Here is a 110,069-nt window from a genome sequence, read left to right as displayed (position 1 = left end):
CTGGCCCGTGTCGATGGCCATGTACCCGGCGAGTTCGGTGAGCCGGGAGACCGCCGCGAAGAGCTGACGGCCCGTCGATTCGCGGTACGCCCCCGAAAGGAGCCCGGAGACCACGCTGTTGAGGTAGTGCACGAGGACCGGGCGGACATGGCCGCTGCCGAAGCGGTGGTCGAGATCGACCAGCGCGGCGGTCGTCGCCCGCACCGCCTCCACGTCCGGCATCCCGACCCGGGACCCGGCGGCCCGGGCGACCTGGGGGTCGGCGCCGGTGATCAGCCAGTCGCGGCTGGGCTCCACGAGCGCGGACGAGGCGACCGTCGAGCCGGTGAGGAAGTCGCGGCGGCCGACGTCGCTGCGCCAGAGCTCGCAGACCTGCTCGATCGCCCCGATCACCGTCGGCGCGAACTGGAGGCCCACGCCCGAGGCGAGGTTCTTGCCGTTGGCCATGCCGATCTCGTCGATCGTGACCGTACGGCCGAGCTTGCGGCCCAGCGCCTCGGCGATGGTGCCCGGCGCCCGGCCGCGCGGCTGCTGGCCGCGCAGCCAGCGGGCCACGGAGGTCTTGTCGTAGCGGAGGTCGAGGCCGCGTTCGGCGCCGACCATGTTGACCCGGCGGGCCAGGCCCGCGTTGGAGCATCCGGCTTCCTGGATGAGCGCCTGGAGCCGTTCGTTCGGCTGCCGTGCGACGAGTGGCCTGGCTGCCATGTGTATCCCCCTGAGGCCGCAGTGATAGGTGGCGGGATCACTGCCCGGCATATGTCCGAGAAATGCGCCCATTCATCGGGTTGGTCACTTTCTGCGCGACTTACCTCATTCGTCACGGCCGGTCACTAAAATGCCGCGCCGAACCGGACCGGCCGGACGTCCCGTAACCAGCTACCCGCCCAGGGCCCGTGCCTCTCCCACGCGCCCCCGCCCGTGCACCCGTGCGCCCCGTGTGCGGAACCGTGCGACGGGCGGCCGTAACTCTTCGTGAAGCCCGTAGTTGAGCTGGACGTGGAAGAGCCCATCGGAGTCATGGAAGCGGCGCAGGTCCCCCGGCAGCGCGTGGAGCAGCTGCTCGACGCCGCCGTGCGGTACACGGAGGAGAGGCACTGGGACGTGTGCCCGGGCACCTGGCTGGAGCCGTCAGGCAGCGGCCGGAGGTGTTCCTGCGGCGAGGAGGCGTGCGCCGCTCCCGGCGCCCACCCCGCCGGGGACGACTGGGCGGACGGCGCCACCGGCAGCGGCGCGGCGGCCCGCCGGATGTGGAGCCGGCGGCCGGGGGCGGCCGTGCTGCTGCCCACCGGGCGCGCGTTCGACGCCCTCGACGTGCCGGAGTCGGCGGGCTTCCTGGCGCTCGCCCGGATGGAGCGGATGAGCCTGCCGCTCGGCCCCGTCACCCGCACCCCGGACCGCCGCATGCAGTTCTTCGTGCTGCCCGGCGCCGCCGCGAAGGCGGACGACCTGGTCCGCCGGGCCGGGTGGAACGCCGCGTCGATCGGCCTGCGCGGCGTCGGCGAGGGCGGTTACGTCGTCGCGCCCCCGACCCGGGTCGGCGGGGTGGGCGCGGTGCAGTGGGCCCGCACCCCCACCACCGCCAACCGCTGGCTGCCCGAGGTCGAGGAGCTGATCGGCCCGCTCGCGTACGCCTGCGGGCGGGCGAAGGCGGACGCGCGCCGATAACGCCTTTCGTAGGGTGGTCCCCACATACGGGGACTTCGAAAGGCGTGCACATGCCGGACCGGGCAGAACGCGAGGGTACGGAAGGGACCGAGGCACCGCGGGCGACACCGCCCGCGGTGCGCGTCCAGGGGCTGTGGAAACGATTCGGCGAACAGACCGCGGTCGCCGGCATCGATCTGGACCTGCCCGCAGGCAAGTTCATCGGCCTGGTGGGCCCCAACGGGGCGGGGAAGACCACCACGCTCTCGATGGTCACCGGTCTGCTCCGGCCCGACCAGGGGCGGATCGAGATCGGCGGGCGCGACGTCTGGCGCGACCCGGTCGAGGTGAAGTCCCGGATCGGGGTCCTGCCCGAGGGTCTGCGCCTCTTCGAGCGGCTGTCCGGCCGCGAACTCCTCGCCTACACCGGCCGGTTGCGCGGGCTGCCCGGCCAGGAGGTGGACAGCAGGGCCACCCAGCTGCTCGACGTGCTGGACCTGGCGGGCTCGCAGCACAAGCTGGTCATCGACTACTCGACCGGGATGCGCAAGAAGATCGGGCTCGCCGCCGCCCTGCTGCACAACCCCGAAGTGCTCTTCCTGGACGAGCCGTTCGAGGGCGTCGACCCCGTCTCGGCGCAGACCATCCGCAAGGTCCTGGAGCGCTATACGCGTTCGGGGGCGACCGTCGTCTTCTCCAGCCATGTGATGGAGCTGGTCGAGTCGTTGTGCGACTGGGTGGCCGTCATGGCGGCGGGCACCATCCGCGCCCAGGGCCCCCTGGCCGAGGTGCGCGGCGAGGCGTCCTCCCTCCAGAACGCGTTCCTGGAACTGGTCGGCGCGGGCGACCGCGACACCGGCGAGACCCTGGACTGGCTGGGCGGCGACCGATGAGCGTGCTCGACGCCCCCGCGGGCACCGGACCCCGGACCGGGGCCACGGCCGGTGCCCCGGCGCTGATCCCCGTATTCGCCCGGCTCAAGCTGGCCCTGCTCCGCAACGGGCTGCGCCAGTCCTCCGGGCGGAAGACCGTCTACCTGATCTCGGTCGTGGGCGCCCTGCTGGCCGCGGCCGCGCTGACACTGGGGCTCGTCCTGCTGCGCGGCCACGACCACGCGGCCTCGCTGGTGGTGCTGCTCGCCGGGGTGCTGGCGCTCGGCTGGGCGGTGATGCCGCTGTTCTTCTCGGCCGGGGACGAGACCCTGGACCCGACCCGGCTGGTGATGCTGCCGCTGCGGCCCCGGCCGCTGATCGTCGCGCTGCTGGTCTCCTCGCTGATCGGGCTCGGTCCGGTGTTCACGCTGTGCCTGGCGGCCGGGTCGGTGGCGGCGCTGGCCGAGGGGGCGGGCGCGGTGGTCTTCGCGGTGCTCGCCGTCCCGCTGACCCTGCTGGTCTGCGTGGCCCTGGCCCGTGCGGTGGCCGCCGCCAACACCCGGCTGCTGACCTCCCGCAAGGGCCGGGACCTGGCCGTCCTCAGCGGCCTGCTGATCGCGGTGGGCATCCAGGCCGTCAACTTCGGCGCCCAGCGCCTGGGCCGGAGCGGCGGGCTCGCCCCGCTCGACCCGGCGGCGGACGTGGTGCGCTGGCTGCCGCCCGCCTCGGCCGTGGGGTCCGTGGACTCCGCCGCCGAGGGGGCGTACGGGCGGGCCGTCGCGCAGCTGCTGATCGCGGCGGCCGCGCTGGTGGTGCTGCTGTGGCTGTGGCAGCGCAGCCTGACGAAGCTGATGACCGCGCCGGACGGTTCCACGACCGCCGCCGCCGGGCCGGACCGCGAGAAGTCCGGGCGGATCGGCGCGGGCCTGTGGGCGCTGCTCCCCGAGGACCGCACCGGCACGGCGATCCAGCGGTCCCTGCGGTACGTGGCACGGGACCCGAAGACCAAGGCCGCCTGGGTGACCGCGCTGGCGATCGGGCTGATCGTCCCGCTGATCAACGCCCTCCAGGGCCAGGGCACGGTGTACTTCGCTTGCTTCGCCGCCGGGATGCTCGGCATGCAGATGTACAACCAGTTCGGGCAGGACACCTCCGCGTTCTGGATGGTCGCGCAGACGATCTCCTCGTCCCGGGACGCGTACCTCGAACTGCGCGCCCGGGCGCTGGCGCTGCTGCTGATCACCCTTCCGTACACGGTGCTCGTGGCGGTGGTGACGGCGGCGCTGCTCGGCGACTGGAAGCTGCTGCCGGGGGTGATCGGCCTGTCGTTCGCGCTGCTGGGCGCGATGCTGGCGACGGGCTCGGTGGCCTCGGTGAGCTTCCCGTACTCGATCCCGCAGGAGGGGGCGTTCAAGAACGTGGCGCCGGGGCAGGCCGGGATCGCCTGGATCTCCATCCTCGGCGGCATGGTCGCGGCGGCCGTGCTGAGCGCCCCGGTGATCGCCCTGACGATCACCCTGCACGTCACGGACCGCACGGACTGGCTGTGGCTGCTGCTCCCGGTCGGGGCGGTGTACGGGGCACTGATCGCCTGGGGCGGTCTGCGGCTCGCGGCCCCGCGCATGGCCCGGCGGCTGCCGGAGATCCTGTCGGCGGTCAGCAAGGGCTGACCGCCGTCGGGCTCACGGGGACGGCTTACGGGGATACGGGCTCGCGGTCGTCCCGCGCGTCCTCGGAGAGCTGTTCGAGGAAGGGTTCGACCGCGGCGCGCCAGCCCTCCGGCTGGTCGAAGTGCACGAGGTGGCCGGCGTCGGCCACCTCCGCGTACTGACCCCGCGGCAGGACCCGGACCATCTCCTGGGCCTCCGCCCGGCCGAGCTCGCCGTCCAGGCCGCGCAGCACCAGCGTCGGGCATCTGACCTGGGCCAGCTCCTCCCAGTGCGCGTCGAACACCCAGGTGGCGCGGGACTCCAGCATCTGGCGGCGGGAGAACACGGGCCACCAGCCGCCGTCCCGCTCGGCCATCACCTCGGCGTAGAACGCGCCCCGGGCCGGGCTGGGGCGCTCCACCCAGGGGTCCTCCTCGCCGAACCACCGCCGCACGGCGTCGGGCGAGGCGAAGGGGAGCGGCCAGCTCCCGAACCAGTCCTCCCACTCGCGCTGCGAGGCCGCGCCGAGCGCGGAGGCGCGCATGTCGCAGACGACGAGCGCGCGGACCAGGTCGGGGCGCTTGGCGGCGAGCTGCCAGGCGGTGAGCGCGCCCATGGAGTGGCCGACGAGGGTGACGGGGGCGAGCCCGAGCTGTTCGATGACCGCCTCGGCGTCCGCCACGTAGGCGTCGCGGGTGTAGGGGCCGTCGGCCGGTTTCCCGCTGTCGCCGTGGCCGCGCTGGTCGAGGCCGACCGGCCGGTGCCGTTCGGCGAGCCAGCCCGCGGTGGGCGCCCAGTGCGAGGCCCGGCCCATCAGGCCGTGCAGCAGTAAGACGGCGGGGGCGGGGGCTCCGTCCGCGCCCGCGCGGGGCGGGTCGGTGAACTCCCAGGCCGCGAGGCGTACGCCGTCCGATCCGGTCACTTCGATGCACCGCGCCATAGCTTCTGGCACCCCCTTCTCTCCCTGAGACTCCGGCTGGGTCACCGGGGTTGTCGTGTCGGCCAGACTATCGAACTCCTATTCGAAAACCGGGATCTGCCGGCCAACACCGCTCGTTCGAGTGACTGCTTCCCAGGATTGACGACGGCAGCTGCGGGGAGATGTTCTGCGGGAGGCGGGCCACTCGGGGATGAGGGCTCGCGGGACCGACCTTGAGAGCTCGGGGCTCCAGGTCGGGCACAGGGAGGGACAGGCCCCGGCGCCTCGCGGCGCCGGGGCCATCCGCTTGTCTGCGGACGACGGGTGCATCGCAGCTCCCCTCCGGCGGCAGGGGCGGCGGCCGACACGCTCAGCCACCCCTCAGCCACAGCCTGGCACGGTCCGCGCGGAAGCGCTGCGGTTCCGGACGGAAAAAGAGAACCGGGCAGAAAAAGAGAAACCGGGCACCGGCGGCTGCCGGTGCCCGGTCTCCCGGAAGGCGGTTCTACCTCTTCGCCACGAAGACGTGCGAGGCGACCTCGGAGTCGAGCTCCGCCGCCTCGCCGCTGCTGCCGACCAGCACTCCGCCGGGCGACTGCGTCACGCTGACCACGGCGCCGGGCTGCACGCCCGCCCGCCGCAGCGTGTACATCAGCTGGGCGTCCGTCTGGATCGGCTCCCCGATCCGGCGGACGACCACCGTCTTGCCGTCGTTGCCCGGGTCGAGATCCGACAGGCTGACCATGCCCTCGTCGAGGAACGGGTCGGCCTCGGTGCTCTCGCCCAGCTCCTCCAGGCCCGGGATCGGATTCCCGTACGGCGACTCCGTCGGGTGCCGCAGCAGCTCCAGCACCCGGCGCTCGACCGCCTCGCTCATCACGTGTTCCCACCGACACGCCTCGGCGTGGACCTGCTCCCACTCCAGGCCGATCACGTCGACCAGCAGGCACTCGGCCAGCCGGTGCTTCCGCATGACGCGGGTCGCCAGCCGGCGGCCCTCCTCCGTCAGTTCCAGATGGCGGTCGCCCGCGACCTGAACCAGGCCGTCGCGCTCCATCCGCGCCACGGTCTGGCTGACGGTCGGACCGCTCTGGTCCAGCCGTTCCGCGATCCGGGCGCGCATGGGGACCACGCCTTCCTCTTCGAGTTCGAGGATGGTGCGGAGATACATCTCCGTGGTGTCGATCAGTCCGGACATTCGTGCCCCTCGATGCAATCGTGCGCTGGCCCTGCACCAATTCTGACGCATCGCGCGTGGAACCGTGCCCCGCCGTCGTCACGGGGGCCGTGCGGTATTGACAGGTCACTGGTCCAGACCGCAACGTGATCGGCGTTACGGACGCCCCATGGACATCCCACCCCGCCGGAAAGGTCCTCCCCGATGAGCGAAAGCAAGCTGGCCGGTCAGTTCTTCGATGCGGCGATCGGCCTGCTGGGGAGGGTACGGGACGAGGAGGCCGGGAACATCGCGGCCGCCGGTGCCGCGATCGCCGACACCGTCGAGGCGGGCGGCCGGCTCTTCGCCTTCGGCGCCGGGCACTCCTCGCTCGCCGCGCAGGACGTCGTCTACCGGGCGGGCGGGCTCGCCCTGATGAACCTCATGGTCGTCCCCGGGGCCCTCGGTGTGGACGTCATGCCCGCCACCCTCGGCTCGGCCCTGGAACGCGTGGACGGCCTCGCGGGCGCGGTGCTCGACTCCAGCCCCGCGAAGTCCGGCGACGTGCTCGTGATCATCTCGCTCTCCGGGCGCAACGCCCTGCCCGTCGAGATGGCGCTCAACGCCCGCGCGCTGGGCCTGAAGGTCATCGGCGTCACCTCGGTCGCGTACGCGGAGGAGACCCGGTCCCGGCACAGCTCGGGCGGCTTCCTGCGGGACCACTGCGACATCGTCCTCGACAGCAAGATCGCGATCGGTGACGCGGAGCTGGAGGTGGACGGCATCGAGGCGCCGTTCGCGCCCGCGTCCACGGTGGTCACCAGCGCGATCATGCAGGGCATGATGGCCGCGGCGGCGGAGCGGCTGCTCGAACGCGGCATCGAGCCGCCGCTGCTGCGGTCGGGCAACGTGGACGGCGGCCACGAGTGGAACGGGCGCGTGATGTCGCAGTACGCGGACCGGATCTTCTACCGGCACTGAGGCTTACGGGGCGGCCGGGCCGCCCAGCTGGTGCAGGTCCACCGACGCCGCCACCCGGGCCGCCACGCTCTCCGCGTACATCGCGTCCGGGCGTTCGAACGCGGCGCGGTGGGACGAGCGGAGGAACGTCACCACGCCCAGGGTGCGGCCGCGGCTGCGCAGGACCGTGGCGAGGGCGTGGACCGCGTCCGGGGGCCACTGGCGGCGGCGGGCCCACTCGCCGTCCGTCCGGTCCGCCCCCGCCGACGTACGCACCGAGCCCGTGCGGTCCACCGCCTGGAGCGCCGGGTGGCCCGGCGCGTACCGCAGCGGGATGCCGCCCCCGGCCACCGGGAGGCAGGGGCCCGGCGCGTCCGCCGGGGTGGCCGCCGCCCGGACCAGCCGCTCCCCCGCCATCAGGTCGACCAGCGCGTGGTCGGCGAACCCGGCCAGCGCGAAGTCGAGCGACGCCATCGCGGCCTCCATCGGGTCCTCGCACTCCGCGGCGGACCGCGAGGCGCGGTGCAGCTGGTTGGAGCGGAAGCGCAGCCGGTCCGCCTCCTGGGCGGCGAGCCGGGCCTCCGTGACGTCCTGGAAGACCCAGCCGGCGCCCAGCGGCACGGGCTCCTCGGTGAGCGGGGACGCCAGCCGCAGGAAGCCGCTGCGCCAGCAGCGACGGCGGGTGCCCTCTCCGCCGCGCAGGGTCACCCACAGCTCGGCGGGCGCGTCCGGCGCCCCCTCGGCGAGGACGTGCTGAAGGGCGCCCTCCAGCTCCTCGACCCCTTGCGCGATCAGCTCGCCGAGGGGCCGCCCCAGCATCGACGTACGACCGCCGCCCAGGGCGCGGGCCGCGTGGGCGTTGACGACGGTGGGGCGCAGGTCCACGTCGACCAGGACGACGCCCCAGGAGGCGTCCTCGAACAGGGCCTCGCTGAGGGCGATGGCCCGTTCCAGGTCGATCTGGGCGTGGACCTCGCTGAACGCGCAGTACACCCCGGCCGGCTTGCCGTCGGCGCCCCGGACCCCGGCGGACTGGGTGCGCACCAGGACCCGGCCGCCGTCCTTGCGCAGCAGCGCGAACTCGTGGACCTGGCGCCCCGGCGCGTCCATGACCGCCATCAGCCGCCCCTGCACCTCGTCCGCGTCGGCCCGGCGCACCGCCCAGCCGGCCAGCCCCGGCCGGCCCACGGCCTCGTCGGCGGACCAGCCGAGGACGCGCTCGGCCTCGCGGTTCCAGTGGGTGACGGTGCCGTCCGCACCGAAGGCGCAGAGCGCCGCGTCCATGCCGTCGAGAAGGGCCGCCAGCAGTTCCGCACCGGCCGTCCCCCTGCTCGTGGAAGCACTCATCCCGGTCCCCCTGCGAGAGGTGTCCGCCATAGCCGCACGTCAGACCATTGAACTCGAACGTGACCCGGGACACAGCGACTTTCCCGGAAATCGGCCCGCCGTTAATTCGGTTGTGCGGCCCCGGGGCGCTTCCTAAGCTGTCCGTACACGTTGAAAGGAGGTGATCCGAAAAGTGCAGTCTTATCGGATTCGTGAGGTGGCTGCGGGCTGACAGCCCGTCGTCGCACATCGTGCACCTCGGCGGACTGTCTGCCGAAACCCAAGCAGTCACCGACCCGCAGGCTCGCCGGTAGATCCGGCCGGCTCCTCCGCAAGGAGGGACCAGAGCCTGCGGGTTTCCGCATGTCGGGGGCGATTTACGGGCACAGGCGCTCGACGCGCCACTTCTCCCCGCCGCCCTCGCGGACGTAACGCAGCCGGTCGTGGAGCCGGTTCTCGTGCCCCTGCCAGAACTCGATCGTCTCGGGGACGACCCGGAAGCCGCCCCAGTGCGGGGGCGCCGGGACCTTCTCGCCCTCCGGGTAGCGGGCCGACAACTCCTCGTAGCGGGCGGTCAGCTCCTCGCGACTGCCGATCACCGTGGACTGCTCGCTCGCCCAGGCCCCGAGCTGCGAACCGTGCGGGCGGGTGCGGAAGTAGGCGACGGTCTCCTCGCGGGGGACGCGCGCGGCGGTGCCGGTGACGATGACCTGGCGGGCCAGCGGGTGCCAGGGGAAGAGCAGCGAGACATACGGGTTGGCCGTCAGCTCGCGGCCCTTGCGGGAGCTGTAGTTGGTGAAGAAGACGAAGCCGCGCGCGTCGTACATCTTCAGCAGCACCGTGCGGGAGGAGGGGCGGCCCTCGGGGGTCGCCGTGGAGACCACCATGGCGTTCGGCTCGTGGAGCATGCCACCGGCGGCGACTTGGCGGAACCAGCGCGCGAACTGGTCCATCGGATCGGGCGCGAGCGAGTCCTCGGTGAAGGTCTCGGATCGGTATTGCTCGCGCATCGCGGCCGGATCGGTGGTGGAATCGAAGGAGGAGTCTGAGGAGTCTGGGGTGGGCACGGTGCCATCCTGCCGCAGCGGCCGGACGGGCAGGAGGTCCGCCCGGCGCAACCGTCGAACCGAGGGAGCCGCCTGATGTCCGACTTCGTACCCGGACTCGAAGGAGTCGTCGCGTTCGAGACGGAAATCGCCGAACCCGACAAGGAGGGCGGTTCGCTCCGGTACCGGGGCGTCGACATCGAGGAGCTGGTCGGTCACGTCTCCTTCGGACATGTGTGGGGGCTGCTCGTGGACGGGGCCTTCGAGCCCGGTCTGCCGCCCGCCGAACCGTTTCCGCTCCCCGTGCACTCCGGTGACGTCCGGGTCGACGTGCAGGCCGCGCTGGCGATGCTCGCCCCGGTCTGGGGGCTGAAACCGCTGCTCGACATCGACGCGGAGACCGCCCGCGAGAATCTGGCGCGGGCCGCCGTGATGGCGCTGTCGTACGTGGCGCAGTCGGCGCGCGGACAGGGCCTGCCGATGGTCCCGCAGCGGGAGATCGACAAGGCGGAGTCCGTGGTGGAGCGGTTCATGATCCGCTGGCGGGGCGAGCCGGATCCCCGGCATGTGAAGGCCGTCGACGCGTACTGGACGTCCGCCGCCGAGCACGGCATGAACGCCTCGACGTTCACCGCCCGGGTCATCGCCTCGACCGGGGCGGACGTGGCGGCCGCGCTGTCCGGCGCGGTGGGGGCCATGTCGGGCCCGCTGCACGGCGGCGCCCCGTCCCGGGTCCTCGGCATGATCGAGGAGATCGAGCGGACCGGGGACGCCACGGCGTACGTGAAGAAGGCGCTGGACAAGGGCGAGCGGCTGATGGGCTTCGGCCACCGCGTCTACCGCGCCGAGGACCCGCGCGCCCGGGTGCTGCGGCGCACCGCCGAGGAGCTGGGCGCGCCCCGCTACGAGGTGGCGCGGGCGCTGGAGAAGGCCGCGTTGGAGGAGCTGCACGCGCGCCGCCCGGACCGGGTGCTGGCGACGAACGTGGAGTTCTGGGCGGCGATCATGCTGGACTTCGCCGAGGTGCCGGCGCCCATGTTCACGTCGATGTTCACCTGTGCCCGTACGGCGGGCTGGTCGGCGCACATCCTGGAGCAGAAGCGGACGGGCCGCCTGGTGCGCCCGTCGGCGCGCTACGTGGGCCCGGGCGCGCGGAGCCCGCGCGAGGTGGCCGGGTACGAGGAGCTGAACAGGCCGTAGGGCGGGCTCAGCCCCGACGCCTCAGTCCCGGTCGAGCGCCCAGGTCTGGAGGGCGTACGGGCGCCCCTTCTCCTCGCCCTCGATGAGCGGTACGCCGAGCAGCCGGAAGCCGTTCGCGGCGGCGACGGCGACGCTGGCCGCGTTCTCCGCCTCCAGTTCCAGGATGACCCGGTCGACGTCCAGCTCCTCGAAGGCGTACGCGGCCATCACCCGCACCGCCCGCCCGGCGAGCCCCTGGCCGCGGTGGGCGGGGCCGACCGCGTAACCCAGCTCCGTGCCCTCGGGGGCGCGCCGCAGCATGACCTCGCCGAGCGGGGCGCCGCCGTCGAGCGTGATGGCGAGCAGCACGGCCGTACCGTCCGCCCGCAGCTGCCGGGCCTTCGCCAGCCGCGCGCGGGCGGCCTCGGCGTCGAACGGCGAGACGATCGGCGTCCAGTGCGCGATGTCCGGGTGGTCGAAGAGCTCCGGCATGGCGGCGAGGTCGTCCTCGGTCCAGTCGCGCAGGACGAGCCCCTCACCGGTGAGTTCGACGTGCTGGGGGAAGGGGGGCGTGGCGCTGCTGGTCATGGTCGGGACCCTATCCGGGCGTTCCGCTGACACCAAGGCGTTTCCCGCGCCCCTCAACCCAGGGCCTCGTCCAGGAGCGTCCCCCACTGAGCGACCACCTTGCGGCGGCGGGTGGTGTCGTCGGTGAGGACGTTGGCGAGGCCGAGGCCTCGGGCCATGTCGAGCAGTCCCTGCACGGTCTCGCGGACCCCGGGCCTCGTCTCGTCGGCGCGCAGGAGGTGGACGGCGATGCGGTGGGTCTCGCGGCCCACCTTGGCCTCCAGCTCCGTGACCCGGGGGCGCAGTTGCTCCTCGTTGGACGCGGCGACCCAGAGTTGGAGGGCGGCGCGGAAGAGGGGGCCGGTGTAGAGGTCGACCAGGGCGGCGACGACGGCGGCGCGGTCCTGGTCGGGGACGGCGCGCAGGGCGGCGGAGCGTTCCTCGGCGACGTATTCGACGGCGGCGGTGAACAGGTCCTCGCGGGTGGGGAAGTGGTGCTGCGCCGCGCCCCGCGAGACCCCGGCCCGTTCCGCGACGACGGCGACGGTGGACCCGGCCCAGCCGTGTTCGGCGAGGCAGGCCACGGCGGCCTCCAGGAGGCGGCGGCGGGTGGCGCGGCTGCGGTCCTGTTTGGGGCCGGGGCTGCTGCCGCCCGGTGTCACAACGCCCATGCGGGGTCCCGTCGTTCGAGGAAGGCCGTCATCCCCTCCCGGGCCTCGTCGGAGGCGAAGAGCTGGGCGGAGCGGGCGATGAGGTCTTCGGCGTGCTGGTCGAAATTCTCCAGCACAGTAGCCGTGACCAGTGCCTTGGACGCCGCCAGCCCCTGCGGCGAGGCCCGCCGCAGATCGTCCAGTACGAGGTCCACCGAGCCGTCCACGTCGGTGGCGGCCATCGTGACGAGGCCGATGCGCTCGGCCTCGTCCGCGTAGAACTTCTCGCCGGTCAGGTAGTAGCGGGCGGCGGCGCGCGGGTCGATGCGCGGGAGCAGCGGCATCGAGATCACGGCGGGCGCGAGGCCGAGCCGTGCCTCGGTGAGCGCGAAGGTCGACCCGGTCCCGGCCACCGAGATGTCGCAGGCCGCGAGCAGCCCGAGCCCTCCGGCGCGGACGTGCCCGTCGACCCGGGCCACCACGGGCTTCGGCAGCGCGACGATCCGCCGCATCAGGGCCACGAAGTCGTGCGGGTCGGCCGGGGCCCGCAGATCGGCGCCCGCGCAGAAGGTGGTCCCGGTGTGGGTGAGCACGACGGCCCGCACCGAGTCGTCGGCCGCGCACGCGTCCAGCGCCTCCGCGAGACCGGCGACGAGCCCGGCGCTCAGCGCGTTGCGGTTGGCGGGCGAGTCGAGCGTGAGGGTGGTGACGCCGCGCGTGTGGGCGGGCGGGGCGAGCGGGCTCATCCGCGGTCTCCTTCTCTGCCGACGGTCGCGTCGAGCGTGGCAGCAGGACCGGGAACAATCAAGCGCGCTTGCATGATTTTACGCGCGTACGGGGAGGTCCGCCGTGACCAGCCACGAGGTGCTGCGCAGACGGACCGTGCCGTCCGCCGCTTCATGGCCGCGCAGGTGGTCCGTGAGGACTGCGCGCGCACGGGTGCGGGCCGCCGCGTCGGCCTGCTGCGTCAGATGGCGGCCCGGACCCGTACCCAGCAGGAAGTCCGCCGCGTCCTCGGCGCCGGTGCCCCATGTCCCGTACACCTGTGCCTGGTTGACGTCGATACGCGAGAAGCCCGCCGCCGCCAGGATCTCGCGGATGCGGTCCGGGGCGGCCAGGGAGAACATGCCGGGAAGCCCCGGGCGGCCGAAGTCGCCGACCGGGAGGCAGTCGCGGAGGGCGGCCATTGCTACGACCCACTCGTTGAGCGCGGCGTCGGCCGGGCAGACGAAGGCGAGCCGCCCGCCGGGGCGCAGCGCGTGCCCGATGTTGCCGAAGGCCGCCACGGGGTCGGCGAAGAACATCACCCCGTAGCGGCTGATCGCCGAGTCGTACGCACCGGGCTCGAAGGGGTGCGTCTGGGCGTCGGCCTGGACGAAGGAGACGTTGCCGACGCCCTCCCGCTCCGCGCGGGCCCGCGCCTCGGCCAGCATCGGCCCGGACAGGTCGAGACCCGTCGCGCTCCCCCGGGGCGCCCGGAGCGCGGCGAGGCGCGTGGTCTGCCCGGCGCCGCAGCCGAGGTCGAGGGTGCGGCCCTCCCCGACGATGCCGGCGGCGTCGAGAAGCGGGTCGTTGAAGCCGCCGTTGACCGCGTTCCAGCGGTCCTGATGGCCGGCCCAGTGGACGCCTTCGGGGCCGTTCCAGGCCTGCGCCTGCTCGGTGTTGACGATCTCGGACACGCGTGCCTCCTGACGTGGGCGCCCAAGAATGGGCGTTCGCCCAAACAGTATGGGCACATGCCCAAACACGCAATCCCCGCTACCATGCGGAGCGGTCGCGCCCACGAGGGGCGGGGACGGCAGAACGGAAGAAGGCCCATGTCACCGCGCGGAGTGGCGACGCCGGATGTGCGCGAGCGGCTGTTCGCGGCGGCCGAGCGCATCGTGGAGAGGGACGGGCCCGGCGCGCTCACCAGCCGGGCCGTCACGACGGAGGCGGGCTGCGCCAAGGGCCTCCTGCACACGCACTTCGCGGGGCTCGACGCGTTCGTCGCGGAGCTCTGCCTCGACCGGTTCGCCCGGACGGCCACGAAGGCCCGGGCCCTCCCGGCGCTCGCCGGGCAGGGGACGGTCCGGGAGAACCTGGAGGCCGTGGTCCTCGCCCTGTTCGCCTCCGGCGGCCCCGCGATCTCGGGCCTCGCCATGACCCGCCCGGCGGCCACGGTCCGCGTCCGCGAGGCCCTGGAGTCCGGCGCGCCGGGCTTCACGGCGATCCAGGAGGCCATCACGGACTACCTGACGGCCGAGCAGGACCGGGGCAGGGTGCGGGCGGCGGTGGACGCCCCGACGGCCGCCCTCGCGATCGTCGGCACCGCGCACCACCTCCTGATGACGACATGGCCGGGCGCCCCGGACCCGCGCCCGGCGATGTCGCGGCTGGTGGCGGTGCTGGTGGGGGACTCCGCGCACTAGGGCCTGTCTGACGATTCCCGTCGTCCGCCCGGAGGGCGGGCCGGGCGGCGTCAGGTGCGTGCTCTCGGCGTGCCGGCCCCAGACCCCTGTACTGGATGTACTGGGGTCTGGGGCCGGTGCGGCGAGAGTGCGTGCATGGCGCCGCCCGGCAGACGGGAATTGTCAGACAGGCCCTAGGCCTGTCCGGCGGATCACGGCCGTAGTGACAGGATCGCGGTCATGACCAACTCCCCCTTCGACGCCGTACTTTGCGATTTCGACGGGGTCGTGCGCCTGTGGGACCCGGACGGCATGGCCGCGCTCGACCGCCGGGCGGGACTGCCCGAGGGCAGTCTCGCGGCGGCCGCCTTCCGGCCCGCCCTGCTGGACGAGGCCGTCACCGGCCGGATCAGCGACGAGCGGTGGCGGCAGCGGGTGGCGGATTCCCTGACCGGGGACTGCGGGTCGGCGGCCGTCGCCCAGGACCTCGTACGCGGCTGGACGGCGCTGTCCGGTCGCGTCGACGCGGACGTCCTGGACCTGCTGACGTCCCTCCGGACCCGGGTCCCCGTGGTGCTGGTCTCCAACGCCACGACCCGGCTGGAGGCCGATCTCGCCGCGCTGGGCCTGGTGGACGCGTTCGACGCGGTGGTCAACACCGCCCGCATCGGGGTCGCCAAGCCGGACCACCGGGTCTTCGAGGCGGCGGCCCGGACCGTGGGCGCGGAACCGCGCCGCTGCCTGTTCGTCGACGACACCGCCGGTCATGTGGCGGCGGCGCGGGACGCGGGCCTGACCGGCCACCACTACCGGGGCGCCGGGGAACTGCGCGACGCCCTCGCGTCGATGGGGCTCTGACCGGCCCCGTTCACCGGGGCACGCTCCAGTGCTCGGCGACCCAGCGCTCCAGGGTGACCGGTGCGGGCAGCGCGCGGCGCAGGTCGCTCACCTCGGCCCGGAAGCCCACCTCGTTGAACCAGGCGAACATCGCGCCCATCTCCTCGCTGTGGGAGCGGAGTTGCTCGACGGGCAGCGGGACGAAGCGCACCGGCCGCCCGGCGGCGCGGGCGAACACCTCGGCCATTTGCGGCCCGGTGAGCGCGTCGCCGGCCATCTCCACGATGCGGCCGAGGTAGTCGGCCGGGGCGGCGAAGGCGGCGGCCGCGAGGGCGCCGATGTCATCGGGGCTGACCATCCGGAGCCGGGTGTCCGCGTCGAGCGCCAGGGTGAGCGTCAGCTCCTCGCCGTCCCCTCGCGGGCCCAGGCCCTCAAAGTTGGAAATGAAGAACGTCGGCCGCAGCACGGTCGCGGGCAGCCCCAGGGCCTCGATGTGCTGCTCGATCTCGCCCTTGCTCGCGAAGTGCCGTACGTCCCCGGCGCGGTCGGCGCCGTCGACGGAGCTGTAGACGACGTGCTGCACCCCCGCCCGGGCGGCGGCGTCCGCGACCGCCCGGCCCTGCCGGATCTCCCCGTCGAAACCGTCCGGCCCGGCGAAGGTCTGCACGCTGAACACCCCGTACGCCCCCACCAGGGCCGCGTCCAGGGAACGGGCGTCGTCCAGGTCCCCGCGTACGAGCACCGCCCCCGCCTCCTTCAGCGCGAGCGCGGCGGACGCGTCCGGATCGCGCACCAGCGCCCGTACGGTCCAGCCCTGCCCCAGCAGCGCCCGGGCAACGGCCCCGCCCTGCTTCCCCGTCGCGCCGGTGACCACGATGACTCGGTTGTCGGGCATGGGTGTTCCTCCTGCGTACGAGGTCCGCCCTCGGTGCGGCGGACCGGCATACCCAGACGGTGAACCCTCAAGCGCGATTGAGGTCAAGGGGAGGCGGTGAGCCGCCGCGTCACGGTCCCTCGGAGTACGGCGAAAGCGCTGTGCCGCCTTCCGTGCCGATGCCGTACACGTCGTCCGTGCTGAGGTTCTGCTGGGTGCGGTCGCCCTCGAAGAACAGGACGCGGCGCGACTTCCCCATGCGCTCGAAGCGTTTGATGAGGTCCTGGGCGAGGCCGGGAAGCGATTCGGGCGGTGCCGAGAGGGCACCGAACGTGCCGTCGTGGAAGTCGCCGGTCCGCGGGTCGCGCAGCGTCGCCCAGCCTCCCCTCAGGGGCAGGATCTGCAACAGGTACGTGTACGTGCCCGGGCTGGAGACGGCGTGCGGGGCGGTCGGCGAGACGCGCTGGTGACTCCTCTCGACCGGGACGATCAGATAGTCGCCGTCCCCTCCGGGCCCGGCCAGGATGTGCATGCGGCTGGAGCGTCCCCAGGAGGCGGGGGCCAGCACGCCTTCGCGTTCCAGGTCGAGCAGCAGGGACTGGGCGAGCCCGTCGCGGGCCGCGCCGTCGCCCATGGTGCCGGGGCGGGCCCTGCGGATGTGGAGGAGGGGCGCGTCGTCGGGGATGAGCGGAAGGAACCTGGTCACCACGGCGAGGGCTTGCTCCGTCGTCGGACGGATGGGGCCGTCCCGTACGACGATGACGCCCTCGATGGCGTCCGGATCCATGGGGGTCACGTCGGGGCGGCCGGTGGGGAGCACCGGTGCGGACAGCCCCCGGCCGCCGCAGTCCCTGTTCGCGCAGGAGGCCGCGACCACTTCCGGCGCGTCGACGGAGAGGGTGTACGAGGTCGGCCGCTGCGCCTTCAGACAGTCCCGGCACAGCGTGTACCGGCACTTCTGGCATTGCAGCCCGATGGGGTTCGTCGGCTGGATCTCCACGTCGTTGTCGGTGAACATGACCGCGTGTGTCGAGTACCAGCGGCCGTCACAGGACGAGCACGCCGTCGTGACCGGCGCCAGCAGTGCGTTCCACTGCTGCGTCTCGGTCAGGGGCTCGGGGGACGTCAGCCGCGCCGTGCGACTCTGGGCCAGCACGGTGAGCGCCACGAACAGCCCGTCGGGGTGCTCCGGATCGCGCCGCAGTCCGCGCAGGGCCTCGTCCAGCGCGGTACGGTGCCGCCCTTCCGCCAGCAGCCCCACCACCGTGTTCCGCAGGTCCGTGAGACGCGGGCTCCGTTTCCATTCCGCCAGTTCGAACCGCCGCATGGAGGTCACCGCCAATCTGCTAGTTCGGTTGCTTCGGCATGCCGCCCGGCTGCGGTCAGCGCCTGGACCGCCGCCTGCCGTGCGGCCTCGAAGAGAGCCGCGGGCAGGGGCGTCGACGACAGCAAGCGGTTGAGCTCGTTGATGGCCTCGTCCAGCCGGCCGAGCCGGATCAGCACCTGGGCCAGCGAGAGTGATCTGCGCTGCTGGTCGATCTGCGGCAGCGGAGTCGCCAGGACTTCGACCGGCGGTCTCCGGACCGCGCGGGCCAGCATCTCGGCGAGCATGGTGAACGACTGCGGGCGCTCGGACAGGTGTTGCTGCAGGCAGCTCGACAGGAGGACGCTGATGCCCTCACCGGGCGGGGTGACGGGCACCTGGGTCACCTTGGACTGCCCCCAGTAGTAGAGCTCGCTCTGCCGCTCACCGGGGCCCGAGGATGCGTAGTAGTCCAGCAGTTGCGCCCGCTGGGCGACCGGGTCGGACGCCAGGGCGAACGGGTAGGGGAGCCTGCCCGTGCACGCCTCGTAGAGGAGCACACCGAAGGAGAAGATGTCGGCGCGGGTGTCGCAGGGCTCCCGCCGCAGCACCTCGGGCGCGGCGTACGCCCAGGTGCCGCCCCGCGCGCCCGCGAAGCGTCCGTCCTGGATGCGCACCCGTTGGGCCAGGCCGAAGTCGGCGACCTTGGCCTGACCGTTCTCGTCCACGAGGACGTTCGACGGCTTGAGGTCGAGGTGGGCCACCTCCACGACGTGGGACAGGTGGGCCATTCCGGCGCACACCTGCTGAAGGAGTCCGGTGAGTGACAGCCCGGGCCCCAGTCCGATCAGGTCGGTCAGGGTGGAGGGCGCGTAGTCGAAGACGATGCCCGGCCGCCCGCGCACCTCGATGACGCCGAGCGTGGTGACGGTGTGCTGGTGCGGTTCGAGCCGGAGCAGCATTTCGAGTTCGTCGTCGCCGACGAGAGCGCCGGAGAGCGGGACCTTGATCGCGCGGCGGCCGCCGCGTTCGAGGTCATCGACAATGAGGACCCATGCCTGCCCGCCGCGGCGGATCTCCGCCACCGACCAGCGGTCGGACAGCACCTCCCCGATGGCCGCGGGCGCGCCCGCGAGAGGGGGAGGCGGCTCGTACGGTCCGGCGGCTGTCAGGTCGGTGCGGGAATCGGCGTCCAACTGGTTGATCACCCCTTCACTCGGGCGCCTCCGGCGTCATGTGCGCGTTCGGGTCGTACAGGTCGGGCGCGGAGAACTCCACCAGCATCGTTCCGCTCCCGACGCTCAGCCGGTCCTTGTCCCCGACTGGGCAGATGTCCCCCTTGGCGAGCTTCAACTGGCGTGTGGCGCCTGCCAGGAAGGCGGGGTGCGAACCGAGGTGCTGGTAGGTCAAGGAGGCCCCCACCAGGGCGAGATGACCGTGGAAACGACTGTCCCGGTGGTCCGGCAGGTACACGCGGTTGTGTACGTTGCGGCCGAACGAAACCGTGAAGTCATCCGATTCCAGAAAGAGTTCCGTCGATGCGCCGCGCACCCAGGACAGCCGGAGCGTGCCCCCGGCATAACGGCGTACGGGTGCGGCCGGCCGGAGCCGCTCGGGGGCGAGCGCGACAAGGCTCTCGGTCGGGGCGAGCAGCACGGTGTCGCGGTTCCAGTTCCCCGAGTTGAGACGGGCCGACACGATGCCGATGGCGCTGCCCGTGCCGGTGAGCAGCACCGGTGCGCCGCTCATGCCCGGCTGGGCGTGCCGGCAGCTCACCTTCACCCAGGCCCGGCCGTGCTGCGCCGTGGTGCCGACGTAGTGGCCGACGCCGGAGTCGTAGTCGCGGGACGCGGCGAATCCGCGGAGGTGGACCGGGTCGCCGGGGGTGGCGCTCGTGTGCGGAGTGAGCGTCACCGGGTCCCAGTCATCGGCTTCGCGTACCTGGATCAGCGCCACGTCGGCGGCGCCGTCCGAGGGCGGCGAGCAGTCGACGGGGAACGAGAACCCGGGCGCGGCGATCGGCTCGAAGGTCCACTGCGCGGCCCGGTGCGACGCGAGGACGTGAGCCGCCGTCGCGGCGAGCCCGTCGGCAGTGAGCACGACCGCCGTCGCCACGGGCTCACCGTCGCGCACCAGCCGTCCGATGGGGTCCACGGCGCCGCCTCAGTCCGGGAACAGCCGGTTGGCCATGTCGAGCAGGGGATCCCGGCCGGACCGGCCGTCCGCCGACAGCTGTTCCGTGTCCGAACCGCCGCCGGGAGCGCGGGAGGCCTGGACCGCCGCCGCCAGCCTGTGGCCGTTGAGGGCCGCCGTCTCGTTGGCACTCGCGCGGGACTCGGCGGCCTCGGTGCGGGCCGCCAGATCCGCCACCCGCTGCCGCTGCACCGTCGTGCCGAACAAGGCGCCGATGGCCGCGAACGCGACGGCCTCCACGGAGCCGAGGACAATGAGCAGACGCGACCAGGCGACCTCGGTCGCGTCGGTATGGAACGCCAGCCAGGCGAGCAGCCCGAGCCACAGCACGATGACGGTCACCGCGACGACGAGCGCGGCTCCGACGAGCGGCGTACCCGTCGCCGCCGCGTCCGCCGTCCCGGCGCCCGCGTCGGCGGCCGGATTCTCGGTTTCGGACACATGCCCCCCTGGGTGCTGATCCCTGACCGTCGCCAGTGATGCCTGATCGTCACTATGGTGCGCGAAGTAGCGCTGGGGCGCCCGTAATTCGAGCCACTTGAAGCACGAGGACCGTGCACGAGGCCGGCGACGACCGGGGCCTGACGCACCGCCCCCTGCGCGCCTACCCTGGACGCCATGGCCCCCACGGACTGGACCAGGCTCACCGAAGCGCGCGGACTACGGCGGCTGGGGATCGTGTGCGGGCACATCATCCGGCGGCCGCTCCTGCTCGCCGCCCTCGTGGGGGCTGCCTTTCTCGTCAACTGGCTCGGCAGGGACTTCCCCCTGCTGTACGGCGTGACACCCGTCATCGGAGCCCTCCTGCTCGGGGCCAGCATGGGCCGGTTCCGCCCGGTCGACCCGGACACCCCCGCCCCTCAGGCGTAAGGCCCCGTCACCCCGCGGCCCGCAGCACATCCAACTCGCACCCCGGCGCGGCCGGGTCGAAGCCGTGCTGGATCAGCCAGCGGTACGCGGTGAGGCTGCGCAGCGACCACCAGGCGCGGACGAGGTCCAGGTCGACGTCGGTGCCGTACCCGGTGACGAGGTCGCCCAGGCGCTCCTCGTGCCCCAGCGTCAGCGTGGCGAGGTCGAACAGCGCGTCCCCGCGCGACGCCTCGGACCAGTCGATGATGCCGGTGACCTCGTCGTCGTCGCCGGTGAACACATGGGTGATCTGCAAGTCGCCGTGCACGAACACCGGCTCCCACGGCCGCAGCGCCGCCTCCGCGATCCGGCGGTTGCGGATGACCAGCTCGGCGGGCAGCGCCTCGTGCGCGAGGAGCCAGTCGCACTCCCGCTCCAGCTCGGCCGCCAGGCCGTCCGCGCTCCGCCCGGGCCACGGCGGCAACGGCGCCTCGTGCAGCGTCCGGATCGCGGCCCCCGCCGCGGCCCAGGCCGCCGGTGACGCGGGCGACGGCTCGCCGAGGCGGCCCAGGGCCGTGCCCCGGACGGCGGCGAGCGCCAGCACGGACGGCTTCTGCCACAGCACCTCCGGCACCGGGACCGGCGCCAGGGCCAGCGCCTCGGCCTCGACGGCGATCCGCGCCCGGTCGGCGTCCACCTTCAGGAACATGTCCCCGACACGCAGCGTCGTCCGCTCGGAGTGGGCTACGACGACCTCGACCTCATCCATGCCGCCCAGTCTCCCCGTACAACGCCGCCCCCGTCAGGCCAGAGACGTCAAGTCCTCATCACTCAGCGACAGTTCGCCAGCCGCGATGTTCTCCTCCAGATGGGCCGGGGAACCGGTGCCTGGGATGAGCAGGATGTTGGGCGAACGGGCCAGCAGCCAGGCGAGCGCCACCTGCGGGACGGTCGCGTCGTGGCGCTTGGCGACGGCCTCCAGGCGCTCGGCGGTCAGGGGCTGGAAGCCGCCGACCGGATAGAACGGGACGTACGCGATCCCCGCTTCGGCACAGGCGTCGACCAGGGGATCGTCGTCGCGGCGCGCGATGTTGTACGCGTTCTGCACACAGGCGATCGGCGCCAGCTCGCGCGCCCGCGTGAACTGGTCGAGCGACACGTTGGAGATGCCGATGTGCCGGATCAGGCCCTCGTCGCGCAGGGCCAGCAGCGTCGTGAGGGGGCCGTCGAGCGGGGCGTCCTCATGACCCCGGTCGCCCATGCGCAGGTTCACCACGTCGAGCCGGTCCAGGCCGAGGGACGTCAGGTTCGCCTCCACCCCGCGTCGCAGCCCGTCCGGGGTGAGACCGCGCTGTTCGGCGGGCGGCAGCGCGATGTCCGGGCCCTCGACCAGGGCGCCTACCTTGGTGACGATCACCAGGTCGTCCGGGTAGGGGTGCAGCGCGGACCGGATCAGCTCGTTGGCCGAAACCCCGTCGCGCGCGTAGTAGTTCGAGGTGTCGATGTGATTGACGCCCAGCTCCACCGCCCGCCGCAGGATGCCGAGGGCGGCGTCGCGGTCGGGCCGCTCACCCCGGGGCCACCCCGTCAGCTTCATCGCGCCGTAGCCGACCCGGGCGACCCCCAGGTCGCCACCCATGTTCCATCGCGTGGAGTTCATGCCCCCCAACGTAGATCACCGGATCCGTTCACAACTCGCCGACGGGGAATGAGAGTTGGCCGTCGCCCCACCACACCCCACGGACCGTCCGGCCCGGCCGCCCGCTACCGCCCGTCCAGCTGCAACGGCGGGTTCGGGTCGGACTCGTCGCTCATGAAGTCCTTCATGCCCTGCCAGAGCGAGCGGGCCCGGTGGACCGTGGCGCCCCGGACGTCGGCCAGGACCTCGGCGCGCTCGCCGAAACCGGCCGGGAGCGGTGGGAGGCCGAGCGCGGTCAGGGTGTGGATCAGGAGTTCCGAGGGGTCGCCCGGGTCCCTCAGCAGCCGTGCGATCTCCCGGGCGTCGCCCTGGCCCGCCGCCGCGACGAGCAGTTCCGCGTCCTGGCGCGCGGTCTCCTGGGAGGGAGTCGAACCGGCCCCCGCCCACCGGTGCCGGGCGGCCGTCCGGCCCTTGGCGACGACGGACAGCACGCACGCGTCGGCCCCCTCGCGCCGGGCGACCAGCGTGGTCATCCCGGCGGAGTCGAACGCGGTCTCCGCCACCGCCGCCAGACCGTCGAGCCGCAGCACCGTCGCCCGGCGCCCGCGCTTGCCCGGCGCCTCCTCCGAGGGGGCCGGCTCCATCAGCGTCCACCGCCCGGCCGGGGCGAGCCGGACGGTCGCCCCGCACAGCAGCAGCTCCTGCGAGACGCGCTGCGGTGCGCCGGGCACGTACGCGATCTCATGGGCCGCCTCCGTCCGTACGGACTCCGGGAGGGGGACGCCGGGGGCGGGGACGGTGCCGTTACGGGGGACGGAGGCGGCGAGTCCGGCCCGGGCGCCGTCCCGGAAGTGCCGGAACGCCTCCAGCGGCTCGCCCGCGTAACTCCACGGGTACGTGGTGGCGTACCGCCCGATGGAGCGGTAGACGTCCAGCGATTCGGCCCAGCGTTCGCGCCCGTTCAGCACCCACACCAGGTGGTTGCGGATCAGCCGCGCCGCGTGGTCCTCGGGCGGGCGCGAGGCGGAGTACGCCTGCGCGGTGGCGATGATCGCCTCGACCCCGTCGGGGCCGGGGATGCCCCGCTTCCTCTCCCGTGGCTCGACCTCGGTCAGGGCCACGACCTCCAGGGCGCGCAGGGGTGAGCCCTCCGGCGCGTCGGCGGCGACGCCGGCCGCGTAGCCGAACATCTCCTCGTGGCTGCCGTGCCACTTGTCGGCGAGGTACTGCACGGCGTGCACATGGGTGGCCAGGTGGTGGGGCGCGCAGGCGAGCGCCTGGCCCAGGCACTCCTCGAAGACGTCGCGCGGGGCCTGGGCGCCGATGCAGTGGGGCAGAGCGGCGGACCAGGGCACCGGGTCGCCGGGGCTCGCCGCGACGGCCGCCTCGATGACGGGCAGCGCGTCGTCCAGCAGCGTGCGGAAGGCCCGGTACTGTTCCTCGCTCACGTCCTTGGCCCGCGCGGCCGTGCGGACCGCCCACGCCTCTTTGATACGCCGGAACGCGTCGACGGCGAGCGCGTCGGGATCCTCCGGCGACTCGTCCAGCCAGGCTCCCAGCCGGGCCGCGTCGGCCACGGCGATCTCGGCGAGCGCGGTGACGACCTCGTGCCGGAGCGTCCAGTCTGCCTCCGCGCGGGTGGCGGCGAGGAGCGCGCGGACCGGCTCGTACGCGCCCCGCCGGGCGGCGGCCAGCGCCTCGACGGCCCGCGCGTCCGGCGCGTCCACGACGATCGCGTGATCCGGCACCAGGCCGACCCCGGTCGCCTCCAGGTTTCTGACCATCCGCCCCACCTTGCCGAACACCCGCGCCCCCTCCGTAAAACCGTATGTACCGGCCATGATCCCCGCCGCACCGCACGCACGGCACCCCGGCTCCCGAGTCGTGTCCATCCCGCCGTCCCCGCGTGACTCGCGGGCGCGCCCCGTACCGTGCCCCCATGGGATTCTCAGGTCATCTGGTCTTCGCCCGCAGCCAACGCCCCCTGCTGGAGGCGCCCCTGTTCACCGACATCGCCCCGGAACCGGACGTCGAGGCACACGAGTGGCCGTCCCGCCCGGGCGGCTGGCGGACCCTGCAACTCAAGAACGGCATCTGGGAGTACGAGATGCTGTCCGGCCTGGTCGAATGGACCGGCGCACCGGCCTGCGTGGCCGACGTCAGCGACAGCGCCGTCGCGTTCGTCGCCGGCCTGGACACCGAGGGCCGGCACTGGCATGCCTGGCTCAACATGGACAACGCCGCGAGCGTACTTCTCGAAACTCCCGAGGACGTGGACGACGAGAGCCTGTGGTTCGACACCCCGGATTTCGAACTGGCCTTGGCCCGCAAGCGAGCGGAGCTGGACGCCGAGGTCCCGGTGACCGCCAGGCACGCTCTCGCGTGGGCGAGGGCGGCAGGCGTCCACACCACGGCCGAACAGCACCACATCGAGGAACTGCTGCGCACCCACTCCACGTTCGCGGAGGACCTGTTCGCCTCGCTCCTGGACGAACTGGACTTCCCGGAGGCCCCTCGCTCCTGACCGCAACCCGAGTGACCGCCGGGAACCCACTGCCTAGGGTGTGCGCATGTCGCTCAGCCGCATGGTCCTGTCCTCGGGCCGTTCCGTCGATCTCACCGAGATACGCATGTCCTCGACGTACGCCGGGTTCCTGGAGGGCTACCCGTGCAAGCCCGTCAACGAGATGGTGACCCGGCGGCTTCAGTGGCAGGCGGAACAGACGTTTCCCTCCACCCCGTCCCATCTGGTGCCGCCGCGCCTCACGTACAAGGACCCGACCCCCAGAGCGTTCGGGCCCGTGGTGGAGCTGCCTCCCGTGGCCTGCGTCGGCCTCTTCCGCTCGACGGCGATCGCCCCGGACCTCGACCCGGTCCTGCACCGCTCGTCCCTCGCCGTGGTCTGGTTCCAGACCCCCCTGTCCGTTCCCACGGACGAGTCCGCCGACCCCGGGCTGCGCGACCTGAACTGGGACGAATTGGCCGGGGACTACGAGCTCTAGGGCGCGTCGCGCGCGGTACCCACCGTCGGCGAAGGCGCCGGGCGGCCACCGGCCTACCGGCGTCCCTCTTCGCCCTCGGCGCATTCCTCGACCCACGCGCACAGCCGACGCATAAGGCTCAAGTAATGGGGGGTGGGGTCCTCGTCAACCCGCATGTGTGGCGCGTCCTGGAGCCACCGCTGCCACAGGCCCTCCGGCTGCCGGAAGCGGTGGGCCCGTCCGCCTCCGAGGTTCAGGTCGACGTACCGGAAAGCGCCCATGACGACGGCCTGGTCGTACGCGAGGTCGGGGCGCCGGAGATAGCGGTCGAGGTAGGCAGAGAACAGATCGGCGTCGCGCTCCGTTCCGAAACCGGCCAGGGCCACGCAATAGGCCAGGCCCGCGCAGCAGACCTCGCTGGCCAGCAGGAGTTCGCCGAGGCGCTCACGGAATTCGGTCCGGCCCGACACGGCCACCAGCCAAGCCGCAGTCCTCCGTTCCCGCCAGCCGCCCTCCAGAAGCTCGGCGATCTCATCTGCGGTGATGAGTCCCGCGTCCTCGCGGAGATCGCGCATGAAGCGGCCGCGTTCAGGATCCTCCAGGCGCAGCAGACCGCCGCCGAGCTTCAGGTAGCGCCGCTGGGGTGTGACGTAGCGGCGAACCGGGGCCGGCAACTCGGGACCTCCGTGAGGGTGGCGTATCACGCCGCCGATTCTGCCCCGCCTCGCGCGGGGAAGACTCGCGCGGGTCAGCCGCCGTGGAGGCCCCACGCGTCGAGGCCCCCGTAGACGAGCGCTTCGAGGCACTGCGGGGCATCGAGGGCCACGGCCTCGCCCCGGTACACGGCGATGAGGGAGTCTTCGCCCCGCCACCAGGAGTCGGTCACGCCCTGCACTTCGGGCACGGGTTCGAACGCCCCGAGATCCAGTACGTCGACGGCCCGGCCCGTGACTCTCGTGACGGTTGTGGCCCAGCGGCGGGCATGATCGGCGAGGGCCAGGGACTCCACCCATCCCGCCGTACTGCCGTGCAGGGGCGTCCAACGCCGGGCGTCGATACCGAACGCACCGTCGGGGCCGATCACGAAGCCATAAGCCATGGACACCCGGCAGTCCCCGGCCAGGAACGACCAGCCTCCCTCAGGCGTCGCCTCGGGACAGTCGGCACCCAGGACGCGCGGACCTCCCTCGTAGAACGGGGCCGGCGGCAGGGCGAGACCGCCCCAGCGGTCCTGGAAGACACCGGCCCGCTCGATCTCCGCAGCGGGGATCCCGTGGTCGAGCCACGCGTCGCGGTGCCGCCGTACGTCCTCTCGGCGAACGCGGATGCCCTGCGTCTCGACGAATCGCCGGGCCCTGAGGCTCAGTCCGCCGGGCGCGACCGGGACGGACGACACGGGCTGGTCAGCCACGACCGCCCTCCCCCTCACCGACGTGGAGGACGGCCGACGCGATCTCCCGCACCCGCTCCGGGCTGATCCCCGTGCGCTGCTCGACGGCGAGGGGGTGCTCGGTGGGCTCCAGCTCGACGAAGGGCCGCTCACCGAGGGGACGGGTATGGACGTGCGTCTTCAGGTTGAGCGTCGTCGCCGGGTACACCGGAAGCTCCGTGGTGAGCCAGCCGAAGTACGGCTTCTCGGCCTCGCGCCCGGGTTTGTCCCACAGGTCCGAGGCCCGCGAGAAGTTCTCTCGGCTGAGCTAGACCCAGACGCCCCAGGAGAACACCTCGTCGCTGCCGATGACCGGTATCTCGATCAGTCCCTTGACGAAGTAGTGCTGCCCGTGGACCACGCACTGGTCCGTGGAGAGCAGGCAGTCGTCGGCGTCGGCGAATGCCGGATCCCATACGGCGGGAGCCTCGGCCGTGTAGTTCATCGGCAGCTCAGCGTGCTGGGCCCCGCAGCACGCGCAGGTGAAACCCGGGTGATCGGTCATGGGCTCGGAGCCTAGCGACGACCTCGCGACGTGCCCGGCGGGGGCATGCCGCACCGAGCCGTCAGGACGGAGCGCCCCCGTCCTCCCCCCGCTGCCGCCGATAGTGGCGAGCCGCCCGCGCCCGGTTGCCGCAGGACGGTTTGCACCACTCCTGGCGGCCGTGGCTCTTGATGAAGTAGCGGACGCAGCGCGGCGCGGTGCAGGAGCGGAGCTGCGTACGCTGCGGGCCGCTGAGGAAGTTGATCGCGTCGCGGGCCAGGGCGGCGAGCAGCCGGATGGACGGGGCGGTCTCGTCGGACAGCAGCCGGACGGCCGGAACTCCCTCGTCGGGCCAGTCGAGTTGAGGCGCGACCGGCTCCCGCGCAGCAGCCGCGTTGAGGCGGGCCGTCGCCTCGGCGGCGGGCATCAGGTGGTGGGCGTCCGCCGGGCTGGCGGGTGCGGGGCTGACCGCTCGGGCGAACAGGGAGCGGACCGCCTGCCGGAGTTCGATGAGGTCGCGCCTGAGGGGTTCGTCCGCGACGAGGTCGGCGGCCGACCGCTCCTGGATCCAGCGCGTCGCGCCCTCGACCGTGGCCAGGTCGTCCGCGACACCGCCGTCCCCGTCGTGACGGATCGTGCTCGCCAGTTCCAGTGCCGGCCAACGCTCCACAGGGCGCCCCTTCCTCTTCCGGTTCCGACCACTTGAACACACGCCTGCGCACACCCTAAAGTCCCTAACGGAAAAACTGAAAACAACCGTTAGAGGTGATCGCGGCATGACCCTGCTCGCACAGATCAGCGACCTGCACCTGGACGGCAGTACGCGGGCGACCCGGCGCGCCACCCGCGTCATGGACTACCTGCGCGCCCTCCCCCGCCCCGTCGACGCGCTCCTGGTCACCGGGGACATCGCCGACCACGGCACCGAGGCGGAGTACGAGGAGGCGGCCCGGATCCTGGCCGCCCCCTTCCCCGTACTCCTGTGCCCCGGCAATCACGACGTGCGACCGGCGTACCGCAAGGCCCTCCTCGGGGAGGCGCCCGGCGACGGCCCCATCAACCGGGCCCACCACATCGCCGGGACCGCGATCCTGATGTGCGACGCCACCATCCCCGGCCGCGACGAGGGGCGCCTCGACGCCGAGACGCTGGCCTGGATCGACGCCACCCTGAGCGCGCTGCCGCGGGACACCCCCGCACTGATCGCCTTCCACCAGCCGCCGGTCGAACTCCACCACCCGCTGCCCGACTCCTGCAGGCTCGAAGAGCCGGAAGCCCTGGCCGACTTGCTCGCCGCGCACCCGCAGGTCGTCGCCGTCCTCACGGGCCACGCCCACACCGCGGCCGCGTCGGCCTTCGCCGGGCGGCCGTTGATCGTCGGACCGGCGGTCACCTGGACGCTGCGGCTGCCCTGGGAAGGCGACCGGGCCGCCGACCTGGACCAGCCGCCCGGCCTCGCGTTCCACGTCCTGTCCGACGACCGGCGCCTGACCACGCACTACCGGGTCGTGCTCTGATCGTGGTCCACCCCGTCGCCGTCGCCGGGTTCCTGGTGGCGATTCTCCCCCTGATCGCCACCCCCGGCGCCAGCCTGGCCCTGCTGGTCCAGTACGTCACCGAGGGCGGCCGCCGCCGCGCGCTTCCGGTCGTCCTCGGCACGGTCACCGGCCTGTACGTCCACGCCGCGCTCGCCGCGGCCGGCCTGTCGGCGCTGGTCATGCACTCCAGCGTGGCCTTTACGGTCGTCAGGCTCATCGGCGCGGTCTATCTGATCGGCCTGGGCGTGTGGACCTGGCGGACCGCGACGCCAGCCCCGCGCCGCCGCCCGAGGCGTCGTACGGACTCCGTCTACGTCCAGGCGCTCCTGGCCAACGTCCTCAACCCCAAGGCGGCGTCCATCTACCTGACCCTGACCCCCCAGTTCCTCGCGCCCGACCACCCCCTCGGCGGTCAGATCCTCACCCTGGCCACCGCCCACGCCCTGCTGATCACGCTCTGGCTCACCGCCTGGACGTTCCTCGTCCTGCGCGCGACCCGCGTCCTCCGGACCCCCCGCTTCAAACGAACTGCCACCAGGGCCACTTCAGCGGTCCTGATCGCCCTCGGTGTCCGGAGCGCCGTCACGTAGAGCCTGCTGGGGCGCCCCCGCACTACCCCCCGACCGGCCCCACCCCCGTAGCCGCGACGGACAGTTCCCACAGCCGGGCCGCCGCGTCGGGGTCGACCGCGTAGGCGCGGACGCCGCCCTCGCCCGTGGTCCCGGTGACGGAGGCGATCTCGCAGTCCTCCAGATACACGCCGCCCCGGTCCGCCAACAGCGGTGACGTGGCTGCCCACAGGCCGGTGGCGGCGCCCTGCGAGGCGGTCTTGAAGCCCTCGCCGATCACGTTGCCGTGCTCGTCCACCCATCCGCGCTCCACCTGCTCCTGGAGCGTCATGTCCCGCTGCAACCCGGTGATGATCGCCCCGGGGTGGAGCGCGAAGGCCCGCACGCCGTCGCCCCGGCCGAGGGCGTCGAGGTGCACGGCGAAGAGCACGTTGGCCGTCTTGGCCTGGCCGTACGCGTGCCACTTGTCGTATCCGGTACGGAAGTGGGGATCGTGCCGGCGGAAGTCCGTGATGCCGTGGCCGCCGGAGCTGTAGACCACGACGCGCGCCCCGGCACCGGCGGCCAGGAGCGGGTACAGCTCGCAGGCGAGGGTGAAGTGCCCGAAGTGGTTGACCGCCAGCTGGCTCTCCCACCCGGGCCCGACGCGTCGCTCCGGGGTGGCCATGATCCCGGCGGTGGCGAAGAGCAGGTCGAGCCCGGTCAGCGTCTCGCGGAGGTGCGCGGCCGCCGCCCGTACGGTTCCGAGGTCGGCCAGGTCCATGGCGATGACCTCGACGTCCCCGCCCACCCCGGCGAGCGCGGCACGGGCGACGTCGGGCCGCCGCGCCGGAACGACCACCCGTGCCCCGGCGGCGACGAGCGCCCGGGTGGTTTCGAGCCCGAGCCCGGAGTATCCGCCGGTCACGACGGCGTTCCGGCCGGAGAGGTCGATGCCCGCGATGACGTCCTGGGCGGTGCTGGCTGCGGAGAAGGGGGAGCCGAGCGGCTGCTGTCCGATGCTGTTCATACGCCGAAGCTACGACCTGGACCGCGCTCTAGATCAAGTCCTACGCTGCGCCGCATGGCAGCAACCACCGACACCCTGGGCATAGGCGAGGTCTCCGCCCGCACCGGCCTCGGCGTCCACGCCCTCCGCTTCTACGAACGCGAGGGCCTGCTCGTGGGCCCGGTGCACCGCACCTCCGGCGGCCGGCGCCGGTACAGCGCGCTCGACGTCGACTGGCTGCTGATCTGCGTGAAGCTGCGGGAATCCGGAATGCCCCTGGCCGAGCTGAAACGGTTCGCCGACCTCGTACGCCAGGGCCCGGGCAACGAGGCCGAGCGCCTCCACCTCCTGGACACCCACCGCCAACGCGTGGACGCCCAGATCGCGGCCCTGGAGGAGTGCCGCTCGGTCATCACCTGGAAGGTCGGCGTCTACGCGGACCACCTGGCCCGCGGAAAGGCGGACGGCCTCTGGGACCCGACGGGCAGGCCCGAGGAAGCCTCTGGAAATATCGAACGATGACTACTGGTGCACCGCATGACGCCGAGTCACTTGCCGTCGGGGCGCTTGAGTGGCTGATGAAGGCTGCCCGAGACGTCGGCCACGGTCTGGCCTGGCCCTACAACCTCGCTGCCGAGCAGGTCACACCGACCCTGTACAGCGGGACGTCGGGGGTGCTGCCCGCTCTCCTCGACGCATGGCGGTACTTCGCCGACGACCGCTACGCGGACGCGGCCTCGCGTGGTGCCCGCAGCGTCGCCGCCGTGGTCGGCGAATGGGAGAACAGCGGGCTGTACACGGGGGTCGCCGGGATGGCTGTCGCGTTGCGGGGCGTGCACCGGACACTCGGCGACACCGCGGCGGGGGCGGCCGCCGACCGTGCTCTGGACGTTCTCCGGTCCCGCTTCGACGGCGAAGGGTGGAACGACTCCTACGAACTCATCGTCGGCAACGCCGGCATCGCGCTCGCCGCGCTGGAGTGCGGTGATCTCGATCTGGCCCAACGGGCCGTCGCCCGCTATGCGCGCACCGCCGAAACCACCGCCGCCGGCGTCCAGTGGGAGATCCGGGCCGGCGCCGTCCCGCGTCTGCACCACATATCGCACGGGACCCTGGGCATCGTCTACGCGCTGGCCGCCGTGGGACGCGCCGCCGACCGCCCCGATCTGCTCGACCTCGCCCTGGCCGGCGCCGCCGACGTGGTCGCGCGCGATGAGGCGGGCCCGGACGGGTTCCTCGTCGCGCACTCCGATCCGCAGCAGGAACACGAGAAGATCGAACGTCACAGCTACGGCTGGTGCCACGGCACGGCCGGCGACGCACAGGTGTTCCGCCTGCTGAGCCACATCCGGGCCGACGACTCCGCTTGGCCCGCCCTCGTCGACCGCTGCTGGCACACCCTGGTCGAATCCGGCGTTCCACGACGCATCCGTCCCGGCTTCTGGGACAACAACGGCCGCTGCTGCGGCACCGCCGGGGTCCTCGCCCTCGCCTGCGACCGCCAGGTCGAACGAGGCGACGGCGGCGACTTCGCCGATGTCCTCGTCACCGACCTCGCGGTCCGCGCGAGGACCGATGACAACGGCATCTCCTGGTCCAACTTCGAGCACCGTGAGACGCCGAGCGACCTCGCTCCCACCACTGGCTGGTCCATGGGCAACGCCGGCATCATCCGCGAACTCCTGCGCCACGCCCGCATCACGTCAAACCGCGATCCCCGGTACGCGGTCCCCTTCCCGGACCACCCGCCCACCCACTGAATCCGGCACGGGCAGGCACTCGGCCAGCAGGTCGAGGACGTCGCGCCAGGCGCGCTCCGCGTGCCGTGGGTGGTGCCCGACGCCGGGAAGGGTCGTGTGGTCGACCGGCGGGTGGTGGAAGGCGTGCAGGGCGCCGCCGTAGACCACGAAGCGCCAGTCGACGCCCGCGGACCGCATATCGGCCGTGAACGCGTCCCGTTGCGCGGGGCCCATGATCGGGTCCTCCGACCCGACCCCGGCCCACACCGGGCAGCGGATGCGCGCGGACTCGCCCGGCCGGCCGTCGCTCAGTCCGTTGACGGTCCCGATCGCACGCAGGTCGACGCCGTCGCGCCCGAGTTCCAGCGCGATCATGCCGCCGGTGCCGTAGCCGATGGCAGCGATCCGGTCGGGGTCGGCCCTCGGCTCGGCGCGCAGCACGTCGAGCCCCGCGTGACCGACGCCCCGCATCCGCTCGGGGTCGTCGAGCAGCGGCAGGCAACGGGCCAGCATCTCCTCGGGCTCGCCCAGGTACCGCCCACCGTGCAGGTCGAAGGCCAGCACTACGTAACCCAGCTCGGCCAGGGCCTCGGCCCGCCGCCGCTCGACGTCGCTGAGCCCCATGCCCTCCGGCCCGAGCAGCACGCCGGGCCTGCGGCCGTCACCGGCCGGGAGCGCGAGGTGCCCGACCATCGTCAGACCGTCGGCCGGGTACGTGACCGTGCGCGTGGTAACCGTCGTCATGAAACGGACCGTAGTCCGCACCGAGCCCGCCCGGACCGGGGTTCACCACCGGCGGAACGACGCGGGCTTCCCGTCGGTCGCGCCCTGGAATGCCGCCGACCGCCTCACCACGACCGCGGCGGCCCTCGCACAGCGGTCCGCCTCACCCGGATGAGCCCGCCCGTGCGGCCCCACGTTCTCGCTGTGCGCGACGAGCCGGAAGATCAGCGCGCGGATCAGCATCTGCGGCCAGTCGGGATGACCGCCGCCCGTCGCCAACAGCTCGGGCGGAACGTCATCGCACCCGGCGCACCTTGTTTTCGCCCGACTCCGGCAGACGCGGCCACCGGCTGCGTCGAGACGGCACGGCGCCGTACTACTTCGTCTCGTTCGGGTGACTCGTGTGCACCTGTTCAAGGAACACCGTGCGCCCCTCCACGAAGTACCAGATGCGGGCGGTGCCCTTCGCCGTCGGCTTGTGCTGCCAGCGCTCGTGGGTGGCGCCGCCTCGCCGGACCGCCCCGAGCTCACCCTTCAGCCGGTAGTTCGTGGGCGTCGTGGACAGGGGTGTCCGGGTGAGGAAGTCCCACGTCTCCGTCATTTGATTGCGAATCGTCGCGACGAGATCCCGCCACCCCTTCAGCGCGTCGGCGGTGGCGAAGCGGATCTCGTACTCGGTCCTTCTCGGAGGCCGGGGGACCAGCTCCCCCTTTTTCGCAGCGGCCACGGTCAGGGACGCTCCACGCTCTCGTCCTCGTCCAGCCATTCGGGTTCGGCACTGCCGAGTCCCGCAGCCACCGCCGTAGCCGTCTCTCTCCAGGACGTCAGCTCGGCGATCGCCAGATGCGGCTGATTGGTAGCGAAGGACGCACGCGCGGCATCAACCAGGTCCTGCGCGCAGGACTCCCGGTCGGACGGCGACAGCGCGAGCATCCAGGGGAAAGCCTTGGCCATGCGCGCGGAGAGCGGCCCGCCCTCGTCCAGCGTCACAGTGATGAGCTGCGCGGCGAAGTCCAGCAGCCGGGCACGGCCCTCTGCCTCTCGCTGGGACATCAGGACCAGCGCAGCACCATCACGGCGGGTCACCGTGACGGGGTGATTCTCGGCCTCGGCGAAGACCTCGGCCGGGTGCTTGCTCAGGTCCGAGGAGCGCCGGGTCGTGGCGGAGAGGCCAGCTGTGATGGTCATACACCGAGGGTATTCGGAACGTATTCGGAAGTCCAGGGGAGCGCGGCGATCCGGCACCCCGACAGGGTGACCTCAGCCCCCGCTCCTAAGCCTCCCGCGCCCCCGCCTCGGCGGAAGCCCCCGTCGTCCCCGTAGCCGGCGCCCCCCGGAACGACAGCACCACGGCCAGTCCGCAGCCGCAGGTGATCGCCCAGTCGGCCAGGTTCATCACGCTGAAGTCGCGGACCGCGATGAAGTCGACCACCGCGCCCTGGAAGTCGCCGGGGGTGCGGAAGACGCGGTCGGTGAGGTTGCCGAGGGCGCCGCCGAGGAGCAGGCCGAGGGCGACGGCCCACGGGGTGCTGGCCAGGCGGCGTGAGGAGCGGATCACGACGACGACCACGGCCGTGGCGACCAGGGTGAAGACGATCGTCGTCGCCGCGCCCATGCCGAAGGCGGCGCCGGGGTTGCGCTGGACGCGGAGCACCAGCCAGTCCCCGAGCACCGACACGGTCGTACGGCCTTCGAGCTTCGCGACCACCGCGAGCTTGGTCCCGAGGTCGACGGCGTACGCGAGGGCCGCGACCGCCCACAGCAGGTAGGCGCGCCTGCGCACACTTGTCGTCACGTCCGGCATGCTCGCCCTCCCGGCCCTCGTCGCACCACGGACGGCACGCTCCCGGCAGGGAACGTATCCCGCTCAGGGGCTCCCCGTCACCGTCCGCCCGCCCGGTCCCGCAGCTCCCGGCGGAGGATCTTGCCCGACGCCGCCCGGGGCACCGTCTCGATGAATTCGACCGCCCGGACCTTCTTGTACGGGGCCACCCGCTCCGTCACCCACGCCATCAGGTCCTCCGCCGTCACCGGCGCACCCGCGCCCCGGACCACGTAGGCCTTCGGGATCTCGTTGCCGTCGGGGTCCTGGACGCCGATCACCGCCGCGTCCGCCACCCCCTCGTGGCCGAGCAGCAGCGCTTCCAGCTCCGCGGGGGCGACCTGGTAGCCCTTGTACTTGATGAGCTCCTTCACGCGGTCGACCACGAAGAGCCAGCCCGCCTCGTCCACCCGGCCGACGTCGCCGGTGTGCACCCAGCCGTCCGGGTCGATCATCTCGGCGGTCGCGTCGGGGCGGCCCAGGTACCCCTTCATGACCTGGGGGCCCCGGATCAGGATCTCGCCGGGCTCCCCGGCCGGGGCGTCGGCGGACGGGTCGTCCAGGGACACGATGCGCATCTCTGTGTTCGGGAGCAGCGTGCCGACGGCCCCCGGCGGCGGGTTCTCGGCGGCGAGCGGGACGACGTGCGTGCCCGGGGACAGCTCCGTCATCCCGTACGCCTGGCGGACCGGCGGCAGCCCGAGGCGGCGGGAGCAGGCGGTGGCCAGGTCCGCGTCCAGCGGGGCGGCGGCGCTGACGATGTACTCCAGCGAGGACAGGTCGTAGCGGTCGACCACCGGGTGCTTCGCGAGGGCCAGGACGATCGGCGGAGCCACGTACAGGCCGTTGATGCGGTGCGTCTCGATCGCCGCCAGGAACTGCGCGAGGTCGAAGCGCGGGAGGACGACGACCGTGGCGCCGTGGCGCAGGGGGGCGTTCATCAGGGCCGTCAGGCCGTAGATGTGGAAGAAGGGGAGGACCGCCAGGATGCGGTGGCCCTCCCCCAACGGCACGAACGGGACCAGCTGTTCCAGGTTCGTCGCCATCGACCGGTGCGTCAGCATGACGCCCTTCGGCGCGCCCGTCGTGCCCGAGGAGTACGGGAGGGCCGCGACGTCCTCCGCCGGGTCCACGGTCACCATCGGTTCCGGGGCGGTCGTGGTGAGCATGTCCAGGAGCGAGGCGTGCCCCTCCGCGTGGTCGCAGACGAACACCTCCTCGATGCCGCCCACGAGTTCGGCCGCCCGGCGCGCGACCGCGAGCAGCGGGGACACCGTGACGATCCAGCGCGCGGAGGAGTCGCGGAGCTGCTTCGCGAACTCCTCCGCCGTGGCCAGCGGGTGCACCGTCGTGACCGTGGCGCCCGCCCGCGTCGCGGCGTGGAAGACGGCCGGGTACGCGATGGTGTTCGGGCTGTGCAGGGCGAGCACGTCGCCCTTGACCAGCCCGGCGGCCGCGAGTCCGGCCGCGATCCTGCGGTGGAAGGCGTCGAGCTGCGCGTAGGTGAGGCGGCTGCTCTCGTCGGTGCCGTCGATCAGGGCGACGGTCTCGCCGAACCGCTCGGTGGCGTGCCCGAGCACCGCGTCGTGGATGGCGGCGTCGAGCGGCTGTACGTCGGGGTAATCGCTGCGGAACACGTGCGCCATGCTGGGTCGGTCCCTTCGGTGCGGTGGGGGCGGCGGCCTCTCGCGTGCGTACGGGCAACTGTGCGCCTCTCAGTACGACTTGGGGAGTCCCAGGGTCTGGTGGGATACGTAGTTCAGGATCATTTCCCGGCTGACCGGGGCGATCCGCGCCACCCGCGCCCCCGTGATCAGCGAGGCCAGCCCGTACTCGCGGGTGAGCCCGTTGCCGCCCAGCGTGTGCACCGCCTGGTCCACCGCCCTCACGCACGCCTCGCCCGCCGCGTACTTCGCCATGTTCGCCGCCTCGCCCGCGCCGAAGTCGTCGCCCGCGTCGTACAGCCGGGCGGCCTTCTGCATCATCAGGCGGGCCAGTTCGAGTTCGATGTGGGCCTGGGCCAGCGGGTGGGCGATGGCCTGGTGGGCGCCGATGGGCTCCTTCCAGACCTGGCGCGTCTTCGCGTACTCGACCGCCCGGCCGAGCGCGTAACGCCCCATGCCGATACCGAAAGCCGCGGTCATGATGCGCTCCGGGTTGAGCCCGGCGAAGAGCTGGAGCAGCCCCGCGTCCTCATCCCCCACCAGCGCCTCGGCGGGCAGCCGCACATCGTCCAGGACCAGTTCGAACTGCTTCTCCGGGGCGTGGACCTCCATGTCGATCTGATTGCGCTGGAAGCCGGGCGTCTCGCGCGGGACGATGAACAGGCACGCCTTGAGCTTGCCGGTCCGCGCGTCCTCCGTGCGGCCGACGATCAGCGTGGCGTCCGCGATGTCCACGCCGGACACGAACACCTTGCGGCCGGTGAGCAGCCAGTCGCCGCCGTCCCGGCGCGCCGTGGTCGTGATGCGGTGCGAATTGGAACCGGCGTCCGGCTCGGTGATGCCGAACGCCATGGTGAGGGAGCCGTCGGCGAGCCCGGGGAGCCACTGCCGCTTCTGCTCCTCCGTGCCGAAGCGGGATATCACCGTGCCGCAGATCGCGGGCGACACGATCATCATCAGGAGCGGCGAGCCGGAGGCGCCCAGCTCTTCGAGGACGATGGACAGCTCCGCCATGCCCGCGCCCCCGCCGCCGTACTCCTCGGGGAGGTTCACGCCGAGGAAGCCCGCCTTCGCGGCCTCGGCCCACAGCTCGCGGGGGTGGGCGCCCTCGCTGACGAGGGACTGCATGTACTCCCGCCCGTACCGCTTCCCGAGGGCGGCGACGGCGGCGCGCAGGGCCTGGTGCTCTTCGGTTTCGAGGACGGTGCTCATGCGGGCTGCTCCTCAGAAGGGTCCGTGGATGATTCGGTGACTACGGCGAGCAGGGCGCCGACCTCCACCTGGAGGCCGGGCGCGGCGTGCAAAGCGGTGAGGGTGCCGGAGGCGGGGGCGAGGATGCGGTGCTCCATCTTCATCGCCTCCAGCCAGATCAGCGGCTGCCCGGCCACCACGTCCGCCCCCTCCGCGAGGCCGTCCGCGAGGCGGACCACCGTGCCGGGCATGGGCGCGAGCAGCGAACCGGGTTCGGTGCGGTCGGCCGGGTCGGTGAAGCGGGGCAGGGCGGTGAAGGTGTACGCGCCGGAGGCGGTGTCGACGTGGACCTTGCCGTCGGCCGGGAAGACGTCGAAGTGCCTTGTGACGCCGTCGTGTTCGAGGGTGACGCGGGCGCGGCCCGCCGACACGACGCGGATGCCGTCGGTGCCGACGGTGAGGCCGCCGTCGCGGGTCGGGCGGTACGTGATCTCGTGCTCGCCGCCGTCCGGTTCGCTGCGGTAGCGGCGGAGCTGGGGCTGCGAGGGGAGGTTGCGCCAGGCGCCGAAGCGGGTGAAGCCGCCCCTGGTGGCGGAGGTGGCGTTACGGGCCGCCTCGGCCACGGCGGCGGCGGTGGCCGCGAGCCGGGTCGCGGCTGCGTCCGGGGCGCGGGTCAGCTCCGGCAGGTGCCGGTCGTAGAACCCGGTGTCCAGCCGCCCGCCCACGAAGTCCGGGTGGCGCAACGACCGGACGAGTAGGTCCCGGTTGGTCACCGGCCCGTGGATGCGCGCCCGTTCCAGCGCGCGGGCGAGCAGCCGCACCGCCTCGGCCCTGGTCGGGGCCCGGGCGATCACCTTGGCGATCATCGGGTCGTAGTGCACGCCGATCGTGTCGCCGCCGGTGTACCCGGTGTCGAGGCGCACTCCCGGCACGTCCAGCGAGAGCAGTGCTCCGGTCTGCGGCTGCCAGTCTCGCGCCGGGTCCTCCGCGTACAGCCGGGCCTCCACGGCGTGCCCGGAAGGCGACGGGGGCTCGGCGGCCGGCAGCGGCTCGCCCTCCGCGATCCGGAGCTGGAGCGCGACGAGGTCGAGCCCGAACACCTCCTCGGTCACCGGGTGCTCCACCTGAAGCCGCGTGTTCATCTCCAGGAAGTACGGCCGCCCGCCGGGTGCGACCAGGAACTCCACGGTCCCGGCCCCCCGGTAGCCCACGGCCCGGGCGGCCGCCACCGCCGCCTCGTGCAGCCGCTCCCGCAGCTCGTCCGGCAGGCCCGGCGCGGGCGCCTCCTCGATGACCTTCTGGTGCCGCCGCTGGAGCGAGCAGTCCCGGGTCCCGAGCGCCCACACCCCGTCGTGCTCGTCGGCCATGACCTGGACCTCGACGTGCCGGCCGCGTTCCACGTACGGCTCGGCGAACACCTCGCCGTCCCCGAACGCGGACAGCGCCTCGGCCCCGGCGGCGGTCAACTCACCCGGCAGATCGACCAGTTCCCGGACGATCCGCATCCCGCGCCCGCCGCCACCGGCCGCCGCCTTCAGCAGCAGCGGCAGGTCCTCGGCTGTCGCGGCGGCCGGGTCCACGGGCGCGAGGAGCGGCACCCCGGCGGCGGCCATCAGCTCCTTGGCGCGGGTCTTGGACGCCATCAGCTCGATCGCCTTGACGGGCGGCCCGATCCACCGCAGCCCGGCGTCCTGCACGGCGGCGGCGAAGTCAGCGTTCTCGGAGAGGAACCCGTAGCCGGGGTGCACGGCGTCCGCCCCGGCCGCGAGCGCGGCGGCCACGACGAGATCGCCGCGCAGATACGTGTCGGCGGGGGCCGCGCCCGGCAGCCGTACGGCGGTGTCGGCCTCCCGGACGTGCAGCGCACCGGCGTCCGCGTCGGAGTACACGGCGACGGTGGCGATGCCGAGGGCCCGGCAGGTGCGGAAGATCCGGCAGGCGATCTCGCCCCGGTTGGCGACGAGCAGACTGTTGATCACGTGGAGCTCCCTCACATCCGGAAGACGCCGAAGCCGCCCCGGGCGCCCTCGACCGGTGCGGTGTGGATGGCGGACAGGCACAGGCCGAGGACGGTCCGGGTGTCGCGCGGGTCGATGACCCCGTCGTCGTACAGCCGCCCGGACAGGAACATCGGCAGGGACTCGGACTCGATCTGCTGCTCGACCATCGCGCGCAGGGCGGCGTCCGCCTCGTCGTCGTACGGGCGGCCCTTCGCGGCGGCCGAGGCGCGGGCGACGATGGAGAGCACCCCGGCGAGCTGCTGCGGACCCATGACGGCGGACTTGCTGCCGGGCCAGGCGAACAGGAAGCGCGGGTCGTAGGCGCGGCCGCACATGCCGTAGTGCCCGGCGCCGTAGGAGGCGCCCATCAGGACCGACAGGTGCGGGACCTTGGAGTTCGAGACGGCGTTGATCATCATCGCGCCGTGCTTGATGATGCCGCCCTGCTCGTACTCCTTGCCGACCATGTAGCCGGTGGTGTTGTGCAGGAAGAGCAGCGGGATGTCGCGCTGGTTGGCGAGCTGGATGAACTGCGCGGCCTTCTGCGACTCCTCGCTGAAGAGGACGCCCTGCGCGTTGGCGAGGATGCCGACCGGGTAGCCGTGCAGCCGCGCCCAGCCGGTGACCAGGCTCGTCCCGTACAGCGGTTTGAACGCGTCGAAGTCCGAGCCGTCGACCAGCCGGGCGATGACCTCGCGCGGGTCGAACGGCACCTTGAGGTCCCCCGGCACGATGCCGATGAGCTCGTCCTCGTCGTACTTGGGCGGCTCGGCGGGGCCCGGATCGGCGTGCGCCTTGCGCCAGTTGAGGCGTGCGACGATGCGGCGGGCCTGGCGCAGCGCGTCCGGCTCGTCCACGGCGAAGTGGTCCGCGAGCCCGGACGTGCGGGCGTGCATCGCGGCACCGCCGAGCGATTCGTCGTCGCTCTCCTCACCGGTCGCCATCTTGACGAGGGGCGGTCCGCCCAGGAAGACCTTCGAGCGTTCCTGGATCATCACGGTGTGGTCGGACATGCCGGGGACGTACGCGCCTCCGGCGGTCGAGTTGCCGAAGACCACGGCGACGGTGGGGATTCCGGCGGCGGAGAGCCGCGTGAGGTCGCGGAAGAGCGCGCCGCCGGGGATGAAGATCTCCTTCTGCGACGGCAGGTCCGCGCCGCCGGACTCGACCAGGCTGATGACCGGCAGCCGGTTGGCGAAGGCGATCTCGTTGGCCCGCAGCGCCTTCTTCAGCGTCCACGGGTTCGATGCCCCACCGCGTACGGTCGGGTCGTTGGCGGTGATCAGGCACTCCACGCCCTCCACCACCCCGATCCCGGTGACGAGCGAGGCCCCGACCGCGTACTCACTGCCCCAGGCGGCGAGCGGCGACAGCTCCAGGAACGGTGTGTCCGGGTCGAGCAGCAGCTCGATGCGCTCGCGGGCGAGCAGCTTGCCGCGCCCCCGGTGCCGCTCGACGTACTTCTCGCCGCCGCCCTCCAGCGCCTTGGCGTGCGCGGCCTCCAGCTCGGTCAGCTTGTCGAGCATGGCGGCCCGGTTGGCCGCGTAGTCGGGGCTCGCGGTGTCGAGCCCGGTGGGCAGGACGGTCATGCGGGCACCTCCAGAAGGGTCACGGGCATCTCCAGGTGACGAGCGCGCAGCCACTCGCCCAGCGCCTTGGCCTGCGGGTCGAAACGGTGCTGCGCGGCGACGCCTTCGCCGAGCAGCCCGTGCACGGTGAAGTTCAACGCCCGCAGGTTGGGCAGGACATGGCGTACGACGGTGAGCCCGTCGGTCTCCGGGAGGAGCGCGCGGAAGCGGTCGACGGTGAGCTCGTGCGCCAGCCAGCGCCACGCGTCCTCGCCCCGGACCCACACCCCGACGTTGGCGTCCCCGCCCTTGTCCCCGCTCCGGGCCCCGGCGACGCGGCCGAGGGGGGCGCGCACGACCGGCCCGGGCTCCAACGGCGGTGGCAGCGGAGGCAGTTCGACGTCACACAGCGGCTGCGTCCGCACAGGCGCTTCGACGACGCGGCGCGTCCCGTCCGGCAGTACGGCCACGTGCTCCACGTCCTCCGCCGGTACGTACCGCGCCTCGAACACCCCGTACGGCGCGCCCTTCCCGGGCGGGGCGGTGACGTGGAAGCCGGGGTAGCTGCCGAGGGCCAGCTCGATCGCCGCGCCGGTCAACGCGCGTCCCACGGGCTCCTGTTCGGGGTCCCGGACGACCAGCCGGAGCAGGGCGCTGGCGGTCTCCTCGGTGTCGGCGTCGGGCCTGTCGGTACGGGCCAGCTCCCAGCGGACTTCCCCGGGCTCCCGTCCGGCGCGCGCGAAGACGTCCGCGAACTGGTCCCGGACAAGCGCCGCCTTGGCCTCGATGTCGAGACCGGTGAGTACGAAGACGACTTCGTTGCGCCAGCCGCCGAGCCGGGTCAGCCCGGCCTTGAGCGTGGGCGGCGGGGCCTCCCCGCGTACGCCGGAGATCCGGACCCGGTCCGGCCCCTCCTGCGTCAGCCGTACGGTGTCGAGCCGGGCGGTGACGTCGGGGCCCGCGTACCGGGCGCCGCCGGTCTCGTAGAGGAGTTGCGCGGTGACCGTGCCGAGGTCCACGACGCCCCCGGTGCCGTCGTGCTTGGTGATGACGGAGCTGCCGTCCGCGTGGATCTCCGCGACCGGGAAGCCGGGGCGGCGGATGTCGTGGTCGCGGAAGAAGGCGTAGTTGCCGCCGGTGGCCTGCGTACCGCACTCCAGGACGTGCCCGGCGACGACGGCCCCGGCGAGCGCGTCGTGGTCCTCGGGGCCCCAGCCGAAGTGGGCGGCGGCTGGGCCGGTGACGAGGGCGGCGTCGGTCACCCGGCCGGTGACGACGACCTCGGCACCGGCCCGCAGGCAAGCCGCGATGCCTGCCCCACCAAGGTACGCGTTGGCCGTGAGGAAGCCCTCCGGTACGGGGATGTTGTCGCCCTCCACATGAGCGACCCGCACCGGCACGCCGACCTTCACGGCCAGCTCCCGGATCGCGTCGGCGAGCCCGGCCGGGTTCAGGCCACCCGCGTTGGTGACGATCCGCACCCCGCGTTCGCGGGCCAGCCCGAGGCCGTCCTCCAACTGCCGCAGGAACGTGGAGGCGTAGCCGCGCGCCGGGTCCTTGAGGCGGCTGCGGCCGAGGATGAGCATCGTCAGCTCGGCGAGATAGTCGCCGGTGAGGACGTCGAGCGGGCCGCCGGTCAGCATCTCGCGCAGGGCGTCGAAGCGGTCGCCGTAGAACCCGGAGGCGTTGCCTATCCGGAGGGGCGCGGGCGCGAGACCCGCGGGCTCCGTCATCGGTCCCCCTTCGGCGGCCGCCCCGCCCCCGCGGGCCCCGCGAACGCCTGCGCGATCGACAGCCAGGCGTCGGCGTCCGCTCCCTCCGCGCGCACCGCCAGGTCGTCGCGGTGGGCGCGCTGCGTGACGAGCAGGCAGAAGTCGTGCAGCGGCCCGGTGACCCGCTGGCCGGCATCCTCGGGGCCGTACGTGATCAACTCGCCGCCGGGCGCGGTCAGTTCCACCCGGAACTCCTCGGCGGGCGGTTGCTTGCCCCGTACGAAGTAGGCGTAGTCGCGGGCCCGGACCCCGATCCGGGCCACGTGGCGCAGCCGGGCGGTCGGGGTGCGGGTGACCCCGAGGGCGTCGGCGATGTCCTGGCCGTGCGCCCAGGTCTCCATCAGCCGCCCGGTCGCCATGGAGGCGACGCTCATCGGCGGCCCGTACCAGGGGAACTTCGCCCCGGCGGGCGCCGCGCGCAGGGCCTCCTGCAAGCGCTCCCGGCCCTCGCGCCAGCGGACGAGCAGCGCGTCCGGCGGATACGCGGCGACGATCTCCCCGGCGGCCCGGTCCACGAAGCCCTCGGGGTCCTCCATGGCCTTCGCCACCTCGTCCCCGAAGCGGCCGGGGTCGGTGACGGAGATCAGCGCGACGTCGTCCGTCCAGCTCAGGTGCGCGATCTGATGGGCGAGCGTCCACCCCTCGGCCGGGGTCTCCCCCGCCCACTGTCTCGCGCTCGCCCCGGCGACGAGCAGGTCGCACTCCAGGCTCTCGCTGCGCAGATCATCCAGCACGGCTGAGGCATCGGACACGGTGCGCTCCCCTCGGGGCGTGACGGCGTGCCCGGGAGCCTGCCAGCGCGGCGGCGAACAATCAAGCAAGCGTGCATGATTTTTTTATGACAGGCCCGGCGGGAGTCGGCCCCGCGCTCCGGTCAGCGGGCGCGCCGCTCGGCGTCGGCATGCCACCAGCGGGGCGGGGAGGCGCCGGTCACCCGGGACGACGGCTGGTCGGGATGCAGTCCGAGCGGCCGCAGCGCGTCGGCGCGCACTTGGACGTCGAACCAGCCGCGCCAGTGCCCGTCGGGCCCGATGCCGCAGGCCAGGTCCACCTGGATCTCCCCCGGCGCGAAGGGCATCCAGTCGATGCCCCGGTCCCGCAGTCAACCGCGCACGGCCGCCATCGGCGGGAGGCGGCCCGGCAGGTTCTCGTAGGCGGCGACGGTGATCCACTCGGCGGGCGGGGTGTCCATGGACCCATGATGCGGGGCGCCGGTTGCCCGGCGCCCCGGGGCCCACGGCTCAACGAGCGGGCTGGCGGGGTCCCTTCGCCTCCGACACCGGCTCCGCCTCCCGGGAGGCGACCCGCGGCACGGCCGCGTTCCGCAGCAGTACCGCCGCAAGGACCAGGGCCACGGTGACGAGCCCGGCGCCCACGCGGAAGGCGAGCCGGTAGCCGGAGGTCAGGGCCTCCACCGGGCTCGCGCCCCCGCCGAGCAGCGTGTCCGTGTGCGCGGTGGCGAGGGTGCTGAGGACCGCCAGGCCGAACGCGCTGCCGATCTGCTGCATGGTGTTGAACATGCCGGACGCGATGCCCGAGTCCTCCGGCGTCGCCCCGGACATCGCGAGCGTGGCCAGCGACGGCATCGCGAGGCCGAAGCCGATGCCCAGCGGCAGCAGGGCCGGGAGGACGTCCGCCGCGTAACTCCCGTCCGCCGGTACGCGCCCCAGCACCGCGAGCCCCGCCGCGATGAGCGCGAGCCCCGGCAGCAGGACCGTGCGCGGGCCGAAGCGGGCGATCAGCGCGGGCGCGAGGCCGAGGGACAGGGCCCCGATGGCGACGGAGACCGGGAAGAGCCCGAGGCCGGTGTGGATCTCGTCGTAGCCGAGCACCTTCTGCACGTACAGCACGCACAGGAACTGGAAGCTGAACATCCCGGCCACCATCAGCGCCTGGATCCCCATCGCCCCCGCGACCACCCGCGACCGGAACACACGCAGCGGAAGCAGCGGGTGGGCCGCCCTCGCCTGACGTACGACAAAGCCGAGCAGCAGGGCGAGGGCGGCGGCGCCGAGGCCCAGCGTGCGGCCGGAGGCCCAGCCGTGCGCGGCAGTCCCGACGATCGCGTAGACGCCGAGCATCAGGGCGGCGGTGACCAGGAGCGCGCCCGCGGCATCGGTGCCCCGCCCGAGCCCGACCCCGCGTTCGGGGGCGAGGACGCGTCCGGCGGCGAGTACGGCGGCGACCCCGATCGGCACGTTGACGACGAAGATCCAGTGCCAGCTGAGGGCCTGCGTGAGGACGCCGCCCGCGAGGAGGCCGAGCGAGCCTCCGGCGGACTGGACGAAGCTGTAGACGCCGATGGCCTTCGCCCGCTCCCTGGCCTCCGGGAACAGGGTCACCACCATGCCGAGCGTCCCGGCCGACGTCACCGCGCCGCCGACACCTTGGACGAACCGGGCGGCGAGGAGCATCGCCGGTCCCTGGGAGACGCCGCACAGCAGCGAGGCCGCCGTGAAGAGGGCGAGCCCGGCGACGAAGACGCGCTTGCGTCCGACGAGGTCGCCCAGGCGGCCGGAGAGCAGCAGCAGACCGCCGAAGGGGACGAGGTAGATGTTGACCACCCAGGCCAGGGCCGACGGCGAGAAGCCGAGGTCGCGCTGGACGGCGGGGAGCGCCACGTTGACGACGGTCCCGTCCAGGATGACCATCAGCTGCCCCGCGCACAGGACCGCGAGGGCGCGCCAACGGGAGGACGGGGCGGATGCTTGGCTTCTCGACACGGCGACTGCCTCCAAAGGTGCACGACTTGTTACAGGCGTCATCCTCTGTAACCATCAGCCGTGGCGTAAGGAGGCACTTTCATGTCACGCAGTCACACCGATGTGTCCGACCAGGTCATCGGCGAGGCGTGCCCGCTCACCGAGGTCCTCGACCACGTGGCGGGCAAGTGGAGCATCGGGATTCTGGTCGCGGCGGCGCACGGGCCGGTCCGGTTCACCGAGCTGGAGCGGGCGATCACGGGCATCAGCCGCCGGATGCTCACGCTGAACCTGCGCAAGCTGGAGCGCGACGGGCTGCTGATCCGGACCGTGTATCCGACCGTGCCGCCCAAGGTGGAGTACAGCCTCACCCCGATGGCCCGCGAGCTGCACGCGACCCTCACCGGGCTCGTCGGCTGGGCGGAGCGCCACCGGACGGACATCACGGCGGCCCGCGCCGCGTACGACGCGGGCGGCACGGGCACGGGCGGCACAGGCGGCACGGCGGCGTCCTGACCGGCCGCCGCCGCCGGGCCTACCGCTTCGCGACCCCCCGCACCTGACTCCGTACCGCCCCCATGCTCGCCCCGATGACCAGGGCGATGGCGAGGGCGTCCGTCAGGGACAGGGCCTGATGGAGGATGAGGAATCCGGCCATGGCGGCGATCGCGGGTTCCAGGCTCATCAGGATGGCGAAGGTGGGCGCGGGCAGGCGGCGCAGCGCGATGAGTTCCAGGGTGTACGGGAGCACGGAGCTGAGCAGCGCGACGGCCGCGCCGAGCCCGAGCGTCGTGGGGACGAGGAGCTTGGAGCCCGCGTCCATGATGCCGAGGGGCAGCGAGAGGAGCGCGGCGACCACCATCGCCAGGGCGAGGCCGTCGGCCTGCGGGAAGCGGCGGCCGGTGCGGGCGCTGAAGACGATGTACGCCGCCCACATCACCCCGGCCCCCAGCGCGTAGGCGGCGCCCACCGGGTCGAGCCGGTCGAAGCCTCCGCCGCTGAGCAGGACGACGCCGCCGAGGGCGAGGGCCGCCCAGACGACGTTGACCAGGCGGCGCGAGGCGATCACGGACAGGGCGAGCGGGCCGAGCACTTCGAGGGTGACGGCGGCGCCGAGCGGAATGCGGTCGGCGGCCTGGTAGAACAGCGTGTTCATGCCGCCCATGGCGATACCGAAGGCGACGACGGTGCCCCAGTCGGCCCGCGAGTGGCCGCGCAGCTTCGGCCGGCAGACGACGAGCAGGACGAGCGCGGCGGCGGCCAGCCGCAGCGTGACGACCCCGAGCGCCCCGGCCCGGGGCATCAGCAGCACCGCGATGGCGGCGCCGAACTGCACGGACAGCGCGCCCGCGACCACCAGCGCGACCGGGGCGAGCGCGGCCCGCCGCCCGCCGGGGCGCTCCGGACCGCCGAGCGCCGGGGAGGCGACCACCTCCGGCACGGCGACGGCAGCGGCTGCGGCCGGTTCTGCGGCGGCGGTCTGGTGGTTCACCGGGGGCCTGCCCTTCTGACTCCTGAAACGTGCGGTATTGCCTCACCAGCCAGGTTAACGGTCAGAAATTGACAAGTTGAAATCAGAAACAGAACAGGTCCCACCACAAGCTCTTCCCAAAGGGATCGTCAATTCTCATATAGTGACGGGGACTTAACTGGGAATCTCCTGTTCCACTAGTCACGTTTGTCGCTCACGTCACACAGGTCCGAATCGCCCCCGTCCGCCGCCGTCCGCCCCAAGGACTCCGCTTTGCGCCCCTCTACCCGGCCGACCGCACTGGCCCTTCTGGTCACGGTGGCCCTCTCCGCAGCCCTGAGCGTGTGGGCGACCTTCGCCGCTCCCGAATCGGCCAGGACCGCGGTGGCCTGGGGCTCCGGCGGAGCCGCCCTGCTCCTCGTGGCCGCCGTCACCACCGCCGTCCACGCCCGGGCCACCGTGCGCCGCCTCCGCGCGACGCACGCCGCCGAGAGCGGCCGGTTCACGGCGGAGGTCTCCCGCATGGTCTCGGCCTCCGCCGCCGACGCCCAGCGGTTCACCGCGGAGAACGCCCGCCTCAAGGCGGCCGCCGCCGCGGAGACGGCGAAGGCCAGGGAGGAGGCCGAGGCCGGCACCGCCCGCCTCACCGCCGAGAACGCCCGGCTCAAGGCCCGCGCCTCGCGCGCCGAGACCGAGCGCTCCGCCGCCCTCACCGCCTGCGCCAACGCGGCCGGCCGGATGCAGGCCCTGGCGACGAGCATGCTCGCCGACCTCCGCGAGATGGAGCACCGGCACACCTCCGAGGACGTCCTCGCCGACCTCCTCCACCTCGACCACCGCACCGCCCAGGCCGGCCGCCTCGCCGACTCCATCGCCGTGCTCACCGGCGCCCGCTCCGGACGGCGCTGGGCCAAGCCCATCGTCATGGAGTCCGTGCTGCGCGGCGCGATGGGCCGGATCAGCGGCTACCAGCGCGTCCGGCTCCACTCCACCAGCGACGTCGCCGTCTCCGGCCACGCCGCCGAGGGCGTCATGCACGCCCTCGCCGAGCTCCTCGACAACGCCGCGAACTTCTCGCCGCCCACCGCCGAGGTCCATGTGTACGTGGAGGAGGTCCCGGCCGGAATCGTCGTCACCGTCGAGGACAGCGGCCTCGTCATGAGCGACGTGCAGCTGCGCCGGGCGGAGCGCGCCGTCTCCGCCGACGACGCCGACCTCACCGGCCTGACCGGCACCCGCCTCGGGCTCGCCGTCGTCGGCCGGCTGGCCCGCAAACACGGGCTGACCGTCTCCTTCCGGCCCTCCGCGCGCGGCGGCACCGGCGCGCTGATGATGCTCCCGCAGGAGATCGTCACCCGCGCCACCACGCCCCGGACCACCCCGGAACCCGCGCCCGCCGCCTCCGCGCCCGCCCCGGCGGCCGCCCCCGCCGGGACCGAGCCCGAGCCCGTCCACACCCTGGGGACGGACCCCGCCGCCCGGCCGTCCGCCCCCGAGCCCATGCGCTCCGACTCCGCCTCGGAGACCACCGGCAACCTCCCGAAGTTCGGCGAGAGCGGCCTGCCCAAGCGCTCGCGCGGGCGCACCCTGGCCGCCGCCGAGGCCAGGGCCCGGGCCACCGCCCCCGAACCCGCCGGGGAGACCGGCGCGGCGGAGGGCGCACCCGACCCCAAGGCCCGGGCGGCCCGCTTCAGCAGCTTCCGCAACGCCGTACGGCCCGACTCCCCACCCCCGGAGGACAGCTCCCGATGACCGCCACCACCGACGAGAAGCTCAACTGGCTGCTGGAGGGGCTCCTCGAACGGACCCCCGGCGCCCGGCACGCCCTCGTGCTGTCGAGGGACGGCCTCAAGCTGTGCCGTACGCCCGAGCTCTCCGTCGACCAGGCCGACCAGCTCGCCGCGATCTCCGCCGGCATCCAGAGCCTGTCCCACGGCGCGTCCGTGGAATTCGGCAACGGCAGCGGCGGCGTCCGCTCCGCCATGGCCGAGTTCTACGGCGGCATCCTCTTCATCGTGGAGGCGGGTGCGGGCGCCCACCTCGCGGTCGTCGCCGCCGAGAGCGCCGACGTGGGCCTCGTCGGCCACAACATGAGCGAGCTGGTCGAGCAGCTGGGCGAGCACCTGGTCGCCCCGCCGCGCGAACCCCTCGACGCGGTCGCCGCCGCCCGGGGCACGGCCGTATGACACCCCGCTCCCGCCCCGGCAGGGACGACGCGCCGGACCGGCTGTACACCCTGACGGGCGGCCGCACCCGGTCCGACTCCGCCGCCTTCGACCTGGTCACCCTGGTCGTCGCCGAGTGCGAGCCGGCCCCCGGCATGCAGTCGGAGCACGTGGCGATCCTCCGGATGTGCGAGCGGCCCACCGCCGTCGTGGAGATCGCCGCCGATCTCGACCTGCCCGTGAGCATCGTGCGCATCCTGCTCTGCGATCTGCTCGACACCGGCCGGATCAGCGCCCGCCATCCGCGTACCGCACGCGTATCGGACCGGCTTCCCGCCCCCGACATCCTGGAACAGGTGCTCGTTGGACTCCGCAACCTCTGACCGCGCCGCCCTGAGAGCGACGGCCGACAACGGACTGAAGATAGTCGTGGTCGGCGGCTTCGGGGTCGGCAAGACCACCATGGTCCGATCCGTGAGCGAGATCCGTCCGCTCAACACGGAGGAGACGATGACCCGCGCGGGCGAGGCGGTCGACCACCTCGACGGCGTCGGGTCCAAGACGTCCACCACGGTCGCCTTCGACTTCGGCCGGATCAGCCTGGACGAACGCTCGGTGCTCTACCTGTTCGGCGCGCCCGGCCAGGAGCGCTTCTGGTTCCTCTGGGACCGGCTGTTCTCCGGCACCCTGGGCGCCGTCGTCCTCGTCGACACCCGGCGCCTGGCCGATTCCTGGTACGCGATCGACCGCCTGGAGCACCACGGCACGCCGTTCATCGTCGCCTGCAACGACTTCGGCGGCCCGCTCCACACCGAGCAGCAGATCCGGGAAGCGCTCGACATCTCCCCGGACGTCCCGCTCGTGGAGTGCGACGCGCGCGACCGGTCCTCCAGCAAGTACGTGCTGATCACCCTGGTCGAGCACCTGCACCGGCTCTCGGCGGCCCGTACGGGGGACACCCCCGCACCCGCCGAGGACACCCCCGCCCTGACCCCGGAGCCCACCCCGTGACCGAGTGCCCCCACGCGGCCGGTGCCGTGCCGCTGTCCGGACCCCGCTTCCAGGGCGACCCGGTGCGGCTGTACCGGGAGATCCGGCGCGACCACGGAGCCGTGGCGCCCGTCGTCCTGGACGGCGGGCTCCCCGCCTGGCTGGTCCTCGACTACCGCGAACTCCACCAGGTCACCAGCGACCCGGTGCTGTTCAGCCGCGACTCGGACCTCTGGAACCAGTGGGAGAACGTCCCCGCCGACTGGCCCCTGCTGCCCATGATCGGCCGGAAGCAGCCCTCGATCCTCTACACCGTCGGCCCCCGGCACGCCGAACGCGCCGCGATGATCGGCAACGCGCTGGAGGCGATCGACTCGTTCGCCCTCAAGCGCTTCGCCGAGGAGTTCGCCGACGAGCTCATCGACCGGTTCTGCTCCAAGGGCTCGACCGACATCATCGCCGAGTACGCCATGCTGCTCCCCGCCCGCGTCCTGGCCCGGATGTACGGCGTGAGCGACGCGGACGGCGACGCGCTCGTCGGCTCGATCAACGACATGATCGACGGCCGGGAACGCGCCCTGGCCGGGCAGCAGCACCTCGCCGCGACGATGCTGAAGCTGCTGGCGGACAAGCACGCCGAGCCGGGCGACGACGTCGCGACCCGGATGCTGGCCGACCCCGGCGGCTTCACGGACGAGGAGGTCATGCAGGACCTCATGGTCATGATGGCGGCGGGCCACCAGCCGACCGCGGACTGGATGGGCAACTCGCTGCGGCTGATGCTCACCGACGACCGCTTCGCCGCCTCGCTCTCCGGCGGCCGGCACAGCGTCGCCGAGGCCATGAACGAGGTGCTGTGGGAGGACACCCCCACGCAGAACGTCGCCGGCCGCTGGGCCGCGCGCGACACGCACCTCGGGGGCCGCCACGTCCGGGCGGGCGACCTGCTCCTCCTGGGCATCGCGGCCGCCAACTCCGACCCCCAGATCCGCGTCGACGGCTCGGCCCTGACCGGCGGCAACAGCGCCTTCCTGTCCTTCGGGCACGGCGAGCACCGCTGCCCGTTCCCGGCGCAGGAGACCGCCGAGGTCATCGCCCGCACCGGCATCGAGGTCCTGCTGGACCGCCTCCCGGACATCGACCTGGACGTCCCCGCCGGGCAGCTCACCCGGCGCCCCTCCCCCTGGCTGCGGGGCATGACCAGTCTGCCCGTCGTCTTCACGCCCACCCCCGCCCTCGGAGGCCGGATATGACTCGCATCGCCCTCGACCCCTTCGTCGCCGACCTGGACGGCGAGAGCGCCGCCCTGCGCGCCGCGGGGCCGCTCGCCGAGGTCGAACTCCCCGGCGGGGTGCACTGTTACGCCGTCACGCACCACGCCGAGGCGAGACAGTTGCTCACCGATACCCGGATCGTGAAGGACATCAACGTCTGGGGCGCCTGGCAGCGCGGCGAGATCCCGATGGACTGGCCGCTGATCGGCCTGGCCAACCCGGGCCGCTCGATGCTGACCGTCGACGGCGCCGACCACCGCCGGCTGCGCACCCTCGTCGCGCAGGCCCTCACCGTGAAGCGGGTGGAGCGGCTGCGCGCGGGCATCGAGGCGCTGACGACCGCGAGCCTGGACCGCCTCGCCGCCCTTCCCGAGGGCGAACGGGTCGATCTGAAGGCGGAGTTCGCCTACCCGCTGCCGATGAACGTGATCAGTGAGCTGATGGGGGTCGACGCCGCCGACCACCCCCGGCTCAAGGAGCTCTTCGAGAAGTTCTTCTCGACGCAGACGCCGCCGGAGGAGGTCCCGCAGATGATGGCGGACCTCGGCGCGCTCTTCACGAAGATCGTGGACGCGAAGCGGGCGGAGCCGGGCGACGACCTGACCAGCGCCCTGATCGAGGCCTCCGAGGACGGCGACCACCTCAGCAACGAGGAGATCGTCAACACGCTGCAACTGATCATCGCGGCGGGCCACGAGACGACGATCAGCCTCATCGTGAACGCGGTCGTCGCGCTGGAGGCCCACCCCGAGCAGCGCAAGCAGGTCCTCTCCGGCGAGGTGCCGTGGGAGAACGTGATCGAGGAGACGCTGCGCTGGAACACCCCCACCTCGCACGTCCTGATCCGCTTCGCGACGGAGGACGTACCGGTCGGTGACAAGGTCCTGCCCAAGGGCGAGGCCCTGATCGTCTCCTTCGGCGCGCTGGGGCGCGACGAGAAGCAGCACGGCCCGACGGCCGGTGAGTTCGACGTCACGCGCTCGCCCAACCGGCACATCGCCTTCGGCCACGGCCCGCACGTCTGCCCGGGCGCGGCCCTCTCCCGGCTGGAGGCGGGCGTCGCCCTGCCCGCGCTCTACGAGCGGTTCCCGGAGCTGGAGCTGGCCGTTCCCGCCACCGAGCTGCGCAACAAGCCGATCGTGACGCAGAACGACCTCTTCGAACTGCCGGTCGAGCTGAGCTGACCCGGGCCCCGGCCCACGGGCCACGAGTCGGAACCCCTGTCTCATCCGACGGACAGGGTGCGTGGCCTCCGCACCGAGGCGTTACGCTCCGACTCGTGGCCGACATCCAGATTCCCGCTGACATCAAGCCCGCAGACGGGCGCTTCGGCGCCGGTCCCTCCAAGGTGCGGACCGAGGCGCTCGACGCGCTGGCCGCCACCGGCACGTCTCTGCTCGGTACGTCCCACCGCCAGGCACCGGTGAAGAACCTGGTCGGCGCGGTGCGCGAGGGCGTACGCGACCTCTTCTCCCTCCCCGAGGGCTACGAGGTGATCCTGGGCAACGGTGGCTCCACCGCCTTCTGGGACATCGCGACGCACGGTCTGATCGAGTCCAAGTCCCAGCACCTCAACTTCGGCGAGTTCTCCTCGAAGTTCGCGAAGGCCGCCAAGCTGGCCCCGTGGCTGGCGGACCCGACCGTCATCGCCTCCGACCCGGGCACGCACCCGGACCCGCAGGCCGAGGCGGGCGTCGACGTCTACGCCTTCACGCACAACGAGACCTCCACCGGTGTCGCGGCGCCCGTCAAGCGCGTCGCGGGCGCCGACGAGGGCTCCCTCGTCCTGGTGGACGCCACCTCCGGAGCGGGCGGCCTCCCGGTCGACATCGCCGAGACGGACGTCTACTACTTCGCCCCGCAGAAGTCCTTCGCCTCCGACGGCGGCCTCTGGATCGGCGTCTTCTCGCCGGCCGCCCTGGAGCGCGCGGCCCGCATCCACGCCTCGGGCCGGCACATCCCGGAGTTCTTCTCGCTGCCCACGGCAATCGACAACTCGCTGAAGAACCAGACGTACAACACCCCGGCGCTCGCCACGCTCTTCCTGCTGAACGAGCAGCTGACGTGGATGAACTCCCAGGGCGGCCTGGACTTCACGACCGGCCGCACGGCCGCCTCCTCCGGCCACCTCTACGGCTGGGCCGAGGAGTCCAAGTACGCGACCCCGTTCGTCACCGACCCGGCCAAGCGCTCCCAGGTCATCGGCACGATCGACTTCGCGGACGAGATCGACGCCTCCGCGATCGCCAAGGCCCTCCGCGCCAACGGCATCGTCGACACCGAGCCCTACCGCAAGCTCGGCCGCAACCAGCTCCGCGTGGCCATGTTCCCGGCCATCGACCCCACGGACGTCCAGGCCCTGACGGCCTGCATCGACTACGTGATCGAGAAGCTGTAGCCCGTACGCCCCGGAACGGCCCTGCACACCTCACGGTGTGCAGGGCCGTTTCTGCTTCACTCGACCGTGTGGCATATGCCAGAAACACGGTCTGGGGCCGTTCCGCCCTACGATGATGGTCTCGACACCAGCCATTCCAGGAGGCCCGCAATGTCTGCAGCAGCAGTCGAGCACCCCTGTGACGATGGACCGGAGCCTTTGCTCGTCACGGCCAACCGGCTCGCCGAGCAGAATCCCGGCCATCGCGTCGAGATCATCGGAGGCGTCATCACCGTGGCCCCACCCCCGGACGGCCCGCACGCCCGCGCTCTGACCAAGCTCATGCGTCCATTCATCACGGCCGGACTCGATGACGGGGAGACGGCGGTCCTCCAGGGCATCGGCCTGTGGCTGCCGGGTGGTCCCGAGGACTTCGCCGTCCCGGATCTCGCCCTGGTGGATGCGGACTTCGATGAACACCTGATCAAGAACAACAGTTACGACCCCGCCGTCTTCCGCCTGGTTCTGGAGGTCACCTCCAGCAACTACGCCAGCGACCTCCGGCACAAGGTCGCCGCGTACGCCGAGGCGAAGATCCCCGTCTACGTGATCCTCGACCGGAGGCACGGACGCGTCCACGTCCTCACGGAACCGCTGGGCAGCTCGTACGACCGCCACGAGGTGTACGCGCCCGGCCAGCAGGCGCCGCTGCCCGCGTCGATCGGCGCCGAGGTGAGCCTCGATGTCGCCGAACTGATCCAGGCGGGCCGCGCCAAGCCCCGTACGCCGGACGCCTGAGGCGCTAGAGGCCCAGCCTCCACCGCTCCTCCCCGTCCTCCCACTCGCCGGTGCGCGCCAGACCGGCCCCGGCCGCCACCGCCGCCGACGCCGCGTGCTCGGGGTGGATGTGGGCGACGACGGTCGTGACGCCCGCCTCCCTCAGATGCGCGACCAGCCCCCGGGCCGCTTCCCCGGCGTACCCCCGCCCCTGCCACGGGACGCCCACCACCCAGGCGATCTCGGCGCGGTCGCCGCGTACCGTCGCCTGCACGTAGCCCACGAGGGCGTCCCCGGCGCGCAGCACCCAGTTCCACCACAGCTCGTCCGGGTCCGGCGAACCGGCGGTCTGCCGTGCGTACCGGGCCCGCAGCCCCTCAGGGGTCTCCGGGGCACCGCCCGTGAAGGTGTGGAGCGCCGGGTCGGCCAGGACGGCGGCCATCTCGTCCGCGTACTCCACCCGCAGGGGCAGCGCGTCCAGGCGGGGCGTGGTGAAGGGCTCGGGGGTGCGGGGGCTCATGGTCCGGGGACCTTACGCGAAACCCCTGCGAGGCGCCCCGCGCCCGGATGAGCCCCGGCCCGTACCGGCGGACCATGGACGTATGGATACGGTCCCGCAGCTCAAGCCCTTCGTGAAGCAGTACGCGGTCCTGCTGAGCACGCGGCGGCAGGACGGGACGCACGCCGACACCCCGGTGAACATCGCGGTCGAGGGCGACCACGCCTACATCCGGACGTTCTCCTCGGCGTGGAAGGTGGAGCGCATGCGCAACCACCCGGTGGTGCGGATCGGCCCGTGCACCGTACGCGGCCGCCCCACGGGCCCGCAGATCGAGGCCCACGCGCGCCTCCTCCCGGCGGGCTCGAAGGAGAACACGCACGCGTCGCGGATGCTGTCCCGCAAGTACCCGGCGATGCATGGGGTCCTCGTCCCGCTGGCCCACCGGCTGAAGCGGGACCGGACGCTGCATTACGAGATCCGGCCGATGGAGTCCTGAGCGCGCTCAGCCCTTGCGGCGCCGCCTGCCGAGGAGGAGCAGCAGCCCGATCCCCGCCAGCACGGCGACACCGGTCAGCGTCGTGCCCTTCACCGGCACCCCGTCCCCGTCGTCGGCCGTGTCCTTCGTCCCCCCGGCCCGGTGCGTGGACCCGCCGCCCCCGTCCCCGGTCTTCTTCAGGTCCACCCGCACGACACTGCTCCGCCTGCCCTCGGAGCCGTACATCAGGGCGGAGCCGTCCGCCGTGTACGTCACGGATTCGGACTGCGGGAGCAGGGGTGACTCGACGTCGTAGTCCTTGCCGAGGCGGCCGTTCGCGAAGGCGTAGCCGCGGGCGCTGAAGTAGGAGCGCAGGACGAGCTCCTTGCCGTCCGGGGAGAAGGCCCCGTCCGTCACCCAGGGCACTTCCCCGACCCGCCGGAAGACGTTGTCGCCGCCGGTGCTGAGCTTCGCGGGCCCCTCGTAGAGGCCGCCGCCGTCCTCGTTCTTCGAGGCGATGTAGACCCGCCCGGTCTTGGGGTGGACCATCAGCGCCTCCGCGTTGCGCGGCCCGTCGGCGTACTTCACGTCGTACTGGGTGGCCCGGACGGTCGCGTCCTTGAGCGTCTTCGGCTCGGGGAAGCGGTAGATCCAGACGTGGTCCCAGCTGCCGTTGAGGTTGTCCCCGATGTCGCCGACGTAGATGTCCCCGTCCGGCCCGATCGAGATGGCCTCGACGTCGCGGGGGGCGCCGACGCCCTTCATCGTGATGGTCGCGACCGTCTTGCCCGTACGGGAATCGACCGCGAAGACGTACGGACCGTCGTCGCTGTCGTTGTGCGTCCAGTAGATCCCCGGGTGGAGCCGGCTCGCGGCGAGCCCGCTGGACTCGGTGATCCGGGGGTCCTCGATGGTGAAGCTCCGGTCGGCCCCGTCGTCGGCGAGCGCGGGGGCCGCGGCGAGGGCGAGGAGCACGGCGGCGGCGCCCAGGGAGGACGTCATTCGGTACGAACGCATGGCACAAGTGTCCATCGTCACCTACCGGCGCGTAGCCAAGATCCGCCATGATGGCGCCATGCGTTTCATGTGTGTCGGCGATTCCATGACCATCGGACGCGCCGGCGACTTCACGTGGCGCTACCGCATGTGGCAGCACCTGGAGGCCGCACCGGACGGCCCGCACGAGCTGGTGGGCCCGCGCACGGCCCTGTACGACGCCGATACGGGCACGGCCTCGTCCTCCGCGTACGCCGCCGACGACTTCCCGCCCGCCGCGCGCCGCCACCTCGCGGGCTGGGGCGAGGGCTGGCTCCACATGGCCCCGCTGATCGCGGACGCGGTGACCGCGCACCGCCCGGACGTGCTCCTGGTCTCCCTCGGCCTGATAGACCTCGGCTTCTACACGGACAGCGCGCAGACGGCGGAGAACACCGCCGCGTTCCTGACGGCGGCCCGCGAGGCGAACCCGCACATCCGCGTGGTGCTGCTCCCGGTGATCCCGAACGTCCGGGCGGAGACGGACGCCCCGTTCGCGGCGGAGTGCGCGGCCTTCAACGAAGCCCTGGCGAAGACGGTGGCGGACGCGTCCACCCCACAATCCCCCCTCCTCCTGGCCTCCCACCCCCCGGCGTACGACATCCACACCTCCACGTACGACGGCACCCACCCGAACCCCACGGGCGAACACCACCTGGCCGGCGCCTTCGCGAACGCGCTGCACGAGGCGTGGGGCGTGGGCGGCCGATACGCGGCGGCGGCCGCCTTCGCAGTCAGTAGTGGTAGCGGGCCGCGAGGATGACGATTTCCTTGGCCGTGACCAGGTAGACGAGCCGGTGCTCGTCATCGATGCGGCGCGACCACGCTCCGGGCAAGTGGTATTTCAGCGGCTCCGGCTTGCCGATGCCCGTGAACGGGTCGCGCTTGACGTCCTCGATGAGCTTGTTGATCCGCGCGAGTATCTTGCGGTCGTTCTTGAGCCAGGACGTGTAGTCCTCCCAGCCCTGGTCCTCGAAGACAAGCCTCACTCGGCACCCTCGGCCGGATCGATCAGCTCACGCTCCGACACGTCGATGTGAGCCAGTGCGTTCTCGTAGGCCCTGAGCAGCCGCCGCGCGTTCGCCGGGGAGCGCAGCAGGTACGAGCCCTCACGCAGAGCCGCGTAGTCCTCGGCGGAGACGAGCACGGCGTTGCCGTGCTTGGAGACGATCTCGATGGCCTCGTGATCGTCGTTGACCTTCTTGATCAGCGGAAAGAGAGCCTTGCGGGCTTCACTCGCGGTGATGGACATGGCTCAGCCTTCCCTTCGAGAGTGGTACTCGATAACGTACCACTCTGGGCACCCTCGGCAAGAGATCCCCGCATCGGGGACCCGGTATTCGCGGGCGGGAAAGGAATCCGGCATGGAGGAGCTGCGGGGCGGCTACCGGGTGCTCTTCTGGTTGGTGGCGGGGCTGTGCGGGGTCGATCTCCTGTGTATGGCCTCGACCTGGCTGCCCGGCGAGTACACCGCGCCGCAGTGGCTCGTCAGGGGCCTGTTCCTCTCGGCGTTCCCGGCCCTCTCCGTCGCGCTCGTCTGCGGCTTCATCAGCGGGGCCGCCGCCCAGCTGACGGGCTCCCGCAACGCCGGGCGGCTCGGCCGTTACGTCCGGCTGCTGCCACGCGCCCTCAAGGTCGCCTACGCGGCCGTCATCTGCCTGGCCGCGCTCGGCTTCGCGACCGGTGCCGGTACGGCCGAGGACGCGAAAGCAGACGCGTCGGGCTACTACTACACCTACTGGGACAAGACCGCGGACCCTCAGCACAGCGTCCGGGTCGAGCTCACCGAGCCCGCGTACTACGAGGCGCTGAAGGCGGATCTCCGGATCTCCGGCGCCACATCGGCCGTGTTCCTCGCGTTCAGCAGCTTCCTCGTCCTCGCCTCCGCGTCGGCGTCCGCAGGCCGCACCGGGACGGCTCCGGAGTTCCCGTGACGCGGCGGCCCGGTCACCCCGTCGGCTTCGCCCGTACGTGCATCCGCTCGCCCTGCGGTCCGAACAGGCTCAGGAACTCCACCGGGTCCGGCCCCGCCGCCCCCCACCAGTGCGGTGTGTGGGTGTCGAACTCGGCCGCCTCGCCCGCCGTCAGGACCAGATCGTGGTCCCCCAGGACCAGCCGGAGCCGCCCCGACAGGACGTACAGCCACTCGTAGCCCTCGTGGACCCGTTGCTCGACCGGGCCGGACGGGCCCGTCGCTCCCGGCATGACCTGCTTGTACGCGTTGACGCCCCCGAGATGCCGGGTGAGGGGGACGAAGGTCATCCCGTGGCGCTTGAAGGGGCGGAAGGTGACGCGGGGATCGCCCGTGTCCGGTGCGCCGACCAGTTCGTCCAGCTGGACGCCGTACGCCTTCGCCAGGGGCAGCAGCAGTTCGAGCGTGGGCTTGCGGCCGCCCGATTCCAGGCGGGAGAGCGTGCTGAGCGAGATGCCCGTCGTCTCGCTCAGCTGCGTCAGCGTCGTCCCGCGCTCGGTGCGCAGCGCGCGGAGGCGGGGGCCGACGCCCGTCAGGACGGCGGCCAGATCCTCGTCACCCATCGGGTCTGCCATGGTTCCATTTGCCGACCCGGCAAGGCACCTTGTCAAACGGTGGCGCCCGGGGAGCCCGGTTCCGCCGGACCGATCATCGCCATCGACAGCCGGGTGAACTCACTGGTCAGCCACGACGGCGGCACCTGCCGGGGCCGCCGCCCATGGTGCGCCAGCAGCTCGTCCACGGACCGCGTCAGCACCTTCACCACCACCGCGAGGTCACCGTCAACCCCGTGCCCCCGCGTCCGGGCCCGCTCGGACTCCGCCGTCAGGAACTCCACCCACACCGCGCGCCACATCGAGAGGTGCTCCTCCATCGCCCGGCTCACGCCCAGCACCTCCACGAAGGCGACCCGGGCCGCCTGCGGGTCCCGCGTCACGGACCTGACGTACGCGTCGAAGAGCCTGCGCACCCGCTCCTCGGTCGGGCAGGTCTCCATGCCCTCCGCCGCCAACTCCACCTGCGCGGCCTGCATTCCGGCCATCGCGACCTCGTCGTACAGGTCGGTGAGCAGCGCCTCGCGCGAGGCGAACTCGCGGTGGAAGTCCCGGACCTCCACCTGCGCCTCCGCGCACAGATCCTCGACGGACGTGTGCGCGTAGCCGTACACCGCGAACAACGTCCGTCCGGCCGCCATGAGTTGCGCACGCACCCGCGCGGGGTCGCGCACCGCCCGTACGCCGTCCCAAAGCTCCACCACGGTATCCACCACGGGTCCTCCTCAGTCCGAACCGGCCCCCGAGCCACCACTGTCCCCGCCCCGCCACGCCTACGGCAAAGACCGCCACACCGCGAACGGACGTGCGCCTCAGCGCACTGCGGCGTCCTCTTGCAGGATCGCCGTCACCCGTTCCCGCCAAGGCCGCTGCCGTGGCGGGTACTTCGCGAAATGCGCCTCCTCGGCCGCCTGCTGGGCGCAGGGGCCGCACAAGGTCTCGTCCGCCCTGGGCCGGAACACATGCTCCGGCCCGTCCCCCTCGCACGTCACATGCGGCCTGACCGTCGCCACCGGCGCCACGGGCGCGGGTGCCTCCGGCAGCTTGTGTACGAGGCGGTGGCGTACGAAGCCGTAGGCCGACCGCACGCCCTCCGCCGGGAGGGCGTTCACCAGAGCCTGCCGCAGCTCCGACGCCCTCACGCCCCGCCGCAGCCAGTCCGCCGCCATCTCGGACAGGCCGCGCGCCTCGCGTACGCCGAGGTGCAGTTGCGGGTTCGCGTGCCGCAGCGAGAGCAACACGCGTTCCGCCTGGGCGACTTCCGGCTCCGCCGCCCCGGCCGCCTCTGCCGCCTTGGCCGCAGGCGCTTCGGTGGGTGGGTGGGGAGTGTTCTCCTCACGTTCTTCTTCAACCTCTGGTTGGGAAGTGCCGACCGACCGGGTAGCCGCTCGACCGCCCGCCGGTGACCGATCAGCCGGTTCGACCTGCGCCTTCGCGCCCCTGAGCCCCCGCGCCTCCTCGTCCGTGAGCGGCACGTTGGAGAACAGCTGATCCGTCATCCACAGCCCGCCCTGGCCCTGCCACCGCCACTCATGGACGTAACCGGCCTCCTTCAGCTGGGACTTGGCCCGCTGATACGCCCGGCCCTTGATCCCGATCCTCTTCGCGTGATCGCTCAGCGCCTCGCTCGCGCGGGACTCGGGCAAACCCTGCACGTACATGATCAGAACCTTTGCGTCACTGCTCAGATTCGAATGACGCACGACATCATGTGCAGCCTTCACATAGGCGCGGGAGGGCGAGATAGCATGCCAAAGCATCTTCGGTGGACCTCGTGAATCCATCAGGGGTGAAGGCCCTCGGACCGGGTGTTGCTGCACCTCCCGGGGGCCGCCCCGTGCGCGGTGCGCACGGAGCGTAACGACGCCGTCACCGTACAGCAGAAATTCCGTCCGACACCACCTTGGTTACCAGCTCGAACAGAAGTGCTGTATCCACGAACGGATCCTCGGCGGTCGGCTCCGAACGCCAGTCCAGCGGGTACGTCAGCCCGCGTAGCGCGGGCACGCCCACGAAGTCCGAGCCCTTCCGCACGAGCGCGTCCACGCCCGCCGGCCAGCGGTACGCACTCGCCGTGCCGGGCTCGACCAGGAAGTACATGCTCCGCATCCCGATGTGCGAGCGGATGATCGGTCCGGCCTGAAAGTCCGTGAACTGCATGATCTCGTACGAGACTTGCTCGCCCAGTACGCCGGAGATCCGGATCGCGTCGAAGTGAATGCCCGCGTGCCGCAGGGCGTGACCGCTGACGGGAATCCAGCTGGGCACCAGGTTCGGTGAATTTTTCGGTTCCATACGGTAAGCGTCGGCGCCCGCACTTAACGTGACCAGGGACACAAGGCGTCTGTGCACTGCTGTGCACTTGGAGGTAGAGCTGTGCACTCCAGTAATACCGGCGGCAGCACCCCCCGGATGTTCGGTGCGCTGCTGCGCCACTTCCGCGACCGGGCGGGACTGTCGCAAGAAGCGCTAGGGCTCCGGATCGGCTTCTCCAAGTCGCAGGTGGCGATGGTGGAGAGGGGCCAGAGGCCGCCGAGAGGGGACTTCATCCCCAAGGCCGATTCGGCGACGGCCGCGAACGGCGCGTTGATCGTTGCGGCGGTGGAGCTGAAGTTCAGCAGCGTGGCGACTTGGTTCGAGCCTTTCGCCGACGAGGAAGCGAAGGCCGTAGCGCGCTACGAGTACGAGTGCCATGTGGTGCCCGGGTTGCTGCAGACCGAGGCGCACGCACGCGCAGTCTTCAGCCAAGCCTGCCCGCCCCTGGACGACGAGACCATCGAGAGGCTGGTAGCTGGACGTCTGGCGCGACAGACGCTACTGACACGCAAACCGCTCCCGGACATCAGCTTCGTACTGGAACCGGGCGCACTCAATCGTCCCATCGGAGGTCGAGAGGTGCACCGAGCCCAGCTCCAGCACATCCTCGACATCAGTCGTCTGCGTCACGTGAGTATCCAGGTGATGTCGCCCCACCGGGAAGCACACGCCGGTCTGGGCGGGTCATTCGCACTGCTGGAGACCGAGGACCGGCGCTGGCTGGCGTACCTGGAGGTACAGGGGCGCAACTTCCTCGTCAGCGAACAGCCCCAGCTGGGAGACCTGTTCGCCAGGTATGGCATGCTGCGGTCCCAGGCTCTCAGCCCGGAAGAGTCGCGCGAGCTGATCAAGCAGATGGTAAAGGACTATGAGCACTGACCTTGAGTGGTTCAAGAGCAGCTACAGCGGCCCAGAAGGCGGCAACTGCGTCGAGGTCGCGCTCTCCTGGTCCAAGTCCAGCTACAGCGGCCAGAACGGCGGTGACTGCGTAGAGGTCGCCACCTGCCCGCACACCGTCCACGTCCGCGACTCCAAGGACATCACCGTCCCCGCCCTCGCCGTCTCCCCCGACACCTGGGGGACGTTCATCCGCCACACCGCCGCCTGAGCAGGCGCACCGCCCCGGCCCACGGTCCGGGGCCGTTGCCCTCTCACTCGTGGGCGCGCTTGGCGCGCTCGTCGGGAGGCAGCTTCATCGCGTCGGCGGCAGCGGGATCAGGCGGTGTCGACTTGAGCGCTGAGACCAGTTCTTCGGGCGCCTTGCCGAAGAACGGCCCACGCGCGTCGGCCGGCTTGGTGTCGCCGTCCGCCTGCCGCACGCTCGGGATGACGTCGCCCTTGCCCAGGATTCCCTCCTGGTAGGGAACGATGGAATTCGGGCTCAGCGTCGACCAGCCGGCATTCTGCACCGTCTTGGTCTTGCTGAAGTAGAGGATGGGCAGAACGTACTGCTTGCCCACCTCCAGCATGGGTTCGCCCTCCATGCGGACGGCGTCGCGCCGGTCACCGTGGAACTGCCAACCGTCGATGTCCGTCTCGAAGGTTGACGGCGCGTTCGGCGCTTCGTTCCGCGACCACAGCACGTTGTCGATCCGGAGACTGATCACGCGGGGGATGTAGCCCTCGCCCGCCTCGGTCTCTTCCGGCGTCGGGGCGAGTTCACGCTGACCGGTCACCGTGGCGACCACGAGGTGATCACCGTAGGTGACCCAATCCGTGAGTGTGTCACTGGGCAGCAGCTGATCACCATGGGAGATGACCACCGAGGATCGAGCCGACTGATGATCGTCCCCGTGGGCCTGAACCACCAGTAACGTCACCAATGCGCCGACAACGATGGCTGATCCAGCAGTAGCTGCCAGAACTTTGGAGCGCATGCGATGACCCCCCGGTCAGTAGGTGGCGTTGGTCTCGGAGACGTTGTGCGACTCGCCATACGGGTTGTTTCCGTAGCCGGGCTTTTCCATGCAGGCGTCACTCGTCCCGGGCCGCGAACACCTCGCGCGCGGCCGTGAGCCCGTTCAGCGCGGCCGGGAAACCGGCGTAACCGGCCATCTGCGTGATGACCTCCACGGCCTCCTCCCGCGTGCCGCCCACGTTGAGCAGGCCGTGGAGGTGTACGCGGAGCTGCGGGCCGACCGTGCCGAGGGCGGTGCAGAGGGCGACGGTGACGAGTTCGCGGGTCGGGAGGTCGAGGCCCGTACGGGAGTAGATGTCGCCGAACGAGAATTCCAGCACGTAGCGGGCGAGGTCGGGCGCGATGTCCTTGAGGGAGTCGATGACCTGCTGGCCCGCGTGCCCGTCGATGTCGGCCAGGGCCTGCTGACCGCGTGCGTACCGGTCGCCGCCCGGGGCGTCGGTGGCGGGGACGAAGGGGGGCTCGTCCGGGCGGGACTCGAAGACCTCGCGGGCGGCGGTGAGGCCGTTGAGGGCGGCGGGGAAACCGGCGTACACGCAGACGTGGATCAGCACCTCCACGATCTCCTGCCGCGTGCAGCCGACGTTGAGCGCGCCGCCGATGTGGAAGCGGAGCTGAGGCGCGGCGTTGCCCATCGCGGCGAGGGCGGCGACGGTGCTCAACTGGCGCTGGCGGCGGGTGAGTCCGGGGCGCGTGTAGATGTCGCCGAAGCCGAACTCCACGATGTAGCGGCCCATGTGCGGGGCGATGTCGACGAGGCCGTCGAGGACCGCGTCCTGGGCGCCGTCGGCGACCTCGCTGAGGGCCGCGTAACCGCGCTCGTACCGGTCGTTCTGCTGTTCGGTGCTCATGCGGATGACGGTAGGAGTTCGAGTGCACTCCAACGCAAGCGCGCCCCGCGAAAATGGGTGGGGCGGGGGCGCGGGCGGCTGCGATGATGCCCGGATGGACGCGCCGACCCCCATCGATCTGGACGCCTGGCCGCGCCGGGAGCACTTCGCACATTACCGCCGCCGGGTACCGTGCACGTACTCGATGACGGTGGAGGTGGACGTCACCGCCCTCACGGCCGCGCTGCGGCGCTCGCCCCGCAAGTCGTACCTGGCGCAGGTGTGGGCGCTGGCCACGGTGGTCAACCGCCACGAGGAGTTCCGCCTGTGCCTGACGGAGTCGGGCGACCCGGCGGTGTGGCCGGTGGTGCACCCGGCGTTCACGGTGTTCAACGCGGAACGGGAGACGTTCGCGTGCGTGTGGTCGCCGTACGACGCGGACTTCGGCGCCTTCCACGACGCGGCGGCCCCCCTGCTGTCGAAGCACGCGGACGCGACGGAGTTCTTCCCCCAGGGCCCGCCCCCACCGAACGCCTTCGACGTATCCAGCCTCCCCTGGCGCGCCTTCACCGGCTTCAACCTCAACATCCGCGACGGCTACGACCACCTGGCCCCGATCTTCACCCTGGGCCGCTACGTGTCCCGGGACGACCGGGTGCTGCTTCCCCTGGCGGTGCAGGTGCACCACGCGGCGGCGGACGGGTTCCATACGGCACGGCTGGTGAACGAGCTGGAGGCGCTGGTGGCGGAGCCGGACTGGCTGTAGGGGGCGGTGGCGTTATGCGGTAACGGACCGTCCCGACTGCGTTACATTTATTGCGTATGTTGCGGATATTGCGGATACTGAATGCATCGCCGGTCAATGACGCCCACCCGCCACGCAAACTTAGGGGCGCACCATGACGAAGACAGACATCAGGCCCGTGAAGCTCCCACCCGAGAAGACCGCCGCAGCGAACCGGGCCCTCACTCGCGTCCGCGGCTACCTCACCGAGCACCCCGACCTCGCCCAGATCGCCGTCAAGCCCCTGAACGACAGCGAGCACGAGCCGCTCACCCTGCCCCGGGAGGCCGTCGAGCTGCTCGCCGGCCTCCTCGCCCACCTGGGGGCGGGCCGAGGCGTGTCCATCGTCCCCAGCACCGCCGAGCTCACCACCCAGCAGGCGGCGGACATCCTCAACGTCTCCCGGCCGTTCCTCATCGGCCTCCTGGAGGCGGGCGAGATCGAGTGCCGCATGGTCGGAACACACCGCAGGATCACGGCGTCGTCGCTCATGGAGTACAAGCAGGCTGACGACCGGCGTCGCCGTGAAGCGGCGGACGAGCTCTCTCGGCTCGGCCAGGAGACGGGACTGATGTAGCCGATGGCCTTCGTCGCCGTGTACGACGCCAATGTGCTCTACCCGAACATCCTCCGCGACGTGCTCATCCGCGTCGCGGGGGCCGGTCTCGTACAGGCGAAGTGGACGGAGACCATCCTCGACGAGACGTTCCGCAACCTGCGGGCCAACCGCCCGGACCTGGCCCCCGACACCCTGGCCAGGACACGGCGGCTGATGAAGGCGGCCGTACGGGACTGCCTCGTCAAGGGGTACGAACCGCTGATCGACATACTGGAACTGCCGGACAAGGACGACCGGCACGTCCTCGCTGCGGCGATCCGCGCCAAGGCCCAGGTGATCGTGACGTTCAACCTCAAGGACTTCCCTGCGGAAGCCTTGGCGCCCTGGGACGTGGAGGCCGTCCACCCGGACGCGTTCCTCGAAGCGCAGATCGACCTGGCGCCGGAGATCGTCTACGGAGAGATCCAGCGCATCGCCGACAGCTGGACGAATCCGCCGGGCACGGTGGCCGACGTGATCGAGCGCCTGGACCGGAACCGTCTCGTCTCGTCCGCCGCAGCCCTGAGGGCGCTCGCCTGACCCCGGGCCTCAGCCCCGCAGTTCCGCCACGTCCTCCTCCGTGAGGACCAGGTCGCGGGCGGCCATGTTCTCCTCCAGGTGGGCGAGGTTGCCCGTGCCGGGGATGGCGAGCAGGGACGGGGACGAGGCCAGGAGCAGGGCCAGCTGGACCTGGGTGGGCGTTGCGCCCAGGCGGGTGGCGACCTTGTCGAGGCGGGTCGTGTCCAGGGGGGTGAGGCCGCCGCCGAGGAGGAAGAACGGGACGTACGCGATGCCGGCGGCCTCGCACTCCGCGAGGAGGGCCAGGTCGTCCGCGTACGGGTTCTGGACGCAGACCACGGGGGCGATGGCGCGGGCCTCCGCGAGCTGGGCGGCGTCGATGTTGCTGACGCCCAGGTGGCGGATCAGGCCCTCCTCGCGGAGGGCGGCCAGGGCGGTGAAGCGTTCGGCGACGGACTCGCCGCCGGGGCCGCTCATGCCGCCCACCCGGAGGTTGACGACGTCGAGCCGGTCGACGCCGAGGGCGGTCAGGTCCGCCTCGACCAGGGCGCGCAGCTGGTCGGCGGTCGCCTGGACGCTCGGGTGGCCGTCGGGGCCGGGCAGGGGGCCGACCTTCGTGGCGATGACCAGGTCGTCGGGGTAGGGGGCGAGCGCCTCCCGGATGAGGTCGTTGGCGCGGACGTCGCCCCGGGCGTAGAACGCGGCGGTGTCGATGTGGTTCACGCCCAGCTCGATGGCCCGGCGGAGCACCGCGATGCCGTTCTCCGGGGTGCGGGTGGGGCCGTCGAACGTGCTCATGGGCAGGCGCATCGCGCCGAAGCCGAGACGGTTGACGGTGAGGTCGCCGCCGAGGGCGAAAGTGGTGGTCGTCATGGATTCATGCTCTCCGGAGGGCCGGGCACGGCCCAGCGCGTGGCAGGTTGCTGCCAGCCGTACTGCCAGACTGGCGGTATGCGGAACGAACAGATCTTCTCGGTCCACGGCGACGCGGAGCTGCTGACACGCGCCGGACACCTCCTCGAATCCTCCCGCACCGAGTTCCTGTGCGCCGCCCGTACGCTGACGACCTGGCCCCGGCCGGAGACCTGGACGACCCCGGGCCCCGGCTTCACGACCCGGAAGCTGCTCACCCCGGCGGCCCTGGCGGACGAGGCGACCCGCGAGCACCTGCGCCTGGTGCTGGACGCCGGCGCCCAGGTCCGCATCACCGACGCGGAGCTCCCGCACGAGACGATCATCATCGACCGCCGGGTCATGATCCTGGCCGGCCGCGAGTCGACCACCGGCCGCGAGTACTCGGTCACGACCGCGAAGACCATGATCGACGGCGTGCATTCGCTGTTCGACGCGATGTGGGACCGGTCGGCGGACTACGACACGTACCTCGCCACGGACACCCCGCAGCTGACCCCGGACTCCCGCCGCATCCTGGAAGCCCTGAGCACGGGCCGCACCGACGACTCGGCCGCCCGCCACCTCGGCCTCTCCCTCCGCACGTACCGCCGCCGCGTGGCCGACCTGATGGTGACGCTGCAGGCGGCGTCCCGCTTCCAGGCGGGCCTGCGGGCGGGGAAGCTGGGGCTGCCGGGGGGCGGCTGAACCCAAGGCGCCCCCTCGCGCCGGAGTGCGGAGGGGGTGCCGGGGGTGTGGGTCAGGAGAGGCAGCCCGCGCTGGTGGGGCCCATCGAGGTGATCGTGTGGGTCACCGTGATGGTCTGGCCCGGGGACAGGGTGAAGTTGTACTCGGCGGCGACGCAGTACAGCTTCGACGTGTCGTTGGAGATGGTGGTGACCTCGGTGGGCCGCAGGAACGTGTAGTCGCTCCCGTCGGCGACGTAGACCGTCGGCTCGTAGATGTCGTTCGTGGTCATGCAGACGTACCCGTCGACGTGGCACGGGGTGGCGTCGGCCGTCGCCGCGGTCGCCGCGCCCGAGCCGAAGGCGGTGAGGCCCGCCAGGGTGGCGGCGACCAGGACTCCGCGCATGACGTTGTGTCGCAACATGAGGGTGTTCCTTTGCAGTTGGGCGCGGGGGGTGACCGCGCTCTCCGAACTCCGCCGGTCCGCTTGGGGGTTGCCGCGAACCGGCGCGCGATCGGAAGCTAGGGAAGGCCCGTTACACGTGCGTTACGGGGCCGCCAGCGTGCGTACCACGCAGAACTCGTTGCCCTCCGGGTCCGCCAGGACCACCCAGCTACGGCCCTCGCCCTGGCCGATGTCCACGCGGGTGGCGCCCAGGGCGAGGAGGCGGGTGACCTCGGCCTCCGTGGAGCAGTCGACCGGGCTGACGTCCAGGTGGAGGCGGTTCTTGACCGCCTTGGTGTCCGGGACCCGCTGGAAGTAGATCGTCGGCGGCATCTGGCGGGCCCGGATGTCCTCCGCCGTCGGGTCCCAGGAGCTGATCTCGACCATGTCCTTCCCGCGGTCGAGGACCGTGAAGCCCAGGACCTCGCACCAGAACGCGGCCAGGCGCTCCGGATCGTGGCAGTCGACGCTCAACTCGGTGAACCTGCTGGTCATTACGAAGCCTTCCGTAGGGTGAACTCATTGCCGTCCGGGTCCAGGAACACCCCGTCCGGTCCGCGCCGCGCGCCCAGCTCGATGAGGCGGGCGGCCTCCGATTCCCCGTCCGCGCCCGGCGGGAGCGTCAGCTCGAAGTACAGGCGGTTCACGTCCGGCTTCGCGTTGACCGGCGGGCCGCCCCAGGTGAGCTTCGTGCCGCCCTGCGGGGACTGGACCGCCGTCTCCTCGTCCTGGTCCCAGACCAGCGGCCAGCCCAGGGCCGCGCTCCAGAAGTAGCCCACCGCCTGGGTGCCGTCGCAGGCGACCGCGCCGATCACCCCGGTGTCCGCGAGGAACTTGTTGCCGGCCTCGATCACGCAGAACTCGTTGCCGTCCGGGTCGGCGAGGACGATGTGGCCCTCCTCCGGGGTCTGGCCGATGTCGATGTGCCGGGCGCCGAGTTCCAGCGCCCGGGCCACCGTCTCCCGCTGGGCCTCCGGGGTCGCGCTCGTCAGGTCGAAGTGGGCCTGGTTCTGCCGGGTCTTGGGCGCCTGGCTCCCGGTGAAGCGGAGCGCGTAACCCTTGCCGTCGGGGGGAAGGGCGACCGTGCCGTCGCCGGACAGCTCCCAGTTCAGGAGCCCGGCCCAGAAGCGGGCCAGGTTCGGCGGGTCGGTGGCGTGGAAGCCGATCGCTGAAAGGTGAGGGGTCATGTGCCGTACGTCTCCGATCCGTTGGCGTGCGCCCGCGCATCCTAGGGACGGCGTACGGGAAGGGCATCCCGATTTCCGGGGCGCCCTCAGTCCAGCGTCACCCGCGCCGTCACCGGCAGGTGGTCGCTGCCGGTCTCCGGGAGCGTGCGGACCCGGCCCACCGTCGCCTCCCGCGCCATCACCTGGTCGATCCTCGCCAGCGGGAAGGACGCCGGGAAGCTGAACGCGAACCCGCGCTCCGAGACGTTCAGCCGGGACGTCAGGGGGTCGATCCCCCGGTCGTCCACCGTGGCGTTGAGGTCGCCGAGCACGATGACCGGGCCCGTGGTCTCCGCGTCCAGCGCCCGGCCCAGCAGCCGGGCGCTCTCGTCGCGGCGGGCGGTGCCGAGGCCACCCGCACCGAGCCGGAAGGACGGCAGGTGCGCCACGTACACCGCGACCTCGCCGAGCGGGGTGCGGGCGACCGTGCGCAGGCCCCGGCTCCACGGCTCCGGAACGGACTCCGGCTTGATGTCCACCGCCCGGGTGCCGGTGAGGGGGTGCCGTGACCAGATCCCGACCGTGCCCCGGACCTCGTGGAACGGGTAGCGGGCCGCGAGCTCGCTCTCGTACGCGGGCAACGCCTCCGGGACCAGTTCCTCCAGCGCGATCAGGTCGGCGCCCTGGGCCGCCAGCGTGCGGGCCGTGCCCGCCGGGTCCGCGTTCACGTCGCTGACGTTGTGCTGCACCACGACCAGGTCACGCGGGCCCGGGTCCCCCGCCGGAAGCAGCAGCCCGCCGAACGCGTACGCCCACGCCACCACCGGCAAGACCACGGCCACCAGCGCGAGCGCCGACCGGCGCAGCACGGCGAGGGTCAGCAGGGGCACGACGGCGAGCCCGAGCCACGGCAGGAACGCCTCCAGGAGGCTGCCGAGGCGGCCGGGGGTGTTGGGGACGAGGCCGGGGGCGACGAGGAGGAGCGCGGTCAGGGCGGAGACGGCCGCGAGGACCCTGCCGTGCCGCCACCGGCCGGGGCGGGTCGGGGTCTGCGCGTCGGCACCGGCGGCCCGCCTCCGTACCCTCACGCCCTCCCCCGCTGCCCCGACCTGCGCAGCCGGGACCGTACCGCTCGCTGGGCGACCGGGCCCAGGCCCTCCAGCGCGGCGGCCAGGGCAGCGAGTTGGTCCAGGGATGCCAGGGCCTGTTCGGCGCCGGACGGGTCGACGCCCTCGTACAGTTCCAGGCCGACGAACGCCGCCGAGGCCGCCTTCGCCAGGCCCGTCACGTCCACGAACTCGGCGAGCGGGGTGCCCGCCAGGACCCGGGCGAGGACCCGCTCGATCTCGTCGGTCCAGAGGGTGAGGCCGGCCGCCGTGGCCGCCGCGAGGCGCGGTTGCGTCTGGCCTCCGGCGAGCAGCTGGCCCAGCACGGCGACCTGGCCGCCCGCCCGCTCGGAGGCGTTCAGCTCGCGGGCCACGGCCAGGAGTTCGCCCAGGGAGCGGACCGCGTCCAGGCGTTCCCGGTAGGTGGCGAGGCGCTGTTCGGCGCCGTAGCGGCAGGCGGCGGCGAGCAGGTCGTCGACGGTGCCGAAGTGGTAGAAGACCAGGGCCTGGTTGACCCCGGCGGTCGCGGCGATGCTCCGCGCGGAGGTCTTCGCGATGCCCTGCTCGGTGAGTGTGGCGAGCGCGCCGGTGAGGAGCTTGGTACGGGTGTCCCTCGCGGTGTCCTTCGTGGTGCCCCTGGCCCCGGAACCGCTGCTCCTCGCCGCAGACGCCTCGCTCATGCCCGTACCTCCTCGCGTACCGGACGCAGATCCTGCCGTATCCCGCGCGCCGGTGCGTACTCCGCCGTGAACGAGCCCTCGTAGCCGAAGAGGGGGCCGAAGCGGCGGTTGGTGACGCGGACCTGGATGCGGAAGCGGCCCGCCGCCTCGTCGTACGACTCGCGGACCACCGCGTCGCCCCCGATCAGATGCGGCACCCGTACGTCCACCGGGCCCTCGCGGAAGCGGTGTTCGCCGGAGCGGATGACGAGGGCGCCCGCGCTGTCCACGGTGAGGTGCAGGTCGGTCGCGAGGTGCTGGTGCGTACCCAGGTAGTCCACCACGCACCCGCGTTCCGGGCTGTGGACCATCGTCGCGTCGAAGCGCCGGGGCCCGTCCGGGAAGGCGAACGTCCGCACGAAGGTGACCGTTTCGCGGCCGAAGGAGTCCGTGAAGGGCACGTTCTCGATGGTGAAGGGGATGTCGCGGCCGGTGCGCGGGACCAGGATGTTGCGCGTGCCGCCCAGCGCGAGGAACGGCCGCACCCACGGACCGCCGTGCCAGACGCGGTCCATCACCCCGCGCCCCGTGCAGGACTCGCCGCTGTCCAGGCCGACGGAGAAGCGGCGCCGGATGCGGGGGTGGAGGCGGTCGAAGTCGGCCCCCAGGGCCTGCCGGAAGATCGAGTTCACGGGTGCTCCAAGCGGTCGAGGAGGGCGGGCGGGGTGGCGGCGGTCGCGGCGGACGGCCCGCGCCCCGGCGGGCGGCGCAGACAGCGGCGGGCGGCCGGGGTGCCGGGCAGCGGCGGCAGCAGGAGGGCGGCGAGGAGCACCGGTACGGCGGCGAGCGGCGCGGCCCAGGCAGCGGCGGCCACGACGAGCAGCCGGGCCGCCACCTCCCCCAGGCCCCGCCACAGCGCCCGCTCCGGGGTGATCCCGCGCTCGCACCACAGCCGCAGCCGGTCGAACGACCAGGCGGTCGCCCAGCCCATCAGCGGCCGGAAGAGCAGGCGGTCCGCGAGCCTGCCCCAGCGCGGCGCGTAGTCGTACCCCGTGAGGAAGCGGAGGCCGCCCTCCGGGCAGGGCACGTAACGCCAGTAGCCCCGGCCCTCCGTCAGGAACGACAGCGGATGCGCGCAGGCGAACCGGAGGGCCGACGTCCGCGTCCCGTCCGGGCGGTGGCGCTCCCCGGCCGAGATCCCGGTGCCGGAGACGAAGAACCCGGGCAGCACCCGTACCCCGTACGTGAAGCGCTGCGGCTCCCCCTCCGCACCCGGCAGGTACGCGATCCGCGTGAACCGCAGATCCCAGCGCTGGTGCTGCGCCGGATCCTGCGTGCGTTCCCAGACCAGGTCCAGGTCAACCCCGATCCGCGCCTCGATGTACAGACCGTCGCCCACGATCCCCCCTAGGGTCGATTGAGCAGTCGCTCAAATCGCGATGAGGCAGACAGTAGAGGAGTTTGAGCGACCGCTCAAGTGGGGCCCGGGTGACCGCCAGTGGAGCGACGCGGGCGCGTGCGTGCGGGTTGCCCACGGCCCCGCCGCCCGGGGCCGCCGGAAGCACGGACTTACGTTCCCGGGCATGAAACGCACCGCTGCCTTCGCCACGACGGCCTGCCTCCTGTGCCTGGCCGCGACCGCCGTCCCCACCACCCCCGCCGCGGCCGACTACTCCGGCAACCCGCTGGCCGGGGACAACGGCTTCGGGGTGCTCGTCCAGGACGACGCCGTCCTGGGCAGTACGGAGACCGAGGGGCCGGTCGCCATCGGCGGCAACCTCACCTACGGGCCGGGGTACAACGTCGCGCTGAACACCCCCGGTACGTTCACCGCCCCCGGCGACGACCGCCCGACCGCCCTGCTCGTCGGCGGCAGAATCGATCATGCGGCCGGCTCGCCGCAGGGCGTGCTCCAAGTCCTCAGCGGCGGCTACGTGAAGGTCGGCGACCCGACCGGCTCGTCGATCCTGGACGAGGACTCCAACGGCGCCGAGGTGAACACCCACATCGTCGCCGCGGGCGCCGGGTACGACTCGACGCCCCGCGTACAGGAAACGGTTCACCAGCCGGTCGAGTCCGTCACCGACACCACGGGGCTGCCGGACCTCGACGCCCTCTTCGCGACCTTCCGCGACCGCTCGGACGCCATCGACACCTGCGCCACCAACGTCGTCCTGCGCGACGCCGAAGGCGACCCGCTGCCCGACCAGACGGGCTACCCCGCCGGGACGAGCGCCCACATCACCCTCACCGAGGGCGAGACGAACGTGCTGCGGCTGACCGGCGAGCAGCTGAACAACCTGTCCGAGATCACCTTCGACAACCAGCCGAACGCGTCGACCCCGTTCGTGGTCGACATCGACACGACCGGCACGAACAGCACGTACGTCTGGCACATCCCGGAGCTCGCCGGCGTCTCCGGCGACCAGGCCCCCTACATGCTGTGGAACTTCCCCGACGCCACCGACATCACCATCGCCGACGGCGACTCGCTGGAGGGCACGATCTACGCGCCCCGCGCCCACCTCACGGACCTGGACGCGTCCAACATCGAGGGCACGATCGTCGTACGGGAGTTGACGGCCGGACCGCTCGGCGACGGTGGCACCCCGGTGAACGCGGGCGAGATCCACCAGTTCCCGTTCGCCGCCGACATCGACTGCGACGGCACGGGGCCGACCCCGACGCCGACGCCCACGCCGACGCCCACCCCAACGCCGACGCCGACCCCGACGCCGACCCCAACGCCCACACCCACCCCGACGCCGACGCCGAGCCCCACGGACCCCACCCCGACGCCGACGCCCACCCCGTCCCCCACGGACCCCACCCCGACGCCCACCCCGTCCCCCACGGACTGCACCCCCACCCCGACGCCCACGGACACCGCCCCCGGCCCGTACCCGACCCACAGTCACCCCACGGCGCACCCGGGCCACGGCGGCCACCACCGCCCACCGCACGGCGGCCTGGCCGACACCGGCACGACCACCACCCTCTACGCGGCGGCCGGGGCCTTCGCGCTGGCGACGGCGGGGATCTTCCTCCTGGGCCGCAGGCGCAGGTCGAAGCACTGACACCAAAATCTGCGCCCCCTTGCGTGTTTTTTGCTCACGGATGGCGAGCATTTGCGCGCAAGGGAGCGGGGAGGCTAGGTTCGGCCGCAGCCGAGCAGCGGAGGACGTCATGAATCGGGTCGAGTACCGGGACGTCGTCTTCGCCCGGATCGACGGCTACCGTCCGCTGCTCCTCGACCTGACCGTGCCCGCCGACGCCCCCGGGCCCGTGCCACTGCTCGTCTGGATCCACGGCGGCGCCTGGCGCGCCGGGTCGCCCCGGGTCGGCGATTCCTGGCTGGGCGTCGCGGACCCGGTCGGCGCCGCGCTGGCCGCCGGGTACGCCGTGGCCACCGTCCAGTACCGGTTCAGCGGCGAGGCGCACTACCCCGCCCAGCGTGACGACGTCCGCGCGGCCGTCGCCGCCCTGCGCCGCCTCGCGCCGGAAGCGGGGCTGGACCCCGCGCGGTTCGGGGCCTGGGGCGAGTCGGCGGGCGGCCACCTCGCCGCCGTGCTGGGGCTCGACCGGCGGGACGCGGAGCCCGATTCTGAGGTTCAGGCGGTCGTGGCGTGGTACGCGCCCAGCGACCTCACCACCCAGGGGCGCGACCCCGGCTCACCGGAGAGCCTGCTCCTCGGACCGGAGGCCGCCCAGCAGGAGGAGGCCCGCAGGCTGGCCGGGCCGCTGGCCCACGTCTCCGCGGCGGCCCCGCCCACGCTGCTCGTGCACGGCGACGCGGACCGGCTCGTCCCGTGCGACCAGAGCCGCGCGCTCGCGGCCGCGCTCACCGCGGCGGGCGCCACCACCGAGCTCGTCGTCGTACCGGGGGCCGGTCACTGCTTCGTGGGCGCGGATCTGCGGGAGCCCGTACGCCTCAGCCTGGACTTCTTCGACCGCCACCTGTGAGCCGGGACCCGCTCACCGCCCCGGGAACCGCTCCCCGCACGCGCTGCAGAAGACCGGCGCCGACTCCGGGGACATCCGCCCGCACTCCGGGCACACCCGGTCCAGCGCGCAGGGCGCCTCGCCGCCCTCCTGCGCGTACACCGTCGGCTTGAGCGTCAGGCCGGGGCGGCGGCGGTGCACCGTCAGATAGGCGAGGCCGTCCGGACCCGCCGTCACGGAGCGGCGCGAGGTGCGGGGCAGCCACGTCACCGTGCTCGGGGCCAGCGTCAGCGGCGCGGAACCGTCGCCGGGCACGATCCGGCCGCCGCCCGCGAGAACGACCAGCAGCACATCGAGCACGTCCTCCTGGTGCTCCCCGACCTCCGCGCCCGGCGGCAGCCGCACGAGGTTCGCGTCCAGCTCCCTCCCCTGCCGGTCGAGCTGCCACAGGGCGCCCCGGTCCTCGGGGCCCGCGGCGGCGAGCAGTTCGTCCAGTACGGCCAGCACCTCGGGAGTCGCGTTCACGCCGCCCAGGCTACGACCGCGTACCCCTAAGCTGTACCGCTGCCGAGCGAGGAGACACCGCGTCATGCGCGACGAGAAATACCCCCCGATCGAGCCCCACGACCACGGTCTGCTCGACGTCGGCGACGGCAACCGCATCTACTGGGAGGTCTGCGGCAACCCCGCCGGGAAGCCCGCCCTCGTCGTCCACGGCGGCCCCGGCTCCGGCTGCACCGAGCGGCCCCGGCAGTACTTCGACCCGGAGCGCTACCGCGTCGTCCTCTTCGACCAGCGCAACTGCGGCCGCTCGACGCCGCACGCCAGCGACCCGGCCGTCGATCTGCGGCACAACACCACGGACCACCTGGTCGCCGACATGGAACGCCTCCGCGCACACCTCGGCGTCGACCGCTGGCTGCTGTACGGGGGGTCCTGGGGCTCCACGCTGATCCTGGCGTACGCCGAGCGGCACCCGGAGCGGGTCACCGAGATCGTGATCCCGGCGGTGACCACGACCCGGCGATCCGAGATCGACTGGCTGTACCGGGGCGCCGGACTCTTCTACCCGGAGGCGCGGGACCGCTTCCGGGCCCACGTCCCGGAGGCCGCGAGCGACGCGACCCCGGACGTGCTCGCCGCGTACGCCCGGCGCACCGCGGACCCCGATCCGGCGGTACGGGCGCGGGCGACGGCGGAGTGGTGCGCCTGGGAGGACGCGGTGCTGTCCGGCGAGGCGTACACGGGCCCTCCCCCGTACAGCGGGCGGCCCGGCCGGGCGCGGGAGGCGCTGGTGCGGATCTGCTCGCACTACTTCTCGCACGGCGCCTGGCTGGAGGAGGGGCAGCTGATCCGGGACGCGGGGCGGCTGGCCGGGATTCCCGGGGTGCTGGTGCACGGACGGCGGGACATGGGCGGGCCGCTGGGCACGGCGTGGGAGCTGGCCCGGGCGTGGCCGGACGCGGAGCTGACGGTGATCGAGGACGCGGGGCACCTGGGCGGGGCGGCGACGAGCCGGGCGATCCTCACGGCACTGGACCGGTTCGCGACGGCCTAGGCGGACACACGCTTGCTTCGAGCGCGCTCGAAGGAGTTGGCTTGGGGTCCATGAAGTACACGCAGCTCGGACGCACCGGACTCAAGGTAAGCCGCCTCGTCCTGGGGACGATGAACTTCGGCCCCCAGACCAACGAGAGCGACAGTCACGACCTCATGGACGCCGCGCTGGACGCCGGCGTCAACTTCTTCGACACCGCGAACGTCTACGGCTGGGGCGAGAACAAGGGCCGCACCGAGGAGATCCTCGGCACCTGGTTCGCCAAGGGCGGCGACCGCCGCGACAAGGTCGTGCTCGCCACCAAGGTCTACGGCAACATGGGCGCCGACGGCGAGGCGTGGCCGAACCACGACAAGCTGTCCGCCGTCAACATCCGCCGGGCCGTCGACGCCAGCCTGAAGCGGCTCCAGACGGACCACATCGACCTGTACCAGTTCCACCACGTCGACCGGGACACCCCGATCGAGGAGATCTGGCAGGCCATCGACGTACTGATCCAGCAGGGCAAGATCCTGTACGCCGGTTCCTCGAACTTCTCCGGCTACAAGATCGCCCAGGCCAACGAGCGCGCCCGGCAGCGCGGCAGCTACGGCCTGGTCAGCGAGCAGTGCATCTACAACCTGATGGAGCGCGGCGCCGAGATGGAGGTCATCCCGGCCTCCCAGGAGTACGGCCTCGGCGTCATCCCGTGGTCGCCGCTGCACGGCGGCCTCCTCGGCGGCGCCCTCCGCAAGGAGCGCGAGGGCGGCGGCGCCCGCTCCACCTCCGGCCGCTCCGGCGACGCGCTGGCCGACCCGAAGGTCCGGGCGCAGATCCAGGCGTACGAGGACCTGCTCGACAAGCACGGCCTGGAGCCCGGTGAGGTGGGCCTCGCCTGGCTGCTGACGCGGCCAGGGATCACCGGCCCGATCTCCGGCCCGCGCACGCGCGAGCAGCTCGACTCGGCGCTGCGCGCGGTGGAGCTGGAGCTGTCGGCGGAGGTGCTGGACGCGCTGGAGGAGATCTTCCCCGGCCCGGGCCCGTCGCCGGAGAACTTCGCCTGGTAGAAGCCGCCCGTCAGCCGACGGCGGCCGCCACGGCGACAACAGCGAACATCAGTACGAGCACGGCCGCCATGATGCGGTTTCTGGTCTTCGGGTCCACCCGACGAGCGTAACCGCCCCGGCCTACGTGAACGCGACGCGGCCCCGCCCCGGAGAACCCGGGCGCGGGGCCGCGTAGTCGCGTGCGGGCGTAACCTCTACGCCGCCGTGGCCAGCTGTTCGCGCGGGACGAAGCGGACGTGCGGGCGGCCCGGGCGCAGGTCCACCTTGAGGCGCAGGCCGCCGAGGCGGGCCAGGATCACGCCGATGCCGACCGCCGCCGCGAGGGACAGCGCGCCGCCGACCACCATGCCGGTGCGGGCGCCGTACGCGTCGCTGATCCAGCCGACGATCGGGGCGCCCACCGGCGTACCCCCGGCGAAGACCATCATGTAGAGGCTCATCACACGGCCGCGCATGGCCGGGTCGGACGCCATCTGGACGCTGGTGTTGGCGCTGATGTTGGTCGTCAGGCCGATCATCCCGATCGGGACGAGCAGGACCGCGAAGATCCAGACGTTCGGCGCGAGCGCCGCGATGATCTCCAGCAGGCCGAACGCCGTACCGGCGGCGACCAGCATCCGCAGCCGCGAGGAGCGGCGGCGGGCGGCGAGCAGGGCGCCGGCCAGGGAGCCGGCGGCCATGAGGATGTTGAAGAACGAGTACATCCCGGCGCCGCCGTGGAAGATCTCGTCCGCGAAGGCCGTCAGCCAGATCGGGAAGTTGAAGCCGAAGGTGCCGACGAAGCCGACCAGGACGATCGGCCAGATCAGCTCGGGGCGCCCGGAGACGTACCGCAGCCCCTCGCGGAGCTGACCCTTCGCGCGCGGCACGACGACGGACTTGTGGAGCTCACTCGTCCGCATCATCATCAGGCCGACGAGCGGGGCGAGGAACGACAGGCCGTTGAACATGAAGGCCCAGCCGCTGCCGACCGTGGTGATCAGCACACCCGCGACGGCGGGACCGATGAGCCGGGCCGACTGGAAGTTCGCCGAGTTCAGGCTGACCGCGTTGCGCAGCTGCGCGGGGCCGACCATCTCGGACACGAACGCCTGACGGGCCGGGTTGTCGACCACGGTGACCATGCCGAGCAGGAACGCGATCAGATAGACGTGCCACACCTGGACCACGCCGGAGAGCGTGAGCACGGCGAGCACGACACCGCAGGCGCCCAGGGCGGCCTGGCTGACGAGCAGGAGCTTGCGCTTCGGCAGCCGGTCGGCGATGACACCGCCGTACAGGCCGAACAGCAGCATGGGGAGGAACTGGAGTGCCGTGGTGATGCCCACGGCGGCGGCGGACCCGGTGAGGCTCAGCACGAGCCAGTCCTGCGTGATGCGGGACATCCAGGTACCGGTATTGGAGATCACGGCGCCCGTGGCGAACAGGCGGTAGTTGCGGATCTTCAGCGACGAGAAGGTCCCGCCGGTCTTGCTCTCGTGGGTGGAAGTCGGTGCGGGGGCGGAGTCTGCTCCGGATCCCGTACTCAAAAGGGTTCGCCTCCTCGGCGTGGACATCTTGCTGGTCGACGGGACGGAGACGCGTCTCGCGGAGACGCGGCTCTCACAGGTGGGCGAGCTTCTCCAGCACGGGCGCCGCGTTGCGCAGCGTCTCCCACTCGTCCTCGTCCAGGCCCTCGGCGAGCGTGGTCAGCCAGGCGTTCCGCTTCTTGCGGCTCTCGGCGAGCATGGCCTCGGCCTGCTCGGTCTGGCTGACCATCTTCTGACGACGGTCATCGGGGTGCGGTTCCAGCCTGACCAGCCCCTTCGATTCCAGCAACGCGACGATGCGGGTCATCGACGGCGGCTGGACGTGCTCCTTGCGGGCCAGCTCACCCGGCGTGGCGGAACCACAACGGGCGAGCGTCCCGAGCACCGACATCTCGGTCGGGCTCAGCGACTCGTCGACGCGCTGATGCTTCAGGCGCCGGCCGAGCAGCATGACGGCGGAACGGAGGGAGCTCACGGCGGCGGCACTGTCGCTGTCGTGGATCAGGTCAGGCATGTTTGTTAGCGTAACTCATTACCTACCCTAAAGACCACTTGTGGTACACGCGCGAGAGGGAGATCACTCCGCCCGTCCGCATCGGCACGGGGCGTGAACGTGGCGGGTTTACCAATCGATCACCCAAACGAGTGAGCCGGCGGCGGAAAATCTCGCGCGGCGGGCCCGTGGGGCGTAACCCTGCTTGGCATGGGATCGACAGTGCTCAGCCTGCGCATAGACGGTGAGCTGCTCGACCGGCTCAAGCAGCATGCCGCAAAACGCGGAATGAGCGTCCAGGACTATGTGGTCCGGACGCTCATTCGCGACGACTTCGACGAGCGCTTCCAGTCGGCCGTCGAGGAGACGGAGAAGTTCTACGGGCCGGAGAAGCTCTGCCCGGCGGACGGCGTACCGGCCGAGGAGGTCAACTGACCCCCGGGGCCGGGCCGCGCCCCGCCCCTACGTGAGGCCGAGCGCCGGCATCATGTAGTAGAAGACGAAGACCGCCGACACCGCGTACATCGCGGCGGGCACCTCGCGGCCCCGGCCGGAGGCCAGGCGCAGCACGGTGAAGGCGATGAAGCCGATGCCGATGCCGTTGGTGATCGAGTACGTGAACGGCATCATGACCATCGCGAGGAACGCCGGGATCGCGAGCGTGAAGTCGTTCCAGTCGATGTCCCGCACCGAGCCCGCGATGATCAGGAAGCCCACCGCCAGCAGGGCGGGGGTCGCCGCCTGCGAGGGGACCATGGTCGCCAGCGGCGTGAGGAACAGCGCCACCGTGAACAGCAGACCCGTGACGACGCTGGCCAGACCCGTACGGGCGCCCTCGCCGACGCCCGCCGTGGACTCCACGAAGCAGGTCGAGGCGGAGGAGGAGCTCGCACCGCCCGCGGCGACCGCGACACCGTCCACGAAGAGCACCCGGTTGATGCCCGGGAAGTTGCCGTCGGCGTCCGTCAGCTTGGCCTCGTCGCCGACACCGAGGATGGTGCCCATCGCGTCGAAGAAGCAGGACAGCAGCACGGTGAAGACGAACAGGATGCCGGTCAGCACGCCGACCTTGTGGAAGCCGCCGAACAGGCTGAAGTGACCCAGCAGCCCGAAGTCCGGCGTGGCCACGGGGTTGCCCGGCCACTCCGGCACGGTCAGGCCCCACGCCTCGCCCGGCAGGTCCGCGACCGCGTCGATGATCAGCGCGACGACGGTCATCGCCACGATGGAGATCAGGATCGCGCCCGGCACCTTGCGGACGATCAGGATCAGGGTGAGCAGCGCGCCCAGCACGAAGACCAGGACCGGCCAGCCGTTGAGGTGGCCGTCGGAGCCGAGCTGGAGCGGCACGGTGGTGTGCGCGGCGTCCGGGATGCGGGAGACGAAGCCCGAGTCGACCAGGCCGATGAGCAGGATGAACAGGCCGATGCCGATCGCGATGCCCTTGCGCAGCGAGCCCGGTACGGCGTTCATCACACGCTCCCGGAGCCCGGTCGCGACGAGCAGCATGACCACGATGCCCGCGAGGACCACCATGCCCATGGCGTCGGGCCAGCTCATCCGGGGGGCGAGCTGGAGGGCGACGACGGTGTTGACGCCGAGGCCCGCGGCCAGCGCGATCGGCACGTTGCCGATGACGCCCATGAGCAGCGTGGAGAACGCGGCGGTGAGCACGGTCGCGGTGACCAGCTGGCCGCCGTCGAGCTGGTGGCCGTACATGTCCTTCGCGCTGCCCAGGATGATCGGGTTCAGCACGATGATGTAGGCCATCGCGAAGAAGGTCGCGAATCCGCCGCGGATCTCGCGGGCGACCGACGACTTCCGCTCGGAGATCTTGAAGAAGCGGTCCAGCCCGTTGGTCGGCTGGGGAGTCGGGGCATCGACCGGAGCGGTGGCCGAGGGGGACATGTATGACCTCAGTACGTGCCTAGAGGGGATCAAAAGTGGTCAGCTTTGGACTTTCACACGAATAATTCGAGCCAGCCGTAAGCAGATTCAGTATGAATACATAAGGCGAAGATCGCTATCTCCGCGCGTAGACCCTTGGGCCGACTGGCCCGAGCGGAGACCTCTGTTGCGCGACATAACATGTCTGCATGGCGAAGTGGACACCCAAGCACGAGGCACCGGAGCCCCTGGAGGGCCCGGTCGTCGCGACCATCACCGGCGGCACGATCCTCTGGTTCGTCCTCTTCCTCGTCCAGATCCCGTTCTACAGCTGGTACGACGACCACGGCCATCTGTGGTGGGTGTGGACCTGCCTGGCCGGCGCGGGCCTCGGCCTGATCGGCATCTGGTACGTACGGGGCCGCGACGCGGCCCTCAAGCGCGCGGCGGCCGCGGCGACGGCGGCGGACCCGCAGGCCGACTGAGGCGGAGCCCCGTACCGTCGAACCATGACGCAGCGGGCATCCGAACTTTCCGGGGAGCAGCGCGCCGGCGCTCCCGGGCGCGGGCTGACGGCGGCCGAGGTCGCCGAGCGGATCTCGCGGGGCGAGGTCAACGACGTACCGGTGCGGTCCTCGCGGTCGCTGACCGAGATCGTCCGGGCCAACGTCTTCACCCGGTTCAACCTGATCATCGGCGTGCTCTGGGTGATCATGCTGGCCGTCGCGCCGATCCAGGACAGCCTGTTCGGCTTCGTGATCATCGCCAACACCGGCATCGGGATCGTGCAGGAGTGGCGGGCCAAGAAGACGCTGGACAGCCTCGCGGTCGTCGGTGAGTCGAAACCCGTCGTCCGGCGCGACGGGAAGGCCGCCGCGATCCACACCTCCGAGATCGTCCTCGGCGACCTGATCGAGCTGGGCCCCGGGGACAAGGTCGTCGTGGACGGCACGGTCGCCGAGGCGGACGGCCTGGAGGTGGACGAGTCCCTGCTCACCGGCGAGGCGGACCCGGTCCTCAAGAAGACCGGCGACACGGTGATGTCCGGCAGCTTCGTCGTCGCCGGGGGCGGCGCGTTCACCGCGACGAAGGTGGGGCGCGAGGCGTACGCGGCGCAGCTCGCCGAGGAGGCGTCCCGCTTCACGCTCGTACGGTCCGAGCTGCGCAGCGGCATCTCGACCATCCTGAAGTACATCACCTGGATGATGGTGCCGACCGCGACCGCGCTGGTGATCAGCCAGCTGGTGGTCAAGGAGCACAACTTCAAGGACTCCATCGCCCGCACGGTCGGCGGGATCGTCCCGATGATCCCGGAGGGGCTGGTCCTGCTGACCTCGGTCGCCTTCGCGATCGGGGTCGTACGCCTGGGCCGCAAGCAGTGCCTGGTGCAGGAGCTGCCCGCCATCGAGGGCCTGGCCCGGGTCGACGTCGTCTGCCTCGACAAGACCGGCACGCTCACCGAGGGCGGTATGGACGTCACGGAGCTGCGTCCGCTGGGGGACGCCGAGGAACCGTATCTGCGTCGCGTCCTGGCGGCCTTCGGCGCGTCCGAGCCCCGGCCCAATGCCAGCCTCCAGGCCATCATCGATGCCTACCCGGCCCCGGAGGACGGCGCCTGGACGACCACCGGAACGCTGCCCTTCTCCTCCGCCCGCAAGTACAGCGGCGCCGCGTTCACCGAGGACGGCGGCGCCTCCTCCGCCTGGCTGCTGGGCGCGCCCGACGTGCTGCTGTCCGAGGCCGACCCGGCGCTCGCGGAGATCGGGCAGCTCAACGAACAGGGCCTCCGGGTGCTGCTGCTGGCCCGGGCGCGGGGCGAGCTGGACGCGCCGGACGCGGCGCAGGGGGCGGAGCCGGCCGCGCTCGTCGTCCTGGAACAGCGGCTGCGGCCCGACGCGGGGCGGACCCTCGCGTACTTCGGCGAGCAGCGGGTCGCGACGAAGGTGATCTCCGGCGACAACGCGGTCTCGGTCGGCGCGGTGGCCGCGAAGCTCGGGATGGAGGGCGCGGAGCACCCCGTGGATGCGCGGCGGCTCCCCGAGGACACGGACGAGATGGCCACCGCGATGGAGCAGAACGCGGTGTTCGGCCGGGTCACCCCGCAGCAGAAGCGGGAGATGGTCGCCGCGCTCCAGTCACGCGGGCACACGGTCGCGATGACCGGCGACGGCGTCAACGACGTCCTCGCGCTGAAGGACGCCGACATCGGCGTCTCCATGGGCTCGGGCTCCGAGGCGACGCGCGCGGTGGCCCAGATCGTGCTGCTGAACAACAGCTTCGCGACCCTGCCGTCCGTGGTCGCCGAGGGCCGTCGCGTGATCGGCAACATCACCCGGGTCGCGACCCTGTTCCTGACGAAGACCGTGTACTCGGTGCTGCTGGCGGTCCTGGTGGTCTGCTTCCAGGTCGAGTACCCGTTCCTGCCGCGCCATCTGACCCTGCTGTCCACGCTGACGATCGGCGTCCCGGCGTTCTTCCTGGCCCTTGCCCCGAACAAGGAGCGCGCGCATCCGCACTTCGTACGCCGCGTGATGCGGTACGCGATCCCGTCGGGCGTCATCTGCGCCGCCGCGACCTTCGTGATGTACCTGATCGCCCGCCACCACTACTCCGGTACGGGCGCGCTGGACGCGGAGACGAGCGCGGCGACGCTCACTCTGTTCCTGGTCTCGATGTGGGTCCTGGCGATCATCGCCCGCCCGTACACCTGGTGGCGGATCTGCCTGGTGGCCGCGATGGGCCTGGCGTTCCTGATCGTCCTCGCGGTGCCGTGGCTCCAGGACTTCTTCGCCCTGAAGCTGGTGGGGACGCAGATGCCGTGGACGGCGGTGGGCATCGCCGTGGTGGCGTCGGTGGCGCTGGAGTACGTCTGGCGGCTGGTGGGCCGCCGCTTCGGGGCGTGAAACGGCGGCCCGGGCCGGGCTACTTCACGTCGACGTAGTCGCCCGTGGCGGTGGCGGCCGGGGTGGTGGACGTACCGGCGAAGCTGTAGCGCCAGTAGCCGTCGACCGTGGCCTTCACAGTCGTCTTGGCGTCGCCCTTGTTGTTCGTCTTGACGGTCTTCACCGTGGTGTAGGTGCTGCTGCCCTTCTTACGGAACTGCAGCTTCACGGACTGGCTGGTGTAGCCGTGGTACTTGAAGTCGTCCCAGTTGGCCCGCGAGAGCCAGCCGGTGACGGTGATGGTCTTGCCCTTCTTGACGGGCTCGGGGGAGGCGTTGACGGTCTGCCGCGAGGCACGCTGGAACTTGAAGGAGGCGGCCTTCTCCTTCCAGATGTAGTCGCCGTCCCCGGCGTCCACCCACGCGTCGACGTACCAGGTCCCCGCGTAGTCGTTGGAGTACATGAGGTCGGCCTTCGGGTCGACGGTGAACGTCGCCGAGCAGGTGCTGCCGGAGCACTTGGTCGTGCTGGACATGTAGCCGAAGCCCGGTCCGTGGACGCTGATGTCGGCGCCCTTGATCCCGGAGTTGTCCCTCGCCGTCACGGAGACCGTGAACTTCTTGACCTCGCTGACACCGAGAACCACGTTCTTGCCGCCGTTGACCGTGACCTTGGTGATGGCGGTGTCGCCGTAACCGCCGTCGGCCTGGGCGGCCGGCACGGCGAGGGCGGTCAGGGCCAGGGTGCCGACGGCGACGGCGGCAGTTGTGCGCATGCGCATGTGTGTTTCCCCGCGGGAAGGGCCCGGTCCGCGCGCGGACGTACGGGCCGATGGTCGGTCGAGTCGGGACGACTCAACAGACCAGACGGGTGAACGATGTGAACGGTTGTGCAGAATTTGAAGATTCTGCGAAGGTCTCCCATATCGGTGTAGATGCCACAGACTGCTGCGTGCTTCCGGCCGGTATCAGTCGAACCAGCGGTCCCGGGCCAGCTCCTCCGTACGGGACGGGTCCTCCAGCAGCGCGGCGACCTCGAAGCGGCGGGGCCACTGGGCGGCGGCCCAGGCCAGGCCCGCCGCCACGCCCTCCAGGGTCGCGGCGTGGACCACGCCGTCGGGGGTGCGGCGCCAGTCGAGTTCCACGCCGCCCGCGCGGAGTTCGCCGTGTTCGATGTACGTGGCCGGGGTGGCGGGCCCCAGCAGGACGCGGACGGACTCGGGCACCTCGTGCTCCTCACCGTCGCTCGTGACCTCGGCCGCCACGGTCTCGCCGAGCCGCCGCACCTGGAACAGCTCGGCCAGCTCCGCCGCGTGCGCCGGGGCGACGGGCAGCAGCGGCAGCCCCTCGGTGAGCGGCAGCAGGTCCGGCGCGTCGGCGATCACGGCGTCCGCCGCGTCGACCACCCGCACCTCGCCGTCCACGACCGCCCGCAACTCGTCCGGCAGCGTGACCTGGTCCGGGTCGAGCGCGGACAGGGCGGTGTACAGCCCGTGCAGTTGTACGGCGGTGACCGGGCGGTCCGCGTCGGCGAGGCGGCCCAGCAGCTCGGCGGCCCCGCCCGGCTCGTCCAGGAGGGCGGCGACCGACGTCCGTACGCCCAGCGCGCGCAGCACCTCGGCGTCCTCGAAGCCGGTCGCGTCGGCGGAGTCGTAGAGCCCCGCGAGCCGGGGGTCGCCGCCGTGGGCGCGCAGGCCCGCCGGGCGGCGGCCGTCCAGCACCGGGTGGCCGCGCAGCCACCAGGCGGTGTACGGGCGGACGGACTCCGTGGTGCCGTCCGGGAGCAGCACCCGGACCGGCTGCGTGAGCGCGTCCCGCAGCGGCGGCCGCGCCAGCATCGCGAGGGCCTGCGGCCAGGCGTCGTCGTCCACCAGGTCCAGATCGCGTACGGCGACGAGCTCGGTCGCGACCGGCGGCACCGGGCTGTCCGGCCACTGGTCGAGGATGTCCTCGCACCACACGTCCACCGCGTCGAGCAGCCCGGCGTCGTCCGGCTCCGCGAAGTCGCCGTCCCGGGGCTCCAGCTCGTCCGGGTCCAGGACGACGTCCGTGGCCCGTACGAGCGCGAAGGTGGCGAGCACCCCGCAGGCGGTGAGCGGCTGTTCGCCCCAGCGGTCGGCCAGCTCCGCGTCGCACAGGGCGAGTTCGCCCTCGCGCATGACCCCGGCGAACGGGCTGTCCGGCAGCACGAGTTCCCCGGCGGGGGCGAGTTCGCCGTCCTCGTCGGGCAGCGCGAGCGCGCCGAGCCAGGGCTCCTCGCCCGGCTCCAGGGCGGCGTCACGGACCAGGGTGAGCACGGTCTCCGCCAGCTCGTCGCCGTCGAGCGCGTCCTCGTCCCAGATCTCGCCCGCGTCCAGCGACCCGGCGACGGCGGCCCGCACCTGCGGGGTCGTCAGCACGGCGCGCGGCGTGGCGGGCAGGGCCCCCAGCTTCTCCAGGAGCGGATGCGCGGCGTCCGGATGCGCGACCTTGAGCCCGAGCCGCCCGAGACGGTCCAGGACGGGCCCGGACAGGGCGTCGGGGAGCGGGAGGAGGACCTGGCGGGGGCCGATGGTGGTGCGGGGAAGCACGTCCGGGGTGGTGCCCGCCAGCGGGACCGGGAGGCCCGAGAGGCGGTCCGGGTCCACCCCGGCCAGGCTGTCGTAGAGCCGCCGCCACCAGGCGGGTTCGCGTTCCAGGCCGGCCAGGCGGTCGATCGCCTCGGTCAGCGGGACGCGGGCGACGCCGAGCGTGCGCAGTTCGACGCGCCGTTCGAGCCCGGCGGGCAGCAGGCACGGCAGCACCTCGGCCAGCACGGCGACCGTCAGCGTGCCGGCGCCCTCCACCACCTCGGCCTCGACCGGCCGCAGCCCGACCGTGTCCTTGCGGACGCCCTCGTCCCAGCCGTCCCAGCGCTCCGGTTCGGCGGCGGGGTCGCGCGGGGCGGCGGGCTCCAGGAACGCCACGCGCGGCAGCCGCTCCAGGATCGCGCCGCGCAGCGCGCCGTCCAGCACGCCCTGGCCCAGGGGGCCCGGGACCAGGGCGATCGTCGCGACGGACACCGGCTCCCAGTCGCCGAGCAGCTCCGCGTACGCGTCGGCGGCGCGCTGCACCAGGAAGTCGGTGAGCGGTCCGGGGGCGGGGTGCCTGCGGGTGGTGTCCAGCGGCAGCGAGGCGATGAGCAGCGCGGGCAGGCCGAGCGGTTCGTCGGTAGGCGTCGGCGCGTGCACGACGGGTGCGGTACGGGGGTGGACCGGAGCGCCGTCCGCGTCCACCGGGACGGCCCAGGTCACCGACCAGTGCGGGCGGAGGCGTTCCTCCAGCGGGCGGTCGGCGAGCAGGGCGGGCTCGATCGGGCCGCTGTGGACGGCGGTGCGCCAGCGGTTCGTACCGTGCGCGGAGTCCTCGATGTGGGTGTACGGGCCGTGCTGGGTGCGGCGGAGGGTGCGGACGCCCTCCGGGGTCTCCACGACGACCTCGTCCAGGCCGGTCAGGGTGAGGAGCAGGGCGTCGTCCACGGCGGCCAGCAGGCGTCCGACCAGGTCCTCGGCGACGCCGTCGCGCAGGGGCAGCACGACGACGGTGTCGTAGCCGTCGGGCGCGGTGCCCTCAGCGGGCAGCGGGAGACGCAGCAGCGGTACGTGGCCTTCGCGGCGGCGCAGCTCGTCGCCCAGGCCGGGGCTGCCGACGGCGGCCTCCCGGGCGAGTTCGCGGGCCTCCGCGAGGGACCAGCGGACGCCGCCGTGCCGGCCGACGACCGCCGGCTCGTCGCTGACCGCGAGGACGGCGGCGAACCCGACGCCGAAGCGGCCCACGGCGCCCTCGTGCCCCTCGCGCTTCGCGGAGGCGCGCAGCGTGGACAGCGATTCGACGCCGGTGGCGTCCAGGGGGGCGCCTGTGTTCGCGGCGGCGAGCACGGCGGGGGCGCCGTCCGCTGCCGGGTGCAGCGTGAGCCGGAGACGGCCCGGGGTTCCGGCCCGGGCGGCCGCGTCGGCGGCGTTCTGGGCCAGCTCGACCACGAGGCGGTCGCGGTAGCCGCCGAGCGCGAGGTCCTCCTCGGCGTTGGCGTCCTCCCGGAACCGGGCGGGTCCGGCGCCCCAGGCGGCGAGCACGCCACGCCGCAACCGCGCGGTGCCGAACGGATCGCCCTCCGTCGCGTTGATGCCCATGCGCGTGCTCCCTCTCGGTCAAGGGTCAGGGACCCCGGCCCACGGTCCACGCGAACCCGGCCGACCCCACCCGAAGGCTTCCGTCCTCAATCGCCGGACAGGCTGGGTTCCACCGCCTGCCCGCCCGCTCCCGGCCCACCCGGCCACAGCGCGGCCCCGGGCGAAGTCCGGCTACGCGTGCCCCAGGTCCCCCGAGACCCCCCGGGCCTCATCGTGCAACGCGTACTCATCCACCCGCATCGTGTCCAGCCGATGCGGCACCGCCGCCGGCGGCTTCGGCATGACCGCCGCCTCCGAGTGCCCCCCGCACCCGTACGACAGCGACACCACATGCCCGTCCGCCGGACCGAACTCGTTCGCGCACACCCCGAACGCCTGCCGCAGCGAGCCCGACAGCGGGACCAGGAAGGCGCAGGAGACGCACGAGGCCGGCGCGGCCTGTGCCATCGGGGTCTTGGGGCCGAACTCCTCGTCCCAGCGGTCCGCCGCCGAGTGCAGCCCGTAACGCGACAGCACCCGCACCCGCCGCATGCCGAGCTCTTCCGCCACCGCCGCGATCGATCCGCGCGCGGCCGGGTCCGGGCGCGTCGTCAGCTCCGCGTCCTCGACGTCCACCAGGTCGGCCAGCTCGTCGGTGGCCGGCGCGTTCGGCAGCGGCTCGTCCGCCCCCGTGTAGCCGGGTTCGAGCCGCAGGTCGTCCGACTCGGTCGGCAGCAGGTCCCCCGGACCCATGTCGCCCGGCCGCAGCCGCTCGCTCCACGGCACCCACTCCGGGGCGAGCAGCGCGTCGGAGCCCGGCAGCAGCACGGTCTCGTCCAGGGTGACGTTCTTCGCGCGGGAGGCCCGGGCCACCGTCACGGCCCAGCGCCAGCCCCGGTATCCGGGGTCCTTGCACTCGAAGTAGTGCGTGACGACCCGGTCCCCCTCGGAGACCACCGCCACATGCTCACCCACGATCCCCGGCGCGGCCGCCTCCTCCGCCGCCGTGCGGGCGAGGTCTACCGCCTCGGCGCACAAACGGTCGGGAGCGGGGGTACGGGCGGTACGGGCCGAACGGCCTCGCGTCGTCGCAGCACTCACAGGTCTCGCTTCTCTCCTACGCCAGTCTCACGAGCGCGCCAGCACATCGACCATCGATTTCGGCCATACGGTCGTGGACGGAGCGGACCTGAGGGCCGCGTCGACGTCCACACCCGTTGAGCCAACCTCGGGCACGCCTTCCGTAATCCATTCTGCGGGATCGAAGAGAGGCGCGCGGCCGAGAACAACCGCCGGTGGCGCGCTACGCACGCTACCCTCTCCGCCGCTCCCCGCCCACCTGCCGTCCGAAACGCCGCAGTTTCCGCACCCCGCGCGGCCCCGGAGACGAGCCCCGCGGACAACCGTTTCGCGCCGAACCGACATCCACCGCGACCCGCCCCGTCACTGACCCGACGGGGCGGTCCCCACCGCGCCCCGCCAGGATGCCGGTTCGCGTTGCCCGGTCCTGGGGCACTATGACCAAGTGGCTTCAGCCAGGTCGCACGACGGTCCCGGCCCGCTCCGCAGTGCGGGCCGGTCGATCGGTCATGCCCTGCGCGTCCCCTTCACCGGCACCGCCCGCTCCATCCGCAAGGCGACCCACGCGCACGGCGCCGGCGAGAGCGGCCTCGGCAAGCTGATCGAGCTGCACGCGGTGAACGGCGCGGGCGATGTGATGATCACCGTCGCGCTCGCGTCCACCGTGTTCTTCTCCGTACCGACCGACCAGGCACGCGGCCGCGTCGCGCTGTACCTCGCGGTGACGATGGCGCCGTTCATCCTGCTGGCCCCGGTCATCGGCCCGCTCCTGGACCGCCTGCCGCACGGCCGCCGGGCCGCGATGGCCGGATCCATGCTGGCGCGGGCGGTGCTGGCGCTGACCATGTCGGGCGCGGTCGCCACCGGCGACCTGGAGCTGTACCCGGCGGCACTCGGCGTACTGGTCTGCTCGAAGGCGTACGGAGTGGTGCGCAGCGCCGTCGTACCGCGTCTGCTGCCACCGAAGTTCTCGCTGGTGAAGGCCAACTCACGGGTGACCCTCGCCGGGCTGCTGGCCACCGGGGCCGCCGCGCCCATCGGGGCGGGGCTCCAGACGATCGGCCCGCAGTGGCCGCTGTACGGCGCGTGCGCGATCTTCGTCGGCGGCGGGATCCTGGCGTTCACGCTGCCGCCCAAGGTGGACTCGGCGAAGGGCGAGCGCCGGGCGCAGCTCGTACCGCCGCACGGCGGGAGCGAGCCGCGGCCGTCCGCCACGAAGCCCGGAAACAAGGCCGGGACCAAGAACGGAGCCAAGACCGGGGCCAAGGGGCGCGAGCGGCGGCCGGGACTGCGGTCGGTCGGCCCGTCCGTGCTGCACGGCCTCCAGGCCAACGCGGCCCACCGCGCGCTCTCCGGGTTCCTGATCTTCTTCCTGGCGTTCCTGCTGCGCGAGCACCCGCTCGCCGGGCAGAGCGCCGCGATCTCGCTGGGCATCGTCGGCGTGGCGGCGGGCGTGGGCAACGCGCTGGGCACGGCGGTCGGCTCCTGGCTGCGGGCGCGCGGCCCGGAGATCATCGTCGCCTCGGTGCTGGCCCTGGCCCTGGGCGTGGCGGTCCTGGCGGCCGTCTTCTTCTCCACGGTCATGGTCGCCGCGCTCGCCGCGACGGCGGGGCTCACCCAGGCGCTGTCGAAGCTGTCGCTGGACGCGATGATCCAGCGCGACGTGCCGGAGGAGGTGCGGACCTCCGCGTTCGCCCGCTCCGAGACGCTGCTCCAGATGGCCTGGGTGGTGGGCGGCGCGATCGGCATCGCCCTCCCCCTCAACGGCGTACTGGGCATGTCCGTCGCCGCCGGGCTGCTCGCGCTCGGCGCTGCCGCCTCCGTACGGGGGCTGCTGGGCGCCGCGCGGCGCGGCTCGCCGCACCCCCGCGTGGCGTGAGCGGGAGCGACCGATAGCCTTCGGCCCATGACCGTTGCGTTCTTCTCCGGTAAGGGCCGTCGAATCGGCGTCGCTCTTGGTGCCGTGTCCGCGGGACTCCTCGTCCTCTCCGCCTGCGACAAGCCGACGCCGCTCGCCACCGTGACGGTCGGCGACAACTCGGTGAGTTCCGAGGCCGCCTGCTACAACGACGGCAAGGCCCTCGAGAACTCCGAGGCGCAGAAGTGCCTCAACAAGAAGGCCGAGAAGAGCATCAAGGTCTCGATGACCGACACGGTGCACTTCGGTGTCGACCCGGACATCGCGGACAACGGCTGGACCCTCTTCCTCGACGGCCAGCGCGGCGAGCCGGAGCCCTCCAAGAAGACCTACCGGTCCATCAACGGCAGCGCCTTCTTCTCCACCCAGACCGAGGGGGCCGCGCCGAAGAACTCCCAGGTCAGCATCGTGGAGACCAAGGGTGCGAAGGTCATCGGCATCTGGCACTTCAAGCTGGAGAAGTCCGACTGACGTGCGTGTACTCGTCGTGACCGCGGTCCCGGTGGAACGGGACGCGGTCACGCGTGCGTACGGGGACGAGCCGGCGGTCCACTGGATTCGCGGCGCGGAGATCCACCGCGCCGGCCCGCTGGACGTGCTCGCGGGCGGCGCGGGCCCGGCCGCCTCGGCGGCGTCGACGGCGTTCGCGCTGGCGGCGGACCGCTACGACCTGGCGGTCTCGGCGGGCATCGGCGGCGGCTTCGCGCCGGTCGCCCCGCTCGGCTCGCTGGCCGTGTCCCGCCGCGTCGTCGCGGCGGACCTGGGCGCGGACACGCCGGAGGGCTTCGTGCCCGTGACCGAGCTCGGCTTCGGCCGCGCCGCGCACCTCCCGCCCCGCTCCCTCGTACGCGCCGCCGCCGAGGCGACCGGGGCGACGGCCGGGGACATCCTCACCGTCTCCACCGTCACCGGCACGGCGGACCGCACCGCCGCGCTGCTGGCCGCCCACCCGCACGCGGTCGCCGAGTCCATGGAGGGCTTCGGGGTCGCGGAGGCGGCGGACCTGGCCGGCGTACCGGTCCTGGAGATCAGGGCCGTGTCGAACGTCGTCGGCCCGCGCGACCGCGACGCCTGGCGCATCGGCGACGCGCTGACCGCGCTGACCGAGGCGTTCGGGAAGCTCATACCCGTACTGGAAGGCTGGACCCGCCATGACCGAGACGACACCGCGGACTGACACGCTGCGCATCGCGTTCTCGCCCTGCCCGAACGACACGTTCGTCTTCGACGCCTGGGCGCACGGCCGGGTCCCCGGCGCACCGGCGCTGGACGTCACCTTCGCGGACATCGACCTCACCAACGGCATGGCCGAGCGCGGCGAGCTGGACGTGCTCAAGGTGTCGTACGCGGTGCTGCCCTGGGTCCTGGAGGAGTACGCGCTGCTGCCGTGCGGCGGCGCGCTGGGCCGGGGCTGCGGCCCGCTCGTCCTCACCCGCGAGGCGGGCACCGACCTGACCGGGAAGACGGTCGCCGTACCGAGCGAGCGCTCGACGGCGTACCTGCTGTTCCGGCTCTGGGCGGCCGAGGTGGTGCCGGGCGGGGTGGGCGAGATCGTCGTCATGCCCTTCGACGAGATCATGCCCGCCGTGCGGGACGGCAAGGTGGACGCCGGACTGGTCATCCACGAGGCGCGCTTCACGTACCAGAACTACGGCCTGCACAACCTGGCCGACATGGGCCGCCACTGGGAGGACACCACCGGCCTGCCGATCCCGCTCGGCGCGATCATCGCCAAGCGCTCGCTGGGCGCGGACACCCTGAAGCTCCTCGCCGAGTCCGTACGCACGTCGGTCCGCATGGCCTGGGACGACCCCGAGGCGTCCCGCCCGTACGTCACGGCCCACGCCCAGGAGATGGACCCGTCCGTCGCGGACCAGCACATCGGCCTGTACGTGAACGAGTTCACCGCGGACCTGGGCGAGGACGGCTACGCGGCGATCCGCGGCCTGCTGACCCGCGCGGCGGCGGAGGGCCTGGTCCCGCCGCTGGCCCCGGACGCGCTGTCGTTCGGCTGAGAGCCGGGCCCGAGTCCGGAGCAGTCACGGTCGGCCAGTTTCTTCGACCTGGGGTAGCCGAGCCCCTTGATCAACTCGACCCGGTAACAGGCCGTCACTTCCCTCCGGTCGTCGGGGTCGCCGTAGCGCGCGTGCGCGGAGTAGGTCACGACCGTGGTCCCGCCCTGCCGGGAGAACCCGGCGACCTCGATGCCCACGCCACCCGGCCGGGGCACATCGGCAAGCCCGGCCTCGGTGAGCGGGCCGCCGCGCGCGGCCGCGAAGAGACGGTCGCCGTACTCCACAGCGCCTGCCGACAGGCGGTTGCCCGCCTGCGTCTCGTCCGTCACGCGGGGCGATGGCGACTCGGGCAGCGTCGCCATCACCCACACGAAGCCGATGACGACGACGGCCGCGAGGGTCCCGCCGCACCCGGCGATGGCACGGTAGGTCGCGGACTGACGCGGCGGGGAGTGGCCGGCGCTCATGGCGGTCCTTCGGCGCATCGGGTGGTGGCCCCGCGTGTGCGGGACCACCACCCGATGCCGGTCGGGAGGGCGGGAGCCCTCGGGGTCAGTACTTCGCCGCGGCCAGAGCCTGCTGGAAGGCCAGGGCGTAGCGGGAGGTGCCGGTGTTGGTGGGGTGGTAACTCTCCATGCTGGGGCAGATCAGCGCACCCGGGCAGGAGAAGTCGCCCAGTACCCCGTCGGCGGGACCTGCGACCAGGTCGTTGATGCCCGAGGGGTTGTCACACATCCGGTACCCGTCGAACGCGTCGTCGGGAGACTGGAAGGTCACGGGAACCCCGTTCGCCTTGGCGGTGTTGGCGGCGCTCTGCTGCTTGTCCCGCATGTCGTCCGCCCAGCCGTTGATCAGTACCTGGGCACCCGTCGTCATCACACTGGTGCAGGTGAGGCTGTTCGGATTGAACAGCTTCGGATACCCGAGAAGAATGATCTTGGCGTTGGGTGCCTTGTCATGGATGTGCTGGAGGACGGTCGGCAGCAGACCCGTGGCATAGGTGAGGCTCTGCTGGACGGTGGCATCGTCCGGGCAGCCCGCCAGGATGTTGCCGCAGTCCCCCACGGTGCCACCGAAGTTGGCGTCGTTCCCGCCCAGGGTGAGAGCCACCAGCGTGGTGTCGTCGTTGAGGAAGCCCGAGTCCAGCTGGGTCACCTCCCCATAACGCCCCAGCGAGCCCGGATCCCCGACCCCCGGTGAGGCGTAGAAGGGATCCACATCGTACGTATAGGCCCCGCTGCACGCCACGGAGTGGAAGTCCAGGGTCTTGTCGAGGGCGTCCGCGCGGCCCCCGATCGTGGTGGACGAACTGGGCAGGGCGGCCTTGCGCGCCCAGGAGTTGCGGCTGCGCATGCAGGCGTTCCAGTTGTGGCCGGGCGAGGTCTGGCTGCTGAGGGAGGCGTACGGGCCCGTGACCGTCCCGTAGTCGTACGCGCCCGCGCCGGTACCGGAGGAGTAGGAGTCGCCGAGCTGCACGACGATGTCCTTGGGCTTGGCCGGAAGCGGCTGGAAGGCGACGGCGTCCCAGGTGACGTCCTCGTCCGCCGTGCCGTCGGGCGTGTAGTTGCTCAGCGAGACGCTCTGGGTGCCCGACGCGGAGGAGAAGTTGAAGACGCCGAGGCTGACCCAGGTGTTGTTCTCCACGTGCACGTTGAGGATGCGGTTCTGCGAGGGGCCCGCGCCCGGGTCGATGGTGTAGACCGCGTCCTGGGTCTGGGAACCCGTGTCGGGCAGATGGACCATGACGCGGGTCCAGCCGTCGATCGGCTGGCTCAGCTTCCAGGTGCCGGTGATCGCCATGACCCCGCTGACATCCGGGGTGCGGGCGAGGTCGTACTCGTATGCGTTGGTGGCGCCGGTACCGGAGTTGCGGGTATGGGCGTACCAGAAGTGGTCACCGAAGCCTCCGCCGATCTGGTGGAGGTCCCCCTTGGCCTCGTAGTGGTTGTCGCTGTCCGCCTGGAACGGGCTGAACTTGAAGGTCCCCTTGTTGGACCAGGCCGCCTTGGAGCAGCCGTCCGTCATCGTGGGGACGTCGTTGGGCACGTTGTCCACGACCAGGGCGCCGGCGGGCACCGAGTTGTTGCACATGTGCCCGGACCCGTTGTTGCCGTTGGGCAGCTCCGACCTGAGGGTCTTGTACGTCAGGTACTCGTGGCCGCAACTGGAGGGGCAGTTGACCTTCCAGGTGGTCTGGGTCGCGTGGTACCAGTGCGGCGGGTCGCAGGTCTCGCCGAGGTGGTCGACCTCGCAGCGCGGCGGGTTGGCCGGGTCGCAGGCGTTCACCTGCGGGTCGCAGAAGGTGTCGAGCTCCGGCTTCACGGTGGAGCGGTCGTGGTCGGTGCTCCACCAGGCGGGCGAGTAGCCGGCGGTGTTGCTGTCGTCCACGACGCCGTCGGAGCCGTAGGCGCGCCCGGTGTCCATCGGCCAGGCGCCCCAGCCGAGCACCTTCTCCTCGTACGACCAGTTCTGCGGGTGTGCGGCGTCGGCGTAGGTGTTGTTGTCCAGGAAGGCGTGCCGGTCCGGCGGGTAGAGCGGGTTCGACGGGTTGTTGAGGAAGCCGAGCCCCCACGGCTCGGTCGGGCCGCCGCCCGGGACGTAGAAGTTGAACCCCGAGTTGTAGTTCCACAGCGCGGCGAACCAGTTCTCCGGCGCGGCGGGGTCGTCCGTGTTCAGCTTGAGGGTGGTCGAGGCGTTGTCGGTGTGGATCTCGTTCCACTTGTCCGAGAGCGTCCTCGCCGCTACCGCGATGTTGGACGTGTAGTCGAGGGCAATGGCCTTCTGCTCGGCGGCCGTGAACTCACCGATGCCTCCGATCTTCATGCCATCGGTCTGCTGGCCGATGCCGTAGCCGCAGTCGGCCTTGGTCCAGTCGATCAGCCAGTGGTCCGACGGGTTGGTCGGGCTGTTCGGGTGGCCGTAGAAGCCGTTGGTGCTCGCGAGGGTGGAGCTGGTCTGCCCGGGCAGCGCACCGCCCTCGGCCTGCCACATGTTCGATTCCTGGGCCACCACACCGAGCAGGACCTGGGCGGGGATGCGTCCGCCGTTCGTCCCGTTCAGGGTGGGCAGCGGGAACATGCCCTGCGGGTTGACCGTGCCGAGCCCGTTGGCCGTGCGCCAGCCGCCCTGCCGGACGTACCCGCTGGTGAGTTCTCCGCGTATGGCCATGTCGACGGCCCACTCGACCTGGTTGGGCGTCGGCTGGTACGCCTGCTGCTTGGGGTCGTTGCGGGGCTGCGAACAGGCCCGGTCGTTGTCGATGGTGGTGTTGGGGTCGCCGACCACGGTCGCCGCCAAGGCGGTGCTCTTGGCGGTCGCGGTGTTCTTGGCGGTCGCGCCCTTGGCCGTGGCCGTCAGGGCCGGGGACGCCTTTTTGCCCTCTGCGGCGTGCGCCGCCTCCGGGTCGGTGGCCGCGGCGGCGGGCACCGTGAAGGAGATCTTCTTCGAGGTCGCCGGGACCTCGGTCTTGATCTGGAGGGGCGACGGCGCGTTCCACCCGGTCGCCGCCAGGGGGCTGGACACATGGCTGCGCAGGCTGGCCGCGACCGCCTGGTCCACGGCGAGCGCCCCCGTGGAGGAGACCTTCGCGTCGGCCGGCACCTTCAGGTGCCGTACCGGAGCGGGCAGGTCGCTCGTGGACGTGGGCGTGCCGGTGAGGAAGACCCGTCCGGCGGTGCCGGCCTCCAGGCCGAGCGAGCCCGTAGCGCCCTGCGCGAGGGTGGTGGTGCGGCCGTCCAGCGAGCGGCGCGCCCGCACCGTCTTGCCCTTGCGGTCGAGGAAGTTGACGCCGCCCTCGGCGTCGGCCCGCAGCTCGAAGGCGGGTCCGGAGGTGGCGGCGAGCTCGGTGGTGCGGTCCTCGCGGTCGAACCGGATCAGCCGGCCCGCGGCGGCACCGACGATGGAGTCGCCGACCGGGACCGCCGAGGTGATCTGGACGTTCTCGGCCTGCTTCCGGGTGACGGTTCCGGTGGCCGTGTCGACGGTCAGCAGCCGGGTGCGGTTCTGGTCGTCGTCGCCGAGCTGCGTCAGTACGGCGGTCTCACCGGTACCGCAGCCGGGGTTGAAGTACCCCAGGGTGACGTTGTCGGAGAGCTTGGTGACCTTGCCGTTCGTCAGGTCGACGACCGCCGCGAAGGCGCCCCGCTCCATCAGTTCCGGCTTGTTGGTGAACTCCCGGGGGGCGTACACCACGACGGCACGCTTGCCGGACCCGGTGACACAGGAGTTCCCGATCCACAGGGCCGTGCCGAACCCGGGCTCCGAGAGCGTGGCCACGGTGCGCCACTGGTACGCCTGCTTGCTGTCGGCGGCGAGCACGTGGAGGCCCGATCCGTCACCGGCGACCGTGACGGCGCGGTCCGCGGACTTCTTCCATGCCTTCGGCAGGTCCTTCTCGGGGGCCAGCACCTTGGACGACTGGTCCTGGCGCGGCCCCTGCGGGCCGGCGTCCTCCGCCACCGTGGTGCCGTCGTGGGACGGACCGGCCCACGCCTGTCCGCCCTGGATCAACCCCGCCGCGACGACGGCCATGGTGACCATCGCACAGGGGATGCGCGTTCTCTTCCGTATTATCAAGAATTCTCCAAGTTTATGTATACATCTGGCAAAGAAGCGTGCTCTCGATATGACCTTTGACGTATGAGCGAGCTCGGGAAATTCCCCACCCGGCGGGGGGAGCGAAGATTATTGACATGAGGCGCCCTCCAGGGACGCATCACCCTTTTCCGACTATCTGCCGATCGAAAGTCAATTACCTTTGAATTCCGAGCACAAATTCCCACTCCGATGCAAGCCGGCATACATTTGCCCGCCCGGCCACATTTGCCTGGTGGGCGACCGGGCCCATTCCACAGACCTGCGCGCCGACCAGGGACGTCACACCTCTGTCACTACCTCGGGACGGCCGGCCGCGACGGGCTAAATTCCACATGCTGGACGAGAACATTCAATGACCCCCCTTACGAGTCGGCACTGCCGCCACCGGACACCGATAACTCCCCGCACCTGCCTGTCCGCAACCTCGCGGAGCGTGGCGTAAATACGTCATCCCCGATGCGCATTGGGGGACCTTGGGGTGATTCATGGGGGCTGCCCCGCCTCCCCCGAGTGCGCTAACTTGGTGCGCGCTACAGACTTAGCGATCCCCGGGGGGGGAAATGAGTAAGTCGGACATAGGTAACGGAGTCAACGAAAGAGAGCTAAGGCTCCTGCAACTCCTGTATTCCGGATATGAGGACGCCCGGGCGGCGCGCGCCCTGGGCCTGAGCCACCGCACCGTGCAGCGTGATGTGAGAGGGCTGATGCTCAAGGTCGGCGTGAACAGCAGGCTGGCGCTCGGCGCACGGGCGCAGGAACTCGGCTGGCTCGACCGGACCTGCGGGCGCGATGAGGGGCGTCGGCCCGGAGCACCGTGGGAGCAGGGGGTGGCCGGCCAGGATGCCGCCTAGCTGAGGGCCACCGGGCCGGGGGCGTACAACAAATGTGGGCGCCCCCGGCCGGGGACGCCCACACCGCGATGTGTCGCTGCTACACGTCGAGCTGGTCCGCGACCGCTCTCAGGAGGCCGGCGATCTTGGCACCCGCCGCCTTGTCGGGGTAGCGGCCGCGCTCCAGCATCGGCGTGATGTTCTCCAGGACGGTCGTCAGGTCCTGGACGATCGAGGCCAGCTCGTCCGGCTTGCGGCGCTGGGCGGCCGCGACGGACGGGGTCGGGTCGAGGATCGACACGGAGAGCGCCTGGTCACCGCGCTGGCCGGCGACCACGCCGAATTCGACGCGCTGACCGGGCTTGAGAGCGTCGACCCCGGCCGGGAGCACGGACGAGTGCACGAAGACGTCGCTGCCGTCGTCGCGGGAGAGGAAGCCGAAGCCCTTCTCGCTGTTGAACCACTTGACCTTGCCAGTCGGCAAAGCACGCACCCCATCTCAACCCGTATGCCGGAACGAATGCCCTCAGCAGGTCAGGCCGTCCTGTGGTCGTGCTCCCCTGCTGGCTGAAGCCTCCACAGGGGAAGTACCCCTCGTCAAGCCTGGTCATCCGGACTGTGTCCGGAAACGGCACCTGCGTCACCCGGACACGGTTCCGCCCTTCACCCGGCGACGGTTTCGCGGCGTCCGGGAACTACCCTGGCGGGGTGAGTACCTCATCTTCCGGCGCGGGCGACCGGCTGGTCCGGATCGGCGCGATCGTCTTCCTCATCGGCGCCCTCTCCACCCTCGCCACCATGGCCCCGCTCTTCCTCGGCACCGATCCGCTGCCGTCCATCGCCTGGTCCCTCTGCATGCTCATGGGCGTCGGCTTCCTGATCGCCGCGGCAGGCGTGATCCGCTCGGCACGGGCGGGGTCGCGGGAGCGGTAGCAGAGAGGCGCGCCCGCGTGATCACCTCGACTCCGGTCGGGAGGTGGAGGTGTGGGGCGGCACCCTGCTGGTCGCCACGCTGGAGACGTACTCCGATGCCTGGCTGACGATGGACACCCGCGGCAGGGAACAGCCCGAGGTGTACGCGCTGAACGCACCCCGGCTCGCCGCCGCGCTCGACGGCATCTCGGCGCTGCTGGGCGGTCCGCCCGAACCGGGTGAGGAGAATCGGTGCGCGGCACCGACCACGACCGGATTCAGGGACGTACGGGCGGAAGGTCCCGCCTACGACGATGCCTGGGGCACCTTCGTGACGCTCGACCGCACACGGCCTGGGTCACGGTCCTCAGGGAAGCCCGTCGCGGCGGGCTCACCCCGCTTGCGGCACTGCGGGACGCGGTCCGGCGCCCCGCGCCGCCGGAAGCCGGTGTCATCGCCCGGGGAGGTCCCGTGGAAGCACCGTCCCTGGACGCTTTGGAGGAGCTTTCCGGCCGGTACTGACCGCATCGCGCATCGCTCGAACCGTCGATTCGGGCCCTCTGAAAGGCTTTTGACGGAGTGTCGGGGCTGTGCTTCGCTGCCCCGGGCATGTTGTTCCTCTGCCCGGAAGGCCGCTCATGACCAAGCTCCTGTCCCTCATCACCCCCGTGCACCGGGCCGGGCTCGCGTATCTGCGGGAGACGTACGACTCGCTCGCGGGCCAGGTGCTGCCCGAGGGGTGGGAGTGGGAGTGGCTGATACAGGAGGACGGGGAGGGGGTCGGGGCGGCGGAGTTGTTGCCGGACGATCCCCGGATCAAGGTCGCCGCCTCGCGGCGCGGCGGGCCGCACGTGTCGCAGACCGTGGCGCTCGGACGGTCGTACGGGGAACTCGTCAAGACGCTGGACGCCGATGACCTGCTCACCGAGGGGGCCCTCGCCCGGGACATCCGGGTGCTGACCGAGCGGCCCCAGGTCGGGTGGGTCACCTCGGCCGTGCTGGACCTGATGCCGGACGGCAGCCGCGTCGGCTTCCCGGACCCGGCGGAGGGGCCGGTCGAGCCGGGCGACGTTCTCGCCCACTGGGAGCTGCACCACCGGGCGCAGGTCCACCCGGCCACCCTCTGCGTACGCCGGCAGCTCATCGTCGCCCTCGGCGGCTGGACCGCGCTGCCGGCCTCGGGCGACACCGGGCTGCTGCTCGGGCTCGACGCCTTCAGCCCGGGCTGGTTCATCGCCGAGGTGGGACTCCTCTACCGGAAGCACGACGGCCAGATCACCACCGACCCGGCCCACGCGCAGGGGCCCGAGTGGGACGCGCGCATGCGGATCATCGGGGAGCGGGCCAGGGCGTTCCGGGAGCTGTTCGGGGCGCGTTAGCGCGCGGTGCGCTGCGCGTACGCGTCCAGCCAGGCGGGGAGTTCGGTGAGCGAGGCAAGGACGGTGTGCGCTCCGGCCGTACGCAGTTCCTCCGCGTCGCAGGGGCCCGTCGTGACGCCCACCGGGACGGCGTTCGCGGCTTGGGCGCCGCGGACGTCGCCGATGTGGTCGCCGACGTAGACCGTGGCGCCGTGCTCCTTCAGCGCGATGGCCTTCTGCTCCGCCCAGAGGTCGCCCGCGATGACGTCCGGCTCGATGCCGAGGTGGGCCAGGTGCAGCTTGGCGCTCGGCTCGTACTTGGCGGTGACGACCATCGTGCGGCCGCCGCGCTCCCGTATCGCCTCGATCGCCTCCCGGGCGCCGGGCAGGGCGAGGGTCGGCTCGATGGCGTACGTGGGGTACATCGCCCGGTACCGGTTGGCCACGGCGGGGACGTCGGCGGCGGGGAACCAGTTCGCGAGCTCGTCCTCCAGCGGGGGGCCGAGGCGGCTCACCACGAGATCGGTGTCGATCGGGGTGCCCGTCTCGGCGACGAGGGCCTCGTAGACGGCCTTGATGCCGGGGCGGGAGTCGATGAGCGTCATGTCCAGGTCGAAGCCGACCGTGAGGGGTGAGGGGGTCATACGCCCCATTGTGCCGGGCCGGCCTTCGGCCGGGGGGTGGGGATTGGGCGCGCCCGGGCGCGGGGTTCCGTTAGGGGCGCGCCCCTCTCTTCTACCGTCGCCTCGACCGCCACAGCAGGAACAGCGCCGACGCCACCGCCGCCGTGCGTACCGTGACCGGCCATACGTCGCCCAGCGCGTCCTTCATGCCGTGTTCCGGGATCGGGGTGCCCCAGCGGCCGTCCATGCGGCCCCAGAGCCAGACCAGGGCGGCCGTCGCGACCACGCCGGGCAGGCCCATCGCGGCCCACTTCGCTTCCGCGCGGGATAGTTTGCGGGAGCTGTACGCGAGCAGCCAGCCTCCCGCGAGGGCCAGCAGGGAGCCCATCGCGGCGCCCACCACGAGGAGGGCCGCCGCCAGCAGCAGGACGGGGTGGCCGAAGCCCCGGCGGGGGCCCGCCTCGGGGGCCGCCGGGGCCGGGCGGGCGCGGCGGAACCGGCGGCGCGCCTTCTCCGGAGGGGCCTCCGGCTCCGCCGCCTCCTCCGGAGCCTCGTCCTCCTCGTCCTCCTCTTCCTCCTCCTCGGCCTCCGGCTCCGGCGGCCGCAGCAGCGCCGGGATCTCGACGCCGCCCCGGAACCCCGGCACCTCCGTACCCGGGCCGAACTCGCCGAACGCCCCGGGCCCGGTCTCACCGAACGGCCCGGGCTCGTCCCGCCACCACTCGCCGTCACCGGCGTCCGCCCCGAGCTCGTCCATGCCCAGCCGGTGCGGGGCGGAGTCGTCGGGGCCGAACCGGTACGGGGCCGAGTCGTCCGGATCCGCCTGCTGCGGCACCGGAGCGTCGGCGTCCGGCTTCGGCCGCCGCGGGCCGAAGGGGCCCTTGCGCGCGGGGCGCGGCGCGGGGGCGTCCGGGTCGCCTCGGCGCGAAGGCGACACACCCTTGCCCGCCCCGCGCGGCGCGGGGGCGTCCGGGGCGGCTCCCCGCGCGGCCGGACCCCGAAGACTCGCGCGACGTGGTTCAGGGATTTCCGGAGGCTCCGGCGGCTCCGCCGCCCCCGCCTTCGCCGCTGCCGCGACCAGGTCGTCCGGGGTGCCGAGCGCGCCGATGATGCGGCGTACCTGGCCGGGGGTGTGGGCGCCCTGCGCCTCGCGGCGGCGGTCGATTTCCGTGCGGAGCTCCGCGACGAGGCGCATTCGGGCGCCCGACGGCAACTGTTGCTGCTGAGCCAGGTCGCCGACCCGGCTCAGGTAGTCGTAGACGAGCTGGTCGCTCTCGATCCCCACGCGTCGCTTCCCCTCGGTTCCCCGCCACCGGCCTGCACCGACGGTAGCGCCCTCAGGGCTGTCCGGAGCGGCTACCGTGGGGCGGATGGGGACGACCACACCACCGCGGACGCTCGCCGAGGCGCTGCGCGCCCGGGACGACGAGTCACTGGCCGGGCTGCTGCGGGCGCGGCCCGATCTCCTCTCCCCCGTGCCGGGCGACATCACGCAGCTCGCCACGCGCGCGGGCACCCGCGCGTCCGTCGTACGCGCCCTGGAACACCTGGACCGGTTCGCCCTCCAGGCCGCCGAGGCGCTCGCGGTGGCGCCCGACCCGGCCCCGTACGAGACGCTGCTCGGGCTGCTGACCGGCGACGGGCAGGACGACGGCGAGCAACGCGACGACGTGGGCACCGCGATCACGGAGGCGCTGCCCGGCGCGCTCGGGACCCTGCGGGAGCAGGCGCTCGTGTGGGGTGACGACGACCGGCTCCGGCTCGTCCGCACGGCGCGGGAGCTGCTGTCGCCGTCGCCGCAGCACCCCTCCCCCACTGGTCTCGGGCCGACCGTCGCCGAGGCCACCGCGGGCATGTCGCCCGGCCGGCTCCAGGAGATCCTGGCCGCCGCCGGGCTGCCCGCCACGCACGACCCGGTGTCCGCGGTGGCGGCCCTGACCGGGCTGTTCACCGACCGCGCCCGGATGGGCGAGCTGCTGGACACCGCGCCCACGGAGGCCCTGGCGGTGCTGGACCGGCTCGTGTGGGGGCCGCCGTACGGGGAGGTCACGCCGAATCCGACGGCGCCCGTGAAGTGGCTGCGCGACCGGGGGCTGCTGCTGCCCGTCTCGACGCGGACCGTCGTGCTGCCGCGCGAGGCGGCGCTGCATCTGCGGGCCGGGCGCGCCCACCGGACGCCGGAACCCCGGCCTCCGGCCGTGGTCGCCGTCGCCGAACGCGATCCACAGGCTGTGGACAGCGCGGCGGCCGGCCAGGCGTTCCTGGCGGTGTCGACCGTCGAGGAGCTGCTGAAGCACTGGAACGGCGGCGGCCCGGCCGTCCTGCGCGCGGGCGGACTGAGCGTGCGGGAGCTGCGGAAGACGGCGACCGCGCTGGACGTCACAGAGCCGGCCGCCGCGTTCTGGGTGGAACTCGCGTACGCGGCCGGGCTGCTGGCCTCCGACGGCGAGGCGGACGAGCGGTACGCGCCGACACCGGCGTCCGACGAGTGGCTGGAGGCGCCCGCGCAGGAGCGGTGGGTCACCCTCGCGACGGCCTGGCTCACCGCGACCCGGACCTCCGGCCTGGTCGGCGGCCAGGACGCGAAGGGGCGGGCGCTGTCCGCGCTCGGCCCCGACCTGGACCGTTCCGCCGCGCCGGAGGTACGCCACCGGGTCCTCGCCCTGCTCGACGCGTTGCCGGCCGGCACCGCGCCCGACCCGGAGTCCGTGCTCGCCCGGCTCCGCTGGGAGCGGCCGCTGCGCGGGGCCGCTGCGGAGGGGACCACGGATCTGCGGTCCCGGATCGCCCTGTGGACGCTGAACGAGTCGGAGTTCCTGGGGATCACCGGGCGCGGCGCGCTCGCCGGGCAGACCCGCGCCCTGCTCACCGAGGGGCCCGCGAAGGCCGCCGGGCTGCTCGCCCCGCTGCTGCCGGAGCCCCTGGACCACGTCCTGCTCCAGGCCGACCTGACAGCCGTCGCGCCCGGTCCGCTGGAACGCCCGCTGGCCGACATGCTCGGCACGCTCGCGGACGTCGAGTCCAAGGGCGGGGCGACGGTGTACCGCTTCACGCCCGGGTCCGTCCGCCGGGCCCTGGACGCCGGGCAGACCGCCGCCGACCTGCACGCCTTCCTCGCCACGCACAGCCGTACGCCGGTGCCGCAGCCGCTGAGCTACCTCATCGACGACGTGGCCCGCCGCCATGGGCACCTCCGGATCGGCGCGGCGTCCTCGTACGTGCGCTGCGACGACGAGACCGTGCTCGGCGAGATCCTGGCCGACAAGCGGTCCGCCGCGCTGCGGCTGCGCCGTATCGCGCCGACGGTGCTGGCGGCCCGGGCCGACCCCGCGTCGCTGCTCGACGGGCTGCGCGAGATGGGGTACGCCCCCGCCGCGGAGTCCGCCGACGGCGACGTCCTGATCACCCGGGCCGGGGCCCATCGCACCCCGCCCCGGTCCGCGCCCGTCCCCGTCCCCGAGGGCCCGCCCGTGCCGGACACCACGCTGCTCGGCGCGGCGGTCCGGGCGATCCGGGCGGGGGACGACGCGGCGACGGTCGTCCACGCCCAGAAGGACACCGCCACCGCGACACCGCCGGGCGCGCTGCCCCGCACCACCGCCGCGGAGACCCTGGTCACCGTCCAGGCCGCCGCGATGACCGGCTCCGCGGTGTGGATCGGCTACGTCAACGCGGAGGGCGCCGCGAGCCAGCGCGTGATCGCCCCGGTCCGCGTGGAGGGCGGCTATGTGACGGCCTACGACCACACGGCGGACGAGATCCGCACGTACCCGCTGCACCGCATCACGGGCGTGGCGGAGCTGGCGGAGTAGCCGGCCGTACCTGTTTGCCTCCGGGCCGGGCATGGGCACACTTTGGCGTGTCCGCGACTACGGGGGGATTCACATGCGACGTACCGACGCTGCCCGGCAACTGGGCGGCTTCGTCCGCGAGCACCGGACGGACGGCGGCAGACGGCTGGTGCAGGCCGGTGTGATGTCGGCCGTCGGCGCGGCCGGACTGGCCTTCGGCATACCGGTCGCGGTCGCGTCCGTCGGCACCACCGACGGGGCCCCGGAGCTGGCCGGGCTCCTCCTCGGCGTCGGCCTCGTGGGCCTGGGCCTCGGGATCTGGCGGTTCGTCCAGGGCTTCCGTACGCGTGAGCAGAGCTTCGACGTCCACGAGCGCGGTCTCACGCACCGGGTCGCGGGGGCCGCGACGCTCATCCCGTGGGAGGACATCGCGTCGGTGGGCGCCCACGGCGACGACGGGCGGCCGCTGGCCGAGGCGCGGGGCATGGGCTTCGCGTGCGTGATCCGCCTCCACGACGGCCGAGCCATCCGGATCGACTCCTTCACAACGGACGCCCCGGAACTGGCCCTCACGGCGCACGCGGCGGTCCACCAGGGCCGCCTCCCCCGAGGCCGCGGCCGTCGGCCCCCGACCCCGTAAGCCGCGCCCTGCGGGCCGCCCAGTCCGTACCGGCCCAACGACACACCGCCCCCACATGCGGCACACTGGAGGTTTCCCCCGAGCCGGAAGGGCCAACGCGCGTGAGCGGACCCCTCATCGTCCAGAGCGACAAAACGCTCCTCCTCGAAGTCGACCACGAGCAGGCCGACGCCTGCCGTCGGGCCATCGCGCCGTTCGCCGAGCTGGAGCGGGCGCCCGAGCACATCCACACGTACCGGCTGACCCCGCTCGGGCTGTGGAACGCCCGCGCGGCCGGGCACGACGCCGAGCAGGTCGTGGACGCGCTCGTGACGTACTCCCGCTACCCCGTACCGCACGCGCTGCTCGTCGACATCGCCGAGACGATGGACCGCTACGGCCGCCTCACCCTGTCCAAGCACCCCGTGCACGGGCTCGTCCTGACGACGACGGACCGGCCGGTGCTCGAGGAGATCCTGCGGTCGAAGAAGGTCCAGCCCCTGGTGGGGGCGAGGATCGACCCGGACACCGTCGCCGTGCACCCCTCCGAGCGCGGCCAGGTCAAGCAGACGCTGCTCAAGCTCGGCTGGCCCGCCGAGGACCTCGCGGGGTACGTCGACGGCGAGGCGCACCCGATCGAGCTGGACGAGGACGGCTGGGCGCTGCGTCCGTACCAGCAGCAGGCCGTCGACGGCTTCTGGCACGGCGGGTCCGGCGTCGTCGTGCTCCCCTGCGGCGCGGGCAAGACGCTCGTCGGCGCGGGCGCGATGGCGCAGGCCAAGGCGACGACGCTGATCCTGGTCACGAACACCGTCTCCGCCCGCCAGTGGAAGCACGAACTGGTGAAGCGGACCTCGCTGACCGAGGACGAGATCGGCGAGTACAGCGGGACGCGGAAGGAGATCCGGCCGGTCACGATCGCCACCTACCAGGTGCTGACGACCCGCCGGAAGGGCGTCTACCCGCACCTGGAGCTCTTCGACTCCCGCGACTGGGGCCTCGTGATCTACGACGAGGTGCACCTGCTCCCCGCCCCCGTCTTCAAGTTCACCGCCGACCTCCAGGCCCGCCGCCGCCTCGGCCTGACCGCGACCCTGGTCCGCGAGGACGGCCGCGAGTCGGACGTCTTCTCGCTCATCGGTCCCAAGCGGTTCGACGCGCCGTGGAAGGAGATCGAGGCACAGGGCTACATCGCCCCGGCGGACTGCGTCGAGGTCCGGGTCAACCTCACGGACTCGGAGCGCCTCGCGTACGCGACCGCCGAGGCCGAGGAGAAGTACCGGTTCTGCGCGACGACCGCGACGAAGCGGAAGGTCACCGAGGCGCTGGTGCGCAAGCACAAGGGCGAGCAGACCCTGGTCATCGGGCAGTACATCGACCAGCTGGACGAGCTGGGCGAACATCTGGACGCCCCGGTGATCAAGGGCGAGACGAGCAACGCACAGCGCGAGAAGCTGTTCGAGGCGTTCCGCCAGGGCGAGCTGAACGTGCTCGTGGTGTCGAAGGTGGCGAACTTCTCCATCGACCTGCCGGAGGCGACGGTCGCCATCCAGGTGTCGGGGACCTTCGGTTCGCGCCAGGAGGAGGCGCAGCGCCTGGGCCGGGTGCTCCGCCCGAAGGCCGACGGGCACGAGGCGCGGTTCTACTCGGTCGTCGCGCGCGACACGATCGACCAGGACTTCGCGGCGCACCGCCAGCGGTTCCTGGCCGAGCAGGGCTACGCGTACCGCATCGTGGACGCGGACGAACTGCTGTCGGAGAGCTGAGGACGGGGCACGGGTGCGGCGGTCAGCGCCGCCGCACCCCCGCCTCCTCCGCGTACTCGCCGAGGACGACGACGCCGAAGGCGGCCTGCGCGAAGACCTTCACGGCACGCAGGGCGCCGGCGGCGCGGTTGAGGGGGTGACCGGGGGCCTCGGTGGCCCCGGTCCTTCGCGGGTCAAGGGTGACGGTGCTCATGTATCCATGGTGCTCCGGACGGGTACGCCGCGGCGTCGCCCCGCAGACGGAAGCGCGACGCCCCCCGCGTACGCCTCCGGTCGCACGGCATCCCCTACGGGAGGGATGACCCCGCCCCGTAAAAGCATTCGCGCCCACCCGCCACCCCCCGGTACACTCCCCGGTCTGCCCGCCTCCCGCACCGTGGTACCGGCGGCCCCCGAGGGGCCCTTCCGGCAGCCGGGGGAGCGCCGCCGACCGGACGGAAACCGGCCGACAACCGTACGCACGATCGATCCCCGAGCGGACCGCACACCCCCCAAGGGTGAATCGCGGTCCGTCGTCCTGCGTTGAATGCCGGAGGCAACACCGTGCCCGCGCACGAATTCGAGAGCGACACCACCACCGACCCCCTCGCCCATGAGCGCGCCCATCTCGCGGCGTCCCGCGCCGCGCTGCGCGCCATGCGGGAGGACGCCCAGGCCCTGGACATCCGCGACGTCACCGCGAACTGGGTGAACGCGGCGGTGCTCCAGGCCCAGATCGACGAGCGCATCAAGTCGCTCGCGGACCTGGCCCACACCCCGCTGTTCTTCGGGCGCCTGGACTATCTGCACGTCGTCGGGGCCGAGGAGGCGGAAGGCGCCGAGGGCGAGGAGTTCTACATCGGGCGCCGCCATGTGCACGACGCGCAGGGCGACCCGATGGTGATCGACTGGCGCGCCCCGGTCTCCCAGCCGTTCTACCGCGCCTCCCGCAAGGACCCGCTGGACGTCGGCCGCAGGCGCCGCTTCGGCTACACCGGCGGCGACCTCACCGCGTACGAGGACGAGCACCTGACCGACCCCGCCGAGGCCGAGCAGACGAGCAAGCTGCTCCAGGCGGAGATCGAGCGCCCCCGCGTCGGCCCCATGCGGGACATCGTCGCGACGATCCAGCCCGAGCAGGACGAGATCGTCCGCAGCGAGCTCGGCGGCACGGTCTGCGTGCAGGGAGGCCCCGGCACCGGGAAGACCGCCGTCGGCCTGCACCGGGTCGCGTATCTGCTGTACGCGCACCGCGAGCGCCTGGCCCGCACCGGCACCCTGGTCGTCGGGCCGAACCAGTCCTTCCTGCACTACATCGAGCAGGTGCTCCCGGCCCTCGGCGAGCTGGAGGTCAAGCAGGCGACCGTCGAGGACCTGGTCACCGGACAGATCGAGGTCCGGGGGACGGACGAGGCCCCGGCCGCCGTCGTCAAGGGCGACGCCCGCATGGCGGAGGTCCTGCGGCGCGCGCTGCGCTCGCACGTCACGCTCCCCACCGAGCCCGTGATGGTGGTGCGCGGCTCGCGGCGCTGGCGCGTACCGGCGTACGAGATCGAGGAGATGGTCCAGGAGCTGCTGGCCCGGGACATGCGCTACGGCGCCGCGCACGAGGCACTGCCCCAGCGCATCGCGCACGCCGTCCTGGTGCGCATGGAGCAGTCGGGCGAGGCGCCCGACGACCGGGTGCAGAATTCGGTGGCCCGCAACCCCGCGGTGAAGGCGGCCGTGAAGGCGATCTGGCCCGCCGTGGACCCGGCGAAGCTGGTCCTGCGGCTGCTGTCCGACGCGGAGTTCCTGGCGGAGCACGCGGAGGGGCTGCTCTCCGAGGACGAGCAGAAGGCGATCCTCTGGATCAAGCCCGCCCGCAGCGTGAAGACCGCCAAGTGGTCCGCTGCGGACGCGGTGCTGATCGACGAGGCGGCCGACCTGGTGTCGCGTACGCACTCGCTCGGCCATGTCGTGATCGATGAGGCGCAGGACCTCTCCCCCATGCAGTACCGCGCGGTCGGCCGCCGCTGCTCGACCGGTTCGGCGACCGTCCTCGGCGACCTGGCGCAGGGCACCACGCCCTGGTCCACGCAGAGTTGGGAGCAGGCGCTGCACCACCTGGGCAAGGCGGACGCGCTGGTGGAGGAGCTGACGGCCGGATTCCGCGTGCCGCGCGATGTGATCGCGTACGCCTCGCGGCTGCTCCCGGTCATCTCGCCGGGGCTGACGCCGGTGGAGTCGGTACGTGAGTCGCCCGGTTCGCTGTCCGTACGGGAGGTGGCGGACGCGACGGCGCTGGACACGGCGGTCGTCGCGGCCTGCGAGGAGTCCCTGACGCACGAGGGGTCCATCGGCCTGATCGCCGCCGACGCCCGCATCCCGGCCCTCGCCGACGCG

Annotated in this window: 116 protein-coding genes and 1 pseudogene (2 of these 117 running past the window's edge); 51 read left to right on the top strand and 66 right to left on the bottom strand. The window is 72.3% G+C overall.

Annotation, left to right across the window (positions count from 1 at the left end):
• A protein-coding gene (locus tag AMK18_RS09645) for a transcriptional regulator (RefSeq protein WP_073862506.1) crosses the window boundary here: on the bottom strand, positions 1-705 show its 5' portion. The gene continues 678 nt to the left of window position 1, outside the view; 705 of the gene's 1,383 nt are visible here — the first part of the coding sequence; its start codon is at positions 703-705; the stop codon falls past the left edge of the window.
• A gap of 312 nt (positions 706-1,017) precedes the next feature.
• Between AMK18_RS09645 and AMK18_RS09640 the strand changes: the two genes are divergently transcribed.
• The 3 genes from AMK18_RS09640 to AMK18_RS09630 are packed head-to-tail and all read left to right on the top strand — an operon-like array spanning position 1,018 to position 4,186.
• Positions 1,018-1,665 (top strand): bifunctional DNA primase/polymerase, encoded by a 648-nt coding sequence (locus AMK18_RS09640; RefSeq protein ID WP_073862505.1) that lies wholly within the window; start codon positions 1,018-1,020, stop codon positions 1,663-1,665.
• Positions 1,666-1,715: 50 nt separating this feature from the next.
• A complete protein-coding gene (locus AMK18_RS09635; protein WP_073863212.1) occupies positions 1,716-2,537 on the top strand; it encodes an ABC transporter ATP-binding protein in 822 nt (273 codons plus the stop codon).
• Positions 2,534-4,186, top strand: coding sequence for a transporter (locus AMK18_RS09630; RefSeq protein ID WP_073862504.1), 1,653 nt, complete (start codon positions 2,534-2,536; stop codon positions 4,184-4,186). The genes AMK18_RS09635 and AMK18_RS09630 overlap by 4 nt, the downstream gene beginning before the upstream one ends.
• A gap of 25 nt (positions 4,187-4,211) precedes the next feature.
• Here AMK18_RS09630 and AMK18_RS09625 read toward each other — a convergent pair whose 3' ends face one another.
• Positions 4,212-5,105 carry an alpha/beta fold hydrolase gene (locus AMK18_RS09625; protein WP_018101421.1) on the bottom strand — a complete coding sequence of 298 codons (894 nt, stop codon included), beginning with the start codon at positions 5,103-5,105 and terminating at the stop codon, positions 4,212-4,214.
• A 484-nt stretch (positions 5,106-5,589) separates the two neighbouring features.
• Positions 5,590-6,282 carry a metal-dependent transcriptional regulator gene (locus AMK18_RS09620; RefSeq protein WP_018101422.1) on the bottom strand — a complete coding sequence of 231 codons (693 nt, stop codon included), beginning with the start codon at positions 6,280-6,282 and terminating at the stop codon, positions 5,590-5,592.
• 183 nt (positions 6,283-6,465) lie between these two features.
• Between AMK18_RS09620 and AMK18_RS09615 the strand changes: the two genes are divergently transcribed.
• Entirely contained in the window at positions 6,466-7,221 is a 756-nt protein-coding gene (locus AMK18_RS09615; protein ID WP_018101423.1) for an SIS domain-containing protein, read from the top strand.
• 3 nt (positions 7,222-7,224) lie between these two features.
• Here the strand turns inward: AMK18_RS09615 and AMK18_RS09610 are convergent, their stop codons facing one another.
• Both AMK18_RS09610 and pdxH read right to left on the bottom strand, forming a co-directional pair.
• The gene (locus AMK18_RS09610) at positions 7,225-8,547 is read right to left on the bottom strand and encodes a PAS domain-containing protein (protein WP_073862503.1); all 1,323 of its coding nucleotides are present in this window, start codon (positions 8,545-8,547) and stop codon (positions 7,225-7,227) included.
• Between the two features lie 356 nt (positions 8,548-8,903).
• On the bottom strand, positions 8,904-9,536 hold the full coding sequence (gene pdxH / locus AMK18_RS09605) for a pyridoxamine 5'-phosphate oxidase (RefSeq protein WP_073863211.1): 633 nt from the start codon (positions 9,534-9,536) through the stop codon (positions 8,904-8,906).
• Positions 9,537-9,668: 132 nt separating this feature from the next.
• On the opposite strand from pdxH, the gene AMK18_RS09600 reads away from it, so the two are divergent.
• A complete protein-coding gene (locus AMK18_RS09600; protein ID WP_073862502.1) occupies positions 9,669-10,772 on the top strand; it encodes a citrate synthase 2 in 1,104 nt (367 codons plus the stop codon).
• A gap of 21 nt (positions 10,773-10,793) precedes the next feature.
• Here the strand turns inward: AMK18_RS09600 and AMK18_RS09595 are convergent, their stop codons facing one another.
• The 4 genes from AMK18_RS09595 to AMK18_RS09580 all read right to left on the bottom strand — a co-directional run bounded on the left by AMK18_RS09595 (position 10,794) and on the right by AMK18_RS09580 (position 13,647).
• Positions 10,794-11,339 (bottom strand): GNAT family N-acetyltransferase, encoded by a 546-nt coding sequence (locus tag AMK18_RS09595; protein ID WP_018101427.1) that lies wholly within the window; start codon positions 11,337-11,339, stop codon positions 10,794-10,796.
• Between the two features lie 53 nt (positions 11,340-11,392).
• Positions 11,393-11,989, bottom strand: coding sequence for a TetR/AcrR family transcriptional regulator (locus AMK18_RS09590; RefSeq protein WP_073862501.1), 597 nt, complete (start codon positions 11,987-11,989; stop codon positions 11,393-11,395).
• The gene (locus AMK18_RS09585) at positions 11,977-12,714 is read right to left on the bottom strand and encodes an enoyl-CoA hydratase family protein (protein WP_018101430.1); all 738 of its coding nucleotides are present in this window, start codon (positions 12,712-12,714) and stop codon (positions 11,977-11,979) included. The genes AMK18_RS09590 and AMK18_RS09585 overlap by 13 nt, the downstream gene beginning before the upstream one ends.
• Positions 12,715-12,792: 78 nt before the next feature.
• Positions 12,793-13,647, bottom strand: a complete 855-nt coding sequence (locus tag AMK18_RS09580) for a class I SAM-dependent methyltransferase (RefSeq protein ID WP_073862500.1) — start codon at positions 13,645-13,647, stop codon at positions 12,793-12,795.
• Positions 13,648-13,785: 138 nt separating this feature from the next.
• Here AMK18_RS09580 and AMK18_RS09575 point away from each other — a divergent pair, with 138 nt between their 5' ends.
• On the top strand, positions 13,786-14,379 hold the full coding sequence (locus AMK18_RS09575) for a TetR/AcrR family transcriptional regulator (protein ID WP_073862499.1): 594 nt from the start codon (positions 13,786-13,788) through the stop codon (positions 14,377-14,379).
• A 219-nt stretch (positions 14,380-14,598) separates the two neighbouring features.
• On the top strand, positions 14,599-15,216 hold the full coding sequence (locus AMK18_RS09570) for an HAD-IA family hydrolase (RefSeq protein ID WP_073862498.1): 618 nt from the start codon (positions 14,599-14,601) through the stop codon (positions 15,214-15,216).
• Between the two features lie 10 nt (positions 15,217-15,226).
• Here AMK18_RS09570 and AMK18_RS09565 read toward each other — a convergent pair whose 3' ends face one another.
• The 5 genes from AMK18_RS09565 to AMK18_RS09545 all read right to left on the bottom strand — a co-directional run bounded on the left by AMK18_RS09565 (position 15,227) and on the right by AMK18_RS09545 (position 20,006).
• Positions 15,227-16,090, bottom strand: coding sequence for an NmrA/HSCARG family protein (locus tag AMK18_RS09565; RefSeq protein WP_073862497.1), 864 nt, complete (start codon positions 16,088-16,090; stop codon positions 15,227-15,229).
• A gap of 109 nt (positions 16,091-16,199) precedes the next feature.
• Complete coding sequence (locus tag AMK18_RS09560) at positions 16,200-17,396, bottom strand: hypothetical protein (RefSeq protein WP_241836520.1); 1,197 nt, start codon at positions 17,394-17,396, stop codon at positions 16,200-16,202.
• Between the two features lie 5 nt (positions 17,397-17,401).
• Complete coding sequence (locus AMK18_RS09555) at positions 17,402-18,568, bottom strand: serine/threonine-protein kinase (RefSeq protein ID WP_143202260.1); 1,167 nt, start codon at positions 18,566-18,568, stop codon at positions 17,402-17,404.
• 16 nt (positions 18,569-18,584) lie between these two features.
• Complete coding sequence (locus AMK18_RS09550; protein WP_073862494.1) at positions 18,585-19,526, bottom strand: trypsin-like peptidase domain-containing protein; 942 nt, start codon at positions 19,524-19,526, stop codon at positions 18,585-18,587.
• A 9-nt stretch (positions 19,527-19,535) separates the two neighbouring features.
• Complete coding sequence (locus AMK18_RS09545; RefSeq protein ID WP_073862493.1) at positions 19,536-20,006, bottom strand: hypothetical protein; 471 nt, start codon at positions 20,004-20,006, stop codon at positions 19,536-19,538.
• A 177-nt stretch (positions 20,007-20,183) separates the two neighbouring features.
• Between AMK18_RS09545 and AMK18_RS09540 the strand changes: the two genes are divergently transcribed.
• Positions 20,184-20,435 (top strand): hypothetical protein, encoded by a 252-nt coding sequence (locus tag AMK18_RS09540; protein ID WP_073862492.1) that lies wholly within the window; start codon positions 20,184-20,186, stop codon positions 20,433-20,435.
• 7 nt (positions 20,436-20,442) lie between these two features.
• Here the strand turns inward: AMK18_RS09540 and AMK18_RS09535 are convergent, their stop codons facing one another.
• From AMK18_RS09535 to AMK18_RS09525, 3 genes are all read right to left on the bottom strand, one after another.
• Positions 20,443-21,183 (bottom strand): phosphotransferase family protein, encoded by a 741-nt coding sequence (locus AMK18_RS09535; RefSeq protein WP_073862491.1) that lies wholly within the window; start codon positions 21,181-21,183, stop codon positions 20,443-20,445.
• A gap of 33 nt (positions 21,184-21,216) precedes the next feature.
• Positions 21,217-22,074 carry an oxidoreductase gene (locus tag AMK18_RS09530; RefSeq protein ID WP_073862490.1) on the bottom strand — a complete coding sequence of 286 codons (858 nt, stop codon included), beginning with the start codon at positions 22,072-22,074 and terminating at the stop codon, positions 21,217-21,219.
• A gap of 104 nt (positions 22,075-22,178) precedes the next feature.
• Complete coding sequence (locus AMK18_RS09525; RefSeq protein WP_241836519.1) at positions 22,179-23,837, bottom strand: hypothetical protein; 1,659 nt, start codon at positions 23,835-23,837, stop codon at positions 22,179-22,181.
• Between the two features lie 155 nt (positions 23,838-23,992).
• On the opposite strand from AMK18_RS09525, the gene AMK18_RS09520 reads away from it, so the two are divergent.
• Positions 23,993-24,577 (top strand): hypothetical protein, encoded by a 585-nt coding sequence (locus AMK18_RS09520; protein WP_241836518.1) that lies wholly within the window; start codon positions 23,993-23,995, stop codon positions 24,575-24,577.
• A gap of 46 nt (positions 24,578-24,623) precedes the next feature.
• On the top strand, positions 24,624-25,055 hold the full coding sequence (locus AMK18_RS09515; RefSeq protein WP_073862487.1) for a hypothetical protein: 432 nt from the start codon (positions 24,624-24,626) through the stop codon (positions 25,053-25,055).
• Between the two features lie 53 nt (positions 25,056-25,108).
• Here AMK18_RS09515 and AMK18_RS09510 read toward each other — a convergent pair whose 3' ends face one another.
• The 4 genes and pseudogenes from AMK18_RS09510 to AMK18_RS09495 form a co-directional block, all read right to left on the bottom strand.
• On the bottom strand, positions 25,109-25,738 hold the full coding sequence (locus AMK18_RS09510) for a DUF6000 family protein (RefSeq protein WP_073862486.1): 630 nt from the start codon (positions 25,736-25,738) through the stop codon (positions 25,109-25,111).
• 44 nt (positions 25,739-25,782) lie between these two features.
• The gene (locus tag AMK18_RS09505; RefSeq protein WP_073863210.1) at positions 25,783-26,445 is read right to left on the bottom strand and encodes a hypothetical protein; all 663 of its coding nucleotides are present in this window, start codon (positions 26,443-26,445) and stop codon (positions 25,783-25,785) included.
• A pseudogene (locus tag AMK18_RS09500) lies at positions 26,438-26,908 on the bottom strand (DUF2199 domain-containing protein). The gene AMK18_RS09505 and the pseudogene AMK18_RS09500 overlap by 8 nt, the downstream one beginning before the upstream one ends.
• Positions 26,909-27,029: 121 nt before the next feature.
• The gene (locus AMK18_RS09495; protein WP_073862485.1) at positions 27,030-27,617 is read right to left on the bottom strand and encodes a CGNR zinc finger domain-containing protein; all 588 of its coding nucleotides are present in this window, start codon (positions 27,615-27,617) and stop codon (positions 27,030-27,032) included.
• Positions 27,618-27,723: 106 nt separating this feature from the next.
• On the opposite strand from AMK18_RS09495, the gene AMK18_RS09490 reads away from it, so the two are divergent.
• A complete protein-coding gene (locus tag AMK18_RS09490; protein ID WP_073862484.1) occupies positions 27,724-28,464 on the top strand; it encodes a metallophosphoesterase in 741 nt (246 codons plus the stop codon).
• Between the two features lie 2 nt (positions 28,465-28,466).
• Positions 28,467-29,075 carry a LysE family translocator gene (locus AMK18_RS09485; RefSeq protein ID WP_073862483.1) on the top strand — a complete coding sequence of 203 codons (609 nt, stop codon included), beginning with the start codon at positions 28,467-28,469 and terminating at the stop codon, positions 29,073-29,075.
• A gap of 22 nt (positions 29,076-29,097) precedes the next feature.
• Here the strand turns inward: AMK18_RS09485 and AMK18_RS09480 are convergent, their stop codons facing one another.
• Positions 29,098-30,063 (bottom strand): SDR family NAD(P)-dependent oxidoreductase, encoded by a 966-nt coding sequence (locus AMK18_RS09480; RefSeq protein ID WP_073862482.1) that lies wholly within the window; start codon positions 30,061-30,063, stop codon positions 29,098-29,100.
• A gap of 54 nt (positions 30,064-30,117) precedes the next feature.
• Here AMK18_RS09480 and AMK18_RS09475 point away from each other — a divergent pair, with 54 nt between their 5' ends.
• Entirely contained in the window at positions 30,118-30,564 is a 447-nt protein-coding gene (locus tag AMK18_RS09475) for a MerR family transcriptional regulator (protein ID WP_073862481.1), read from the top strand.
• Positions 30,565-30,620: 56 nt separating this feature from the next.
• Positions 30,621-31,802 (top strand): lanthionine synthetase LanC family protein, encoded by a 1,182-nt coding sequence (locus tag AMK18_RS09470; RefSeq protein ID WP_073862480.1) that lies wholly within the window; start codon positions 30,621-30,623, stop codon positions 31,800-31,802.
• On the opposite strand, the gene AMK18_RS09465 is transcribed toward AMK18_RS09470, so the two are convergent.
• The gene (locus AMK18_RS09465; protein ID WP_073862479.1) at positions 31,746-32,525 is read right to left on the bottom strand and encodes a dienelactone hydrolase family protein; all 780 of its coding nucleotides are present in this window, start codon (positions 32,523-32,525) and stop codon (positions 31,746-31,748) included. The genes AMK18_RS09470 and AMK18_RS09465 overlap by 57 nt on opposite strands.
• Between AMK18_RS09465 and AMK18_RS34860 the strand changes: the two genes are divergently transcribed.
• Positions 32,524-32,679 (top strand): hypothetical protein, encoded by a 156-nt coding sequence (locus tag AMK18_RS34860; protein ID WP_198956973.1) that lies wholly within the window; start codon positions 32,524-32,526, stop codon positions 32,677-32,679. The two genes, AMK18_RS09465 and AMK18_RS34860, sit on opposite strands and share 2 nt — an antisense overlap.
• A gap of 201 nt (positions 32,680-32,880) precedes the next feature.
• Here the strand turns inward: AMK18_RS34860 and AMK18_RS09455 are convergent, their stop codons facing one another.
• From AMK18_RS09455 to AMK18_RS09405, 11 genes are all read right to left on the bottom strand, one after another.
• Positions 32,881-33,231 carry a hypothetical protein gene (locus AMK18_RS09455; protein WP_198956972.1) on the bottom strand — a complete coding sequence of 117 codons (351 nt, stop codon included), beginning with the start codon at positions 33,229-33,231 and terminating at the stop codon, positions 32,881-32,883.
• 2 nt (positions 33,232-33,233) lie between these two features.
• On the bottom strand, positions 33,234-33,692 hold the full coding sequence (locus AMK18_RS09450) for a type II toxin-antitoxin system Phd/YefM family antitoxin (protein ID WP_018101458.1): 459 nt from the start codon (positions 33,690-33,692) through the stop codon (positions 33,234-33,236).
• A gap of 85 nt (positions 33,693-33,777) precedes the next feature.
• Positions 33,778-34,308: a signal peptidase II gene (gene lspA / locus AMK18_RS09445; protein WP_073862476.1), complete on the bottom strand. Its 531-nt coding sequence runs from the start codon at positions 34,306-34,308 to the stop codon at positions 33,778-33,780.
• A 77-nt stretch (positions 34,309-34,385) separates the two neighbouring features.
• On the bottom strand, positions 34,386-35,972 hold the full coding sequence (locus AMK18_RS09440; protein ID WP_073862475.1) for an AMP-binding protein: 1,587 nt from the start codon (positions 35,970-35,972) through the stop codon (positions 34,386-34,388).
• A gap of 69 nt (positions 35,973-36,041) precedes the next feature.
• Positions 36,042-37,202, bottom strand: coding sequence for an acyl-CoA dehydrogenase family protein (locus AMK18_RS09435; RefSeq protein WP_073862474.1), 1,161 nt, complete (start codon positions 37,200-37,202; stop codon positions 36,042-36,044).
• Positions 37,199-39,160 carry an acetyl/propionyl/methylcrotonyl-CoA carboxylase subunit alpha gene (locus AMK18_RS09430; protein ID WP_073862473.1) on the bottom strand — a complete coding sequence of 654 codons (1,962 nt, stop codon included), beginning with the start codon at positions 39,158-39,160 and terminating at the stop codon, positions 37,199-37,201. The genes AMK18_RS09435 and AMK18_RS09430 overlap by 4 nt, the downstream gene beginning before the upstream one ends.
• Before the next feature lie 11 nt (positions 39,161-39,171).
• The gene (locus tag AMK18_RS09425; protein ID WP_018101463.1) at positions 39,172-40,770 is read right to left on the bottom strand and encodes an acyl-CoA carboxylase subunit beta; all 1,599 of its coding nucleotides are present in this window, start codon (positions 40,768-40,770) and stop codon (positions 39,172-39,174) included.
• Positions 40,767-42,482 carry an acyclic terpene utilization AtuA family protein gene (locus tag AMK18_RS09420; RefSeq protein WP_073862472.1) on the bottom strand — a complete coding sequence of 572 codons (1,716 nt, stop codon included), beginning with the start codon at positions 42,480-42,482 and terminating at the stop codon, positions 40,767-40,769. The genes AMK18_RS09425 and AMK18_RS09420 overlap by 4 nt, the downstream gene beginning before the upstream one ends.
• The gene (locus AMK18_RS09415) at positions 42,479-43,273 is read right to left on the bottom strand and encodes a TIGR03084 family metal-binding protein (RefSeq protein ID WP_073862471.1); all 795 of its coding nucleotides are present in this window, start codon (positions 43,271-43,273) and stop codon (positions 42,479-42,481) included. The genes AMK18_RS09420 and AMK18_RS09415 overlap by 4 nt, the downstream gene beginning before the upstream one ends.
• 122 nt (positions 43,274-43,395) lie before the next feature.
• Positions 43,396-43,599, bottom strand: coding sequence for a hypothetical protein (locus AMK18_RS09410; protein ID WP_073862470.1), 204 nt, complete (start codon positions 43,597-43,599; stop codon positions 43,396-43,398).
• 163 nt (positions 43,600-43,762) lie between these two features.
• Positions 43,763-45,172: an MFS transporter gene (locus AMK18_RS09405; RefSeq protein ID WP_073862469.1), complete on the bottom strand. Its 1,410-nt coding sequence runs from the start codon at positions 45,170-45,172 to the stop codon at positions 43,763-43,765.
• Positions 45,173-45,325: 153 nt separating this feature from the next.
• Here AMK18_RS09405 and AMK18_RS09400 point away from each other — a divergent pair, with 153 nt between their 5' ends.
• Positions 45,326-45,739, top strand: coding sequence for a winged helix-turn-helix transcriptional regulator (locus AMK18_RS09400; protein WP_198956971.1), 414 nt, complete (start codon positions 45,326-45,328; stop codon positions 45,737-45,739).
• A gap of 19 nt (positions 45,740-45,758) precedes the next feature.
• Here AMK18_RS09400 and AMK18_RS09395 read toward each other — a convergent pair whose 3' ends face one another.
• Positions 45,759-46,715, bottom strand: coding sequence for an EamA family transporter (locus tag AMK18_RS09395; RefSeq protein ID WP_018101470.1), 957 nt, complete (start codon positions 46,713-46,715; stop codon positions 45,759-45,761).
• 252 nt (positions 46,716-46,967) lie between these two features.
• Between AMK18_RS09395 and AMK18_RS09390 the strand changes: the two genes are divergently transcribed.
• The 8 genes from AMK18_RS09390 to AMK18_RS09355 all read left to right on the top strand — a co-directional run bounded on the left by AMK18_RS09390 (position 46,968) and on the right by AMK18_RS09355 (position 54,298).
• Positions 46,968-48,446 (top strand): sensor histidine kinase, encoded by a 1,479-nt coding sequence (locus AMK18_RS09390; RefSeq protein WP_073862467.1) that lies wholly within the window; start codon positions 46,968-46,970, stop codon positions 48,444-48,446.
• Positions 48,443-48,880, top strand: a complete 438-nt coding sequence (locus AMK18_RS09385) for a roadblock/LC7 domain-containing protein (RefSeq protein ID WP_073862466.1) — start codon at positions 48,443-48,445, stop codon at positions 48,878-48,880. The genes AMK18_RS09390 and AMK18_RS09385 overlap by 4 nt, the downstream gene beginning before the upstream one ends.
• Positions 48,877-49,242: a DUF742 domain-containing protein gene (locus tag AMK18_RS09380; RefSeq protein WP_018101474.1), complete on the top strand. Its 366-nt coding sequence runs from the start codon at positions 48,877-48,879 to the stop codon at positions 49,240-49,242. The genes AMK18_RS09385 and AMK18_RS09380 overlap by 4 nt, the downstream gene beginning before the upstream one ends.
• Positions 49,223-49,870 carry a GTP-binding protein gene (locus AMK18_RS09375; RefSeq protein ID WP_026171310.1) on the top strand — a complete coding sequence of 216 codons (648 nt, stop codon included), beginning with the start codon at positions 49,223-49,225 and terminating at the stop codon, positions 49,868-49,870. Before AMK18_RS09380 ends, AMK18_RS09375 begins: the two co-directional genes overlap by 20 nt.
• Positions 49,867-51,102, top strand: coding sequence for a cytochrome P450 (locus AMK18_RS09370; RefSeq protein ID WP_018101476.1), 1,236 nt, complete (start codon positions 49,867-49,869; stop codon positions 51,100-51,102). The genes AMK18_RS09375 and AMK18_RS09370 overlap by 4 nt, the downstream gene beginning before the upstream one ends.
• Positions 51,099-52,307: a cytochrome P450 family protein gene (locus AMK18_RS09365; protein ID WP_073862465.1), complete on the top strand. Its 1,209-nt coding sequence runs from the start codon at positions 51,099-51,101 to the stop codon at positions 52,305-52,307. The genes AMK18_RS09370 and AMK18_RS09365 overlap by 4 nt, the downstream gene beginning before the upstream one ends.
• A gap of 95 nt (positions 52,308-52,402) precedes the next feature.
• Positions 52,403-53,521, top strand: coding sequence for a phosphoserine transaminase (gene serC / locus AMK18_RS09360; RefSeq protein WP_073862464.1), 1,119 nt, complete (start codon positions 52,403-52,405; stop codon positions 53,519-53,521).
• Positions 53,522-53,671: 150 nt separating this feature from the next.
• Positions 53,672-54,298 carry a Uma2 family endonuclease gene (locus AMK18_RS09355; RefSeq protein ID WP_026171311.1) on the top strand — a complete coding sequence of 209 codons (627 nt, stop codon included), beginning with the start codon at positions 53,672-53,674 and terminating at the stop codon, positions 54,296-54,298.
• Between the two features lie 4 nt (positions 54,299-54,302).
• On the opposite strand, the gene AMK18_RS09350 is transcribed toward AMK18_RS09355, so the two are convergent.
• Positions 54,303-54,797, bottom strand: coding sequence for a GNAT family N-acetyltransferase (locus tag AMK18_RS09350; protein WP_073862463.1), 495 nt, complete (start codon positions 54,795-54,797; stop codon positions 54,303-54,305).
• Between the two features lie 82 nt (positions 54,798-54,879).
• On the opposite strand from AMK18_RS09350, the gene AMK18_RS09345 reads away from it, so the two are divergent.
• Positions 54,880-55,275, top strand: a complete 396-nt coding sequence (locus AMK18_RS09345; protein WP_073862462.1) for a PPOX class F420-dependent oxidoreductase — start codon at positions 54,880-54,882, stop codon at positions 55,273-55,275.
• Between the two features lie 6 nt (positions 55,276-55,281).
• On the opposite strand, the gene AMK18_RS09340 is transcribed toward AMK18_RS09345, so the two are convergent.
• A complete protein-coding gene (locus AMK18_RS09340) occupies positions 55,282-56,271 on the bottom strand; it encodes a hypothetical protein (protein ID WP_073862461.1) in 990 nt (329 codons plus the stop codon).
• Positions 56,272-56,329: 58 nt separating this feature from the next.
• Between AMK18_RS09340 and AMK18_RS09335 the strand changes: the two genes are divergently transcribed.
• Positions 56,330-57,052: a GDSL-type esterase/lipase family protein gene (locus AMK18_RS09335; RefSeq protein ID WP_073863209.1), complete on the top strand. Its 723-nt coding sequence runs from the start codon at positions 56,330-56,332 to the stop codon at positions 57,050-57,052.
• On the opposite strand, the gene AMK18_RS09330 is transcribed toward AMK18_RS09335, so the two are convergent.
• Together AMK18_RS09330 and AMK18_RS09325 are read right to left on the bottom strand one after the other, a co-directional pair.
• The gene (locus AMK18_RS09330; RefSeq protein ID WP_073862460.1) at positions 57,024-57,278 is read right to left on the bottom strand and encodes a Txe/YoeB family addiction module toxin; all 255 of its coding nucleotides are present in this window, start codon (positions 57,276-57,278) and stop codon (positions 57,024-57,026) included. The two genes, AMK18_RS09335 and AMK18_RS09330, sit on opposite strands and share 29 nt — an antisense overlap.
• Positions 57,275-57,541, bottom strand: coding sequence for a type II toxin-antitoxin system Phd/YefM family antitoxin (locus AMK18_RS09325; protein ID WP_073862459.1), 267 nt, complete (start codon positions 57,539-57,541; stop codon positions 57,275-57,277). Before AMK18_RS09325 ends, AMK18_RS09330 begins: the two co-directional genes overlap by 4 nt.
• Before the next feature lie 112 nt (positions 57,542-57,653).
• Between AMK18_RS09325 and AMK18_RS09320 the strand changes: the two genes are divergently transcribed.
• Positions 57,654-58,223: a hypothetical protein gene (locus AMK18_RS09320; protein WP_073862458.1), complete on the top strand. Its 570-nt coding sequence runs from the start codon at positions 57,654-57,656 to the stop codon at positions 58,221-58,223.
• A gap of 13 nt (positions 58,224-58,236) precedes the next feature.
• Here AMK18_RS09320 and AMK18_RS09315 read toward each other — a convergent pair whose 3' ends face one another.
• The 4 genes from AMK18_RS09315 to AMK18_RS09300 form a co-directional block, all read right to left on the bottom strand.
• Positions 58,237-58,824, bottom strand: coding sequence for a helix-turn-helix domain-containing protein (locus AMK18_RS09315; protein ID WP_018101488.1), 588 nt, complete (start codon positions 58,822-58,824; stop codon positions 58,237-58,239).
• A 44-nt stretch (positions 58,825-58,868) separates the two neighbouring features.
• Positions 58,869-59,531: a TetR/AcrR family transcriptional regulator gene (locus tag AMK18_RS09310; protein WP_073862457.1), complete on the bottom strand. Its 663-nt coding sequence runs from the start codon at positions 59,529-59,531 to the stop codon at positions 58,869-58,871.
• 96 nt (positions 59,532-59,627) lie between these two features.
• The gene (locus AMK18_RS09305; protein WP_073862456.1) at positions 59,628-60,476 is read right to left on the bottom strand and encodes a hypothetical protein; all 849 of its coding nucleotides are present in this window, start codon (positions 60,474-60,476) and stop codon (positions 59,628-59,630) included.
• A gap of 208 nt (positions 60,477-60,684) precedes the next feature.
• The gene (locus AMK18_RS09300; protein WP_202533835.1) at positions 60,685-61,110 is read right to left on the bottom strand and encodes a hypothetical protein; all 426 of its coding nucleotides are present in this window, start codon (positions 61,108-61,110) and stop codon (positions 60,685-60,687) included.
• Positions 61,111-61,227: 117 nt separating this feature from the next.
• On the opposite strand from AMK18_RS09300, the gene AMK18_RS09295 reads away from it, so the two are divergent.
• Entirely contained in the window at positions 61,228-62,010 is a 783-nt protein-coding gene (locus tag AMK18_RS09295) for a helix-turn-helix domain-containing protein (RefSeq protein ID WP_073863208.1), read from the top strand.
• Positions 62,000-62,239, top strand: a complete 240-nt coding sequence (locus tag AMK18_RS09290; protein ID WP_073862455.1) for a DUF397 domain-containing protein — start codon at positions 62,000-62,002, stop codon at positions 62,237-62,239. The genes AMK18_RS09295 and AMK18_RS09290 overlap by 11 nt, the downstream gene beginning before the upstream one ends.
• A gap of 43 nt (positions 62,240-62,282) precedes the next feature.
• Here AMK18_RS09290 and AMK18_RS09285 read toward each other — a convergent pair whose 3' ends face one another.
• Both AMK18_RS09285 and AMK18_RS09280 read right to left on the bottom strand, forming a co-directional pair.
• A complete protein-coding gene (locus tag AMK18_RS09285) occupies positions 62,283-63,008 on the bottom strand; it encodes a hypothetical protein (protein WP_143202259.1) in 726 nt (241 codons plus the stop codon).
• A gap of 97 nt (positions 63,009-63,105) precedes the next feature.
• Positions 63,106-63,900 (bottom strand): carboxymuconolactone decarboxylase family protein, encoded by a 795-nt coding sequence (locus tag AMK18_RS09280; RefSeq protein WP_073862453.1) that lies wholly within the window; start codon positions 63,898-63,900, stop codon positions 63,106-63,108.
• A gap of 94 nt (positions 63,901-63,994) precedes the next feature.
• On the opposite strand from AMK18_RS09280, the gene catA reads away from it, so the two are divergent.
• From catA to AMK18_RS09265, 3 genes are all read left to right on the top strand, one after another.
• Positions 63,995-64,645, top strand: coding sequence for a type A chloramphenicol O-acetyltransferase (gene catA / locus AMK18_RS09275; protein ID WP_018101497.1), 651 nt, complete (start codon positions 63,995-63,997; stop codon positions 64,643-64,645).
• A gap of 133 nt (positions 64,646-64,778) precedes the next feature.
• A complete protein-coding gene (locus AMK18_RS09270) occupies positions 64,779-65,240 on the top strand; it encodes a helix-turn-helix domain-containing protein (protein ID WP_073862452.1) in 462 nt (153 codons plus the stop codon).
• Positions 65,241-65,243: 3 nt separating this feature from the next.
• Positions 65,244-65,801 carry a PIN domain-containing protein gene (locus AMK18_RS09265; RefSeq protein ID WP_073862451.1) on the top strand — a complete coding sequence of 186 codons (558 nt, stop codon included), beginning with the start codon at positions 65,244-65,246 and terminating at the stop codon, positions 65,799-65,801.
• 9 nt (positions 65,802-65,810) lie between these two features.
• Here AMK18_RS09265 and AMK18_RS09260 read toward each other — a convergent pair whose 3' ends face one another.
• Positions 65,811-66,653: an oxidoreductase gene (locus AMK18_RS09260; RefSeq protein ID WP_073862450.1), complete on the bottom strand. Its 843-nt coding sequence runs from the start codon at positions 66,651-66,653 to the stop codon at positions 65,811-65,813.
• Between the two features lie 78 nt (positions 66,654-66,731).
• Here AMK18_RS09260 and AMK18_RS09255 point away from each other — a divergent pair, with 78 nt between their 5' ends.
• Positions 66,732-67,379, top strand: a complete 648-nt coding sequence (locus tag AMK18_RS09255; protein ID WP_073862449.1) for a LuxR family transcriptional regulator — start codon at positions 66,732-66,734, stop codon at positions 67,377-67,379.
• A gap of 52 nt (positions 67,380-67,431) precedes the next feature.
• On the opposite strand, the gene AMK18_RS09250 is transcribed toward AMK18_RS09255, so the two are convergent.
• From AMK18_RS09250 to AMK18_RS09220, 7 genes are all read right to left on the bottom strand, one after another.
• Entirely contained in the window at positions 67,432-67,782 is a 351-nt protein-coding gene (locus AMK18_RS09250; protein ID WP_234011763.1) for a hypothetical protein, read from the bottom strand.
• A 123-nt stretch (positions 67,783-67,905) separates the two neighbouring features.
• Positions 67,906-68,298, bottom strand: a complete 393-nt coding sequence (locus AMK18_RS09245; protein WP_018101503.1) for a VOC family protein — start codon at positions 68,296-68,298, stop codon at positions 67,906-67,908.
• Positions 68,298-68,990, bottom strand: a complete 693-nt coding sequence (locus AMK18_RS09240; RefSeq protein ID WP_073862448.1) for a VOC family protein — start codon at positions 68,988-68,990, stop codon at positions 68,298-68,300. The genes AMK18_RS09245 and AMK18_RS09240 overlap by 1 nt, the downstream gene beginning before the upstream one ends.
• Positions 68,991-69,076: 86 nt before the next feature.
• Positions 69,077-70,057 (bottom strand): endonuclease/exonuclease/phosphatase family protein, encoded by a 981-nt coding sequence (locus tag AMK18_RS09235; RefSeq protein ID WP_073862447.1) that lies wholly within the window; start codon positions 70,055-70,057, stop codon positions 69,077-69,079.
• Positions 70,054-70,755, bottom strand: coding sequence for a TetR/AcrR family transcriptional regulator (locus AMK18_RS09230; protein ID WP_073862446.1), 702 nt, complete (start codon positions 70,753-70,755; stop codon positions 70,054-70,056). Before AMK18_RS09230 ends, AMK18_RS09235 begins: the two co-directional genes overlap by 4 nt.
• On the bottom strand, positions 70,752-71,426 hold the full coding sequence (locus AMK18_RS09225; RefSeq protein ID WP_018101507.1) for a DUF4166 domain-containing protein: 675 nt from the start codon (positions 71,424-71,426) through the stop codon (positions 70,752-70,754). The genes AMK18_RS09230 and AMK18_RS09225 overlap by 4 nt, the downstream gene beginning before the upstream one ends.
• Positions 71,423-72,133: a hypothetical protein gene (locus tag AMK18_RS09220; RefSeq protein ID WP_073862445.1), complete on the bottom strand. Its 711-nt coding sequence runs from the start codon at positions 72,131-72,133 to the stop codon at positions 71,423-71,425. The genes AMK18_RS09225 and AMK18_RS09220 overlap by 4 nt, the downstream gene beginning before the upstream one ends.
• A gap of 184 nt (positions 72,134-72,317) precedes the next feature.
• Between AMK18_RS09220 and AMK18_RS09215 the strand changes: the two genes are divergently transcribed.
• The gene (locus AMK18_RS09215) at positions 72,318-73,811 is read left to right on the top strand and encodes a choice-of-anchor A family protein (protein WP_073862444.1); all 1,494 of its coding nucleotides are present in this window, start codon (positions 72,318-72,320) and stop codon (positions 73,809-73,811) included.
• Positions 73,812-73,920: 109 nt separating this feature from the next.
• Positions 73,921-74,697 (top strand): alpha/beta hydrolase, encoded by a 777-nt coding sequence (locus tag AMK18_RS09210; protein WP_073862443.1) that lies wholly within the window; start codon positions 73,921-73,923, stop codon positions 74,695-74,697.
• Between the two features lie 12 nt (positions 74,698-74,709).
• Here the strand turns inward: AMK18_RS09210 and AMK18_RS09205 are convergent, their stop codons facing one another.
• Positions 74,710-75,201 carry a hypothetical protein gene (locus AMK18_RS09205; protein ID WP_018101510.1) on the bottom strand — a complete coding sequence of 164 codons (492 nt, stop codon included), beginning with the start codon at positions 75,199-75,201 and terminating at the stop codon, positions 74,710-74,712.
• Positions 75,202-75,265: 64 nt separating this feature from the next.
• On the opposite strand from AMK18_RS09205, the gene pip reads away from it, so the two are divergent.
• Positions 75,266-76,234 carry a prolyl aminopeptidase gene (pip, locus tag AMK18_RS09200; protein ID WP_073862442.1) on the top strand — a complete coding sequence of 323 codons (969 nt, stop codon included), beginning with the start codon at positions 75,266-75,268 and terminating at the stop codon, positions 76,232-76,234.
• A gap of 50 nt (positions 76,235-76,284) precedes the next feature.
• A complete protein-coding gene (locus tag AMK18_RS09195) occupies positions 76,285-77,280 on the top strand; it encodes an aldo/keto reductase (protein ID WP_018101512.1) in 996 nt (331 codons plus the stop codon).
• A 194-nt stretch (positions 77,281-77,474) separates the two neighbouring features.
• On the opposite strand, the gene AMK18_RS09190 is transcribed toward AMK18_RS09195, so the two are convergent.
• Together AMK18_RS09190 and AMK18_RS09185 are read right to left on the bottom strand one after the other, a co-directional pair.
• Positions 77,475-78,809: an MFS transporter gene (locus AMK18_RS09190; RefSeq protein WP_018101513.1), complete on the bottom strand. Its 1,335-nt coding sequence runs from the start codon at positions 78,807-78,809 to the stop codon at positions 77,475-77,477.
• A 73-nt stretch (positions 78,810-78,882) separates the two neighbouring features.
• Positions 78,883-79,323 carry a MarR family winged helix-turn-helix transcriptional regulator gene (locus AMK18_RS09185; protein ID WP_018101514.1) on the bottom strand — a complete coding sequence of 147 codons (441 nt, stop codon included), beginning with the start codon at positions 79,321-79,323 and terminating at the stop codon, positions 78,883-78,885.
• Between the two features lie 189 nt (positions 79,324-79,512).
• Between AMK18_RS09185 and AMK18_RS09180 the strand changes: the two genes are divergently transcribed.
• Positions 79,513-79,737: a hypothetical protein gene (locus tag AMK18_RS09180; protein ID WP_037821530.1), complete on the top strand. Its 225-nt coding sequence runs from the start codon at positions 79,513-79,515 to the stop codon at positions 79,735-79,737.
• A 27-nt stretch (positions 79,738-79,764) separates the two neighbouring features.
• Here AMK18_RS09180 and AMK18_RS09175 read toward each other — a convergent pair whose 3' ends face one another.
• On the bottom strand, positions 79,765-81,210 hold the full coding sequence (locus AMK18_RS09175; protein ID WP_018101516.1) for an NCS2 family permease: 1,446 nt from the start codon (positions 81,208-81,210) through the stop codon (positions 79,765-79,767).
• 188 nt (positions 81,211-81,398) lie between these two features.
• Between AMK18_RS09175 and AMK18_RS09170 the strand changes: the two genes are divergently transcribed.
• Together AMK18_RS09170 and AMK18_RS09165 are read left to right on the top strand one after the other, a co-directional pair.
• Entirely contained in the window at positions 81,399-81,674 is a 276-nt protein-coding gene (locus AMK18_RS09170) for a DUF2530 domain-containing protein (protein ID WP_018101517.1), read from the top strand.
• Between the two features lie 24 nt (positions 81,675-81,698).
• Positions 81,699-84,092: an HAD-IC family P-type ATPase gene (locus tag AMK18_RS09165; protein ID WP_073862441.1), complete on the top strand. Its 2,394-nt coding sequence runs from the start codon at positions 81,699-81,701 to the stop codon at positions 84,090-84,092.
• Between the two features lie 19 nt (positions 84,093-84,111).
• On the opposite strand, the gene AMK18_RS09160 is transcribed toward AMK18_RS09165, so the two are convergent.
• From AMK18_RS09160 to AMK18_RS09150, 3 genes are all read right to left on the bottom strand, one after another.
• Complete coding sequence (locus AMK18_RS09160) at positions 84,112-84,852, bottom strand: calcium-binding protein (RefSeq protein WP_073862440.1); 741 nt, start codon at positions 84,850-84,852, stop codon at positions 84,112-84,114.
• 186 nt (positions 84,853-85,038) lie between these two features.
• Positions 85,039-88,218, bottom strand: coding sequence for a sacsin N-terminal ATP-binding-like domain-containing protein (locus AMK18_RS09155; protein WP_073862439.1), 3,180 nt, complete (start codon positions 88,216-88,218; stop codon positions 85,039-85,041).
• 171 nt (positions 88,219-88,389) lie between these two features.
• On the bottom strand, positions 88,390-89,298 hold the full coding sequence (locus tag AMK18_RS09150; protein WP_198956969.1) for a DUF3027 domain-containing protein: 909 nt from the start codon (positions 89,296-89,298) through the stop codon (positions 88,390-88,392).
• A 424-nt stretch (positions 89,299-89,722) separates the two neighbouring features.
• Between AMK18_RS09150 and AMK18_RS09140 the strand changes: the two genes are divergently transcribed.
• The 4 genes from AMK18_RS09140 to AMK18_RS09125 are packed head-to-tail and all read left to right on the top strand — an operon-like array spanning position 89,723 to position 93,210.
• Entirely contained in the window at positions 89,723-91,156 is a 1,434-nt protein-coding gene (locus AMK18_RS09140) for an MFS transporter (protein ID WP_073862437.1), read from the top strand.
• Positions 91,157-91,183: 27 nt separating this feature from the next.
• A complete protein-coding gene (locus tag AMK18_RS09135; protein WP_073862436.1) occupies positions 91,184-91,666 on the top strand; it encodes a DUF2771 domain-containing protein in 483 nt (160 codons plus the stop codon).
• Between the two features lies 1 nt (position 91,667).
• The gene (locus tag AMK18_RS09130) at positions 91,668-92,372 is read left to right on the top strand and encodes a futalosine hydrolase (protein ID WP_073862435.1); all 705 of its coding nucleotides are present in this window, start codon (positions 91,668-91,670) and stop codon (positions 92,370-92,372) included.
• Positions 92,347-93,210: a 1,4-dihydroxy-6-naphthoate synthase gene (locus AMK18_RS09125; protein WP_073862434.1), complete on the top strand. Its 864-nt coding sequence runs from the start codon at positions 92,347-92,349 to the stop codon at positions 93,208-93,210. Before AMK18_RS09130 ends, AMK18_RS09125 begins: the two co-directional genes overlap by 26 nt.
• Here AMK18_RS09125 and AMK18_RS09120 read toward each other — a convergent pair.
• Entirely contained in the window at positions 93,123-93,677 is a 555-nt protein-coding gene (locus tag AMK18_RS09120; protein WP_107422333.1) for a hypothetical protein, read from the bottom strand. The genes AMK18_RS09125 and AMK18_RS09120 overlap by 88 nt on opposite strands.
• Before the next feature lie 85 nt (positions 93,678-93,762).
• Positions 93,763-97,740: a golvesin C-terminal-like domain-containing protein gene (locus AMK18_RS09115; protein WP_143202258.1), complete on the bottom strand. Its 3,978-nt coding sequence runs from the start codon at positions 97,738-97,740 to the stop codon at positions 93,763-93,765.
• A 626-nt stretch (positions 97,741-98,366) separates the two neighbouring features.
• Between AMK18_RS09115 and AMK18_RS09110 the strand changes: the two genes are divergently transcribed.
• Positions 98,367-98,657, top strand: a complete 291-nt coding sequence (locus tag AMK18_RS09110; protein WP_073862432.1) for a LuxR C-terminal-related transcriptional regulator — start codon at positions 98,367-98,369, stop codon at positions 98,655-98,657.
• 79 nt (positions 98,658-98,736) lie between these two features.
• On the opposite strand, the gene AMK18_RS35490 is transcribed toward AMK18_RS09110, so the two are convergent.
• A complete protein-coding gene (locus AMK18_RS35490) occupies positions 98,737-99,120 on the bottom strand; it encodes a cold-shock protein (RefSeq protein ID WP_018101528.1) in 384 nt (127 codons plus the stop codon).
• A gap of 224 nt (positions 99,121-99,344) precedes the next feature.
• Between AMK18_RS35490 and AMK18_RS09100 the strand changes: the two genes are divergently transcribed.
• Positions 99,345-99,569 (top strand): hypothetical protein, encoded by a 225-nt coding sequence (locus tag AMK18_RS09100; RefSeq protein WP_018101529.1) that lies wholly within the window; start codon positions 99,345-99,347, stop codon positions 99,567-99,569.
• Positions 99,570-100,186: 617 nt separating this feature from the next.
• Positions 100,187-100,927, top strand: a complete 741-nt coding sequence (locus AMK18_RS09095) for a glycosyltransferase (protein WP_073862431.1) — start codon at positions 100,187-100,189, stop codon at positions 100,925-100,927.
• Here the strand turns inward: AMK18_RS09095 and AMK18_RS09090 are convergent.
• Complete coding sequence (locus AMK18_RS09090) at positions 100,924-101,550, bottom strand: HAD family hydrolase (RefSeq protein WP_079199254.1); 627 nt, start codon at positions 101,548-101,550, stop codon at positions 100,924-100,926. The genes AMK18_RS09095 and AMK18_RS09090 overlap by 4 nt on opposite strands.
• 91 nt (positions 101,551-101,641) lie before the next feature.
• On the bottom strand, positions 101,642-102,814 hold the full coding sequence (locus AMK18_RS09085; protein ID WP_073862429.1) for a hypothetical protein: 1,173 nt from the start codon (positions 102,812-102,814) through the stop codon (positions 101,642-101,644).
• A gap of 85 nt (positions 102,815-102,899) precedes the next feature.
• On the opposite strand from AMK18_RS09085, the gene AMK18_RS09080 reads away from it, so the two are divergent.
• From AMK18_RS09080 to AMK18_RS09070, 3 genes are all read left to right on the top strand, one after another.
• Positions 102,900-105,341: a helicase C-terminal domain-containing protein gene (locus AMK18_RS09080; protein WP_018101533.1), complete on the top strand. Its 2,442-nt coding sequence runs from the start codon at positions 102,900-102,902 to the stop codon at positions 105,339-105,341.
• A gap of 73 nt (positions 105,342-105,414) precedes the next feature.
• Positions 105,415-105,960, top strand: coding sequence for a hypothetical protein (locus AMK18_RS09075; RefSeq protein ID WP_073862428.1), 546 nt, complete (start codon positions 105,415-105,417; stop codon positions 105,958-105,960).
• A 101-nt stretch (positions 105,961-106,061) separates the two neighbouring features.
• Complete coding sequence (locus AMK18_RS09070) at positions 106,062-107,705, top strand: DNA repair helicase XPB (RefSeq protein WP_018101536.1); 1,644 nt, start codon at positions 106,062-106,064, stop codon at positions 107,703-107,705.
• A 22-nt stretch (positions 107,706-107,727) separates the two neighbouring features.
• Here the strand turns inward: AMK18_RS09070 and AMK18_RS34855 are convergent, their stop codons facing one another.
• The gene (locus tag AMK18_RS34855) at positions 107,728-107,898 is read right to left on the bottom strand and encodes a hypothetical protein (protein ID WP_018101537.1); all 171 of its coding nucleotides are present in this window, start codon (positions 107,896-107,898) and stop codon (positions 107,728-107,730) included.
• A 350-nt stretch (positions 107,899-108,248) separates the two neighbouring features.
• Between AMK18_RS34855 and AMK18_RS09065 the strand changes: the two genes are divergently transcribed.
• On the top strand, positions 108,249-110,069 hold the 5' portion of the coding sequence (locus tag AMK18_RS09065) for a HelD family protein (protein WP_073862427.1). 252 nt of this gene lie beyond the right edge of the window; 1,821 of the gene's 2,073 nt are visible here — the first part of the coding sequence; it begins with the start codon at positions 108,249-108,251; its stop codon lies off the right edge, out of view.

It is taken from the genome of Streptomyces sp. CB01249 (assembly GCF_001905735.1).
Taxonomy (GTDB): Bacteria; Actinomycetota; Actinomycetes; order Streptomycetales; family Streptomycetaceae; genus Streptomyces.
This window is presented reverse-complemented; position numbering and strand designations above follow the sequence as displayed.

Bases quoted from the DNA above. Each gene is read 5' to 3' on its own strand.
- AMK18_RS09640 (WP_073862505.1), top strand. From the start codon at position 1,018: ATGGAAGCGGCGCAGGTCCCCCGGCAGCGCGTGGAGCAGCTGCTCGAC.
- AMK18_RS09635 (WP_073863212.1), top strand. From the start codon at position 1,716: ATGCCGGACCGGGCAGAACGCGAGGGTACGGAAGGGACCGAGGCACCG.
- AMK18_RS09630 (WP_073862504.1), top strand. From the start codon at position 2,534: ATGAGCGTGCTCGACGCCCCCGCGGGCACCGGACCCCGGACCGGGGCC.
- AMK18_RS09625 (WP_018101421.1), bottom strand. From the start codon at position 5,105: ATGGCGCGGTGCATCGAAGTGACCGGATCGGACGGCGTACGCCTCGCG.
- AMK18_RS09620 (WP_018101422.1), bottom strand. From the start codon at position 6,282: ATGTCCGGACTGATCGACACCACGGAGATGTATCTCCGCACCATCCTC.
- AMK18_RS09615 (WP_018101423.1), top strand. From the start codon at position 6,466: ATGAGCGAAAGCAAGCTGGCCGGTCAGTTCTTCGATGCGGCGATCGGC.
- AMK18_RS09610 (WP_073862503.1), bottom strand. From the start codon at position 8,547: ATGAGTGCTTCCACGAGCAGGGGGACGGCCGGTGCGGAACTGCTGGCG.
- pdxH (WP_073863211.1), bottom strand. From the start codon at position 9,536: ATGCGCGAGCAATACCGATCCGAGACCTTCACCGAGGACTCGCTCGCG.
- AMK18_RS09600 (WP_073862502.1), top strand. From the start codon at position 9,669: ATGTCCGACTTCGTACCCGGACTCGAAGGAGTCGTCGCGTTCGAGACG.
- AMK18_RS09595 (WP_018101427.1), bottom strand. From the start codon at position 11,339: ATGACCAGCAGCGCCACGCCCCCCTTCCCCCAGCACGTCGAACTCACC.
- AMK18_RS09590 (WP_073862501.1), bottom strand. From the start codon at position 11,989: ATGGGCGTTGTGACACCGGGCGGCAGCAGCCCCGGCCCCAAACAGGAC.
- AMK18_RS09585 (WP_018101430.1), bottom strand. From the start codon at position 12,714: ATGAGCCCGCTCGCCCCGCCCGCCCACACGCGCGGCGTCACCACCCTC.
- AMK18_RS09575 (WP_073862499.1), top strand. From the start codon at position 13,786: ATGTCACCGCGCGGAGTGGCGACGCCGGATGTGCGCGAGCGGCTGTTC.
- AMK18_RS09570 (WP_073862498.1), top strand. From the start codon at position 14,599: ATGACCAACTCCCCCTTCGACGCCGTACTTTGCGATTTCGACGGGGTC.
- AMK18_RS09565 (WP_073862497.1), bottom strand. From the start codon at position 16,090: ATGCCCGACAACCGAGTCATCGTGGTCACCGGCGCGACGGGGAAGCAG.
- AMK18_RS09560 (WP_241836520.1), bottom strand. From the start codon at position 17,396: ATGCGGCGGTTCGAACTGGCGGAATGGAAACGGAGCCCGCGTCTCACG.
- AMK18_RS09540 (WP_073862492.1), top strand. From the start codon at position 20,184: ATGGCCCCCACGGACTGGACCAGGCTCACCGAAGCGCGCGGACTACGG.
- AMK18_RS09535 (WP_073862491.1), bottom strand. From the start codon at position 21,183: ATGGATGAGGTCGAGGTCGTCGTAGCCCACTCCGAGCGGACGACGCTG.
- AMK18_RS09530 (WP_073862490.1), bottom strand. From the start codon at position 22,074: ATGAACTCCACGCGATGGAACATGGGTGGCGACCTGGGGGTCGCCCGG.
- AMK18_RS09525 (WP_241836519.1), bottom strand. From the start codon at position 23,837: ATGGTCAGAAACCTGGAGGCGACCGGGGTCGGCCTGGTGCCGGATCAC.
- AMK18_RS09520 (WP_241836518.1), top strand. From the start codon at position 23,993: ATGGGATTCTCAGGTCATCTGGTCTTCGCCCGCAGCCAACGCCCCCTG.
- AMK18_RS09515 (WP_073862487.1), top strand. From the start codon at position 24,624: ATGTCGCTCAGCCGCATGGTCCTGTCCTCGGGCCGTTCCGTCGATCTC.
- AMK18_RS09490 (WP_073862484.1), top strand. From the start codon at position 27,724: ATGACCCTGCTCGCACAGATCAGCGACCTGCACCTGGACGGCAGTACG.
- AMK18_RS09480 (WP_073862482.1), bottom strand. From the start codon at position 30,063: ATGAACAGCATCGGACAGCAGCCGCTCGGCTCCCCCTTCTCCGCAGCC.
- AMK18_RS09475 (WP_073862481.1), top strand. From the start codon at position 30,118: ATGGCAGCAACCACCGACACCCTGGGCATAGGCGAGGTCTCCGCCCGC.
- AMK18_RS09470 (WP_073862480.1), top strand. From the start codon at position 30,621: ATGAAGGCTGCCCGAGACGTCGGCCACGGTCTGGCCTGGCCCTACAAC.
- AMK18_RS34860 (WP_198956973.1), top strand. From the start codon at position 32,524: ATGAAACGGACCGTAGTCCGCACCGAGCCCGCCCGGACCGGGGTTCAC.
- AMK18_RS09465 (WP_073862479.1), bottom strand. From the start codon at position 32,525: ATGACGACGGTTACCACGCGCACGGTCACGTACCCGGCCGACGGTCTG.
- AMK18_RS09450 (WP_018101458.1), bottom strand. From the start codon at position 33,692: ATGACCATCACAGCTGGCCTCTCCGCCACGACCCGGCGCTCCTCGGAC.
- lspA (WP_073862476.1), bottom strand. From the start codon at position 34,308: ATGCCGGACGTGACGACAAGTGTGCGCAGGCGCGCCTACCTGCTGTGG.
- AMK18_RS09440 (WP_073862475.1), bottom strand. From the start codon at position 35,972: ATGGCGCACGTGTTCCGCAGCGATTACCCCGACGTACAGCCGCTCGAC.
- AMK18_RS09435 (WP_073862474.1), bottom strand. From the start codon at position 37,202: ATGAGCACCGTCCTCGAAACCGAAGAGCACCAGGCCCTGCGCGCCGCC.
- AMK18_RS09425 (WP_018101463.1), bottom strand. From the start codon at position 40,770: ATGACCGTCCTGCCCACCGGGCTCGACACCGCGAGCCCCGACTACGCG.
- AMK18_RS09420 (WP_073862472.1), bottom strand. From the start codon at position 42,482: ATGACGGAGCCCGCGGGTCTCGCGCCCGCGCCCCTCCGGATAGGCAAC.
- AMK18_RS09410 (WP_073862470.1), bottom strand. From the start codon at position 43,599: ATGCCCTTCGCGCCGGGGGAGATCCAGGTGGACCTGGCCTGCGGCATC.
- AMK18_RS09405 (WP_073862469.1), bottom strand. From the start codon at position 45,172: ATGGTCATCCTGGACGGGACCGTCGTCAACGTGGCGCTCCCCGCCGTC.
- AMK18_RS09400 (WP_198956971.1), top strand. From the start codon at position 45,326: ATGTCACGCAGTCACACCGATGTGTCCGACCAGGTCATCGGCGAGGCG.
- AMK18_RS09385 (WP_073862466.1), top strand. From the start codon at position 48,443: ATGACCGCCACCACCGACGAGAAGCTCAACTGGCTGCTGGAGGGGCTC.
- AMK18_RS09380 (WP_018101474.1), top strand. From the start codon at position 48,877: ATGACACCCCGCTCCCGCCCCGGCAGGGACGACGCGCCGGACCGGCTG.
- AMK18_RS09365 (WP_073862465.1), top strand. From the start codon at position 51,099: ATGACTCGCATCGCCCTCGACCCCTTCGTCGCCGACCTGGACGGCGAG.
- AMK18_RS09355 (WP_026171311.1), top strand. From the start codon at position 53,672: ATGTCTGCAGCAGCAGTCGAGCACCCCTGTGACGATGGACCGGAGCCT.
- AMK18_RS09350 (WP_073862463.1), bottom strand. From the start codon at position 54,797: ATGAGCCCCCGCACCCCCGAGCCCTTCACCACGCCCCGCCTGGACGCG.
- AMK18_RS09345 (WP_073862462.1), top strand. From the start codon at position 54,880: ATGGATACGGTCCCGCAGCTCAAGCCCTTCGTGAAGCAGTACGCGGTC.
- AMK18_RS09340 (WP_073862461.1), bottom strand. From the start codon at position 56,271: ATGCGTTCGTACCGAATGACGTCCTCCCTGGGCGCCGCCGCCGTGCTC.
- AMK18_RS09335 (WP_073863209.1), top strand. From the start codon at position 56,330: ATGCGTTTCATGTGTGTCGGCGATTCCATGACCATCGGACGCGCCGGC.
- AMK18_RS09325 (WP_073862459.1), bottom strand. From the start codon at position 57,541: ATGTCCATCACCGCGAGTGAAGCCCGCAAGGCTCTCTTTCCGCTGATC.
- AMK18_RS09320 (WP_073862458.1), top strand. From the start codon at position 57,654: ATGGAGGAGCTGCGGGGCGGCTACCGGGTGCTCTTCTGGTTGGTGGCG.
- AMK18_RS09315 (WP_018101488.1), bottom strand. From the start codon at position 58,824: ATGGGTGACGAGGATCTGGCCGCCGTCCTGACGGGCGTCGGCCCCCGC.
- AMK18_RS09305 (WP_073862456.1), bottom strand. From the start codon at position 60,476: ATGTACGTGCAGGGTTTGCCCGAGTCCCGCGCGAGCGAGGCGCTGAGC.
- AMK18_RS09300 (WP_202533835.1), bottom strand. From the start codon at position 61,110: ATGGAACCGAAAAATTCACCGAACCTGGTGCCCAGCTGGATTCCCGTC.
- AMK18_RS09295 (WP_073863208.1), top strand. From the start codon at position 61,228: ATGTTCGGTGCGCTGCTGCGCCACTTCCGCGACCGGGCGGGACTGTCG.
- AMK18_RS09290 (WP_073862455.1), top strand. From the start codon at position 62,000: ATGAGCACTGACCTTGAGTGGTTCAAGAGCAGCTACAGCGGCCCAGAA.
- AMK18_RS09285 (WP_143202259.1), bottom strand. From the start codon at position 63,008: ATGCGCTCCAAAGTTCTGGCAGCTACTGCTGGATCAGCCATCGTTGTC.
- AMK18_RS09280 (WP_073862453.1), bottom strand. From the start codon at position 63,900: ATGAGCACCGAACAGCAGAACGACCGGTACGAGCGCGGTTACGCGGCC.
- catA (WP_018101497.1), top strand. From the start codon at position 63,995: ATGGACGCGCCGACCCCCATCGATCTGGACGCCTGGCCGCGCCGGGAG.
- AMK18_RS09270 (WP_073862452.1), top strand. From the start codon at position 64,779: ATGACGAAGACAGACATCAGGCCCGTGAAGCTCCCACCCGAGAAGACC.
- AMK18_RS09265 (WP_073862451.1), top strand. From the start codon at position 65,244: ATGGCCTTCGTCGCCGTGTACGACGCCAATGTGCTCTACCCGAACATC.
- AMK18_RS09260 (WP_073862450.1), bottom strand. From the start codon at position 66,653: ATGACGACCACCACTTTCGCCCTCGGCGGCGACCTCACCGTCAACCGT.
- AMK18_RS09255 (WP_073862449.1), top strand. From the start codon at position 66,732: ATGCGGAACGAACAGATCTTCTCGGTCCACGGCGACGCGGAGCTGCTG.
- AMK18_RS09250 (WP_234011763.1), bottom strand. From the start codon at position 67,782: ATGTTGCGACACAACGTCATGCGCGGAGTCCTGGTCGCCGCCACCCTG.
- AMK18_RS09245 (WP_018101503.1), bottom strand. From the start codon at position 68,298: ATGACCAGCAGGTTCACCGAGTTGAGCGTCGACTGCCACGATCCGGAG.
- AMK18_RS09240 (WP_073862448.1), bottom strand. From the start codon at position 68,990: ATGACCCCTCACCTTTCAGCGATCGGCTTCCACGCCACCGACCCGCCG.
- AMK18_RS09230 (WP_073862446.1), bottom strand. From the start codon at position 70,755: ATGAGCGAGGCGTCTGCGGCGAGGAGCAGCGGTTCCGGGGCCAGGGGC.
- AMK18_RS09215 (WP_073862444.1), top strand. From the start codon at position 72,318: ATGAAACGCACCGCTGCCTTCGCCACGACGGCCTGCCTCCTGTGCCTG.
- AMK18_RS09210 (WP_073862443.1), top strand. From the start codon at position 73,921: ATGAATCGGGTCGAGTACCGGGACGTCGTCTTCGCCCGGATCGACGGC.
- pip (WP_073862442.1), top strand. From the start codon at position 75,266: ATGCGCGACGAGAAATACCCCCCGATCGAGCCCCACGACCACGGTCTG.
- AMK18_RS09195 (WP_018101512.1), top strand. From the start codon at position 76,285: ATGAAGTACACGCAGCTCGGACGCACCGGACTCAAGGTAAGCCGCCTC.
- AMK18_RS09185 (WP_018101514.1), bottom strand. From the start codon at position 79,323: ATGCCTGACCTGATCCACGACAGCGACAGTGCCGCCGCCGTGAGCTCC.
- AMK18_RS09180 (WP_037821530.1), top strand. From the start codon at position 79,513: ATGGGATCGACAGTGCTCAGCCTGCGCATAGACGGTGAGCTGCTCGAC.
- AMK18_RS09175 (WP_018101516.1), bottom strand. From the start codon at position 81,210: ATGTCCCCCTCGGCCACCGCTCCGGTCGATGCCCCGACTCCCCAGCCG.
- AMK18_RS09170 (WP_018101517.1), top strand. From the start codon at position 81,399: ATGGCGAAGTGGACACCCAAGCACGAGGCACCGGAGCCCCTGGAGGGC.
- AMK18_RS09165 (WP_073862441.1), top strand. From the start codon at position 81,699: ATGACGCAGCGGGCATCCGAACTTTCCGGGGAGCAGCGCGCCGGCGCT.
- AMK18_RS09160 (WP_073862440.1), bottom strand. From the start codon at position 84,852: ATGCGCATGCGCACAACTGCCGCCGTCGCCGTCGGCACCCTGGCCCTG.
- AMK18_RS09155 (WP_073862439.1), bottom strand. From the start codon at position 88,218: ATGGGCATCAACGCGACGGAGGGCGATCCGTTCGGCACCGCGCGGTTG.
- AMK18_RS09135 (WP_073862436.1), top strand. From the start codon at position 91,184: ATGACCGTTGCGTTCTTCTCCGGTAAGGGCCGTCGAATCGGCGTCGCT.
- AMK18_RS09125 (WP_073862434.1), top strand. From the start codon at position 92,347: ATGACCGAGACGACACCGCGGACTGACACGCTGCGCATCGCGTTCTCG.
- AMK18_RS09120 (WP_107422333.1), bottom strand. From the start codon at position 93,677: ATGAGCGCCGGCCACTCCCCGCCGCGTCAGTCCGCGACCTACCGTGCC.
- AMK18_RS09115 (WP_143202258.1), bottom strand. From the start codon at position 97,740: ATGGCCGTCGTCGCGGCGGGGTTGATCCAGGGCGGACAGGCGTGGGCC.
- AMK18_RS09110 (WP_073862432.1), top strand. From the start codon at position 98,367: ATGAGTAAGTCGGACATAGGTAACGGAGTCAACGAAAGAGAGCTAAGG.
- AMK18_RS09095 (WP_073862431.1), top strand. From the start codon at position 100,187: ATGACCAAGCTCCTGTCCCTCATCACCCCCGTGCACCGGGCCGGGCTC.
- AMK18_RS09090 (WP_079199254.1), bottom strand. From the start codon at position 101,550: ATGACCCCCTCACCCCTCACGGTCGGCTTCGACCTGGACATGACGCTC.
- AMK18_RS09080 (WP_018101533.1), top strand. From the start codon at position 102,900: ATGGGGACGACCACACCACCGCGGACGCTCGCCGAGGCGCTGCGCGCC.
- AMK18_RS09075 (WP_073862428.1), top strand. From the start codon at position 105,415: ATGCGACGTACCGACGCTGCCCGGCAACTGGGCGGCTTCGTCCGCGAG.
- AMK18_RS34855 (WP_018101537.1), bottom strand. From the start codon at position 107,898: ATGAGCACCGTCACCCTTGACCCGCGAAGGACCGGGGCCACCGAGGCC.